Below are 113,316 nucleotides of genomic sequence, written 5' to 3'. Positions count from 1 at the left end.
CGACGCCGATCTGGACGCCGCGGCCGAGGCGTGCGTCTGGGGCGGCATGACGAACGCCGGCCAGACCTGCATCGGCATCGAGCGGGTGTACGCGGTCGACGCCGTCTTCGACGCCTTCGTCGACAAGGTGGTGGCCCGCGCCGGTCGGTTGACCGTCGGGCCGGAGGGCACCGACATCGGCCCGATCACCATGCCCGCGCAGATCGACGTGATCCGCCGGCACATCGACGCCGCGATCACGTCCGGCGGGCGTGCCGTGCTCGGCGGCCCGAGCGCGGTGCAGCCGCCGTACGTGCACCCGACCGTGCTCGTGGACGTCCCGGAGGAGTCGGCCGCCGTCCGCGAGGAGACCTTCGGCCCGACGCTGACCATCAGCCGGGTCCGCGACGCCGACGAGGCCGTGACCCGCGCCAACGCCCTGCCGTACGGCCTGGGGGGTTCGGTCTTCGGCCGGCGGCGGGCGGTGTCCATCGCGCGGCGGCTGCGCTCCGGAATGGCCTCGATCAACTCCGCGCTGACCTTCGCCGGCATGTCCACCCTGCCGTTCGGTGGGGTCGGCGACTCCGGCTTCGGGCGGATCCACGGCGAGGACGGGCTGCGTGAGTTCGGCCGGGCCAAGGCGGTGACCCGCCGTCGGGCCCGGTCGCTGTTGCCGTCGATGACCTTCGAACGGACCCCGACCGACGTGGCGCGACTCGTCAAGGCCATCAAGGTCATGTACGGAAGGTGAGTGTCGGATAACCGATCTTCAGCGAAGATCAGCGTATCCACATGTTTATACGCGGTGTCGGCGGCGGTACATTGCGTTAAATGGGCCCCAATCGATTGCGCTACCGCCTTGTCGACAGCGACCAGTCGTGGAGTGCGCGGCGGCGCCGGCACCGCTCGGACTGGTTGGCACGCACTTTTCCCGACATTGGCGACATGCACGTGGTCGATCTCGGCGGCCGGCTCGGCACCTGGCACCGCGCGACGGTCCGCCCGGCCCGGGTGACAGTCATCAACCTGGAGCAGCCGCCCGCCGTCGTGCCGGACTGGGCCCACGTCGAACAGGCCGACGCCTGCGATCTGCCCCCGCGCCTCGCCAGGACCGATTACGACCTGGTCTTCTCCAACTCGGTCCTGGAGCATGTGGGCGGGCACGAACGCCGGCTGCGCTTCGCCGCGGCCGCCCGCGCGATGGCCGACCGGCACTGGGTGCAGACGCCCTACCGCTACTTCCCCATCGAGCCACACTGGATCGCGCCCGGGATGCAGTTCCTGCCGGTGCGACTGCGCACCGCGCTCGCCCGCCGCTGGCCGCTGGGCCACAAACCGACCCGCAGCCACGCCGCCGCCATCCACCAGGTGCTCTGGACCGAGCTGCTGGACCGCTCGCAGATGCGCCACTACTTTCCCGACTCGACAATGCTCGTCGAGCGGGCGTTCGGCCTGCCCAAGTCGCTGATCGCGGTGCGTGCCGGCGGGTGAGCCGATCAGAAGAGCGTCAGTTCGTCCTTCTCGATGCCCCGCAGCCGGTCGTAGTTGACGACCACGCACCGGATGCCCCGGTCGGCGGCGAGCACCCGGGCCTGCGGCTTGATCTCCTGCGCCGCGAAGACCCCGGCCACCGGGCTGAGCAGCGGGTCCCGGTTCATCAACTCGAGGTATCGGGTGAGCTGCTCCACACCGTCGATGTCACCGCGCCGCTTGACCTCGACGGCGACCGCACCTGAGTTGGCATCCCGGCAGAGCAGGTCGACCGGGCCGATCGCCGTCATGTACTCGCGACGGACCAGCGTGAACCCCTCGCCCAACGCACCGGGGTTGGCGGCCAACAACTCCTGCAGGTGCGCCTCCACCCCGTCCTTGCGCAGGCCCGGGTCCACACCCAGCTCGTACGAGGTGTCCTGGAAGATCTCCTCCAGGGTGATCCGCAGCTCCTCGCCGGCCTTGTTGACCACCCGCCACACCCCGGGGGCCTCCTCCAGCCGGCAGGGCGGGCTCATCCAGTTCAACGGCTTGTACGCCCGGTCGTCGGCATGGATCGACACCGACCCGTCCGCCTTCACCATCAGCAACCGAGTGGCCGGCGGCAGGTGAGCCGAGAGCCGTCCGACATAGTCCACCGAGCACTTCGCAATGACCAACCGCACCCGACGAGGGTAGCCGAGGACCCACCGGTCGCCGCCGAGCGGCACTGGCGCGTCGGTGCGATGCTGAGACAGTGTTCGAAGTCCTCACCGGCACCGGCCTCGCCGCCTCAGCGGGGCTGAACGCCTACATACCCCTGCTCGCCCTCGGCCTCCTCGGCCGCTACACCGACCTGATCGACCTGCCCAGCGGCTGGACCTGGCTCGGCAACGGCTGGGTCATCGTCATCCTGGCCGTGCTGCTCGCCGTGGAGATGGTCGCCGACAAGGTGCCCGTCGTCGACCACATCAACGACGTGGTGCAGACAGTGGTCCGACCCACCGCCGGTGGCCTGGCCTTCGGCGCCGGATCCTCGTCGGAGACGGTGACGGTCAGCGACCCGGGGAGTTTCTTCTCGTCGCACCAGTGGGTGCCGGTCGTCACCGGCGTGCTGCTGGCGTTGGGCGTACACCTGCTCAAGTCCGCGGCCCGCCCGGTCATCAACGCGAGCACGGCCGGGTTCGGCGCACCGGTGGCCAGCACCGCCGAGGACGCCACGAGCGTGGTGGTCTCCCTGGTGGCGATCATCCTGCCGGTGCTCGTGCTGGCCTTCCTGCTCGGCCTGGTGGCCTTCGTCTACTGGTTCCTCCGGCGACGCTCCGCGCGCCGCCGGGAACGCGAGGCGGCCCGCGCCGCCGGCTTCCGCGTCTGACCCTTGATCGGCGCGGTTTCCTGGAAACCGGGCCACCCCGCAGCGGGACGCCCCGCCTCCGGAAGCCGGAGTCGATCACGCTGGGCACCGGATCGGCGGCCCGCCATATCGGGGTTCCGGGGGCCGGCAAATGCCTAGGATCAGGGCAAAGGCCTAGAGGAGGTTGGCATGACTGCAGCGTTGGAGATGCCCCGAGTCCAGGAATGTGTCGTTGCCGCTTGCGCGTACAACCAGTCGGGCGACTGCCACGCCTTCGCGATCACGATCGGCAGCATGGATCACGCGCACTGCCACACCTTCGTCGAGTCGCCGATCCGGGGCGGCGTGGACGGAATGACCGCCCAGGTCGGCGCCTGCCAGCGTTCCGACTGTCGGCACAACGAGCAGTTGGAGTGCCACGCGTCGTCGATCAAGGTCGGCCCGGACAACGACCTGGCCGACTGCATGACCTACGCCGGCCGCTGACCCGCCCACTGCGGGGTCAGGGCAGGTCGTTGGCGTGCCGGATGACCGTCACCAGGTCGTCGATGATGTCGGTGAGGGCGAAGTCCCTCGGGGTGAAGACCCGGGCCACCCCGGCCGCCCGCAGCGTGTCGGCGTCACCGGCGGGGATGATGCCGCCCACGACCACCGGCAGGTCCGCCCGTCCGGCGGCGCGCAGCCCGTCCAGCACCGCGGGCACGGCGGCCAGGTGGGACCCGGAGAGCACGGACAGCCCGACCAGGTCGACGTCCTCCTCGACGGCGGCGGCGACGATCTGCCCCGCGGTCAGCCGGATGCCCTGGTAGACGACCTCGAAGCCGGCGTCACGGGCCCGTACCGCGATCTGCTCCGCGCCGTTCGAGTGCCCGTCCAGGCCGGGTTTGCCGACCAGCAGCCGCAGCCGGCCGCTGCCCAACTCGCGGGCGGTGGCGACGACCCGCTCGCGGACGGCGGCGAGGCCCGGGGCTCCGCCGCTGCCGGTGGCGCCGGCCAGGCCGGTCGGCGCCCGATACTCGCCGAAGACCTCCCGCAGCGCACCGGCCCACTCGCCGGTGGTCACCCCCACCCGCGCGCACTCCAGGGTGGCGGGCATCAGGTTGGCGGTGGTCGCGGCGTCCGCGCGCAGCCGGGCCAGTGCCGCGTCGACCGCGTCCGCGTCCCGATCGGCCCGCCACCGCCGTACGCCCTCCGCGGCGGCCGCCTCGACCGCCGGGTCGACCTGCTCGACGGCCTCCGCACCGGCGGCGGTCAGCGGGGAGGGTTCGGTCTCGGCGTACCTGTTGACCCCGACCACCACGTCCGCGCCGGACTCCATCCGTCGGCGGCGTTCGGCGAGCGAGGCGACAAGCGCGCTCTTGAGGTAGCCGGTCTCCACGGCGGCGACCACACCGCCCAGCTCCAGCACCTTGTCCAGCTCGACCCGCGCCCCGGCGACGACCTCCTCGACGAGCGCGGTCATCACGTACGAGCCGGCGAAGAGATCGGGATATTCGAGCAGATCCGACTCGTACGCCAGGACCTGCTGCATCCGCAGCGACCACTGCTGGTCCCACGGCCGGGGCAGGCCGAGCGCCTCGTTCCAGGCGGGTAGCTGCACCGCGCGGGCCCGCGCGTCGCGGGACATCGTCACGCCGAGCATCTCCAGCACGATGCGCTGGATGTTGTTCTCCGGCTGCGCCTCGCTGAGGCCGAGCGAGTTGACCTGCACGCCGTAGCGGAAGCGCCGTTGCCGGGCCTCGGTGATCCCGTACCGGTCCCGGGTGATCTCGTCCCAGAGCACGCCGAACGCGCGCATCTTGGCGACCTCCTCGACGAAACGCACACCGGCGTTGACGAAGAACGAGATCCGCTGCACCACGTCGCCCATCCGCTCGGCCGGCACCTGACCTGCGTCACGGACCGCGTCGAGCACGGCGACCGCGGTGGCCAGCGCGAAGCCGACCTCCTGCACGGGCGTGGCCCCGGCCTCCTGGAGGTGGTACGAGCAGATGTTGACCGGGTTCCACCGGGGCATCGTCTGGAGGGTGTGGGCGATGACGTCGGCGGTGAGCCGCAGCGACGCGGCCGGCGGAAAGATGTAGGTCCCCCGGGACAGGTACTCCTTGATGATGTCGTTCTGGGTGGTCCCGGAGAGCATGTCGGCGGTCGAGCCCTGCTCCTGGGCGACGATGCCGTAGAGGGAGAGCAGCCACATGGCCGGGGCGTTGATGGTCATCGAGGTGTTCATCTCGGCGAGCGGGATGCCGTCGAAGAGGGCCCGCATGTCGCCGAGGTGGGCCACCGGCACGCCCACCCGGCCGACCTCACCGACGGCCAGCTCGTGGTCCGGGTCGTACCCGGTCTGGGTGGGCAGGTCGAAGGCGACCGAGAGGCCGGTCTGGCCCTTTGCCAGGTTGCGACGGAAGAGGGCGTTCGTCGCGGTGGCCGACGAGTGGCCGGCGTAGGTGCGCATCAGCCACGGGCGGTCCCGCTCTGGCAGACGCAGCGCAGATGCCGTCTCATCCATGGCTGGAGCTTAAGTTACCGTCCGGTAAAACGGGCTGTGGAAAACCACACAGGTCCATGTCGGGGACGTCCGGGGGCGAAGCGCCCGCGGTGGCGCGCACCGCTACACCCCGGGGCACCGGGGCGACCGGGTCAGGGCGCACACTTGACGACATGGATGACGAGCTGGCCATCTCCGTCCGCGGGCTGCGCAAGGCGTACGGCGACAACGTCGCGGTGGCGGGCGTGGACCTCGACGTACGCCGGGGCGAGGTGTTCGCGTTGCTCGGGCCGAACGGCGCCGGCAAGACCACCACCGTGGAGATCCTGGAGGGTTACCGACGCCGGGATGCCGGCGAGGTCTCGGTGCTCGGCACGGACCCGGCGCATCCGGACGCCGACTGGCGCTCGCGCGTCGGCATCGTGCTCCAGGGCACCGGCGAGTTCGACGAGTTGACGGTGGCCGAGGTGATCCGGCACTTCTCCGGCTTCTATCCCGACGCCGACGACCCGGACAAGGTGATCGCGCGGGTCGGGCTGGCCGACAAGGCGAAGGCCCGTACGCACACCCTCTCCGGCGGGCAGAAGCGCCGCCTGGACGTGGCGCTGGGCATCGTCGGTCGCCCCGAGCTGCTCTTCCTCGACGAGCCGACCACCGGCTTCGACCCGGAGGCGCGCCGCGAGTTCTGGGAGCTGATCCGCGATCTCGCCGCGGCGGGCACCACAATCGTGCTGACCACCCACTACCTGGACGAGGCGGAGGCGCTCGCCGACCGGGTCGGGGTGATCGCCGGCGGCCGACTTGTCGAGGTGGCCGCCCCGAACCAACTGGGCAACCGGCAGGAGGCCCTCGCGACGGTCTCCTGGCGTACCCCGGACGGGACGCCGGAGAGTGCGCAGAGCGCGACGCCGACGGCCCTGGTGGCCGAGCTGGCCGCGCGTTACGGCGGCGAGGTTCCCGGCCTCACGGTGACCCGGCCGACCCTGGAGGACGTCTACCTCACCATGATCGGACACGCGCGATGACCACCACGACGAAGCCGACGACGCCTGTCGCCGCGACCCCGGGCCGTCGGCCGTCGGCCGGCGCGCTCGCCCTGCGTCAGGGCCGACTGGAGATCACCCAGTTCCTGCGCAGCCGGGAGTCCGTGGTCTTCACCATGGGCTTCCCCATCATCATGATCCTGATCTTCGCGTCGATCTTCAGTGGGGAGATCGGGGGCGGGGTCAAGTTCACGCAATACTTCATCACCGGCATGATCGCGACCGGCCTGATGACGGTGAGCTTCCAGAACCTCGGCATCTGGATCCCGATCGAGCGGGACCGGGGTGTGCTCAAGCGCTACCGGGGCACGCCGATGCCGAAGTGGGTCTGGTTCGCCGGCAAGGTGATCATGGTGGTGGCGATCGGCATCGCCGAGACCGTGTTGCTGCTGGCCGTCGCGGTGGCGTTGTTCGACCTCGACCTGCCGGGCACCGCCGCGAAGTGGTTCACCTTCGGCTGGGTCGCCGCGCTCGGGGTGACCGCCTGCACCCTGTGCGGCATCGCCATCTCGTCGTTGGCACGCACCGCCCGCAGCGGCTCGGCCGTGGTCACCCCGGTCGCCCTGGTCCTCCAGTTCATCTCCGGGGTTTTCTTCGTCTTCACCGACCTGCCCACCTGGATGCAGCAGGTGGCGGCGCTGTTCCCGCTCAAGTGGATGTGTCAGGGGCTGCGGTCGGTGTTCCTGCCGGAGAGCTTCGGCGCCCAGGAGCCGGGCGGCTCGTTCGAGCTGGGCCGGGTCGCCCTGGTGCTGGCCCTGTGGTGCGTGATCGGCGTGGTGCTCTGCCTGACCACCTTCCGCTGGACCACCAAGCGCGACGGCTGAGTGGTCGACCGGGGCGGGCGCCCGCCCCGGTCGCCGTGACTCAGTACGTGTAGAAGCCCTTGCCGGTCTTGCGGCCCAGGTCGCCGGCGGTGACCATCCGCTGGAGCAGCTCCGGCGGAAAGAACTTCTCGTCGGCCGTGTCGGTGTAGATGTTCTTCGAGGCGTGCAGCAGCACGTCCACGCCGGTCAGGTCGGTGGTGGCCAGCGGGCCCATCGCGTGCCCGAAGCCCAGGCGGCAGGCCGTGTCCAGGTCCTCGGCGGACACCACGCCGGACTCCACGAGCTTGACCGCCTCCATCACCAGCGCGGAGATCAGCCGGGTGGTGACGAAGCCGGCGATGTCCCGGTTGACGACCACCACCGTCTTGCCGATCTCCTCGGCGAAGGCCCGCGCGGTGTCCAGCGTCGCGTCGCTGGTCTTGTAGCCGCGCACCAGCTCGCAGAGCTGCATCATCGGCACCGGGGAGAAGAAGTGGGTGCCGACGACCGCCTCGGGCCGCTCGGTCACCGCGGCGATCTGGGTGACCGGAATGGCCGAGGTGTTGGTGGCGAGCACCGCGTCCGCCTTGCAGATCTTGTCCAGGGCGCGGAACACCTCGTGCTTGATCTCCAGCCGCTCGAAGACCGCCTCGACCACGATGTCCGCGTCCGCCGCCGCCTCCAGCTCGGTGGTCGGGGTGATCCGGGCGAGCGTCGCCTCGACCTCGGACACCTCGATCTTGCCCTTCTCGGCGAACTTCTCCAGTGACTTCCGGATGCCGCCGAGCCCACGGGTGGTGGCCGCGTCGTCCAGGTCGCGCAGCGTCACCTGCCAGCCGGCCTGCGCCGCCACCTGAGCGATGCCGGAGCCCATCAAACCCGCCCCGACGACCGCGAGTCGACCCGCCATCTGCTTCTCCCTCGCTGCGATTGAGTGCCTCACTGCACCCTAGTCGGCGAGCCTGAACGATGACTAAGCGAGTTGTCGGGCGGTCGACGTCGGCCGTGACATGATGCCCCGCGCCGGCGTGACAAATTAACGACTCCGCGCGGCGAACAAAACCGCCCGCGGGCGCATCGAACCCTACGACAGCAACCCAGTGCGATGAGCCAGGAGTCAACGATGCGTGCAATGCCTGTGGTCGGAACCCTCACCTGCCTCCTGTTCGTGGGGGCGTGCGCGTCACCCACGCACCGCAGCGGTGGCGCGGCGCCGGCCGGTTCCCCGGAGCAGACGGCCAGCGCGCCCACCACCGGGACGCCGGCGTCGTCCGCGCCGCCCGCGCCGTCCAGCGACGCCGCCAGCACCGCCCTCGTCCTGGGACCGAACGGGCTCGGCCCACTGAAGCTCGGCATGCCCCGCCAGCAGGCCACCGCGACGGGACTGCTGCGCCCGTTCACCGACTTCGTGGGCGAGTGCGCGCCGGCACAACTGAAGTCCGCCCCGACCGACGAGGGGAATGTTTTCCTCTCCCGGACGCTCGGGATCGCCACCATCGCCGCGTACGGCAGCATCAAGACGCCCGAGGGAGCGCGAGTCGGCATGTCCAGCGCCGACATGCTTCGCGTCTACCCGGGGTGGGCGGCGGCCGATGGGGACGCGACAAACGGTCGCGGCGTCGTCAAGGCCCCCGGCAACAACAAGGCCGTCTACCGCATCGAGACCGTCAAGGGCACCGTGGCCCAACTGACCCTGCAGTACGCGAACCAGAACTGCTACGAGTAGACGGACCCGAACCGGCCGGCCTGCGGCGCCAGCGAGCTGGACATCCGCAGGCCGGCCAGGATCTCGTCGGTCAGGTCGGCGTCGCCGACCTGTTTGATCTGCAGGTAGACGCCATAGCCGCGCTGCGGCACCGAGAGCACCACCTCGCTGAACGAGACCGAGGCGCCGCACGATGTCCACCGCCGTACCCGTGCCTGGTTACCGCCCACGTCCACGGTCCGGTCGGGCTGCCGGACGCAGGAGGTGTGGCCGGGCAACGCGGGTGCCGCGCCGTCGGCAAGCAGGGCCCTGCTCGCACCGATGAACACACCAGGTATCCCGCTCGCCGGATCGGGCCAGACGTCAAGATCCGGGGCGACCACGAGACCCGGCGCCTGGCCAGCGGGAAGTCGCAGCACCGAAGGATCCCAGCCGGCATCCCTCACCTGGCCGGCCCAGCTCGACGGCACCGCGACCGACAGCGCGCCAAGGGCATCGTGGACGCGTACCCAGCCCGACCCTGCCGGCGATGTGGAGCTGGATCCCGCAGTCGTCAGCAGCGCGACAAGTGCGACAGCGACGCCGCCGACCCGTGCCAACCGCCGCACGACCCGGCCACGGCCCGTGTCCCGGTCCATCGCCGCGATGACCCGGTGCAACTCCTTGCGCAGCACCGCGGCGGACGACCAGCGTTGCCGGGGGTCCGGATGCAGCGCACGTCGCACCAGATCGTCCACCGTGGACGGGATGCCGGGCCGCACCTGGGACGGCCTGGGCAACGACCGCCCGCCCCGGCCGGCGCGGCTGGCCTGGTCGGGAGGGCTCCCGGTCAGCATGTGGTACATGGTCGCCCCGATGGCGTACACGTCGGCGCGGATGTCCAGCCCCCCACCGGGGGTGGCCTGCTCGGGCGGCATGTAGCCGGGTGTGCCGGCGGCGATGGTGAAGCCGGACGCGTTCGCGAGCGCCTTGGCCAGGCCGAGGTCCGCGACGAGTACCCGATCCCGACCCGCGGCCGGCTGAAACAACACATTCGACGGTTTGAGGTCCCGGTGCAGCACACCGGCCTCGTGCAGCACCGTGACGGCACTTGTGATGTCGGCCGCGACCAGCAGGGCCTCCCGTACCGGCATCGGCCCCGAGACGAGCCGATCCGCGAGGGTGCCGCCGGCCGCGTACGGCATCACCAGATACGGCCGCCCGTCCGGCAGCTCACCGACGTCGAGCACACGCACGAGCAGGCTGGAATCCGTCCGCCGCATGATCCGCGCTTCCTGCTCGAAGCGTTCCCGCAGATCGGCGTGGTACGACCAGTTGTCCGCCAGCACCTTGATCGCCACCGACGCGTCCAGGGCATCGTCCGCGCCGAGCCACACGGTGGCGAACGCTCCGGAACCGATACGCCGCAACACGCGATATCGGCCGATCTTGTCGGGTACTGACACGCCCGTATTATGACCTCCAATACGGGGAGGAACGGGGTCTGGGTGTGGCAGATGATCTTGAAATCGAAACGCTCGCCGGCCGGGCCGCCACCGGCGACGCCGCCGCTCTCGACGCGCTGCTGATCAGGATCGGTCCGCAGGTCCTGCGGCAGTGTCTGCGCCTGCTCCCGTGCCGGCAGGACGCCGAAGAGGCGTGCCAGGACGCCCTTCTGCAGGTCGCTCGCAAGATAGACGGCTTCGCGGGACGGTCGAAGTTCTCCACCTGGCTGTACATCGTCACGGCCAACTGCGCCCGGCAGACGTACCGAAGCCTCAAGCGCCGGGCCGACGAGCAGGCCGTGCCACTGCTTCCGCTCGATGCCGCCGACCCGCGCACGACGAGCGTGATCGCGGGTTCCCGCCTCGACCTGCTGGACGCGCTGGAACGGCTGGAGGCGCACCGACCCGAACTTGTCGCCCCGCTGGTGATGCGTGACCTGTGCCAGTTGACCTACGACGAGATCGCCGACCACCTCGCCATTCCGATCGGCACCCTGAAGTCACGCATCCACGACGCGCGACAGCACGTACGCGCCTCGCTGCGGCCCGCCTGACCGCGCTGCGGCCCGCCTGACCGCGCGAGAAAGCACCGCAGCACGCGGCGCGGCCGCCTCAGATCTCCAGCGCCGGTTCCTCCGGGGTGGTGCCCCGCTCGACCGCCACCCCGAGGGCGCGGAGATCGGCCACGAAGTCCGGGTAACCCCTGTCGACGTGATGCACGTGGGACACCGCGGTGACCCCCTGCGCGCACAGCCCGGCGATGATCAGCCCGGCTCCGGCGCGGATGTCGGTCGCCTGCACCGGTGCGCCGGAGAGCCGAGCCCGCCCACGGACCACCGCGTGGTGCCCGTCGGTCTTGATGTCCGCGCCGAGCCGCATCATCTCGTTGGCGAACATGAACCGGCCGTCGAAGATGTTCTCGGTGATCAGCGAGGCGCCATCGCTGACCGCGGCCAGCCCGATCGCCATCGGCAGCAGGTCGGTGGCGAAGCCGGGGTACGGCAACGTCACCACGTCCACCGCCCGGGGCCGGTCGTCCATCCGTACGCGGAAGCCGTCTCCCCGGGTCTCCACCAGGCCACCGGCCGCCACGACCTTGTCCAGCGCGACCTCCAGGTACGCCGGATCCAGCCCGGTCACCGTCACGTCGCCCCTGGTCATCGCCGCCCCGAACGCCCAGGTGCCGGCGACGATCCGGTCCCCCACCGTGGCATGCCGGACCGGGTGCAGACCCGGCACCCCGGTGATCCGCAACGTGGACGTGCCCGCGCCGGAGATCCGCGCGCCCATCTGGTTGAGCATCGTGCAGATGTCGACGATCTCCGGCTCCCGGGCGGCGTTGTCGATCATCGTGACACCCTGGGCCAGCACCGCCGCCATCACCAGGTTCTCGGTCGCGCCCACGCTGGGGAAGTCCAGCACGATGTCCGCGCCGCGCAGCCCGTGCGGGGCGGAGGCGATGACGAAGCCGTGCTCACCGGAGATCTCCGCGCCCATCCGGGTCAGCCCGGAGACGTGCATGTCCAGCCCGCGTGACCCGATGGCGTCGCCGCCGGGGTGGGCCACCCGCACGTACCCCCGGCGGGCCAACAGCGGGCCGAGCACACAGATCGACGCGCGCAACCGTCGGACCAGGTCGTAGTCGGCCTCCGCGCCCGGCTGCTCCGGCACGTCGATGGTCACCGAGCGGGACCGGGCCACCCCGCCGCGGGCGACCATCGGGTCGACCGGGTCGTCCGCGTCGAACTGGACGCCGCAGCCCAGCCGGCGCAGCACCTCACCCATGATCGCGATGTCGGTGATCCGCGGGACATTCGTGATCACGCTGCGGCCCGGGGCGAGCAACGCGGCGGCCATCAGCTTCAACGCCGAGTTCTTGGCCCCCACCACGTGCACGGTGCCGGCGAGCCGGGCGTCACCGTGCACCCGGATGACGTCGACGTCGTTGACCGCCGGGTCGCCCGCGTCGCCGGGGCCCACCACCACCGGCCAACTCGTCGCGCTGTCCGGCCGCGCCGGGATCGTCAGGTCGGGAATCCGTAGGCTGTGCGTCATGGCCGTCCACCTCACGCGCATCTACACCAAGGCCGGCGATGCCGGCATGACCAGGCTGAGCAACAACGAGCAGGTGCCGAAGACCGATCCACGGATCGCCGCGTACGCGGATGTCGACGAGTGCAACGCCGCGATCGGCGTCGCGCTCGCCCTGGGTGGGCTAAACGAGGACCTGCGGGGCGTGCTGGGGTCGGTGCAGAACGACCTGTTCGACGTCGGCGCCGACCTGTCCACCCCTGTCGAGCCGGAGCCGAAGTACCCGCCGCTGCGGGTGACCGAGGAGTACGTCGAGCGCCTCGAGGGCTGGTGCGACGAGTACAACGCACGCCTGAGCAAGCTCGACTCCTTCATCCTCCCCGGCGGCACCCCCGGTGCGGCGCTGCTCCACGTGGCGCGGACCACCGCCCGGCGCGCCGAACGCGCGGCGTGGGCGCTGGTCAGCCACGATCCGGAACGAACCAGCATCCTCCCGGCAAAGTATCTCAACAGGCTCTCCGATCTGCTCTTTATCCTGTCAAGAACGGCAAATCCGGCGGGAGATGTGTTATGGGTCCCGGGCGGCAAGCGCTGACCGGCGGGTCACCGCACCACGTCCAGCTAGGGATTCCCACTCTGCCCGCCACCACGCGTAGCCGGGACCGCTTCTCGGCGCGCGTGGCGAGTCGGCCTGCGTGGCGAGTCGCCCAGCGTGGCGAGTCGGCCTGCGTGGCGCGTGCGTCGGGCGGAGTGGCGAGTGCGTCGGGCGGAGTGATCGACTCGGTTTCCTTGATGTCGGGGTGTTGTGCTGGCTGGGATGGCCCGACATCGAGGAAACCGAGTCGATCTAGGCGCTGCTCAGGCCTGGCTTGCCGCCGAGGCAGGACTCAACCAAACCGGTAACGGCAGGTGATGAAAACCGCGCCCAACCGGCGCACAGCAACAACCACGGGTTTCCGGGGGAGCCCGCCCGGCGCAGGGATCAAGCCTGACCGCCCGGAGCCGGGTGGGCTCCCCCGGAAACCCCAAGCGCAACCACCGAGCAGCCCAAGCACCCCGAGCAGCCCAAGCACCCCGAGCAGCCCAAGCACCCCGAGCAGCCCAAGCACCCCGAGCAGCCCTCAGGCAGCCGGCCAATCCTGGGAGGCCATACGCGGCGAGACCGCCCCCGGAGGAGCGGCCTCGAGCCAAGAGAGGAAACCGGTAACCGTGGACCGCGCCATGGCGATCTCCACCGGTGCGTGGTTACTGGTACAGCGGAGGATCACCCAGTCGGCCGGCATGGAGAGCCGTTCCTGACCCTCGGGCAACCGGCGGCGCTCCACGGCCAACCCCTTGCGGGAGAGCACCCGCTTGGGTCGGATCGCGAAGCTGAACATTCGGTACCACCGCAGCTCGTCCCCGGCGAACCGGCCGAAGCCGGGCGACCAGCCACGGCCGTCGAGCATCGTGGTGACTCGGACGCTGAGCCGGATGATGCCACCGCTGCGGGTGACCAGGGCTCGCCGGACGAAGAGGGTCAGCAGCGCGCCGAGGATGACGACAACGCCGATCCCGATTCCTTCGACGATGTCCATCCCCGGCGTGGCTCAGCGGCTCTGCGCGGAGACCGGGGTTGCGCTCTCGGCCAGCACGGTGACGCCGTCGGCGCTCACCGAGAGGAAGCCGCCGGCCACCTCGTAGGAGACCTGCTCACCGCCGGCGAGCTTGATGCGGACCTGACCGGGCTCCGCGAGCTGGCCGAGCAGCGGCGCGTGCCCCGGCAGGACACCGAGCTCGCCTTCGGTCGTCCGGGCGACGACCATCTCGGCGTCACCGGACCAGACCTTCTCCTCGACGGCGACGAGCTCGACGTGAAGCTGCTTTGCCACGCTGTCTCCTTGCTGCGGCGACGGATTGCCGAAAGTCTAGCCTGACGCGCACGCGCTCCCCACGCGGGTGGGAGAACCCGCGCCACGACTACTTGGTCTTGTTCACGAAGTCCGGATGCTCCAGCAGGAAGGGGTCGAGCTGCTCGCTGTGCAGGGCGGTGAAGAAGTCCCGGACGTCCGGCTGGAACTGCTCACCGAGGTAGGCACCCCTGCTGCTCTTCAGCTCTCCACCGGCAAGCTTGATCATCTGGATGGTGTTGGGGCGGATGTCCTTCAGGGCGAGCCCGAAGTCGACAACGCTGCCGCCCCGACCATTGAAGATCAGCGACTGGCCGGCAGCGCGGAGCACCTTGTCCAGCTTGATCGGGTTGGCCACCACGTCGGCGCTGAACGCCTGGCCGACCATGGCCTTGACGAACTGCTGCTGGTGGCGCTGCCGGCCGTAGTCGGAGTCCGGGACACCGTTCTTCGGGTAGCGCTGCCGGACGTAGTCCAGCGCCTGCCACCCGCTGAGGTGTTGGTTGCCCTTCTTGTAGACCGCCTGCGGGCCCACATAACCCTCGCCCCACGTCTTGCCCGGCCGCGCCTTGCCGTCCGGCTGCTTGTGCTCGGACTTGACCTCGCGCTCGATGTACATGTCGACGCCACCCATCGCGTCGACGATCTTCTGGAAGCCGGTGAAGTTGATGATGGCGCCCGCGTCGAAGCGCTTGATGCCTGTCACGTTCTGCACGGTGGTGGCCAGCAACTCGAAGCCCCGCGCCGCGTCGGGGTTGGCCTCCGGCACCTTGCTGCCGAACGACATGGCAGCGTTGATCTTCGTGGTCTCGCCGGGGAAGTCGGCCTTCTTGAACTCGGGGATCTGCACATAGAGGTCGCGCGGCAGGGAGAAGAGGTAGGCCCGGTCCATCGACGCCGGCACGTGCAGCACCATGATCGAGTCGGCGAGCGGCGCGGCCGTCGGCGTACGCGGGTCGATGCCGACGAGCAGGATGTTGAGGGGGCCCTTGATGTCGCTCTTCTTCGGCTGGGCGCCCGCCGCCTGGTCACCGAACAGGTCCGCCTTGCCGACCGCGCCCTCGTAGCGGGCCATCAGGGCCTCCGTGCCGACCAGCACCGCTCCGCTGAGCACGACCAGCACGGTGCCGAACACCGTGCAGATCCTGGCCCAGCGCGGCACGCCGCGCCAGACGGATGACTTGCGGCCACGCTTGCCGGCCTTACCCACGAGCAGCTCCGTTCGTTACGCCCACGCGAGGGAAGACGGGCGCACGTCGTCGAAAGGTTGCAAAGATCAACGCTCGTTCGGGTGAGCGCGCGGATAGAACGTATCTCGGGTTGTTGGGAACGGACGACCCCGAGTAACGGACCGCGACGATGGTAAGACGCGAAGATGAACAAAAGACTGCCCCGGCGTGGCCGGGGCAGTCTTTTTGGTTGCGGGACGAATCGGGCTTGTCAGCCCTTCATCAGCTCCTCAGCCTTGCGCTCCAGGTCCTCAAGACCGCCGCACATGAAGAACGCCTGCTCGGGGAAGTGATCGTACTCACCCTCGCTGATCTTCCGGAACGCCTCGATGGTCTCCTTGATCGGGACCGTCGAGCCCGGTACGCCGGTGAACTGCTCCGCCGCGTAGGTGTTCTGCGAGAGGAAGCGCTCGATCCGCCGGGCCCGGGCCACGGTGATCTTGTCTTCCTCGGAGAGCTCCTCGATACCGAGGATGGCGATGATGTCCTGCAGGTCGCGGTAGCGCTGCAGGATCCGCTTCACCTCGGTGGCCACCTGGAAGTGCTCGGCGCCGACGAACTCCGGGGCGAGGATCCGGGACGAGGACGCCAGCGGGTCCACGGCCGGGTAGATGCCCTTGTCGGAGATCGACCGCTCCAGGTTGGTGGTCGCGTCCAGGTGGGCGAACGTGGTGGCCGGGGCGGGGTCGGTGTAGTCGTCCGCCGGCACGTAGATCGCCTGCATCGAGGTGATGGCCTGGCCCCGGACGGAGGTGATCCGCTCCTGGAGCTCGCCCATCTCGTCGGCCAGGGTCGGCTGGTAACCCACGGCGCTCGGCATCCGGCCGAGCAGGGTGGACACCTCCGAACCGGCCTGCGTGAAGCGGAAGATGTTGTCGATGAAGAGCAGCACCTCCTGCTTCTTCACGTCCCGGAAGTACTCCGCCATGGTCAGCGCGGACAGCGCCACCCGCAGCCGGGTGCCCGGCGGCTCGTCCATCTGGCCGTAGACCAGCGCGGTCTTGTCGATGACGCCGGACTCGGTCATCTCGGCGATGAGGTCGTTGCCCTCACGGGTGCGCTCACCCACGCCGGCGAACACCGACGTACCACCGAAGTTACGGGCCACCCGGGTGATCATCTCCTGGATGAGCACCGTCTTGCCCACGCCCGCGCCGCCGAACAGGCCGATCTTGCCGCCCTTGACGTACGGGGCGAGCAGGTCGATGACCTTGATGCCGGTCTCCAGCATCTCGGTCTTCGGCTCCAGGTCCGCGAAGGCCGGGGCCTTGCGGTGGATACCCCAGCGGTCGTCCGGGGTCAGGGTCTCGCCCTCTTTGAGGTTGAGCACCTCGCCGATCGCGTTGAACACGTGGCCCTTGACGGCGTCGCCCACCGGCACGGTGATCGGCTCGCCCCGGTCACGCACCTCAGCGCCACGAACCAGGCCGTCCGTCGGCTGCATCGAGATGGCACGGACCAGGTTGTCACCCAGGTGCTGGGCGACCTCCAGGGTCAGCGTCTTCTCACCGCCGGACAGGTTCACCGTCACGTTGAGCGCGTTGAACAGGGGCGGCATGGCGTCGCGCGGGAACTCGGCGTCGACGACCGGGCCGATGACCCGGACCACGCGACCCGTGGCCGTCTTGGTCTCTACTGGTGCAGTCATCACACTTCACTTCCCGACGCGGCCAGCGCGTTCGCGCCGCCGACGATCTCGCTGATCTCCTGGGTGATCCCGGCCTGGCGAGCCGAGTTCATCTCGCGCGTGTACTTCTCGATCATGTCTTCGGCGTTGTCGGTGGCGCTCTTCATCGCCCGCCGCCGTGCCGCCGACTCACTCGCCGCCGACTCGATCAACGCCGCGTAGATCCGCGTGTTGATGTACCTCGGCAGGAGCGCGTCGAGCAGCGCCTCCGCCTCCGGCTCGAACTCGTACGCCGGCAGCAGCCCCTCGGAGCGCGGCCGGTCCTCCACCTGCATCGGACCGATGACCTTGGTGACCGGGTTCTGCGTCATCAGCGAGTGGAACTCGGTGTAGACGATGTGCAGCTCGTCGACGCCGAGCACCCCGTCCGCCCCGGCGCCGCCGTCGGCGTCGTCCGCACCGGCCGTGAACGCCTTGATCAGCGTCTCACCAACGGTACGGGCGTCCTCGAACGACGGCTGCTCGCTGAACCCGGTCCAGTTCGCCTCGATCGGCCGGTTGCGGAACCGGTAGAACCCGACGCCCTTACGCCCGATGACGTAGAGCACCGGCTCCTTGCCGTCCGCCTTGAGCCGCGCGATGAGCGACTCGGCCATCCTGATCGCGTTGGAGCTGTAGCCGCCGGCCAGACCACGGTCGCTGGTGACCAACAGGACGCCGGCCCGCCGCACCCGCTCGCGCGGGGTGAGCAGCGGGTGGTCGATCCGCGCGTTGGACGCCAGCGCCGTGAGCACACCGGTGATGGCCTGGGCGTACGGCAGGGACGCCTGCACCCGGGCCTGAGCCTTGGCGATCCGGCTCGTCGCCACGAGCTCCATCGCCTTGGTGATCTTCTTCATCGACTTCGCCGAGCGGATTCGTTGACGAAGAACGCGTACCTGGGCCGCCACGGGATCAGCTCTCGGCCGGGCGGTCGGTCGCGCCGTCGCGGAAGCGGGTCACCGTCTCGCGGTTCTCGTCGCCCTCAAGCGGTGCGGCCGGCGCGTCGTTGATCTTGCGCTCGTCGTCCTTGTTGAGGAAGACCTGCTTGAACTCGGCGATCGCCGCGTCCAGGGAGCCGACGATGTCGTCGCCCCACTGGTTGTCGGCGATACCGGCCAGCACACCCTCGTGCTTGTGCCGCAGGTACTGGAGGAACTCCGCCTCGAAGCGACGAACCTCGCCCACCGGGATGTCGTCGAGCTTGCCCTCGACACCGGCCCAGACCGAGACGACCTCCTGCTCGACCGGGAACGGCGAGTAGTTCGGCTGCTTGAGCAGCTCGACGAGGCGTACCCCGCGGTCGAGCTGGGCCCGGGAGGCCCGGTCCAGGTCGGAGGCGAAGGCGGCGAACGCCTCCAGCTCGCGGTACTGCGCGAGGTTGAGCCGCAGCGAACCGGCGACCTTGCGCATCGGCTTCACCTGCGCGGCGCCACCGACCCGGGAGACCGAGGTACCGACGTTGATCGCCGGGCGGACGCCCTGGTTGAACAGGTCCGTCTCCAGGAAGATCTGGCCGTCGGTGATCGAGATGACGTTCGTCGGGATGAAGGCCGAGATGTCGTTGGCCTTCGTCTCGATGATCGGCAGACCGGTCATCGAGCCGCCACCCAGCTCGTCGGAGAGCTTCGCGCAGCGCTCCAGCAGACGGGAGTGCAGGTAGAAGACGTCACCCGGGTACGCCTCACGGCCCGGCGGGCGACGCAGCAGCAGCGACACGGCCCGGTACGCCTCGGCCTGCTTGCTCAGGTCGTCGAAGACGATCAGGACGTGCTTGCCGCCGTACATCCAGTGCTGCCCGATGGACGAGCCGGTGTACGGGGCCAGGTACTTGAAGCCGGCCGGGTCGGACGCCGGGGAGGCCACGATTGTCGTGTACTCCATCGCGCCGGCCTCTTCCAGCTGGCCCTTGATCGAGGCGATCGTGGAGGCCTTCTGACCGATGGCGACGTAGATGCAGCGGACCTGCTTCTTCGGGTCGCCGGTGCGCCAGTTGTCCCGCTGGTTGAGGATCGCGTCCAGGGCGACAGTGGTCTTACCGGTCTTGCGGTCGCCGATGATCAGCTGCCGCTGGCCTCGACCGATCGGGGTCATCGCGTCGATGGCCTTGATGCCGGTCTGCAGCGGCTCGAACACCGACTGGCGGGACATCACGTTCGGAGCCTGCAGCTCCAGCTCGCGGAAGCCCTCGTTGGCGATGTCACCGAGCCCGTCGATCGGCTGGCCGAGCGCGTCGACCACGCGGCCGAGGAAGGCGTCGCCGACCGGAACGGAGAGAACCCGCTCGGTGCGCTTGACGCGCTGCCCCTCCTCCAACTTGGCGGAGTCACCGAGAACGACGACACCGATCTCCCGGACGTCGAGGTTCAACGCCACGCCGAGCGTGCCGTCCTCGAACTCCAGGAGCTCGTTGGTCATGGTCGAGGGCAGGCCCTCGACGTGGGCGATACCGTCGCCGGTGTCGGCGACGGTGCCGACCTCCTCGCGGGAGACGTCGGACGAGTAGGAGGAAACGTAGCGCTCCAGGGCGCCGCGGATCTCCTCCGTCGAGATGGTCAGCTCGGCCATCCTCTGCTTCCTTAAAATTCAGGGGCCCGGGATACCAAGTACCAACCGGTCCGAATGGCGTCTGTCAATCCGGGCGCTGTGCGGTGGTCCGCCCGAACGGCGGGCGGCGGTGCCGCTCAGACCGCTGGGCGAAGCCGCTCAGCGCTTCGCGAGCGCGTTGCGGGTCTCGTTGAGGCGGCGCAGGATGGTGCCGTCGTACAGGTCGGAACCGACCCGCACGCTCACGCCACCCAGGACCTGCGGGTCGACCGTCTGCTTGACGGAGACCTCTCGACCGTATATCGCGGTGAGGCTCGCACCCAGTCGGCGCTCGTCCTCGTCACTCAACGGGGCCGCCACGATCACGTACGCCACCTGCCGGTCGCGTCGCTCGGCGGCGAGTTCGACCAGCCGGGTCAGCGCGCCGGTGAAGGAGCGCCCCCCGAACCCGCCGAGCGCCACCTCGACGAGGCGGACGGTGACCGGACGGGCCTTGTCGGCGAGCAGCTCGCGGGCCAGGGTGGCCCGCTGCTCGACCGGGGCGACCGGGTCGGCCAGCGTGTTGCTCAGTGCCGACTGACCCGAGACGACCTGGCCGAAGCGGAACAGCTCGTCCTCGACCTCGCCCAGCTCGCCGGCGGAGTCAGCGCTGGCGAGCAGCGCTTCCACGCCGAGGCGCTCGGCGCCGTCGAGCAACTCCGACGGTGCCGACCAGCGGCCGGAGACCAACGCCACGAGCAGGTCGAGCGCGTCGGCGCCGATCCGCCCGCCCAGCATGTCGCCGAGCAGGGCGCCGCGGTCCTCGCCGGAACGAGCCGGCTCGGACAGGGCCCGGCGCAGCCGCGGCTCACGCCGCAGCAGGGTCGCCACGGAGAGGATGGCGTCGGCGGTGGAGGTCACCGCCGACGGCTCCGCGCCGCGGACGTACGCGTCGAGGCGCTCGGCCGCGACCTTGTACGACTCCCGGCTGGCGGCCTGCATCAGCGGGCCCCCGTGCTCTCGAGGCCGCTCAGGAACCGGTCGACGGTGCCCTTGCGTCGCGCCTCGTCGGCCAGCGACTCGCCAACGATCTTGCTGGCCAGGTCCACCGCGATCGTGCCGACCTCCGCGCGCAGCTCGCGCACGATGGTGGCCCGCTCGGCGGCGAGTGCGTCCTTGCCCGCCTGGATGACCCGGTCGGACTCTTCCCGCGCCTTGGCGAGGATGTCCTGTCGGATCCCCTCGGCGTCGGCCCGCGCGTCGTCACGGATCTTGGCGGCGTCGGTGCGGGCCTCAGCGAGCTGGGCACGGTACTGCTCGAGCAGCTGGTTCGCCTCGGCCTGAGCGGCCTCGGCGCGCTTGATGCCGCCCTCGATCGCGTCGACCCGGGCCTGGAACGTCTGCTCCATACGGGGGAAGACGAACTTGATCAGTACGAAGCAGAGCACGGCGAAGGCGACAACGCCGACCACGATCTCCTCGGGAATGGGGATGATCGGGTTGTGGTCTGACTCACCACCCTCAGCGGCGAGGAAGTACATGGGTGACCTCCCGGTCGACGAGCGGATTAGAGCTCTCCCTGCCAGATGAAGCCGAAGGCGATGCCGAACAGCGCGAGCGCCTCGATGACGGCGAAGCCGATCCAGACGTACGGCAGGGTCATCCGCGACGACTCGGGCTGGCGGGCGGTCGACTGGATGTAGGCGGCGAACACCAGACCAACGCCGATGCCCGGGCCGATGGCCGCGAGGCCGTAGCCGATGGCGGCGGTGCTGCCAACGACACCTTCTGCGGCGGCGACGTAATCCATTAGTGGTTCCTCCTGGTTATCACGCGTGTCTCTCACGCGGGACGACAACGGATGGTGCGGTGGATCAGTGCTCTTCGGCGAGCGCGCCCTGGATGTAGCTGGCGCTCAGCACCGTGAAGACGTAGGCCTGTAGGACGATGACAAGCGCTTCGAGAAGGGTCAGCGCCACGGTCATCACCCAGGACACCACCGAGATCGGTGCCAGCCAGGCGTTGGCGTTGATCATCGCGAAGCCGCCGAGCGTGAAGACCAGCAGGAGCATGTGGCCGGCGAACATGTTCGCGAAGAGACGAACGGCCAGCGAGAACGGCCGGATGATGAAGGTCGAGAACGCCTCGATCGGGATCAGCAGCGGCAGGATGTACCACGGTGCCGGCGGGATCAGGGCGTGCTTGAAGTATTTGGCGAAGCCATGGTGCCGGATGCCGATGTAGTTGAACAGCACGTAGCTGATCACCGCGAGGATCGCCGGGAAGGCGATGTGCGAGTTCGGCGAGATCTGGAAGAACGGGATGATCGCGAACGCGTTCGTCACCAGCACGAAGCAGAACAGCGTCGTGAAGTACGGAGCGAACCGCACACCCTGGTGACCGATCATGTCGACCGAGATGTTGTTGCGCACGAAGCCGTAGATCGACTCGGCGAACCACTGCTTCTTGGTCGGCACCAGCTTCGGGTTCCGGTAGGTCGCCAGGAAGAAGATGATCAGAACGCCGACGGCGATCCAGACCATCAACGTGAACTTGGTGAACCAGTAGGAGTCGTGCGCACCCCAGGGCAGGATGCTGGGCAGGTAGAAGTCCTCCTTGCTAGGTGGGAATTCTGCCTGGCCCGCTGCCAGGACGTTCGCCTGTCCGAACACCGCGTCCCTTCCTAAGTAGGCGTGCCGAGTCGGCGGATGACCAGGATGACTCCCCCGGCCATGCCGAGCACGAAGCCGATCCCGGTGGCGACGCCACCGGTGTCGAGCCACTGGTCGACCAGCCAGCCGATGAAACCCCACACGAGCATGCCTCCGATGAGGTAACTCAGCGCGGTCCAGCCCTGACCGGCACCGGACGGATAGTCGTCCGGTTGACCGGGGGGACGGGGGGTTTGGTCATCAGCCATGACGGGGCGAACGATATCAGCCGGGAAGACGAGGCTGTGCCTCACCCCCCGCACAACCATCGTTGTGTGGGCTTCTCGTGGGCGCCGTCGTCTGTGGGCACGCTACTCCCCTTCCGCCCGTCGGAAAATGACCGGAGGCCGACACATTGCAGCGCGTCCGCTGGTTGGGACGACCGCCAGGTCAGCCGTGCGGCCGACGAGCGTGCACCGTGGTCAGCCACCAGAGGTGCACCGCTGTCCACACTGCCACCCCGACGACGATGCCAAGGCAAAGAGGGATCAAACCGGGCCACCCGGTCGACGCCACCGCCACCAGCACCGCACCCAGCAGGCTGAACTTCAACACGTACAGGCCCAGGCCGAGCGGCAGCAGCAACTGCGGGTTGACCTCGTCGGCCCGGGCCAACACCACGGTGGTGAGCGTGTAGCTGAACACCGTGACGCCCACGCCGGCCGCCGCGCCGAGCGCGGCCGTCGCGCCGCCGGTCACCCCGCCCACCACCGCGGCGACCGCGGCGAGCGCCGCCGACGCGGCCAACAGCACCGGCAGGTGCCGCAGCCGCCACCGCCGGTCGGTGTCCGGCGCGACCGCCCCGGGCTCAGCCACGGGGGTACGCCGGGAACGCCGCGACCAGCTCAGCCACCTCGGCACCGAGCCGGGTCAACCCGTCGGCCCCGCCCGGGGCGCCGGGATCGGTGCGCACCGCGCGGGCGATGAGCGTCGCCACCTGGCGCAGCTCCCCCTCGCGCATGCCCTGCGTGGTGACGCTCGGCGTGCCCACCCGGATGCCGGAGGCCACCATCGGCGGCTGCGGGTCGTACGGGATGGCGTTCTTGTTCAGGGTGATCGACGCGGCGTCGCAGCGTCGCTCGGCCTCCGCGCCGGTCACCCCCAACTCCCGTAGGTCGATCAGGGCGAGGTGGGTGTCGGTGCCGCCGGACACCTGGCGCATCCCCTCGTCGGCAAGCCCGGCCGCGAGCGCCTGGGCGTTGCTGACCACCTGCCGGGCGTACGTCTGGAACTCCGGCTGGGCGGCCTCGCGAAGGGCGACCGCCTTGGCCGCGACCGCGTGCATCAGCGGACCACCCTGGGTGAACGGGAAGACTGCCTTGTCGATCCGCTGCGCCAGCGACTCGCGGCAGAGGATCATGCCGCCGCGTGGGCCGCGAAGCACCTTGTGGGTGGTGGCGCAGACGACGTCCGCGTACGGCACCGGGGACGGGATCGCCCGGCCGGCGACCAGGCCGATGAAGTGCGCGGCGTCCACCATCAGGTACGCCCCGACCTCGTCGGCGATCTCCCGGAACCGGGCGAAGTCGATCAGCCGGGGGTACGCGGTGGCACCACAGATGATCAGCTTGGGTCGGTGCGTCCGCGCCAGATCGCGTACCTCGTCGTAGTCGATCAACTCGGTGTCCGGCCGGACCGGGTAACCGACCGGGTGGAACCACTTGCCGGAGAAGTTCACCCGACTGCCGTGGGTGAGGTGCCCACCGTGCGGCAGGTCCATCGCCAGCACCGTGTCCCCCGGCTGCACCAACGCGGCGTACGCGGCCAGGTTGGCGCTCGCGCCGGAGTGCGGTTGGAGGTTGGCGTGCTCGGCCCCGAAGAGCTCCTTGGCCCGGGCGATGCCGATCTCCTCGGCCCGGTCCACCTCGGCGCAGCCGCCGTAGTAGCGCCGGCCCGGGTAGCCCTCGGCGTACTTGTTGGTGAGCGTCGAGCCGAGCGCGGCAAGCACCGCCGGCGAGGTCAGGTTTTCGCTGGCGATGAGCTGCAGGCCACCCCGCAGCCGGTCCAGCTCGCCGAGGACCACCCCGGCGATCTCCGGGTCGGTGGCCCTGAGCTGGGCGAAATCCGGCCCCCAGAAGGTGCTCGTGTCGGTCTCCACAGCGAACGAGTCTAGGGGGCCGCAGACTGGACCTCGTGAGATGCCTCGTGACCGGAGCCACCGGATACATCGGCGGGCGGCTGACGCCGCTGCTGCTCGCCGAGGGTTACACCGTGCGGTGCCTGGCCCGGAAGGCGGTCCGGCTGCGCGACGTGCCCTGGGCCTCGGCGGCCGAGATCGTCGAGGGGGACCTGAGCCGACCGGACACGTTGCCCGCCGCATTCGCCGACGTGGACGTCGCCTACTTCCTTGTGCACTCCCTCGGCCGGCCCGACTTCGAGGCGGCCGACCGGGCTGCGGCGACGAACTTCGCGGCGGCGGCCCGCGCGGCCGGCGTACGCCGGATCGTCTACCTGGGCGGGCCGGAGCCGGCGTCCGAGGCGGAGGTCCCCTCCCCGCACCTGCGGTCCCGAGCCGAGGTGGGCCGGATCCTGCTGGGCAGCGGGGTGCCCACCGCGGTGCTGCGGGCCGCGGTGATCATCGGGTCCGGCTCGGCGTCGTTCGAGATGCTGCGGTACCTGACCGAGCGGCTGCCCGCGATGATCACCCCGCGCTGGGTCCGCAACCGGATCCAACCCATCGCGGTCCGCGACGTGCTGCGCTACCTGGCCGGCTGCGTCGCGCTGCCGCCGGAGGTCAACCGGGGCTTCGACATCGGCGGACCGGACGTGCTCACCTTCCGCGAGATGATGCAGCGCTACGCCCGGGTGGCCGGGCTGCGCCGGCGGATCATCGTGCCGGTCCGCCCGCTCACCCCGTCGCTCTCCTCACACTGGGTCGGCCTCATCACCCCGGTGCCGAACGCGATCGCCCGTCCCCTGGTGGAGAGCCTGATCCACGAGGCGGTCGCGCACGAACACGACATCGCCAGGTACCTACCCGACCCGCCCGGCGGGCTGACCGGCTTCGACGGCGCGGTGGCGCTCGCGCTCGCCAAGGTCCGGGACGCCCAGGTGGAGACGCGCTGGTCGACCGCGAGCGGCCCGGACGCGCCCGCCGAGCCGCTGCCCAGCGACCCGGAGTGGTCCGGCGGCAGCGTCTACACCGACGTGCGCGAACGGGCGGTGGACGCCCCACCGGCGGCGCTCTGGCGGGTCATCGAGGGGGTCGGCGGCGAGCACGGCTGGTACTCGTTCCCGCTCGCCTGGTCGGTCCGCGGCTGGCTGGACCGTCTGGTCGGCGGGGTCGGGCTCCGTCGGGGCCGACGCGACCCGCACCGCCTCCAGGTCGGTGAGGCGCTGGACTTCTGGCGGGTCGAGGAGATCGTCCCCGGCGAGCTGCTGCGACTGCGCGCCGAGATGCGGCTGCCCGGCCGGGCCTGGCTGGAGATGCGGGTGCTGCCCACCGACGGCGGGCGCAGCCGCTACCAGCAACGCGCGGTCTTCCTGCCCCGCGGGCTGAGTGGGCACGCCTACTGGGGGTCGGTCGCCCCCTTCCACGCGGTGGTCTTCGGCGGCATGGCCCGCAACATAGCCCGCAACGCCGAACAAGCCCCCTGATCCCGGCAGGTCTCAGTTGCCGGTGCGGGCTCCGGTTAGTTGGAGGGCGGTTCGTTCGCTCGGCGGGACGAAGTCGCGCACCGGTTGGCCGCGCAGGGCGGTGGAGAGCACCGCGCCGACCGCGTCCACCATCTGGGCCTGCACGGCCTGACCGACCGCGTCCCGGGGGTCGTCCGGGTTCGCCGCCATCGAGGCGATCGCGAGCTGCGGCGTGAACGCGACGACCGTCTCCGTCTCGTACCGTTCCGAACTGCCGGTCTTGCCCGCCACCGGCCGGCCGAGCCGCGCCCGCAGCCCGGGTGCGGTGGCACCGTCGCAGCGCCCGTACATCGACTGGTCGCCGACCGGGCAGCGGGCCGCGTCGGTGGCCGCCCGAGCGACGTCGACGTCGAGCACCTGGCGGCAGTCCGGTTTGGCGGCGTCGACCGGCCGGCCGCCCGCGTCGGTGATCGACACCACCGGCAGCGGCGCGCACCAGGTCCCCTCGGCCGCCACCGTGGCGTACGCGGTGGCCAGGTCCAGCGGCGTGGTCGCGGCGACGCCCAGGGTGAACGCACCCCAGTCCTTCGCGCCGTACCGGGCCAGTCGGGCGTCGGCGTCGGCCCGCAGCACGATGCCGAGTCGCTCGGCCATCTCCACCACCCGGTCGGCGCCGACCTTCTCCGTCAACCAGGCGAAGTACGTGTTCACCGACCGGCCGAACGCGCTCCACATGGTGCGCGGGCCATCCATCGAGGACGGGCTGGCGTTCGAGGGGCACCAGTGGCCGTCACAGCTCGCCTCCCCGGTCACCGGGAAGCGGGTGAGCAACTGGGTGGGCGCCACGAAGTCGGTCGACAGCGGCAGGCCCGCCTCGAGCGCGGCCAGCATCGTGAAGAGCTTGAACGTCGAACCGCCCTGGTATCCCTCGATCGCACCGCCGCCGCCGATCAACTGGTTGACCGTGTTCGGGCGGTTCTTCTGCCCGACGGGGTTGTCCCGCACGCTGTAGGTGCGGTTCACCGACATCGCGAGCACCCGCCCGGTGCCCGGTTGCACCACAGCGGTCGGCACCGCCTCGGCCGCCGACGGCTGGTAGATCTTGCGTACCTGCTCGGTGGTGGCCCGCTGCACCCCCGGGTCCAGCGACGACACGATCGAGAACCCGCCCCGGCGCAGCGCGCGCTGCCGCTCGTCGGCGGTCGCCCCGAACGCGGACTGGCTGCTCCACCAGCGGGTGAACCAGTCGCAGAAGAAACCCCAGTCGTTGAGCGCCTCGGGCACCGCCGTGCAGTCGTTCGGGGTCGCGCTCGGCCGTAGCTGCAGTGGCTCGGCCCGCGCCGCCGCCGCCGCGTCCGCCGACACCTGCCCCGACTCCACAAGCCGCTCCAGCACGTACGACCGCCGCGCCAACGCGCTGTCGGCGTCGCCGTTGATCGGGTCGTCGCTGTCCGGCGACTGGACCAGACCGGCCAGCAGCGCCGCCTGGGCCAGGGTCAGCTTGGCCGGAGACCGGGAGAAGTAGCGCTTGCTGGCCGCCGCGATGCCGTACGCCCCGGCGCCGAAGTAGGCGATGTTGAGGTAGCGGGTGAGGATCTCCTCCTTGTCGAGTTCGCGTTCCAGCGCGAGCGCGTACCGCATCTCCTGGAGCTTTCGGGCGGTGGTGACCTCGGTGGCTGCCACCCGCTGCGCCTCGGTCAGCCGGGGGTCGCTGCTGAGCACGTTGCGGACGTACTGCATGGTCAGCGTGGAGGCGCCCTGCCGGGTCTGCCCGTCCCGCTTGTTGACGGTGAACGCGCGCACCACGCCCCGCAGGTCGACGCCGCTGTGCTTGTAGAACCGGACGTCCTCGGCGGCCACGATGGCCTGGCGCATCACCTGGGCCACCTCGCGCAGCGGCACGTCCACCCGGTCCTCCTGGTAGAAGGAGGTGATCAGGGTGGTGCCGTCGTTGGCGTAGAGGTTGGAGCGCTGCGCGGTGGGCGGCGTCCGCAGTGTGTTCGGCAGCTCCGCGTACGGCGTCGACAGGGCGCTGAAGCCGATCCCGAACACCAGGGCCACCGGCAGGGCGGCTGCGGCCAGCACCAGCCCAGCCAGCACTCCGGCGATCACCACGGTCAGCAGTTTGTCGAGATGGGCCCGGATCATCAGCTCTCCCCGCAGGAGCCGGTCACGCTAGGACCCGTTCAGAATGACCCGGAACGCCGCTTTCGCCCCGGGTTTTCCCCAAACCCGGAGGAAACTCGCACCGCGCTCAGGGCAGCAGTGCCCCGGCCAGCGGGTGAACCGCCTCCTCGATCTCGTCGGCGACCCGGCTGAAGCACTGGTCGCCACGGCCCCACGGGTCGTCCAGATCGTCCGTCGCCAGCGCCGACGCGCCCAACCGGGCGTCGTGGGCCGCCGCCACCAGGGCCACCCCCCGGGCGTACACGGCCTCCGGGGTCGGGTCACCCGGCGGCAACGCGGTCGCGTCCACCGCGGCCAGCAGCCGACCGAACTCGCCGAGCACGAACGTGCGGGCCGCCGCGTCCGGCCGCAACGCCACCACGTAATCCTGCTGGTCGGCGGTGGCGGTCAGCACCAGGTCGGCGGCGTCGATGTGGTCCGACCGCAGCTTGCGCGCCGTGAACCCCTCGACCTCCCCGCCACGGCCGGCGACCTGCCGGGCCGCCGGCGGATTCATCTCCTCGCCCGCGTGCCAACCACCCGTGCCGGCGCTGTGGCTGTGCACCAACCCGTCGGCCTGGGCCGGGTCCTGCGCGCGCCGGGTCAGCCGCTCCCGCACCGCGAGAGCGAGCAGCCGCTCCGCCATCGGAGAGCGGCAGATGTTGCCCATGCAGACGTGCAGGACCGTGAACGGGGGCACTCAGACCGCCCGGCCGTCGATGAGGTCCGGCACGACGTCGCGCAGCTTCTCCAACGGGATCGCCCCGGCCCGCAGCAGTTGCGGCACCTCGCCGGTCAGATCCACGATCGTGCTGGGCACCGGGTCCGGGCAGGGCCCGGCCTCCAGGTAGGCCCGCACCGAGTAGCTGAGCTGGTCGCGTGCCTCCTCGGCGGTCACCGCGGCGGGCTGGCCCGTCTTGTTGGCCGACGAGACCGCCATCGGGCCGGTCTCCCGCAGCACCTCCAGGGCCACCGGGTGCAGCGGCATCCGCACCGCCACCGTGCCCGTCTTGTCGCCCAGGTCCCACTGGAGGCTCGGCGAGTGCTCGACCACGATCGTCAGCGCACCCGGCCAGAACGCCTCCACCAGGTCCCGGGCGGCAGTGGGCAGCGAGAAGACCAACCCGTCCAGGGTGTGCCGCGAGCCGATCAGCACCGGCGGCGGCATCTGCCGACCCCGGCCCTTGGCATCCAGCAGTGCCTTGACCGCGTACGGGGTGAACGCGTCCGCGCCGATCCCGTAGACGGTGTCCGTGGGTAGGACGACAAGCTCGCCGTTCTTGACCGCCTCGATGGCCGCAGCGATGCCGCGGTCCCGATCGGCGGGCGACCGGCAGTCGTAGAGCATCACGAGGAGTCAGTCTGCCACGCCACCCCGATCGGGGCGTGCTGGCCGTCCGCCCGTCGGGACGCGGTGGCGTAACGGGGACGTCCGGTGAGGTCCAGATGGGCCGTGACAGCCGTGAACCCGCCGTCCTCGGCCAGCAGCGCGGGGACCGCCGCGCCGTGGGTGTCGTCGTGCTCGACGCCGAGGACACCGCCCGCGCGCAGCAGCACCGCCGCCCGGCTGACGACGGGACGGATCACCGCCAGACCGTCCGCGCCGCCGAAGACCGCCTCCGCCGGATCGTGCCCGGCCACCTCCGGCGGGACCACCACGTCGTCCGGCACGTACGGCGGGTTGCAGAGCAGCACGTCCACCGAGCCGACCAGCTCCGCCAGCAGGTCCGGCGCTGTCACGTCGGCCTCGACCACCTCGATCGGCCGGTCCCCCGCCCCGGCCCGCTCCGCGGCGTTGCGCCGCAACCAGGCCAGCGCCTCCGGGGACCGCTCCACCGCGATCACCCGCGCCCCGGGCAGCTCCTGAGCCACCGCCAGCGCGATCGCGCCCGAGCCGCTGCAGAGGTCGACCACCACCGGGTCGGTCCGGCCCCGGGCCTGCTCGACACCCCAGCCGGCCAGCAGCTCCGTCTCCGGCCGAGGCACGAAGACACCCGGGCCGACCGACAGGTCGAGGTGCCGGAACCCGGCCCGGCCGGTCAGGTGCTGCAACGGCTCCCGCGCGGCACGCCGACGCGTCAGACCGTCCAGCCGCGCCACCTGCTCGCCGCTGAGGTCGTCGGCGAGCGCCAGCCGACCACGGGGCACCCCCAGCACGTACGCGGCCAACACCTCGGCCTCCACCCGAGCCGAGCCGACCCCGGCGGCGGCGAGTGCGCGGGCCACCCGAGCCACCGCTGCGGACGGGCGGACGGGGCCTGTCCCTTCGGGGGGGTGTTGCGGCAGAGTGGTCACGCGATAATCATGATGCGTCGCGGGCGGCGCGACCAACGGGTGCGCGGACGGCGCACACGACAGGAGGTTGGCGGGTGGGCTGGCTCGACCGGGTCGATGACCAGGTTGATGCCCTCATGCGCGCCCGGGCACTGCAGGAGGCCAGTCGCTCCGCGGAGTCGTACGTCCTGCTGGAACGTGTGATCCGCACCACCACCGACCCGGCGGCGCGGGCGGACGCGATGGTGCAGCGCCTCTCCGCGCTGATCAATCTCGGTCGGACGGCGGAGTTCACCCGGGCCATCGAGGAGGCGTCGGCGGCCGTCCGCGATCTCGCCGAGCCGTACCTGCACGGGCACCTCAACGCGCTCGCCGCCCTCGCCGCACACCACCAGGGCGCACTGGACCGCTGCGTCACGCACCTCGTCCGAGCCGCCCGCGCGCTGGGCGCCGTCGAGGACCCGGACCGGGACACCGCCTGGGGCTGGCACGACCTCGCCATGGCGTACAGCTACCTCAGCTTCCACGGGTACGCCCTGGGCGCCATCGAACGGGCCCGGCAGCTCGGGCTCGTCGCCGGGATCCCCGAGGAGACGTTCGCCGCGCCGGGCATCCGGCTGCGCAACGCCGTTGCCCTGGACCACAACGGCGACAGCGACGGCTGCCTGCGGGTGCTCCGGGACGTGGCAGCCGACCTGGCCCGCTTCGTACGCTCCGGTCGGGCCGGCCGCCTGCGCCCGAGCAGCCTCGCCGCGTACGGCTATGCGGCGGCCCGCCAAGCCGCGCTCGGCGACGAGGTGGAGACGGACGGAAAAGCCGAGCCGGCCCGCCTGATGAGCCACGGTGGGGACAGCTCCCGTGCCCGCGACATGCGTCAGCTCGGGCAGGTGTGCCTCGCCGTCGCCGCCGGGCGGCCGATCGAGGCGGTCACCCGGTTGGACACCATCCACGTGTCCAACGAGACACTCGGGGCGGCCGAGCCGGCCCGACTGCGCAGCATCGCGCTGGCCCGTGCCGGTGACCACGCGGCGGCGCACCGGGCCGACCGACTGGCGTTCCGGCTCGCCGCCCAACGCAACGATCGGCTGCGCGACGTCTACATCGACGGCATCGCCGCCCGGATCGACCACGAGGAGATGCGCCGCGAAGCGGCACGGTTCGAGGGCGAGGCGTTGACCGACCCGCTCACCGGGCTGCCCAACCGACGCCGGCTGGAGCGCTACATCACCGCGGTGGTCACCCGAGGCGACCGGGTGGTGATCGGTGTCTGCGACCTGGACGGCTTCAAGGCGGTCAACACCCGCCACGGGCACCACTCCGGCGACCTGGTGCTCCAACGCGTCGCCGGGGTGATCAACCGGGTGATGCGCCGGGGTGACTTCGTGGCCCGCTACGGCGGCGACGAGTTCGTGGTGGTGCTGCCGGACACCGGCATGCACGAGGCCACCGAGGTGGCCCGCCGGATCGAGGCCGCCGTCCGACTCGAAGACTGGGAGTCGCTGGTGCCGGGGACCCCGGTCGGGGTGAGCATCGGCTTCGCGGAGGTCTCCGGCGGCGGTGGGTTGCGAGACGCGCTCAGCGTGGCCTTCGAGCAGGCCGACCGGGAAATGCTCCGCGCCAAGTCCCGCCCCCGCGCAAGCTAACCCACCCCTGATCGGCAGGGGCCGGTTAGCGGCGGGTTAGTTCGGTGTCGCCGGCCAGCCGGGCGGCGCGGTCGGCCTCGGCGAGCGCGTCCAGCACCCCGTCCAGGTCGCCGGCGAGCGCCAGGTCCAGGTTGTACGCCGTGTAGCCGATCCGGTGGTCGCTGATCCGGTTCTGCGGGAAGTTGTAGGTGCGGATCCGCTCCGAGCGGTCCACCGTACGCACCTGCGCCTTGCGGGCGTCCGAGGCGGCGGCGTCGGCCTGCTCCTGCGCGGCGGCGAGCAGCCGGGCCCGCAGGATCCGCAGGGCCTGCTCCCGGTTCTGCAACTGGGACTTCTCGTTCTGGCAGGAGACGACGATGCCGGTCGGCAGGTGGGTGATCCGCACCGCCGAGTCGGTGGTGTTCACCGACTGGCCACCCGGGCCGGACGAACGGAACACGTCGATGCGCAGATCGTTCTGGTCGATGGTGACGTCGACGTCCTCGGCCTCGGGCAGCACCAGCACCCCGGCGGCGCTGGTGTGGATGCGGCCCTGCGACTCGGTGACGGGAACCCGCTGCACCCGGTGCACGCCGCCCTCCCACTTGAGTCGCGACCAGACGCCGTTGCCGCCCTCCGGCACACCCTTGGTCTTGATCGACAGGGAGACGTCCTTGACCCCGCCGAGGTCGGAATCCTGCGCGTCGATCACCTCGGTGATCCAGCCGTGCCGCTCGGCGTAGCGGGTGTACATCCGCAGCAGGTCAGCGGCGAAGAGCGCCGACTCCTCGCCCCCCTCACCGGCCTTGATCTCGACGATCACGTCCTTGGCGTCGTGCGGGTCGCGCGGGATGAGCAGCTCGGCGAGGCGCTCCTCGAGCGCCGGCACGGACCCGGCGATGGACTCCGCCTCGCCCGCGAACGACGGGTCCTCGGCAGCCAACTCACGAGCCGCGGCCAGGTCGGCGCGGGCCTGCTCCAGCTCACCGGCGGCCTTGTGCAGCGGCACCAGCTCCGCGTAGCGGCGACCCACCCTGCGCGCGGTGGCCTGGTCGGCGTGGATGGCCGGATCGGCCAACCGCTTCTCCAGCTCCGCGTACTCGTCGAGGAGGCCGGCCAGACGCTCGCTGCTCATGCTGCGGATGCTCCTTCGACGGTGCGACGCCGGCCGGGCCGGGCCGAAGGCCGGCCGCCGGGTGCGTAACAGGGCACAACGCGTACGGCGCCCGCGCCCGGTGGAAAACCGGACGCGGGCGCCGAACGAGGAGTTACTTGGCCTTCTTGGCCTGAACCTTGGCGTACTTCTGCTGGAACTTCGCGACCCGGCCGGCGGTGTCGAGAACGCGCTGCTTACCGGTGTAGAACGGGTGGCAGGCGCTGCAGGTCTCGACGTGGATCGCCCCGCCCTTGGCGGTGCTGCGGGTCGTGAACGTGTTGCCACAGGAGCAGCTGACCTCGGTGGTCACGTACTCCGGGTGGATGTTTGCCTTCATCTCGCCTCGGTCCTCTCGTTGGTGGTCGCCGGGTCGCCGTCATCACTCGTCGCGCCGTACACGACGGGCTCGGGCGTGAACCGGAACCGGTGGCCGATTGACAAGTGTGCCATGGGCCGGAGCCGACCCGGTAATCGGGCCGCACACCTCGTCCGGCATCGTCAACACGTGCTCCCCCATCCGCATTCCCGCTGCCCGACTGGGCATTCGCCCACCCGCCGGGCCGCCGCCGCGTACCCCGCCGGGGGTACGTCCGCGACGCCGCGGGAGTGCCGATGACCCGCCTGATCGCCACCCGGGGACTGCCCGCCTCGGGCAAGACGACATTCGCCCGTACGCTCCAGCCGTCCGTGGTCCGGGTCAACCGGGACGACCTGCGCCGGATGCTGCACGGCGAGCGGCTCTTCACCCAGTGGGCCGAGGCCCAGGTGACAGTCGTCCAGCGGGCCCAGGTCGAGGCGTTGCTGCGGGCCCGGGCGGACGTCTGCGTGGACGACACGAACCTGCGCTCGCGGACCCTGCGCGACTGGGCTGAGCTGGCTGCCCGGTACGGCGCCGAGTTCGAGGTGCACGACTTCACCGACGTGCCGCTCGACGAGTGTCTGCGCCGCGACGCCGCGCGCCCGCCCGCCGACCAGGTCGGCGCGGAGGCGATCCGTCGGCTGCACGAGCGGTACCTCGAGGGGCGGACACTGCCGTCGCCGGTGCCGCAGGCCCGCACCGGACGCCCCGCCGCCGTGCGCGCACCGTCGGCCGCGCCACCCGAGATCGTCCTGGTGGACATCGACGGCACCGTCGCGTTGGCCGTGTCCCGCAGCCCGTACGACATGACCCGGGTGGGTGAGGACCAGCCGAACACGGCGGTGATCGCGGCGGTCCGGGCGATGCACGCCGCCGGGTACGGGGTGGTCTTCTGCTCCGGGCGGGACGCCTCCGCCCGCGCGGACACCGAGGCATGGCTGGCCCGGCACGTCCGGGTCCCGTACCTCGGTCTGCACCTGCGTGCCGTCGGCGACTCCCGGAAGGACTCGATCGTGAAGCGGGAGATCTACGACCGGGAGATCCGGGACCGTTACCGGGTGGCCGGCGTCTTCGACGACCGTGTCCAGGTGGTCCAGATGTGGCGAGCGCTCGGCCTCACCGTCTTCCAGGTGGCCGACGGCGACTTCTGAGCCGGGCCACGGCGGGGCGGGCGACCGGCGGGACACGACGAAGGGGCACGGCCATCGCGGCCGTGCCCCTTCGTCATCGGTCATCCGGGACCTGTTACTCCCCCGGCGTCGACTTCGCGATCTGCATCAGGAACTCGATGTTGGTACGGGACTGCTTGAGCCGGTCCAGCAGGAGATCCATCGCCGCCTGCGAGTCCAGCGAGTGCAGCACCTTCCGGAGCTTGTGGATGATGGCCAGCTCCTCGGGTGCGAGCAGGACCTCTTCCTTACGCGTACCGGACGGGTTGATGTCGATGGCCGGGAAGGTCCGCTTGTCGGCGATCTTCCGGTCCAGCTTCAGCTCCGCGTTGCCGGTGCCCTTGAACTCCTCGAAGATGACCGTGTCCGCCATGGACCCGGTCTCCACCAGCGCGGTGGCGATGATGGTCAACGACCCGCCGTTCTCGATGTTGCGGGCCGCGCCGAGGAAGCGCTTCGGCGGGTAGAGCGCCGTGGAGTCGATACCACCCGACATGATCCGGCCGCTGGCCGGAGCCGCCAGGTTGTACGACCGACCGAGCCGGGTCACCGAGTCGAGCAGCACGACCACGTCGTGTCCAAGCTCGACCAGACGCTTGGCCCGCTCGATGGCCAGCTCGGCCACGGTGGTGTGGTCCTGCGGCGGACGGTCGAACGTGGCCGCGATGACCTCGCCCTTGATCGACCGCTGCATGTCGGTGACCTCTTCAGGCCGCTCGTCCACAAGCACCACCATCAGGTGACACTCCGGGTTGTTGCGGGTGATCGCGTTCGCGATCGCCTGCAGCACCATCGTCTTACCCGCCTTCGGCGGCGACTGGATGAGTGCCCGCTGGCCCTTGCCGATCGGCATGACCAGGTCGATGACCCGGGTGGTCAGGATGTGCGGCTCGGTCTCCAGGCGCAGTCGCTCCTGCGGGTAGAGCGGGGTGAGCTTGTAGAACTCCGGACGACGCCGGGCCTCCTCCGGCTCCATCCCGTTGATCGTGTCCAGCCGCATCAGCGGGTTGTACTTGTCGCGCCGCTGGTCACCGCTGTTGCCGCCCTCGCGGGCCGCCCGCACCGCACCGGTGATCGCGTCACCGCGGCGCAGGCCGTACTTCTTGATCTGGGACATCGAGACGTACACGTCGTTCGGGCCGGCCAGGTAACCGGTGGTCCGTACGAAGGCGTAGTTGTCGAGCACGTCGATGATGCCGGCCACCGGGACGAGCACGTCGTCCTCGCTGACCTGCGGCTCACGCCCACCGGTGTCGGTGCCGGTCTCGGTGCGCTCGCCGCGCCCGCGGCGACGGTCCCGGAAGCGGCTGCGCCGGCCACGCCGGCCGCCGCCCTCGCCGTCATCGTCGTCGTTGTCCCGCTCGGCGCGCTGACCACGATCGTTGCGATCGCCCCGGTCGTTGCGGTCGTTGCGGTCGTTGCGCTCGCCCCGGTCGGAGCGCTCCGTGCGCTCGTTGCGCTCGCCGCGCTCGGCACGCTCGCCCCGGTCGTTGCGCTCGGCCCGGTCGGCCCGCTCGCCCCGGTCGGTGCGCTCCGTGCGCTCGCCCCGGTCCGCACGCTCGGTGCGCTCCGGACGGTCGGTCCGCTCGGCACGTTCCGGACGCTCGGTCCGCTCGACCCGCTCGGTGCGCTCCGGACGCTCGGCCCGCTCGGCACGTTCCGGACGCTCGGTGCGCTCGGCACGTTCCGGGCGCTCGGTGCGCTCGGCACGTTCCGGACGCTCGGCCCGCTCGCGGCGGTTCTCGCCACGGTCGGCCCGCTCGCCGGCTTCCGCCTCGTCGGTACGCGTCTCGGTCGGACGTGCCGTCTCGGTCGAACGCGCCTCAGACGGACGCGTCTCCGCCGCTGCGGCCCGGCTCCGCCGGGTGCGACCACGGCCCTCGGTCTCGGTGGCTGGCTCGGCCGACGCCGGCTCGGCGCTACGCCCTTCGGCGGGCGGCCGCTCGGCGGTCTCCCGCACCTCGGCGCGCACCCCCTCACGGGTCGGGGCGGCCGCGGCAGCGACCTCGGCCCGCGGTCGAGGGGTCCCGGCGGCGTTGCCGCCCTGCCGCTCGGAGATCGCGGCGATCAGCTCGCCCTTGCGCATGCGAGCCGTGCCGGAGATGCCGAGCGACGCAGCCAGGCTCTGCAGCTCTGGCAGCAGCATCGCCGACAGACCGGTGCCGCTACGCCGACGACGGGCGGGAGCGGCGGCGGTGGCATCGCCAGCGACGTTGGAAACATCCGACGTCACGTCGGTGGTGTCGCTCAATGGAATCCTTCCCTCGATAAAGGCCGGGACTGCCCGGAGTCGAAACTCAGGTGGCCGGGCGGCCTCGGTGCACCCGCCTCGCAAGGACGCGTCGCGGGAGTCTGTGACACAGCAGCCGGTCGGTATCCCGACTCACCAACGTCGGTGAGCAGGTCTCGCCGTCTGCGGCGACCTGTGGAATCTGCGGTGCGGCGTGGGCCTTTGGCAGGGGTGTGACGGGCTGACCGCCGAGAGCTTCGGGGGTGCGCCGCCTCGCAGGAGATCGCGTGCTTCGCGGCTGTGCTAGGTCTAGAGCGTAATCAACTCTTCCGACCTGCGGCAACAGGGTCCCGCTCGGCGTGTTCAAGTCTACCCCGAGCAACCCGCGCGCCGCTGACGTCTATCGGTAACTGCCAGATCTCCCAGTCTGTTCCCGTTCCGAAGCCCGCCGGAGGCTCGCCGAACGCCAGCACGGTGGGGCCGGCCCCACTGACCACGGCCGCCACACCAGCCGCTCGCAACTCTCTGACCAGGGCCGATGTGCCCGGCATCCCGGATGCCCGGTAGTCCTGGTGGAGGCGGTCGACGGTCGCCGGCAGCAGCAGACCCGGGTCGGCGGTGAGCGCGTGCACCAGCAGGGCCGCCCGTCCTGCGGTCAACGCAGCGTCGCCGTGCGGCACGGTGGCCGGCAACGCGGCCCGTGCGGCAGCCGTCAATCCGCGCTCCGCCGGGACGAAAACCGTGGGCCGCACCCCGTCCGCGACCGGCAGGGACACCGCCCGCGCACCCGTCGACTCGGTCCAGGCCACCGTGAAGCCGCCGAGCAGACACGGTGCGACGTTGTCGGGATGGCCCTCGATCTCGGCGGCCAGCCGGAGCGCCGCCGCGGCGTCCAGCAGGTGGTCCCCGTCGGTGACCAGGGCGCGGGCCAGCAGCACCCCGGCGACGATCGCGGCGGACGAGGAGCCCAGCCCGCGCGCCTGCGGGATCCGGTTGACGCACTCCACGCCCAGGCCCTCGGGGTGGGCGCCGAGCACGTCGAACGCGGCCCGCATGGCCCGCACCACCAGGTGCCGGTCGTCGTCCGGCAGCTCACCGGCCCCCTGGCCGGTCACCGTCACCCGGACGCCGCCCGGCGCGACCTCGGCGGACACGTCGTCGTAGAGCCCGAGGGCGAGACCCAGCGCGTCGAAGCCCGGGCCCAGGTTGGCGCTTGTCGCGGGGACCCGGACACGGACCGGCCCGGCGGTGAAGTTCGTCGCCACGCGCTCATGCTAGGGCGTGTGTCAAAGTCCTCGGCCAGGGGCTTTGACACACGCCCCGGGGCTCGGCACCGACGGATCCGGCCCGCTGTCCGGAGCCGCTGCCCGGTATCGACAGACTCAGCCGGCCGGGTTCGGCACCGGCTCCGGGACCGGGTCGCTGAGCGTGAGCCGGCGGGTGGCGATCCGCCAGCCGACCGCGTACACGAGGGTGATCAGCCCGCAGCCGGCGAGCACGACCCGTTCGTCCACCACGTCCACGACCAGGGCGACCGCCAGCTGACTCACCGAGATCGCCAGCGTCGCGAGCATCATGTCGGTGGCGAAGACACGCCCCCGCAACCGGTCCGGCACCTCGCCCTGCAGGGCGAAGTTCGACATCACCCAGTTGCTGCCGCCGGCGAAGTGCGCCACGAAGACCAGCAGCAGCACCAGCGGGAACCAGCGCACCACCGACGCGCCCAGATAGGACAGCCCGTAGAGCGACATCGACAGCGCGAGCCCGGGCAGCAGCCACGCCCGATTCGTGAGCACCCGACGCATCAGGATCGGCCCCACCAACGCGCCGGCCCCGCGCACCGCGAAGAGCAGGCCGGCGCCGAGCGGGCCGACGCCGTACACGCTGGCCAGCAACGGGAACACGGTCAGCACGCCGTTGCCCAGGCCCACCGCCGACTTCACCGTGACGAGCGCGAGCACCCGGGGGCGGTGCCCGATGTAGCCGAGCGCCTCGCGGACGGCGGCCCAGGTCCGCTGGGCCGGCCGGTCGGTGTCCCGTGGCGCCTGCAACGGGCGGCGGATGCGGGTGGCGAGGCCCGCGGCAAGCGCCAGGGCCACCGCCGCCACCCAGAAGCAGGCGTACGGGCCGGCAGCGGTGCTGAGCACGCCACCGAGCGAGGCGCCGACAACTGTCATGGTGCCCCAGGCCGAGCCGGCGACCGCGTTGCCGGCGGCCAGCTCGTGTGGCTCCAGCACGTTCGGCAGCGCGGCCTGCGCGGCCGGCGAGTAGAACGCCTTGGCCACCGCGACCACCCCGATCGCGACAAGCGCCAGCCACGCCGTTCCGGCGCCCCGGACGCCGAGCAGCAGCAACACGCCGGCCAGCGCGGCCACGTTGGCCGCGATCATGATCTTCCGGCGGTCGAAGCGGTCGGCGATCGTGCCGGTGTACGGCAGCAGCAGCGCCACGATGCCGGTGTCCACCGCCAGGACCAGCGCGCCCCAGACCCCGCTGCCGGTCAGGTGCGGCAACAGCACAAGTAGCGGCACCATGACGAACCAGTCGGCGCCAAAGACCACCAGTTCGGCCAGGAAGAGGTTGCGGAAGCTCCGATTGCCGGTCAGGACCGAGAGGGTGGACGCCACGGAGCGGCACCTTACCTGGTCGGGGCCGGGGCCACGCTCGCTCTCAGCAGCGCCGAAACCGTGACGAAGGTGTAACCTCGCGACCGTAGCCCGTTGATCATGTCGGTCAGGCCGCGCAGCGCGACGAGCCGCCGATGCGCCCCCACGTCGTGGCCGAGAACGATCGTTCCCGGTCGGACCTCGGTCACGATCCGCCGGGCGTGGCCGGCCGGATCATCGGGAAAGTCGCGCTCGACCATCTGCAGCGACCAGAGCACCAGCCGGTAGTCCAGCCGGGCCGCCGCGTGCAGCACCGCCCCACCCAGGTGACCGTACGGCGGGCGAAGCAGCGTGGGCTGCATGCCGGTCAGTTCGGCGATCGCGTCGTGGCTGCGGCGCAGGTCGTCGTACGCCTCGGTGGCGTCCAGCTCGGCCAGGTCCCGGTGGTCCCAGCTGTGGTTGCCCACCTCGTGCTCCACGAGCCGGCCGCGGACGACGTCGGCGTGCCGGCGTACCTGCGCGCCGACCATGAAGAAGGTGGCCGGAACCCGGTGCCGGGCCAGGGTGTCGAGCACCATCGGAGTCCACTGTGGCGCGGGGCCGTCGTCGAAGGTGAGGGCCACCAGACGTTGGCTGGTCCTTCCCGACCAGAAGACCTCCAGCGCGCCGACTCCGACCTCCTGCTGGCCGTTTCCGACGGTGGCGCTGGCGGCGCCGCCGGCGATCGGCAGCCGGTGGTGGGTGCGCCGCCACCCCTCGGACGCCCCGGCGCCGACGGCCACCCCGCCGACGACCAGCAGGCCACGGCGCAACAGATCACGCCGCCCCCACCCTCGCGTGCCCTCGGCCATGTGCCCACCCTTGCGTCACCCACGCCCCATCCATCTACGAGGAGTATGCAAGAAGTTACACAAAGTGTGAGTCTGGTCGGATCGGAGTGTTTCGGCAGGTAGACGCGGGAACGCCCCCGGCAGGACCTTGCCGGGGGCGTTCCGAGGTGCGGTCCGACCTACTCGGTCGGCTCGGACGGGGGCAGCGGCGAGGTACGGCTCCGAGGCAGACGCAGCACCTCGAACTGGTCCGTACCCTCCACCAGCGCGGCCGACGGCGCGGACCGCCCGGCCGGCTGCGCGCCCTCGGCCGGAGCCGGGGCGGGCGCGTCGCTGGGCACCGCCACCTGGTTCGGAGCGGACACCTCGTCGGTCTCCGGCACGGTCGCCGCCGGCTCGCCGGAGCGCCGCCGAGCCCGCCAGCTCCGCAGCCACTCGCGCCAGCCCCGCCAGTTGCGCAGCGACTCCTTGGTGTGCTCCACCATCGTGTAGAGCGTCGGCACCAGGATCAGGGTGAGCAGCGTGGAGCTGAGCAGACCGCCGATCACCACCACCGCCAGCGGCTGCGAGATGAAGCCGCCCTCACCGGTCAGCCCGAACGCCATCGGCAGCAGCGCGAAGATGGTCGCCACCGCGGTCATCAGGATCGGACGCAGCCGGCGTCGGCCGCCCTCGACCACCGCCTCCCGAACGCCCATGCCCTGCGCCCGGTACTGGTTGATCAGGTCGAGCAGCACGATCGCGTTCGTCACCACGATGCCGACGAGCATCAGCACACCGATCAGCGCCGGCACGCCGAGCGGCGTCCCGGTGATCAGCAGCAGGCCGATCGCGCCCGTCGACGCGAACGGGATGGAGATCAGCAGGATCAGCGCCTGGGTGAGGCTGCGGAACGTGGCCACCATGATCAGGAAGACGATCGCGATCGCCACCAGCACCGCCAGGCCCAGATCACCGAAGGCGTCCGCCTGATCCGCGCTGACGCCACCGATCGTGAAGCTCGCACCCGGCACGTTGATGCCGTCCAGCCGCTTCTGCAACTCGGTGCTTGTCGCGCCCAGGTTCGAGCCGGTCGCCGCGCCGGTCACCGACACGCTGCGCTCACCGTCGATCCGACTGACCTGCTGCGGCCCCTCGCCCTGCGTGACGTCCGCGATGTCGTCAAGCTTGACCGACCCCACCGGCAGCGCCCGCAGCTCCTCCGCCGTCGTCGGAGGCTGCGTGCCCAGCCGCAGCACCACGTTCTGCTGCTGACCGTCGAGGGCGACCTGACCCAGCGGCGCCCCCCGGAACGCCTGCGACACCAACTGCCCCACGGCGGCCTCGGTGAGCCCGGCCCGACCGGCGGCGACCCGGTCGACTGTCACGTCGACCCGCGGCACCCGCTCGGCCAGGCTGGTGGAGACGTCCTCGACGTCCGGGACGCCGGCCATCGCCGCCCGCGCCTCCTCGGCGGCCCGGGTCAGCACCTCCTGGTCGCTGGCCTGGACGATCACCTCCAGCTGACTGGTCGACGCCTCCTGCCCGCCACCGAAGCTGATCTCACCCACGCCGCTGCCGAGCTTGTCGAACTCCTTGCGCAACACCTCGCGCATCTGCTTCGCGTCGGTGTCACCGTCGAGCGCCAACGACCAACTGGCGACGTTGTTGCCGCCGCCACCCGCCCACGGGTTGTCCCCCGCGCCGGCGGTCACCTGGTACGTCTCGACGCCCTTGGTGGCCGACAGCACCGACTCGACCTGCTTGGCCGCCGCGTCGGTGGCCGCCAGGCCACTCCCGGCCGGCAGCTCCTGGCTCATGTTGAGGGTGTCCTGGCCGGAGTCGTCCAGGAAGTTGGTCTCCAACTTCTGGGCCAGACCGAAGGTGCCGAAGAGCACCAGCAGGCCGAGGCCCACGGTGATCCACCGGGTCGACCGCTTGCGGGTGGCGAACCCCACCACCGGCAGGTACGCCCGCTGCAACGGGCTGCGCAGCTCCTTCTCCTCCGCGGCGCGCCGCACCGCCTCGTCGTCCGCGGTGCCGCCACGCGGCTTCAGGAACCAGTACGCGAGCACCGGGATCACGGTCAGCGACACCAGCAGCGAGGCGAGCAGCGCCACCGTCACGGTGATCGCGAACGGTGCGAAGAGCTGGCCCACGAACCCGCCGACCAACGCGATCGGCGCGAACACCGCCACCGTGGTGAGGGTGGACGCGGTCACCGCGCCGGCCACCTCGCGGACGCCGGTGACGATGGCGTGCCGCTTCTCCTCGCCGTACTCCAGATGTCGTTTGATGTTTTCCAACACCACGATCGAGTCGTCCACCACCCGGCCGACCGCGATTGTCAACGCGCCGAGGGTGAGCAGGTTGAGCGAGTAGTCACCGATCCACAGGGCGATCAACGCCACCAGCACGGAGAGCGGGATGGAGACCGCGGTGACCACCGTCGAGCGCACCGACAGCAGGAACACGAGGATGACGATGACCGCCATCACCAGGCCGAGCAGGCCTTCGGTGGTCAACGACTCGATCGACTTCTCGACGAACGGCGCCTGGTCGAAGACGACTGTCAGCTCCGCGCCGGAGGCGTCCTTGAGGTCGGCGAGCCGGTCGCGGATCTCGTGCGAGATCTGCACGGCGTTGCCGTCCGGCGCGGCGGTGACCGCGATGCCGAGGCTGTCCTTGCCGTTGGTCCGGGTGATCGCGGTAGCCGGCGCGAGCTGCTGCTCGACCGTCGCCACGTCACCGAGGCGGACCGGCGTCGCGCCCGGGCTGAGCACGATGCCGCGGAGGTCCTCCAGGCTGGCGATCGGCGTACCGACCTGCACCGGGAGGGCCAGCCCGCCGTCGGTCACGGTGCCGGCCGGAATGGCCACGCCGTTCGTCTTCAGCGCCGCGCCGATCGCCGTCGGCTGGACCTGGGCCGCGGCCAACTTCGCCGGGTCCGGGGTGACCACCACGACGTCGTCGCGGGTGCCGGTCACCTCGACCGTACGGACGCCCTCGATGCCCTCCAACTCCGGCACCACTGTCGCCCGGAGCTTCTCGGCGAGCGCCCGCTCGTCCGCAGCGCCGGCCGCGGCCAGCACGACCGCCGGCAGGTCGTCGGTGCTGCCCGCGATGACCTGGGGGTCGACGCTCTCCGGCAACTGGGCGTCGATCCGGCTCAGCGCGGTCTGCATCTTGTTGACCACGTCGTCCAGGTCGGAGCCGAACTCGTACGTCACCTGGACGGTGGCCGAGCCCTCACGGGACGTGGAGGTGACCTTGTCCAGCCCCGGGATGCCCTGGAGGGCGTTCTCGATCGGCTCGGTGACCTGCGACTCGACGATCTCGGGGCCGGCACCGGGGTAGGGGGCCACGATGAACGCGGCCGGAAACTCGAGCGACGGCAGCAGTTGCTGCTTCAGCGACGGCACGGCGAACACTCCGAACACCGTGGTCACCACCGCGATGAGGGCGATCAGCCCTCGGTTGGCGAGGCTGAATCTGGCGAGCAGCGACATCGGCCTGGTTCACTCCTGAACGAGTTTGCGGGCGGGGAATACGTGAAAGTGTGCCGGATTCGATCACCGCAACCCCCGCCGCCCCCGGCGCAGTCCCACCGCCCGACCGCCGTCGCGTCCGCGTGGACGCCAGCGGCCCCCCTCAGGCGAGGTCGAGGGCGCGAGCGGCGGCCATCGGGTCGTTCGCGATGGTCAGCGGCGCCGGCGCGGTGGAGATCGCCCACTCCGGGTCCTTCAGGCCGTGGCCGGTCACCGTGCAGACCACAGTCGACCCGGGCGGCACCGCGCCCGCCGCGGCCTGCTGGAGCAGGCCGGCCACGCTGGCCGCGCTGCCCAACTCGACGAAGACCCCCACCTCGCGGGCGAGCAGCCGGTACGCGGAGAGGATCTCCCGGTCGGTCACCGCGGCGATCAGGCCACCGGAGGCGTCCCGGGCGTCCATCGCCTTGGTCCAGCTCGCCGGGTTGCCGATCCGGATCGCCGTGGCGATCGTCGACGGCTCCGGCACCACCCGGCCGGTCACGATCGGGGCGGCGCCGGAGGCCTGGAAGCCGTACATCTTCGGCGTGCGGGTGGTGGCGCCGGCGGCCCGCTCCTCCGCGTAGCCCATCCAGTACGCGGAGATGTTGCCAGCGTTGCCGACCGGCAGGCAGTGGATGTCGGGCGCGTCACCGAGCGCCTCGACGATCTCGAAGGCGGCGGTCTTCTGGCCGTGCAACCTGTCGATGTTCACCGAGTTGACCAACGCGACCGGGTGGTCCTGGGCCAGCTTCGCGGCGAGCGACAGGCAGTCGTCGAAGTTGCCACTGACCTGGAGCAGCTTCGCGCCGTGCACAAGCGCCTGGGCCAGCTTGCCCAACGCGATCTTGCCCTGCGGCACCAGCACCGCGCAGGTGAGCCCGGCCCGCGCCGCGTACGCCGCCGCGGAGGCGCTTGTGTTGCCGGTGGAGGCGCAGATGATGGCCTTGTTGCCGGCCTCGACCGCCTTCGACACCGCGAGGGTCATCCCCCGGTCCTTGAACGAGCCGGTCGGGTTGGCACCCTCCACCTTGAGGTGCACGTCGCACCCGAGCCGGGCGGACAGCACCGGCGCCGGCAACAGCGGGGTGTTCCCCTCGTGCAGCGTGACGACCGGCGTGGCCGCGGTGACCGGCAGCCGATCCCGGTACGCCTCGATCAGACCCCGCCACATGTCGTTCTCCTCGCTTCTACCGTCGCGCTGACCCGAGCATCAGGGTCACCTTGGACCAGCCTGCCGGAGCTGTCGATGGCACACCCCGGCTTACCCACCTGACGGGACGCGCGAGCCGACCCGTCGATGGTGTCAACGAGTCAGGCGCCGCCCTCGACCCGCAGCACACTCGTCACGGACCGGACAATGTCCAGCCCGCGCAGCTCGCCGACGGTGGCGGCAAGCGCGGCGTCCGGTGCCACATGGGTGACGATGACCAGCTCGGCGTCGCCGTCGCGGCCGGGCGACCCACCCGCCGAGCCCTGCCGCACCGTTGCGATCGACACGTCGTGCCTGGCGAACACACCGGCCACGGCGGCCAGCACACCCGGGCGGTCGGCCACGTCGAGGCTGACGTGGTAGCGGGTCAGCGCCTCGCCCATCGGCCGGACCGCCAGGTCGGCGTACGCGCTCTCGCTGGCCGCGCGCACCCCGGCGAGCCGGTTGCGGGACACCGCGACCACGTCACCGAGCACGGCGCTGGCGGTCGGCGCGCCCCCGGCGCCCCGACCGTAGAACATCAGCTGCCCGGCCGCGTCCGCCTCCACGAAGACGGCGTTGAACGCGTCGCCGACGCTGGCCAGCGGGTGGCTGCGCGGGATCATCGCCGGGTGCACCCGGACACTTACCGTCTCCCGGCCGCTTGCGTCGACGCCCCGGGCCGCGATGCAGAGCAGCTTGATCGTGCAGCCCATCGCCTGGGCGCTGGCCATGTCCGCGGCGGTCACCTCGGTGATGCCCTCCCGGTGCACGTCGGCCGCGCCGACCCGGGTGTGGAACGCCAGCGAGGCGAGGATCGCCGCCTTCGCCGCCGCGTCGAAGCCCTCGACGTCGGCGGTCGGGTCGGCCTCCGCGTACCCCAGGGCGGTGGCCTCCTCCAGTGCCTCGGCGAACCCGGCGCCGGTCGCGTCCATCGCGGAGAGGATGAAGTTTGTGGTGCCGTTGACGATGCCGGTGACCCGGTTGATCCGGTCGCCGTGCAGCGACTCGCGCAGCGGGCGCAGCAGCGGGATCGCCCCGGCCACGGACGCCTCGTAGTAGAGGTCGCCACCGCCCTCGGCCGCCGCCTCGTGCAGGGCCACCCCGTCCTCGGCGAGCAGCGCCTTGTTGGCGGTGACCACGCTCTTGCCGGCCCGCAGCGCCTCGACCAACCAGCCCCGGGCCGGTTCGATGCCGCCGACGACCTCAATCACGACGTCCACGTCGTCGCGCTTGATCAGGCCGAGCGCGTCGGTGGTGAACAGTGCCTCGTCGACAGGCAGGTCACCCCGGTCGCGGCCGAGCCGACGGACGGCGATGCCGGCGATCTCCAGCGGAGCGCCGATCCGCGCGGCCAGGTCGGCCGACTGCGCGTGCAGCAGCCGGACCACCTCCTGGCCGACCGTGCCGCAGCCGAGCAGAGCCAAGCGCACAGGTGACGTCATCCCACATCCAAAGCGAGCAGGTCCTCTTCGGTTTCCCGCCGGACGATCAGGCGCGCCTGGCCGTCGCGCACCGCCACCACAGGTGGCCGGGGCACGTGGTTGTAGTTGCTGGCCATGCTCCGGCAGTACGCACCGGTGCCGGGCACCGCGACAAGATCTCCGGGCTGCACGTCGGCGGGCAGGAATTCATCCTTCACCACGATGTCCCCGGACTCACAGTGCTTTCCCACCACGCGGGCGAGCAACGGCTGCGCGGTCGAGGCCCGCGAGGCCAGCGTCGCCGAGTAGGACGCGTCGTAGAGGGCGGTGCGGATGTTGTCGCTCATCCCGCCGTCGACGCTGACGTACGTCCGGAGGCCGTCGAGCGCCTTGACGGTGCCGACCTCGTAGAGGGTGAACACGGCCGGCCCGACGATGGCCCGGCCCGGCTCGATCGACAGGTGCGGTACGGCCAGGTTCTCCGCCGCGCACTCCGAGTCGACGATCTTGCGCAGCCGCTTGGCCAGGTCCTGCGGAGTGGCCGGGTCGTCCTGGGTGGTGTACGCGATACCGAAGCCGCCGCCCAGGTCCAGCTCGGGCAACTCCACCCCGCGCGCGTCGCGGATCTGCGCCTGGAGGGCGAGCACCCGGCGGGCCGAGACCTCGAAGCCGCTGGCGTCGAAGATCTGCGAGCCGATGTGCGAGTGCAGCCCGCGCAGCTCCAGCACGCCCTCGTCGAGGATCTTGAAGGCGGCGTTCGCGGCGGCACCACCGGCCAGCGAGAAGCCGAACTTCTGGTCCTCGTGGGCGGTGGCGATGAACTCGTGGGTGTGCGCCTCCACGCCGACGGTGACCCGGACCAGCACCCGGGGCCGGACCCCGCGCTCTCGGGCCAGCGCGGTAAGCCGGTCGATCTCGGTGAACGAGTCGACGATGATCCGGCCGATCCCGGCGTCCAGCGCCCGGCCCAGCTCGGCGACCGACTTGTTGTTGCCGTGGAAGCCGATCCGCTCCGGCGGCATCCCGGCCGACAACGCGGTGGCCAGCTCACCCCCGGTGCAGACGTCCAGGTGCAGCCCCTCCTCGGCGATCATCCGGACCACCGCCCGGCAGAGGAACGCCTTGCCCGCGTAGAACACGTCCTCGGTGGGGAAGGCCGCCCGGAAGTCGCGGCAGCGCGAGCGCAGGTCGGCCTCGTCCAGGACGTACACCGGGGTGCCGAACTCGGCCGCGATGTCACGGACGCTCAGGCCCGCGACGGCGACCGCGCCGTCCGCGCCACGCGTCACGCTGCGCGGCCACAGCGCCGGCACGAGGGCGTTGACGTCGGCCGGGGCACGCAGCCAGGCCGGCCCCCGGTCGCTGATGTCCGCGTGCAGCGCACCAGCCTCATGAGCCCTCATGTCACATCCTCTCGGGAGCGGAGACGCCGAGCAGGTACAGACCGTTGGCGACCACCACGCGGGTGGCGTCGTTGAGCCAGAGCCGGGCCCGGTGCAGGTCGGTGATCTCCTCGTCGCCGCGCGGCAGGATCCGGCAGTTGTCGTAGAACCGGTGGTAGGACTGCGCGACGTCCTCCTCCAGGTAGTGGGCCAACCGGTGCGGCTCGCGCCGCTCGGCGGCGGTGGCGACCACCGCCGGGAACTCGGCGAGCGCCTTGAGCAGCTCGTTCTCCTTCTCGTGATCGAGCAGTTCGGGGCGGAACGCGTCGGCGTCACCCGCGAGCAGCCCCACCTCGGCGGCGTTGCGGGCCACGCCCGCCGTCCGGGCCGCCACGTACTGCACCTTGTAGACGGGGTTGTCGTTCTTGGCCCGGGTCCACAGCTCGATGTCGATGTCGATCGGCGAGTCGCTGGAGTAGCGGGCCAACGCGTACCGGGAGGCGTCCACACCGATCGCCTCGACCAGGTCCTCCAGGGTGATCACGGTGCCGGCCCGCTTGCTCATCCGCATCGGGGCACCGTCGCGCAGCAGGTTTACCAGCTGCCCGATGAGGATCTCCAGGTTGCGTTCCGGGTCGTCGCCGAAGCAGGCAGCCATCGCCTTCATCCGACCGATGTAGCCGTGGTGGTCGGCGCCCAGCATGATCACGACCCGCTCGAAGCCGCGCTCGCGCTTGTCCAGGTAGTAGGCGCAGTCCGCGGCGAAGTACGTCCACTCGCCGTTGGACTTGCGCAGCACCCGGTCCTTGTCGTCACCGAAGTCGGTGGTGCGCAGCCAGGTCGCGCCCTCGGACTCGTAGAGGTGCCCCTGCTCACGCAGCCGGTTCAACGCGAGGTCCAACTCGCCCCGGTCGTGCAGGTCCTTCTCGTTGAAGTAGGTGTCGAACTCCACCCCGAAGTCGCGCAGCGAGGAGCGGATCTCGTCGAACATCAGCGCGACGCCCTCGGCCCGGAAGACCTCCTGGGCGGCGTCGTCGTCCAGGGACCGCACCTCCGGCCGGCGGGCCTGCACCTCGGTGGCGATCTCGGCGATGTACGCCCCGCCGTAGCCGTCCTCCGGGGCCTGCTCGCCCTTGGCGGCGGCCAGCAGCGAACGGGCGAACCTGTCGATCTGCGAACCCGCGTCGTTGAAGTAGTACTCCGTGCCGACGTCGGCGCCGGTGGCCCGCAGCAGCCGGCTCAACGCGTCACCGACGGCCGCCCAGCGGACCCCACCGATGTGCACCGGCCCGGTCGGGTTGGCCGAGACGAACTCCAGGTTGATCCGCTCACCGGCGAGCCGGTCGCTGCGGCCGTACTCCGCGCCGGCCTCGACGATCACCCGGGCGAGCTGACCGGCGGCGGCCGCGTCGAGCCGGATGTTCAGGAAGCCCGGACCGGCGATCTCGACCGATTTGATGCCGGCTGACCGGCCCAGCGCGTCGGCCAGGGCAGCGGCCAACTCCCGGGGCGGAACGCCCACCTTCTTGCTCAACTGCAGGGCCAGGGTCGAGGCGTAGTCGCCGTGCTCGGGATTGCGCGGTCGCTCCACCACCGTGTGCTCCGGCAGGGCGGCGCGGTCCAGCCCACGCTCGACGAAGACGGCGTGGGCGGCGGCAAGGACGACCGAGGCGAGTTCTGCAGGAGTCACCCAGCCATGTTATCGGGGGTAGACTCGGGCACTCGGCGGCTACCCTGCGCGTCATCCGGCCCGCCACTCCCCTGCCCGACCAACTTGACGAGGCACGATGAGCATCAGCACCCCCGGTGGCCCTGAGCGCCGCCCGACCGTGGTCAGCACCGGCAAGAAGCCGGCGGCCGGCCGGCCGGCGTCCGGCGCCAAGGCCGGTTCCGGTAAGCCGGCGGGCACCCCGCGGGCCGGCGGCAAGGGCCCGCGCAAGCCGGTCACGCCGGTCAAGGTGAGCCAGGGCCGCGCCTGGGGCCCGATCGCGCTCTTCGTCGCGGTGGGCGTGCTCGCGGCCGGGATCATCGGGTACGGCGCCTACGCCTCGTTCCAGGGCTCCAAGCCGTGGGACAAGCGGGCCAACGCCATCGACGGCATCGCCAACATCCGCAAGAGCGACGGCGAGAGCCTGAAGTACGAGTCGCACAAGGCGGGCCCGCTGACCTGGAAATACTCGCCGCCGGTGGGTGGCGTGCACAACGCCGCCTGGCAGAACTGCATGGGCGACGTCTACGACGCCCCGATCGCCAACGAGCACGCGGTGCACAGCCTGGAGCACGGCGCGGTGTGGATCACCTACCGCCCCGACCTGCCCAAGGACCAGGTCGACAAGCTCGCCGGCAAGGTACGCGGCAAGGAGAAGATGCTGATGAGCCCCTACGAGGGCCTGGACAAGCCGATCTCGCTGCAGGCCTGGGGCTACCAGCTCAAGCTCGACAACGCCGACGACTCGCGGATCGACGAGTTCATCAAGGACCTGCGGGTGAACGCCTCCGCCGAGGGCCCGACGGCGCTCTGCAACACGGGCATCACCGCCACCGGCACCACGCCGCGTGATGAGCAGCAGCAGCAGCCACCCCAGCAGTAAGGACGCCGATGACCGCCCCCACCACCACCGACAGCGAGTACGACGACACCCCGGCCGCCCCGGACGAAGACGGCGGGGCACCGGCGTCGCGTTACGGCGTGCTGGCGCTCGCCGTCATGGTGGTGGTGGGGCTGCTCCTCGGCTATGCGGGCGGCCTGCTCACCCCGCGGCTCACCCGACCCGGTGACGCGTCGGTCGAGGCGGGCTTCGCCCGGGACATGACGACCCACCACGCGCAGGCGGTGGAGATGAGCCTGATCGCGTACCGGTCGGCGACCCTCCCCGAGGTACGGCAGATCGCTGTCGACATCGCCACCGGGCAGCAGGGTGAGATCGGCGCCATGCAGACCTGGCTGCGCGAGTGGGACCTCAGCCCCACCGGGTCGAAGCCGCCGATGTCGTGGATGTCCGACGGGGCCACCGTCAAGGACGGCCTGATGCCGGGCATGGCCACGCCGCAGCAGATGACCGCCCTGCGCGACGCCAAGGGCATCGAGGTCGACAGGCAGTTCCTGACCTTGATGTACGACCACCACCTGGGCGGCATCCACATGATCGACGCGGCGCTCGACGAGACCGACAACGCCGAGGTGGTGCGGGTGGCACAGACCATGAAGAACACCCAGCAGACCGAACTGAACAACCTCCGGCAGCTCCAGGCTCAGGCGGCCAAGGGCTGACCGACCCGCCGGGCACATCGGGCCCGCGTCCCGCCGCACACCGGCGGAACGCGGGCCCGCCTCATACCGCCCGCGCTGATCGGCTGGGGGCGTTGATCGACTCGGGTTCAAGGAAGTCGGGCTGTTGCGCGGCCAGGACACCCCGCCGCAACGAATCCGAGTCGATCAACGCTGCAACCCGCCCGCTTGCGCCGCCTACGTCCGTGTTCGAGGGTTATGACCGGTTAGCGAGGCACAGGCGATTACGTAGCTTCGAGACTTTTCTCCCCACATATCGTGACCAGTTGCGATTCGTGCTCGTTGCCCAAGACGTGGGGGTTGCACTCAGAGACGCACGGCGTTCGGTCACCAGCTGGTGCCGACGCCACACCATCGGCGGTGACGGGGCGGTGGCAGCCGTCCGTCGCGGACAGCGGCAGGGCGAGCCGGGAATGCTCAGCCGCGAACAGGAACTCGAACTGATCGACACACTGCGGGGCGTCCACCCGGACGAGTTCGGCCTGGACGAGGAGCTGTGGACGCGGCAGAGCCTCACCACGCTCATCCAGCGCCGATTCGACATGCCGTTGGACGCCGGGGCAGTCGGGGCGTACCTGCGGGCCTGGGGGTTGGGTCCGCGCGAGCCGCGTGAGCGGGCCTGTGGGCTCTGCGTCAGCGCGGTCGAACGCTGGGTCCGCAGCGACTACCCGACGATCACCAGGGCCGCCCAGGAACACCTGGCGGAGGTCTACTGGATCGGTCGGATCCGGCTGCGCGGCACCATGCCGGCAGCGGACGTGATCTCCGCTGTCTCGTCCCGAGGCCGGGTGCGCTTCATGATCACCACGCCGACGGTCGATCCGCCGCTCCCCCGCGACTTCGTGCTGCGACTCAGCGGCGAGGAGCAGCGCACCGTGCACCTGATCGTGGACGGCTCCTGGCCGCGCAACGAGTGGCCACGCCGGCTCCCCCGGCGAATCGTCCTGCACCCGCTGCCGAGCTGCGGGCGGGCCGTCGCGGCAGCCTGAGCACCGGGCGGGCCGGTCGCCGACACGATCGGCTCGCCCGATACCGATTCGGCGTACGCGGAGGAGGTTTGCTAGTCTTCTCCAGTCGCTGAGCCCCCGTAGCTCAGGGGATAGAGCACCGCCCTCCGGAGGCGGGGGCGCAGGTTCGAATCCTGCCGGGGGCACACTTGCCAAGAAAGACATGACCGCACGAAAAGGCCCCTGACCAGGGAAATCCCGGTCAGGGGCCTTAGTCATGTGTCCGGCCGCCACCGGCCCGTGACGATCGCTGCCGACGAGCACCGGTTGTCGTTGACGCCTACGCGCCGGGCGGGCCGGCCACCATGCTCGCGCGCAGGAGTTGGTCGCGCACGGGTATCGCGTACCGCAGGTGGGTCATCCGTGCGGCCAGGCCAGCCATGCGGGCCAGCCTCTGGGTGGCGGGCCGACGCCGGCGATCGTATTCGTGCAGAGCCTGCTCGACAGTGGGCTTCTCCCGCAGGTGGGAGGCCAGTGCCACCGCGTCGATCATCGCCTCGCACGCGCCGCGCCCCAGGTCGGGTGTCATGGCGTGGGCGGCGTCGCCGAGGAAAGCCACCGTGCCGCGCGTGAAGGACGGCAGCGGCGGCGTCACGTACACGTCGTGGCGCAGCACCGCGGACTCGTCGATCGCGTCCAGGACGGTACGGACCGGCGGCGCCCAGCGGCCGAACATGCCCCGCAGTTCGGTGAGTTCCTCGCCCGGGCGGAACCGGCCCTCGGGTGCCGCCGCGGACGCGTACCAGTTGGTGCGACCGCCCTCCTGCGGTGTCACGCCGAACTTGAGGCCCCGGCCCCACACTTCCACGAACATGTCGGTGGGCATGTCCTCCACCACGCCGCGCCACGCCGTGCTGCCGGAGAACCGTGCTCGGTACGCCGGGCCGAACACCTTTTCGCGGGCTTGGCTGAACACGCCGTCGGCCACCACGACCAGCTCGACATCGTCCACCTCGGTGACGTCGTCCACCGGATCGCCGGTCCGCAGCTCCACCCCCGCTTCCATCGCCGCGTCGTGCAGGATGGCGAGCAGTCCCGGCCGGGACAACAGGTAGACATGGTCGCCGGTGCGCCGGTGCAGCCGTTCGACGTCGATCGTCGCGATGCGGGAGCCGTCCGGACGCAGGAAGACGCCGGCCTGCTGTCGTCGCCCGGCCTGGCGGACCAGGTCGCCGACGCCGATCGCGTCCAGCGCGCGCAGCGCCACGGGCCACATGCCGAGCGCCGTGCCCGTGCTCGGCAGTTCCCTGTCCCGCTCCCGGACGGTGATCCTCCAGCCCGCGCGTCGCAGCGCGATCGCCGCCGTCAGCCCACCGATGCCCCCGCCGATGATCACCGCACGTCTCTCCATTCTCCCCACGCTACAACATCTGTTGTTTTGATACTACGGGTGTTGTGGATCGAATAGGGTGAGGCCGTGCCATCCCGCGAAGAAACCCTGCTCGATGCCGCCATCGGCATCCTCGGAAGCCACGGCGTACGGGCGTTGACACATCGCGCCGTCGACGCGGCCGCTGCGGTGCCCACCGGTTCCACGGCGAACTACTTCAAGACCCGCGACATGCTGATCAGCGCCGTGGCCGATCGATTCGCCGACCGTGACCGCGCCACCTGGCAGGCGATCGCGGGCTTCGTCCGCCCCACCACCGCGGTCGAGTTGGCGGCTGCGCTCGCCGCGTACGTGCACCGTGCGCTCGGCCCGGAACGCGCCCTGACCATCGCCCGATATGGCCTGTTCGTCGAGGCGGCGTTGCGCCCGGAACTACAGGGGCGACTTGCCGAGGCGGCCCTCTCGATCCGGACGTGGGGCACGGAATGGCTGCGCGCGATCGGTTCCACCGACCCGGAGAGCGAATGCGCGGCGATCCTCGACTACCTGGACGGTCTCATCTTCCACCAGCTCACGTTTCCCGGCCCGGCCGACACGGTGGAGGCGGCGATCACGCAGGCGGTGCGCCGACTGTGCACCACTGCGGCGTGACCGGCGAACGGCCGGACAACGACCTACCGCTGACCAGGAAGGCCGGGCGCCGGCGTGGGACCGGCGGCCGAGGTGGAGCGCAGTCCGCGGTCGACGAAGGCGATGAGCCACTCGAAGCTTTCGTCGATGTCGGTGGACCACTGGAAACCGTTGGTGGCCTGCAGGGTGGCGAAGCCGTGGAAGATGCTGCGCAACGCGCGCAGGGCGTGGGTCGTGTCCTGCGGGGCGATGTCGTATCCCCGGAGGACGGCCTCGAAGGGTCCTAGTCCCCGCCTTTCCGCGATCACGATGGGGTCGTCCGGACCGGTCGGGGTGATGCCGATGGTGGCCGCGTACCGGCCTGGGTGAGCGACCACGAAGTCGCGGAGCGCACGGGCGGCGGCGGCCAGCGCGTCCCGCCCGGAGCGGCCCTGGGTGGCCGCGCCGATGGCGTCGGCGGCCTCGGCGATGGCGAGGGCGGCGATGCGTCGGTTGAGGTCGTCCTGGCTGGCGATGTGCTTGTACAGCGACGGGGTGCGCACCCCGACCCGCTCGGCCAGCCGGGCCATGGTCAGCTCGGCGAAGCCGAGCTCGTCGGCGAGCGCGGCGCCGGCCGCGACGACCGTGGCCGGGTCCAGGCCCGCCCTAGGCACGGACACCAACCAGGAAAGGCAGGACCACGGCGAGGGTCTGCTCGGGGTACTGGACGTGCGGGTAGTGACCGGCGCCGTCGATCATCGCCAACCGGCCCAGTCCGCTCGGCAGGTCGGCGACGATCGCCTCGCCCTCGGCCCGTGGTGAGACCCAGTCGGGGTCGAGGGCGCCCTGCACGATCAGCGTCGGGCGGGTGACGTTGCCGAGCTGCTCGCCGGCGTCGACGGGAGAGATGGTGCCCATCTTCTGCAGGACCTTCATCCGGCCCGGCTCCCGCAGCATCGAGATGATCTGCCCCAGGCGGGAGTCCCAGTCCGCGGGCTTGGCGCCGGGGTAGGCGAGGTCGAGGTACCTGGCCCACTGCTTGGTGCTGCCGAGGATCGTCGTTCCCATCAGGGCGGTCGCGCCGCGACGGTAGGCCGCCACGCGCATGTCGCCGAGCTTGACCTGCTGCTTGCGGGTGAAGGGCGCGAGTTCGACGAGTGCGGTGATCAGCTCGGGGGCCAACGCCCCGGCGATCGTGGCCGCGCCGCCGGCGATGGAGTGCCCGATGAGCACGGCCGGCCCGCCGAGGTGCTGGACCAGGGCGATCAGGTCACCGGCGATAGCGGTCCGGGTGTAGGAGGCCCACCCGACGCTGGACTCGCCGTGGCCGCGCAGGTCCATCGCGGCGACCCGGTAGCCGGCCTGCACCAGGGCGGGAGCGAGGAACCGGTAGGCCTCGCGGCTGTCACCCATGCCGTGGGCAAGCACCACCAGCGGGCCGGTGGCGCCGGTCACCTCGTAGGCGATGGTCCCGCCGTCGACGTTCAAGAACTCAGTCATGACTACCTCCAGGTGGCCGTTGGCGCGTCGGCTAACCGCGTTAGCCAAAAGCTATCAGCATTAGCTTACGGAGGTCAAGCCCGGGTGCACCGCCAGAAGGCCACCGCCACCCGCACCCCGCGACGCCCTGCGGGCGTAAATGATCAAGAATGGCGTCATGCTGTTTCTCGGGTTGCTGCTCGCCGCGTTGGGCGGGGCCGCCATCGCGACAGTCCTCACCGTTCGCGGGCTCCGCGCGGCGTTCCGGAACAACGAACGGCTGCGGGCTGCGGCGCTCCTCGCCGGTGCGGCCACGGTCGGCGTGTACGCCTGGGGTCTGCTCCACCTCGGCTACGCGGTGCTGCAGGCGGAGGACGGTGGAGCCGGCTCGTTCCCGATCGCACCCTGCCGCGAGGCCGGGCCGCAGCGGGCAAGCCAGGTCGACGGGTACGACGTCAGCTACCTACCGCTGCGCTTCGAGTGCCACCTGAGCGGTGGGGGCGCCTACGTCACCTCGACCGTGCCCGGGTACGTCAACCCGGGCACGGTCGTCCTCGGCCTGCTCACCGCCACCTGCGGAATCCTCGCCAGCACGACGGCACAGCGGGTCCGACCGCCGGTGGCGTAACGTCCGGCCGAAGCGCTCGGTCAGCCGGCGACGTACGCCGCCAGGTGCTCAGCGGTGAGGGTGGCGCGACCGGCGACGAGGTCGGCGGGGGTGCCCTCGAAGACGATCCGACCACCGTCGTGGCCGGCCCCGGGACCGAGGTCGATGATCCAGTCGGCGTGCGCCATGACCGCCTGGTGGTGCTCGATGACGATCACCGACTTGCCGGCGTCGACGAGGCGGTCGAGCAGGCCGAGCAGTTGCTCGACGTCGGCCAGGTGCAGGCCGGTGGTCGGCTCGTCGAGGACGTAGACGCCGCCCTTCTCGGCCATGTGGGTGGCCAGCTTGAGGCGCTGCCGCTCGCCGCCGGACAGGGTGGTGAGCGGTTGGCCCAGGCTGAGGTAGCCGAGCCCGACGTCGGCGAGCCGGTCGAGGATGGCGTGCGCGGCAGGCGTACGTGCCTCGCCGGTGCCGAAGAACTTCTCGGCCTCGGTCACCGACATCGCGAGCACCTCGCTGATGTCGCGTCCGCCGAAGCGGTATTCCAGCACCGAGGCCTGGAACCGCTTGCCCTCGCAGTCCTCGCAGGGTGCGGCGACGCCGGCCATCATCCCCAGGTCGGTGTAGATGACGCCGGCTCCGTTGCAGCTCGGGCAGGCGCCCTCGGAGTTGGCGCTGAACAGCGCCGGCTTCACGCCGTTGGCCTTCGCGAACGCCTTGCGGATCGGGTCGAGCAACCCGGTGTACGTGGCCGGGTTGCTGCGCCGCGAGCCACGAATCGCGCCCTGGTCGATCGAGACCACACCGGCGCCGGCGGGGATCGAGGAACGCACGAGCGAACTCTTGCCGGAGCCGGCGACGCCGGTGACGACGACGAGCACGCCGAGCGGCACGTCGACGTCGACGTCCTGGAGGTTGTTGGCCGTCGCGCCGCGGATCTCCAGTGTGCCGGTGGGCGTGCGTACCGTCTCCTTGACGGCGGCCCGGTCGTCGAGGTGGCGGCCGGTGCTGGTGCCGCTGGCGCGCAGGCCGTCCAGGGTGCCCTCGTAGCAGACGGTGCCGCCGTCCGTGCCGGCGCCGGGACCGAGGTCGACGACGTGGTCGGCGATGGCGATGGCCTCCGGCTTGTGCTCCACGACCAGGACGGTGTTGCCCTTGTCGCGCAGTTGGAGCAGCAGCTTGTTCATCCGCTGGATGTCGTGCGGGTGCAGCCCGATCGTCGGCTCGTCGAAGACGTACGTGACGTCGGTGAGCGACGAGCCGAGGTGGCGGATCATCTTGGTGCGCTGGGCCTCGCCGCCGGAGAGGGTGCCCGACGGCCGGTCGAGCGAGAGGTAACCCAGGCCGATCTCCTCGAACGAGTCGAGGAGGTGTTGCAGCCCCGCCAGCAACGGGGCCACCGACGGCTCCTCGATCCCCCGGACCCAGGCGGCGAGGTCACTGATCTGCATCGCGCAGGCGTCGGCGATGTTCTTTCCCTTGATCTTCGACGACCGGGCCTCCTTGCTGAGCCGGGTGCCGGCGCACTCGGGACAGGTCGTGAAGGTCACCGCCCGCTCCACGAAGGCGCGAATGTGCGGCTGCAACGCGTCGATGTCCTTGGCCAGGAAGGACTTCTGGATCGACGGGATCAGACCCGCGTACGTCAGGTTGATCCCGTCGACCTTGATCTTGGTGGGCTCCCGGTGGAGCAGGTCGTGCTGCTCCCGCTTGGTGTACTTGCCGATCGGCTTGTCCGGGTCGAAGTAGCCGCAGCCGCGGAAGATCCGGCCGTACCAGCCCTCCATGCTGTAGCCCGGGATCGTGATCGCGCCCTCGTTGAGCGAGAGGCTGTCGTCGTACAGCGCCGACAGGTCGATGTCGTTGATCGACCCCATGCCCTCGCAGCGCGGGCACATCCCGCCGAGCCGGGTGAAGGTCGCCTTCTCGGTCTTCGTCTTGCCCACGCCACGGTCGACGGTGATCGCACCGCTGGCCTTCACCGAGGGAACGTTGAAGGAGTACGCGTTTGGCGAGCCGATGTGCGGCTGCCCGAGGCGGCTGAACAGGATGCGCAGCATCGCGTTGGCGTCGGTGGCGGTGCCGACGGTGGACCGGGAGTTGGCGCCCATCCGCTCCTGGTCCACGATGATCGCCGTGGTCAGGCCGTCCAGCAGGTCGACCTCGGGCCGCGCCAGGGTCGGCATGAAGCCCTGCAGGAACGCGCTGTACGTCTCGTTGATCATCCGCTGCGACTCGGCGGCGATGGTGCCGAACACCAACGAGCTCTTGCCGGAGCCGGAGACACCTGTGAACACAGTCAGCCGGCGCTTCGGGATCTCGACGCTGACATCCCGGAGGTTGTTGACGCGCGCGCCCTGCACCCGGATCAGATCGTGGCTGTCCGCGACGTGCGGCGTGGACGGCGGGGTGGCCGTGCTCATCAGGTCTCCATCTGTCCGAGGTCGGACGGGTCAGCGCGCTTCCTGGATGCGGATCAGATTGCCGGCGGGATCGCGGAAGGCGCAGTCCCGCACGCCGTACGGCTGCTCGGTCGGCTCCTGGACGACCTCGGCGTCGGTGGCCTCCAGCTTGGCGAAGGTGGCGTCGAGGTCGGTGGTGGCCAGGTTGACGCCGAAGTAGCTGCCCTTCGCGACCAGTTCGAGGATGGTCTGCCGCTCGTCGTCGGTGATGCCCGGGTTGGCGGCCGGCGGGTGCAGGACGATGGCCGTGCTGGGCTGGCCGGGGGGCCCGACGGTGATCCAGCGCATCCCCTCGTAGCCGACGTCGAGGCGGACCTCGAAACCGAGGATGTCGCGGTAGAAGGCCAGGGAGGCGTCCGGGTCGGTGTGCGGCAGGAAGCTCGAGTGAATGGTGATGTCCATGCTGGTCACGCTAGTTGCGGCACGGTGACCCGCGCTTCTCGATTCCTGACCGGTCTGGTCACCTGCTTCACCACGCACGACGGCAGCCCCGCCGTCGCCTGTGCCGCCTGCCGCCGGTAGACGCTCGGCGGCACACCGACCAGCTCGGTGAAGCGGGTGCTGAAGGTGCCCAACGACGAACAGCCGACCGCGAAACAGACATCGGTGACGCTGAGGTCGCCACGACGCAGCAGTGCCATCGCGCGCTCGATGCGCCGTGTCATGAGATAGCTGTACGGAGATTCGCCGTAGGCGAGCCGGAACTCGCGGCTGAGGTGCCCGGCCGACATGTGCGCGCCCCGGGCGAGCGCCTCGACGTCGAGCGGAGACGCGTACTCCCTGTCGATCCGGTCGCGGACCCGGCGCAACCGCGCGAGGTCGCCCAGTCGCTGGGTCGCGTCGGGTTTGCTGCTCACCTGGGAAATCGTGCCACAACCCACCGACAACGGGCCGCCCGCCGGGCGCGGGTGGGGGCCGGCGATCCTGGTCAGCCGGCCTCGCGGCGGGCGCGAGCCCGACGCTTTCCCTCGTGCATGGCCTGCACCCGGGCCACCGGGATGGTCCGGCCCTCGGCGACCAGGTCGGCGGGGAGCGCCTGCGGGGCCGGCATCAGCGCGGCCCACGGATCACCGTCGCCGAGCAGTGCCGGCGCGGTCCGGATGGTGAAGTCGGCGGGGGCCACCTCGGTCAGGTCGGCCCAGTCGACCGGGAAGGAGACCGGCACGCCGGGGCGCAGTCGGGGGCTGTACGTGGCCACCACCGTCGCGCCGCCCGCGCGGGTGGCGTCCACGAAGACCCGGCCACCCCGGTCCTCCTTGATGTACGCGGTGGTGGCCAGCGCCGGGTCGAGCCGCTCGGCGCGGACGGCGAGCGCCCGGGTGGCGGCGGCCAACTCCTCCGCCGTGGGGTCGCCGGCCACCGGGACGAACACGTGCACGCCCTTGGCGCCGCTGGTCTTGACCGCACCGGCCAGGCCGGCGTCGGCGAGCGCCTGCCGGACCAGCAGGGCCCCGGCGACGGCCGCCCGGAAGCCGTCGCCCTCCGGCGGGTCGAGGTCGAGCACCAGGTGCGTCGGGCGGTGCGGATCCGCCGTGGTGGCAAGTGTCGGGTGGTACTCCACCGCCCGCTGGTTGGCGAACCAGAGCAGGGTGCGGCGGTCGTCGCAGAGGGCGTACGAGATCTCCCGGTGTGACGCCTCCGCCCAGACCGGCACCCGGCGGACCCAGTCCGGGGTGTAGCGGGGCAGGTTCTTCTGCATGAAGGGCGGCTGGCCGGGGCGGACCCGGATCACCGACAGCGGGCGGTCCCGCAACTGCGGAAGGATCCGCCCACTGACGGCGTCGAGGTAGTCGACCAGGTCACGTTTTGTCGCGTCGTCGCGGTCGGACAGCGGCTGGTCCAGGTTGGTCAGGGCCACGCCGTCCCGGGTCTCGTCAGCCTCGCTCACCCGACCACCTTCGCGGCCCGGGTGCCGTCGGTCAACCGGACGCGGCGCTCGGGTACGGATCGGTTTCGGCCCCCGGCGTGGCCGGCCCCGACGGATCGGCGTCCGGTCCGAGCCCGGCGGGGCGTCGGGGCAGTGTCGTCAGCGCTACCAGCAACGCGGCGACCACCAGGGCGGCGGCCACGGCGAACGCGGTCCGGTAGCCAGCGGCCAACGCGGCCGTCTCGGCCCAGCCGGCGGCCCGTAGTCCGTCGGTGCGGGCGGCGGCCAGGGTGGCCAGCGCGGCCAGGCCGACCGCCCCACCGACCTGCTGGGTGGTGTTGGCCAGGCCGGACGCGAGCCCGGCGTCCGCGTCGGTCGCGCCGGCCATGGCCAGGGTCGTGACGGCCGGCAGGGTCAGGCCGCCGGCCACCCCGAAGATCAGCATCGCCGGGAGTACGTCGACGACGTAGCCGCCGTCGGCGGGCAACCGGGCGAGCAGCAGGAAGCCGACGGTCGCCAGGCCGAGCCCGGCCAACAGCACGGTCCGTGCGCCCCAGCGGGCGATCAACCGACCGGCCAGCCCGAGTGACACCACCGCGATCACCACCGGGGTGGGCAGGAAGGCCCAACCGGTCGCGGCGGCGTCCAGTCCGAGCACCAGTTGCAGCTCCACGGCGAGCAGGAACTGGAAGCCGAAGTACGCGCAGACCATGAGGAACTGCACGGCGTTCGCCGCCACCAGACCCGGAACGCGCAGCACCCGGCCCGGCACCAGCGGGGTCGCCGCCGCCCGTTGGCGGAGCACGAACGCGCCGAGCAGCAGCGCCGCGAGGGCGACCGCGCCGAGGGTCCGCGGGCTGGTCCAGCCGTGTTCGCCGGTCCCCACGATGCCCAGCACGGCGGCCATCAGCCCGGCGGTGACGAGCAGCGCGCCGGGCAGGTCCAGGCCGGCCCGCAGGCCGATGCCCCGTTCGGCGGGGAGCCGGCGGACGGCCGTGAGCAGGATGGCCGCCCCGATCGGCAGGTTGACCAGGAAGATCGCCCGCCACCCGGCCACCTCGGTGAGCACTCCACCGGCGACGGTGCCGACCGACGCGCCGGCCGCGCCGGTGAAGCTGAACACGGCGATCGCGCGGGCCCGCTCGGCGGGTTCGGGATAGAGCCGGACGATCATGCCGAGGCTGACCGCCATGGCCAGCGCCCCACCGACGCCCTGGCCGAAGCGCGCGGCGACCAGCAGCGTGGGGCCGGTGGCGACCGCGCAGGCCAGCGAGGCCAGGGTGAACAGCGCGACGCCGGCCAGGAAGACCCCCCGCCGGCCGAGCAGGTCGCCGAGTCGGCCGGCGAGCAGCAGCAGCCCGCCGAACGCGACCAGGTACGCGTTGACCACCCACGCCAGGCCGGCGGCGGTGAAGCCCAGATCGCGTTGTACGGCGGGCAACGCCACCGCCACGACTGTGCCATCCAGGATGATCATCAGGCTGCCGGCACAGAGCACGAGCAGTGCCGGCCAGCGGGACGCAACGACGCGGTCCATGAAACCCCCTCCTTGGTGCACGGTTTGTTACCGAGGTCATCGTCTGTGACCATGAACCGGAGCGGAAGGAGGCACTGATATGTCCCAGAGGAACAGCGATGTGTCCGCGCTGGTCCAGGCCGAGGTGACGTGCACGGCCGAGAACGTGCCGTTCACCCCGGGCCAGGCTCGGGCGTGCACCGTCCGCCAGGTGCTCGACCGGGTCGGCGGCAAGTGGAGCATCGGCGTTCTGGTGGCCGCCTCACACGGGCCGGTGCGCTTCACCGAGTTGGAGCGGCACATCGAGGGAATCAGCCGCCGGATGCTCACCCTGACACTGCGCAACCTGGAACGGGACGGTCTGCTGCACCGCCGGGTCTACCCGACCGTTCCGCCGAAGGTCGAATACACCGCCACCCCGATGGCGCTGGAGCTGTACGAGTCACTTGTCGCGCTGACCGCCTGGGCCGAGCGGCACCGTCGGGCCATCGCCGAGGCGCGGACCAGGTACGACGCCGAGCACGCCGAGTAAACCAACCCCGGATGTGGGGAACGCCACCGCAGGAGTCTGACCGATCGGTCAGGATCTGACCGATCGGTCAGGCATGCTGGTTCACGGAGGTGGACCAATGATGGCCAGAGCGGTGTCCGACACGCACGGCGAGATCCTCGCCGCGGCGGCGCGTCAATTCACCGTGAGCGGCTACCGGGGCACCTCGCTGCAGGACATCGCCCGCGAGGTCGGCTGCTCCAAGGCCACCGTGCTCTACCACTTCGCCAACAAGGAAGCCCTGCTCGCCGAGCTGATGGCCCCGGCGATCGGCGTGCTGCGCGACCTCGACGACCGACTCACCGGCCAGACCGGTTCGGCCGCGCAGGAGGTCGCCGCGAAGGGCTTCGTCGACCTCGCGGTCCGGTTCCGGCAGGAGATCGCGGTGCTGCGCGGCGAGTTCCCGGAACTGCTGTGCCAGCCCGCCTTCGCGCACATCCAGCAGATCTCCGACCGGCTGCGCGACGCGTTGGCCGGCCACTCCGACAAGCCGGGCGCCCGGATCGCCGCGCTGGTGCTGCTCGCCGGCATCTCCGAGGCGTGCGGCGAGTTCACCGACATCCCCGACGACGACCTGCGCTCCGCCCTGCTCACCCTCGTCCGGCGGGCCGTCGAACCCGTCGACGCACCCCTGCCCCAACCACCCACGACCGAGGACAAGGACTCCTGATGGCCACCCTGCTCTACCGGCTCGGCCGGGGCGCGTTGCGCCGGCGACGGCTCGTCGTCGCGCTCTGGCTCGTCGTACTCGTCGTCGCCGGCCTGGCCGCGGCGACCCTGCGCGGCCCGACGGCGAGCAACTTCACGATGCCCGGCACCGAGAGCCAGCGCGCGCTCGACCTGCTCGCGGAGCAGTTCCCCGCGGCCAGTGGCGCGACCGGCACCATCACGGTCAAGGCGCCCGCCGACGGCCAACTGGCCACCCCCGAGGGCCAGGCCGTGGTGCAGGATCTGGTCCAGGAGGCCTCGGCCCTGCCCGGCGTGGTCGGCGCGGTCAACCCGCTCCAGGTCGGCGCGGTCTCGCCCAACGGCCGGTACGCGCTGGTCCAGGTCCAGTTCGCCAGCGGCGGCGACGACGTGACCGACGAGCAGCGCACCGCGTACGAGGAGGTCGGCGCCGCCGCCGAGGCAAAGGGTTGGCAGGTGGCCCCGGGTGGCGAGGTGCTGGGTGGTGAGCCGGAGATCGGCTCCACCGAGGCGCTCGGCGTCCTGGTCGCCGCGATCGTCCTGATCATCACGTTCGGCTCCCTGGTCGCCGCCGGAATGACGATGCTCAACGCGCTGATCGGCGTGGGCGTCGGCATGGCCGGCCTGTTCGCGCTCAGCGGCGTCATCGAGTTGACGAGCACCGCGCCGATCCTGGCGCTGATGCTCGGCCTCGCCGTCGGCATCGACTACTCACTCTTCATCACCTCGCGGCACCGGCAGAACCTGCTCGACGGCCTGTCCCCGGAGGAGGCGGTCGGCCGTGCGGTCGGCACCGCCGGGTCCGCGGTGGTCTTCGCGGGCGCGACAGTGGTCATCGCGCTGGCCGGACTGGCCGTGGTGAACATCCCCTTCCTCACCGTGATGGGTCTCGCCGCCGCCGGCACGGTCACCGTCGCCGTGCTCGTCGCGATCACCCTCCAGCCGGCGCTGCTCGGCTTCGCCGGTCGCCGGGTACTCCCCCGCCGGCTGCGAGCAGCAGTCACCGACGGCACGACCGCCGACCCCAGCGCGGCCGCCGACCACTCGGGCCACATCGACCGGCCGGCCGCCGCCCCGGCCGAGGACGAGTCCCGGTTCGGGTTCCGCTGGGCGCGGCTGATCACGCGGTTCCGCGTACCTGTCATCCTGGTCGGCCTGCTCGGCCTGGGGCTGCTCGCGCTGCCCACGCCGGACATGCGGCTGGCCCTGCCGGGCGCCGCGACGGCCGCCGTCGGCTCACCCGCCCGAGTGGCGAACGACCTGACCGTCGAGGGTTTCGGCGCGGGCTTCACCGGCCGGCTCGCGGTGGTGATCGCCGGTGACACCCCGCAGGCCACCTCGGCCGCCGTACCGCAGGTGACCGCCCTGTTGCAGCGCACCGAGAACGTCCTCGCGGTGGCGCCGCCCCAGCTCAGCCCGGACGGCCGGACCGCGCTGCTCGGCGTGGTGCCCAAGACCGGCCCGACCGACGAGGCCACCGAAACCCTGGTGCACGACATCCGCCGCTCGGTGAGCGGGATCCGGGACGCGGACGTCCTGCTCACCGGCGTCACCGCCATCGGCATCGACGTCTCCGAGAAGCTCTCCGACGCGCTACCGATCTACCTGCTGCTTGTGGTCGGGCTCTCGGTGCTGCTGCTGATGCTCGTGTTCCGCTCGCTGCTGGTGCCGATCAAGGCGGCGCTGGGCTTCCTGCTCACCGTGGCCGCCACGTTCGGCATCACGGTGGCGGTCTTCCAGCAGGGGCACCTCGCCGACCTGGTCGGACTGGACACGCCGGGTCCGCTGATCAGCTTCCTGCCGATCCTGCTCATCGGCATCCTGTTCGGGCTCGCCATGGACTACGAGGTGTTCCTGGTGTCCCGGATGCGGGAGGATTTCGTCCACGGCGAGTCCGCCCGACAGGCCACCATCAGCGGCATGGGGCACGGCGCCCGGGTGGTCACCGCCGCCGCGCTGATCATGATGTCGGTCTTCGGGGGCTTCGTCTTCCTGGAGGACCCGGTGATCAAGTCGATGGGCTTCGCGCTCGCGGTCGGCGTCGCCATCGACGCGTTCGTGGTCCGGATGACAATCGTCCCCGCGGTGATGTCGCTCCTCGGTGACCGCGCCTGGTGGCTGCCGAGCTGGCTCAACCGAGCCCTCCCGAACGTCGACATAGAAGGCGAAGGCCTCCGCACCCACCTGGAAGAACAAACCCCAGCCCGGGTCTAACCCCCCACCGCCGGTCGATCATGGAGTTGTGGTGTCCGTCGTGCCCCGATCCGAGGCCTTCGTCCAGCACCACAACTCCATGATCGACGCGATCAGGCACCGCCTCAGACCCCGGCCGGGTACGTCTCCATCTCGCCGGGGGCGGCCAGCACCGGCAGCGGGTGCAGCGCTGTGGTGTCGTCGCACCAGATGAAGGCGTCGTAGCGGTCGCCCAGCCTGGTCGGCACGTAGTTGCCCCAGGACTCGAAGGACGGGTCGTAGACGACCCCGATCGCCCGGTGGTCCACGGTGTCGGTCACCCAGCCCGGTTGGTCGTCCCCGCCGAAGATCAGCACCGCCCGGTCCGGCATCAGCTCGTGCAGCCGCCGCTCGACCGACCCCTCCCGGGCCGGCGGCACCACCATCGGCTCCGGTGGCGAACCCCACCGGGGAGCGGCGATCACCGTGCCCCGGTAGCTGCCGAAGCCGATCAGCGCCACGGCGTCGTCGCCGTGCCGTTCCCGGGCCAACTGACCAATGTTGACCATCCCGTCGGCAGCCATGTCGGTGGCCCGCGCATCCCCGACGTGCGTGTTGTGCGCCCAGACGATGCCCCGGGCGTCCGGGCCGTACCGGTCCAGCAGCCGGTCCAGGGTGTCCTGCATGTGGGTGTCGCGGATGTTCCACGAGTCCGGCCCGCCGGCCACCATCGCCCGGTAGTACCGCTCCGCACCGGCCACCACCTCCGCGTTCTGCCATGCCGAAAAGCGGTCCGGGCCGTCGGAGAGGGCGTGCTCACGGGTACGGGCCAGCAGCCGGACCACCTCCTCCTCACAGCGGGCGGAGACGAACCGGCTGGCCGCGCCGTACTCCTCGACCCTCTTGCCGTACGGCTCGAAGCACCGGTACGCGTCCTGCGCCGCCTCCAGCGACGTCGGGTCCTCCTCCCCCAGGTAGTCGAAGATCGCCTGCATCGACTCCCAGAGGCTGTACACGTCGAGCCCGTGGAACCCGGCGCGCTGATCCTCCGGCCGCTCCACGTTCCAGGCCCGCAACCAGCTGGCGAACCGGGCCACCTCGGCGTTGGCCCACATCCAGGTCGGCCACCGCTCGAACTGCTCCAGGGCGAGCTGCGGTTCGAGGGCGCCACCCGGCGCGGCGGTCACCGAGCGGTGCACCCGGTCACAGTCCGGCCAGTCGCCCTCCACTGCGACGAAGGAGAAGCCGCACTCCGCGATCAATCGACGGGTGAGCTGCTCACGCAACCGGTAGTAGTCGTAGCTGCCGTGGGTGGACTCGCCGATCATCACCACCCGGGCGTCTCGCACGCGTTCCAGCAACGGGTCGAAGTCGCTCGGCGCGCCGAGCCGCTGAACCAGCATGCCAGCGGCTACCCGACGGCCGATGGGACAAACCGTGGGCGCGTCGAGGGCCGACACGCCGACCACCGGCCGGGCCGCCGTGCGTGCCAGCCCCGACGGTGTACGCCCACCGCGAGCGGGTAGCCGGCCGACATGACCGTCACCGGCGTGCAGTTGCAGGAGTACCTGGCCGGACTCGACTACCCGGTCTCCCGGGAAGACCTGGTCCGCTGGGGACAGGAGAACGGGGCCAGTACGGCAATGTTGCAGATGTTGCAGGCGTTGCCACCCGAACAGTTCGCCTCACCCGACGAGTTAGCCGCCGCCCTAACCACCCTCTCGTAACCCACCCACCCCGCCGGCCCCCACGCACCCACCGCCCGCGCCCACCCGCCGCCGACCCCGGTGATCATGAGGTTATTGCCATCCGGCACGGCGTGTCGCGCCGATAACTCCATGATCAACGCCGTCTGACGGTCGGGGGTGGGGTGGGTCGGGGGTGGGGTTTTAGGGGAGCAGGACTGTGTGGGATTCGGTGCGGGCGGTTTCGGCGGCGGCGAGGATGCCGACTACCTCGCGGCCGAAGCGCACGTCGCAGCGGTGGTCGCGGGTGCCGGTCCGCACCTGCTCGACGAGCTGGTCGATCGCGACGCCGAACGCCGTGGCGGCGTCGTTCTCGCCGAACGGGACGTTCTCGATGCCGTTCTCGCCGTAGAAGACGAACTCCCGAGCCATCGACTCCGTCGGGGCGTCCAGGGAGAGCGAGGCGCTGCTCGTGGCACCGCCCTCGTGGGTGAGCAGCAGGTGCACCATCCCGCTCGGCCCGTCCATCGCCGCCACCTGGGTCACCCGGCCGAGCACCGGCAGGAGGATGGACAGCGCGTGCGGGGCAATGTCCCAGAGCGCACCGTGCTCGCGGCGCCACAACGAGCCGCCGTACGGGCTGCCGTCCTGGAAGATCGAGGCGAACGCGGTCGTCCGACCGTGCTGCCAACCCCCGACGGCGGCGGTGGCGGCGAGGAAGGCTGTCACGTTCGGCTGGAACCGCTGGGTGAAGAAGACGACCGAGGCGACCCCGGACTCCTCGGCGGCGGCCACCACCCGGTCGGCGTCGGCCACGCTCAGCGCCAGCGGCTTGTCCAGCAGCAGGTGCCGCCCGGCGGAGGCGGCCCGGACCGCGATGTCGGCCTGGACGTCCGGTGGCAGCGCGACGGCGACCGCTTCGCACTGCTCGATCAGTGCGTCGACGTCGGCGTACGCCGGCACCCCGTACCGCTCGGCGAGCGCGGAGGCCCGCTCCGGGTTACGCCCCCACACCCCGACCAACTCGGCGTCCGGATGGGCGCGCAACGCCTTCCCGTGCGTCTCGATCGCCCAGTGACCGGTGCCGAACAATCCGAACCGCAGCACGTGTACCTCCGCTGTTTCCCCACCCCGTGGCAACGCCACGGCCGTGATCCACGCTAGTCGCCGCGGCCGGCGCACCGGTGGCGGGTCGACCAACCCGCGCAGCTCATGTCCTGTGCGGCCCGGGGTGACCTGGGTGTGGCCGGTGCCTGTAGAGCTGCCCCAGATGTGGGGCGCCCCGCCCGGCGCCCGACGCCCACCGCCCGACGCCCGCCGCGCCCCGTTCGTGGGGCAGCTCTACAGCGAGCAGCGGACACCACCTGCCCCGCTATCGGCACCTGGTCGCTGGTCACCGCCAGCGGTGGCGACGGGCGGAATCTGTCCAAGATCTCAGGACGCGCGGCCAGGAGGCGGCGGCGGTACGGGGCAGCCGGCCCCGCCGCGGAGACGCCAACAGCGGCCAGACGGCGGGGGCCAGGCGGGGGCAACCGATTACTACGACGGTTAGTAGGCTGTGCCGGTGACCGAGGCAACGACGACCGGGCAGGTCCGGTGACAAGCGTGAGCGCCGACTCGCCGGTGGACGGCATCGTCGCGACGGTGTCGATCGTGCTGTCGCTGCTCGTCGCGGTGTGGGCGCTGGTGGCTGCGGTACGCCAACGGCCACCGGACCGGGTGCAGTTCATCGGCCTGGGCGTACTCGAAGTGGCATTGCTCGTGTTGAGCGTGCTGGCCCTGGTCGCGGTCGGCGGCGGCGAGCGGCCCGGTGAGCCCGGCGCCTTCTTCGGTTATCTGGTCACGCTTGTGTGTCTGCCGCCGTTGGCCTGGGTGCTGGCCCGGATGGAGCCGACCCGTTGGGGTTCGGCGATCGTCTGCGCGGTTTGCCTGGTGGCCCCGGTGGTGGTGGTCCGGTTGCAGCAGACCTGGGAGGTGTTCGGTGGTTGAGACACGACCGGCCGGGCGCGCCACGAACGCCGGCCCCGGTCGGCTGCTGATCGCGGTCTACCTGCTCTTCGCCATCGCGGCGACAAGCCGGGCCGGTCTGCAACTCGCCACCAAGTTCGACGAGGCCCCAGTGGCGTACCTGCTCTCCGGGGTGGCGGCGCTCATCTACATCGTGGCGGCGGTGGGGTTGGCCCGGGCCGGGCACACCGGCCGACGGGTCGCGCTGGCCTGCTGTTCCGTGGAGTTGGTAGGGGTGGTCGCGGTCGGCATCCTGAGCCTCGTCGACAAGGAGCTGTTCCCGGACGAGACGGTCTGGTCGCAGTTCGGCAGCGGGTACGGCTACATCCCGCTCGTGTTGCCGGTGCTCGGCCTGATCTGGCTCTGGCGCACCCGTCGCGCCGCCGCCTGAGAAGAACGGACCGTCGCGGGCTCACCCGCGACAGCGGCGACGAGGGCACCCCTTCCCGAAGGAGCGCCCTCGTCGGGAGGACGTGTCAGTCCCGGGGCCCGCCGGCGACGTAGATGACCTGACCAGAGACGAAGCCGGCACCCTCGCTCGCCAGGAACGAGATGGTGTGCGCGACGTCCTCCGGGAATCCCGGACGACGCACCGGGATCTCGGCCGCCGCGTGCTTCTTGAAGTCCTCGAAGTCGACCTTCATCCGGGCGGCGGTGGCAGCGGTCATGTCGGTGACGATGAAGCCGGGCGCGACCGCGTTGACTGTCACCCCGAAAGGCCCCAACTCGATGGCGAGCGTCTTCGTGAAGCCCTGGAGGCCGGCCTTGGCGGCGGCGTAGTTCGCCTGGCCCCGGTTGCCCAGGGCGGAGGTGCTGGAGAGGTTGACGATCCGCCCCCACCTGCGTTCCACCATGTGCTTCTGGGTGGCCTGGCTGAACAGGAACGCGCCGCGCAGGTGCACCCCCATCACCGTGTCCCAGTCGGCGTTCGTCATCTTGAACAGCAGGTTGTCGCGGAGCACACCGGCGTTGTTGACGAGCACGGCGGGCGCGCCCAGCTCGGCCGCGACCCGGGCCACCGCCGCCTCGACCTGGTCCCGGTCGGACACGTCGGCGCCGACTCCGAGCGCCCGGCCGCCGGCGGCGGCGATGGCGTCCACCGTCTCCTTGGTGGCCGTCTCCTCGATGTCGACCACGGCGACGGCCATTCCGTCGGCGGCCAGCCGCCGGGCGGTGGCCGCGCCGATACCGCGTGCGGCTCCGGTGACGATGGCGACGCGGGGCTCCTCCGACATGATTACCTCCCGGTAACGTGGGGTCGATCGGAGGAGCTTAACGTCAACAGGCCGGCCCCCGGCATAGGCGAATCCACCGGTATCCGTGGCCGGAGACCTTCACCGCGCCCAGCTTGCCCAACTCGCCGTAGCCGCGGTCGGTGAGCACGTCGATCGGCATGTCGGCCTCCGGTTCGAGACTGCTCAGGTCCACCTCGACGTCGTCGGTGCCCAGGTTGTGCACGAAGACCATGGTCCCGGTGGGCCCGTCCGCCCGGTGCGTCAGCACGCCGGGCGGCACCGGCACGTCGATGTGGGTGGTCGAGCCGGAGCCGATCTCCGGAGCCTCCCGCAGCGTGCGGATCATGCGCTCGAACCAGGCGAGCAGCGACTTCGGGTCGCCGCGCTGGGCGGTGACGTTCACCGTCGGATAGCCGAACTCACCCTTGTCGATGACCGGGCGGATCAGCTTCTCCGGGTCCGCCGTGGAGAAGCCGGCGTTCGGCTGGTAGGACCACTGCATCGGGGTACGGATCGCGTCCCGACCCCGCAGCGACAGGTCCTCGCCCATCCCGATCTCCTCGCCGTAGCGCAGCACAGGCGTGCCGCGCATGGAGAACTGCAACGCGTACGCCAGCTCGATGCGCCGTCGGTCGTTGCCGAGCATCGGGGCGAGCCGGCGGCGGATGCCCCGGTCGTAGATGCGCATGTTCTCGTCCGGGCCGAACTCCGCGTACACCTGGTTGCGCTGTTCGGTCGTCAGCCGGGACAGGTCGATCTCGTCGTGGTTACGCAGGAAGGTGGCCCACTGCCCACCGACGGGCAGTTTCGGGGTGTCGTGCAACGCGTCGATCAACTGCTCCGGGTCCTGCCGGGCCAGGGAGAGCATGAGTCGCCCGTTGAGCATGAAGTCGAAGAGCATGTGGATCCGGTTGCCCGACCCGCTGGCGTCGCCGAAGAACGTCGGCAGCTGGTCCGGTTCGACGTTCGCCTCGGCCAGCAGGACGGCGTCGCCGCGACGCCACTGCACGTGCTGGCGCATCTCGGTGAGGAACTCGAAATCCTTCGGGGAGTTCGGGTTGCCCGGCTCGGTCAGCTCGATGATGAACGGCACCGCGTCCATCCGGAAGCCGGAGACGCCGAGCTGGAGCCAGAACGACATGATCTTCTTGATCTCGGCCCGGACCTGCGGGTTCGCGAAGTTGAGGTCCGGCTGGAACTTGTAGAACCGGTGGTAGAACCACGCCTTGGCGGTCCGGTCGTAGCTCCAGGTCTCGTCCTGCTCACCCGGGAAGACCATGCCCTGGTGCCGGTCGTCCGGCTCGGTGTCGGACCAGACGTACCAGTCGCGGTACGGCGAGTCCGGCGAGGACCGGGCGGACTGGAACCACGGGTGCTCGTCGGAGGTGTGGTTGACCACCAGGTCGATGATCACCCGGATGCCCCGGTTCTGGGCCTGGTGCAGCAGCTCGGCGAAGTCGCCGAGGGTGCCGAAGCGCGGGTCCACGTTGTAGAAGTCGGTGGCGTCGTAGCCGTCGTCGCGGTTGGGCGACGGGTGGATGGGGTGCAGCCACAGGCAGGTCACGCCGAGCCGGGCCAGGTAGTCGAGCCTCCCGATGAGCCCACGGATGTCACCGACCCCGTCGCCGTCGGAGTCGGCGTACGTGTCGATGTCGAGGCAGTAGACGACGGCTTCGGAATACCAACGGTCACCCATGCCGGAGGAACATCTCCGTTCGATCACCGCGGCAAACCCTTGGCTATCGTGCCTGTCATGGGACACGACCTCGTACCGCCGAGCGAACCGTTGGCCTGGTCTGCGGGCCGGTGGCTGCACCCGCCCGTACGCGTCGAGGAGGGCCCGGCCGGCCAGCTCGTCGTCGAACCGGCGGCGGAGAGCGACTTCTGGCGGCGGACCAGCTACGGCTTCGTCCACGACAACGGCCCGGCGCTGCTGGCCCCCCTGCCGGTCGGCACCGCCATGGAGGTGAGCTTCCGGCTCGACTTCGCGGCGCAGTTCGACCAGGCCGGTGCGTTCGTCCGCGTCGACGAGCGGACCTGGACCAAGGCCGGTGTCGAGATCAGCGATGGCGAGGCGCAGGTCGGCGCGGTGGTGACCCGGGAGTTCTCCGACTGGTCGGTGGCGCCGGTGCCGCAGTGGGTGGGCCGGGAGGTGACCGTCCGGGTCAGCCGGGCCGGTGACGCGCTGACCGTCCGCGCCCGCGCCGACGACGAGCCGTGGCGACTGGTCCGGCTCACCCCCCTCGATCCGGCGGCCGAGGCGGTGGCCGGGCCGTTCTGCTGTGCGCCGTCGCGCGCCGGCCTGACCGTGGTGTTCACCGGCTGGCGGCAGGGGCCGGCGGACGCCGCGCTGCACCCCGAGGTGTAGCAATCGCCATACTGGGTATGACCTTCTGATCCCCGACAGCCGACCGGAAGGACGACCATGGCGTACGCCCAGAGTGGCGACCCGGCCGAGTTCACCGGGTTGACCGGTTGGGTGGCCTCGGTGATCGAGGTGATGGGCCCGGTGGGCGTGGCGCTGTTGGTGGCGTTGGAGAGCATCGTCCCGCCCATCCCCAGCGAGATCGTGTTGGCGCTCGCCGGCTTCCTGGCCCACGAGGGCCAGTTCAACGTCCTGCTCGTGATGCTTGCCGCGACGGTCGGCTCGCTCGTCGGCGCGCTGGTGCTGTACTGGCTCGGCGCGGCGCTCGGCGAGGAGCGGCTCAAGCGGTGGTTGGACCGCATCCCGCTCGTCGACAGCGACGACCTGGAGAGGGCCGACAAGTGGTTCGAGCGGCACGGCCGGTGGGCCGTGCTGATCGGTCGGGTGGTGCCGGTGGTCCGCAGTCTGGTCTCCGTTCCGGCCGGGGCCAACCGGATGCCGTTGGGCGAGTTCATCCTGTTCACCACGATCGGCAGCGGGGTGTGGAACGGTCTGATCGTGGGGGCCGGTTACGGGCTCGGGAGCCGTTGGCAGGACGTGGCGCGGTACAGCGACTGGTTCAACTACGCGATCGGCGCGGTCTTCGTGGTGATGGTGGCCAGTTGGGTGATCCGCAAGGTTCGCAAGCGTCGGGAGCGCGACGACCGGCGGTCGGTGACCGCCGGTCGCTGATCCGCGTCTTACCGGTCGGCCGGCGCCGGCACCGCCTGCGGCCGGCGCAGGATCGCCTGCTCGACCGCCGACCACACGCTCGTGGTCACCAGGTAGATGACCGCGGCGAGCGGCAGCACCAGCGCCACCAGCACAGTCGTGAACGGCAGCAGGGGCAGCAGCCGCCCGAGCACGGCCGCCCCCGGCCCCTCGGTGGGCGTACCGGCCACCGTGCCGACGGCCGCCGACGCACGCCGTGCCCGCCGCGACGACCACCAGGCCACCGCGAGCAGCACGGCCAGCAGTACGGCGAAGAGCGGGCCGGCCGCCCCGGTCACACCGTCGGTGAGGTGGTGGCCCAGCGGCACCCCGGCGAGCCGCTCGTCGAGCAGCCCGGTGCCGCCCTCGTTGGTGCTGAACAGCCGGTAGAGCACAAGCAGGAACGGCGCCTGGAGCAGCAACGGCAGGCAGCCGGCGATCGGGTTCGCGCCGGCTTCTCGGTACAGCGCGAACACCTCGCGCTGAAGCGTCGCCGGGTCGTCGGCGTACCGCCGCTGGAGGTCACGCACCTGCGGGGCGAGCGCCGCGCGGCGCCGCTCGCCGCGGACCTGCGCGACGGTGAGCGGCGAGATCAACAGCCGGACGGCGATGGTGAACAGCACGATGGCGGCGGCGGTCGCCATGCCGCCGGCGAGCGGTGCGAGCAGGTCGGTGAGCCAGGACAGTGCCGTGCCGGCAGCGCCGACGACGTCGTGCAGTGGTGCGAAGGCAAGCATGGACAACCCCTCGGGTCCGATTCCGGTGGGGTCCTCCCCGAGCGACGCCCGACAGCACGAGCGACGCACGACAGGGGGACCGGTGACGGCGGGATCGGCCGCGCGGCGGCGTGGCGCTACGCGGCCGAGGGGTGTCCCGGGGCACGGGGGCGAGGGCGACCGGCGGCGTCCGGGTCGATCTGCCGGGGCATTCGGCGACCACGGGACCGGGCCCGCAGCCCGGCCCACCGCGGCCCGGTGCCGGGCGTGCCCGACCTGCCGAGCACCCGCGCCGCGAGCACCACGGCGAGCAGCACCAGGGCGGTCAACGCGGCACCCGCGAGCAGGTCGGTCGGACGGCCGGCGAGCAGGGTGAGCTGGGTGAACGCGACCATCCACGCGACCCCGACAAACCCCAGCGGCACCGGCACGGGCTCAGCATAGGACCCGCTGTCACGTCGTCTCGCCGAAACCGGCGCCACGCCCGAGCACGGCAAGCCACGCCACGTTTCCCGGTGTCGCCACGTTGGGTAACCAGACAGGGCACCGACGCGGATGGACCGCGAACGGTAGGAACGGACGGTGGTGTCGATGACCGGTCAGGTGGCGGAGGCGCCCAGCGAGATGGCTGGGACGACCGGATTGCTCACCGTGGGTGTCGAGGAGGAGTTCCTGCTCGTCGACCCGCACACCGGGGCCGCGGTCCCGGCCGTCGACCTGGTGATGGAGCAGGTTCCGGCCGAACTTCGCGGGCAGGTGGAGCGGGAGTTCCAGACCAGTCAGATCGAGATCGGCAGTCCGCCCGGCCTGGAGCTTTCGTCGATCCGGCACTCCCTCGGCGTGCTGCGGCGGGCACTCTCCGACGCCGCCGAGCGGGCCGGCGTACGCCTGCTCGCCATCGGCACGGGTCCGGTGGACGGTCCGGTGCCGCCGGTGGTGGACAAGCCCCGCTTCGACCTGATGATCGAGCGGTTCCGGCTGCTCGTCCCCGGCCCGGGCAACAACGGCATGCACGTACACGTCGGTGTCCCCGATCCGGAGACCGGCGTGCAGGTGCTCAACCACGTACGCCCCTGGCTGCCGATGCTGCACGCGATGACCACCAACTCCCCGTTCTCCCGTGGCGAGGACACCGGTTACGCGAGTTGGCGCTCGGTGGAGTGGGAGCGCTGGCCCTCGGTGGCGCCGACGCCGTGGCTGGAGTCGCACGAGCACTACCAGCGGCTGATCCGACAGTTGATCTCCAGTGGGGTGATGCTCGACGAGGGGATGCTCTACTGGTACGCCCGCCTGTCGGCGAAGTACCCGACGGTGGAGCTGCGGATCGGCGACGTCTGCCCGTCGGTGGACGACGCGGTGCTGGTCGCCGCCCTGGTCCGGGCCCTGGTGGCCACCGCGATGGCCGATGTCGAGGCCGGCCGGCCGGCGTTGCAGACCGACCACCACCTGCTCGTCGGCGCGCACTGGCGGGCCGCGCACGACGGCCTGGAGGGCGACGCCGTCGACGTCACCACCGGCGAGGTGCGCCCGGCGTGGGAGCTGCTGGACCGGTTCGTCGAGCGGCTGCGGCCGGCGCTGGAGCAGCACGGCGACTGGGCCGAGGTCACCGACCTGCTGGGTGGGTTGCGCCGGCACGGCAGCGGCGCGGCCCGGCAGCGCGCGGTGTACGAGCGCACCGGCCGACTCACCGACGTGGTGCAGGACGTCGCACGACAGACCCGTGGCTGATCACCACGTGACAGGATGAGGCCGTGGCACAACGGCTGATCGTTATCGGCGGGGACGCCGCCGGCATGTCGGCGGCGTCCCAGGCCCGACGCCGCCGCGACCGCGACGACCTGGAGATCGTGGTCTTCGAGCGGGGCCATTTCACCTCCTACTCGGCGTGCGGCATCCCGTACTGGATCAGTGGTCTGGTGGCCGGCCCGGAGGCGTTGATCGCCCGGGACCCGGAGACGTTCCGCACGAAGTACGCGATGGACGTCCGGCTGCGCCACGAGGTCACCGCCATCGACCTGGACCGCCGCGAGGTGGTCGCCCGGGACCTGGAGGGCGGCGGCGAGGTCCGCGAGCGCTTCGACGACCTGATGTACGCCACCGGCGCGGTGCCGGTGCAGCCGCCCTGGGCGGCCACCGACGCGGGCGGCGTGTTCGGCATGCAGACCCTCGACGACGGGGCGGCGCTGCGCGAGTGGCTGGACGCCGAGCCGCGGCCGGGCCGGGCCGTGGTGGTCGGCGGCGGCTACATCGGCGTCGAGATGGCCGAGGCGCTGATCCAGCGCGGCCTGTCGGTGACCCTGGTCGAGGCGGGCTCACAGCCCATGGCGACCGTCGACGGCGACATGGCCGAGCTGGTCGCCGACGCGATGCGCGACCTGGGTGTCACGATCCGCACCGACCTGCCGGTGACCGGCCTGGACCAGCGGGACGGCCGGGTGTCCGCCGTGGTCACGGCCGAGGGGCCGATCCCGACCGACGTCGTGGTCCTGGGCCTGGGAGTACGCCCCAACACCGCGCTCGCCGAGGCTGCCGGTTTCCCGATCGGGCCGACCGGCGGAATCCGGGTGGACCGCCGGATGCGGGTGGCCGGGCTGTCCGGCGTCTGGGCGGCGGGCGACTGCGTGGAGACGTTGCACCGGGTCAGCGGAATGCCTGTGCACGTGCCGCTGGGCACGCACGCCAACAAGCAGGGCCGCGCGGCCGGGATCAACATCGGCGGCGGGTACGCCACCTTCGCCGGCGTGATCGGCACGGCCGTGACGAAGGTCTGCGACCTGGAGGTGGGGCGCACCGGCCTGCGGGAGCGGGAGGCCACGCTGGCCGGGTTCGACTTCGTCTCGGTGGTCGCCGAGTCGACAAACCGGGCCGGCTACTACCCCGGCGCCCGGCCGATGACCGTCAAGTTGATCGCCGAACGACCCAGCGGCCGGTTGCTCGGCGCGCAGATCGTCGGCTGGTCCGAGGCGGCCAAACGGATCGACACGCTTGCCGTGGCACTCTGGAACGGCATGACGGTGGACGATATGACATCACTGGACCTGGGCTACGCTCCGCCGTACGCGCCGGTGTGGGATCCGGTGCTCGTCGCCGCCCGGAAGGCGGTCGACGCGCTCGCTGCCCTCGACCGCTGACCGGTGCCCGCCGTGGAGGACCACCCGTGACCCAGACTCCGACTCGGCCGACGACGCGTCGGCGCCCGACGATGGTCGACGTGGCCCGGCACGCCGGGGTCAGCCTGAAGACGGTCTCCCGGGTGGTCAACGACGAGCCGGTGGGTCAGGAGCTGGTCAACCGGGTGCTGGCGGCCATCGCCGAGCTGGGTTTCCGGCGCAACGACATCGCCCGCAACCTGCGGTCCCGGCAGCTCAACGCCACGGTCGGGCTGCTCATCGAGGAGATCGCCAACCCGTTCTACGCGACGATCGCCAGCGTCGCCGCCGAGATCGCCGCCGCCCACGGCACGATGCTGATCACCGCCTCGTCAGAGGAGGATCCGGAGCGGGAACGCGCCCTGCTCCAGGACTTCACCCAGCGCCGGGTCGACGGGCTGCTCGTGGTGCCGGCGGGCCTCGACCACTCGTTCCTGCGGCGCGAGGTCGAGCTGGGGATGCCCGTGGTGTTCCTGGACCGGCCGCCGCAGGGGCTGCACGCCGACGCCGTGCTGTTGGACAACCGGGGCGGCAGCCACGCCGGTGTCGGCGCGTTGCTCGACCAGGGGCACCGCCGGATTGGCCTGCTGCTCGGCGCGCCGAGCGTGCCCACGATGCGCGAACGACTGGCCGGGGCGCGGGCGGCGCTGGCCGCGGCCGGGGTCGACCCGGACGATTCGCTGATCTGCGAGCGGCTCATCGCGCCCGAGGAGGCCGGGCGGGCGGTCGCCGCGCTGCTCGACCGGGCCGACCCGCCGACGGCCTTCTTCTGCGCCAACAACCGGCTCACCGTCGGCGCGCTCCAGGAGCTGCACCGCCGGGGCAGTGCCGCCGCGCTTGTCGGCTTCGACGACTTCGAACTGTCCCACCTGATGCCCCGGCCGCTGACCGTGGTCGCCTACGACACCCGAGAGCTGGCACGGGTAGCCACCGAGCGGCTGTTCCAGCGAATCGCCGGCGACGACGACACCCCGCCGTCCACCACAGTCCTCCCCACCAAACTCCTCAAACGAGGCCTAACCTGACCCACCCCCACTCCCCACCCCCACCCCCACCCCCACTCCCCGCCTCCGCGATCTTGCACTTTCGGTTGTCGTTTCGCCCGGAATGAGGCGCTTCATCACCGCAGAAAGTACAAGATCGCACGGGCCAGGTCGGGGCGGGGATCGCGGGGTCAGGGACGGGGGCCGGGGTTACGGGGTTGGGTTGAGGAGGGCTTGGACTTCCGCTTTGCGGGGTGGGTCGGCGCCTTGGCGGGCGCAGGTCAGCGCGGCCACCGTCGCGGCCTGTCGGAGCACCGCGCCCCACTGCTGCTCGGTCACCCCGGCGAGACGATCGGCCGGCTGGTCGCCGAGCGCGTCGAGGTCGGCCAGCGCGGCCAGCAGACCGCCGGTGAACGAGTCACCGGCCCCGACGGTGTCGACCACTGTGGTGCGTACCGCCGGTTGCTCGTGCAGCGATCCGTTCGGGGCGAGCAGCCAGACGCCCTCGCCACCCCGGGTCACCAGCGCGCAGGACACCCCGGCGTCGCGCCACTCGGCCAGCACGTCGCCCACCGACCGGTCCGGGTAGAGCCAGGCCAGGTCCTCGTCGCTGGCCTTCACCAGGTTCGCGAGGGGCACCTGGCGTCGTACCCGGGCCTGCTCGGCCGCCCGGTCGGTGACGATGCTCGGCCGCAGGTTGAGGTCGATCGAGACGGTGAGCCCGTTCCGGCGGTGTTCGCGGGCGAGCAGGTCTTCCAGCACCTGCGCTCCGGGGGCCAGCGCGAGCGCGAGGGACCCGGTGTGCAGCGCGGTCGCCGGCGCCCCGGTCAGGTCCGGCAACTCCTCCGGCGTCCACTGCCAGTCCGCGGTGCCCGCCAGCCGGAACTCGTAGCTGGCCTGGCCGTTGGCGTCCAGCGTGGCCACCGCCACCGAGGTGGGCTCCGGGGCGCGGACCGCCCAGTCCAACTCCACCCGGTTGGCGCTGAGGTACGCGGCGAGCTGCCGACCGTACTCGTCGGCGCCGAGCCGGGCCAGCAGCCGCACCGGCTGGTCGAGCCGGGCCAGGGTGACGGCCACGTTCGCCGGGGAGCCACCCGGCACGGCCCGCTCCCCCTCGGCGGTGACCACCAGGTCGATGAGCGCCTCACCCGCGACCACGATCATGCGGTCACCTCGCCCGGCGCGAGCGGGCCGGGGCCACCGAGCCCGTTGGCCGAGCGGGACAGCAGCACCGCCTGGTACGCGTGGTAGACGTCCGGCCGACCGTGCCAGACCGTGTCAGCGGGCAGGTTCCGCGCGTCCAACTCGTGCCGCCAGCCGGTGCCGTCGATCAGGTAGCGGCGCGCGTACGCCCAGAAGGCCCGGTACCAGTCGGCGTAGACGTCGTCGCCGGTGCGGCGGTGCAGGGTCACCGCCGCTCCGACGGCCTCGGCGAGCACCCAGTGCATCCGGGAGCGCACCACCGGCCGGTCGTCCCAGTCGATCGTGTAGACGAAACCGTCGGCGCCGTCCACGGCCCAGCCCCGACGTACGGCGGCGGCGAACAGGTGACGGGCGTCGGTGAGCAGCCAGCGGGGCGGATGCGGCAGGACCGCCTCCAACTCCAGCAGCAGCCGGGCCCACTCCAACCAGTGGCCCATCGTCGAGCCGTACGGCCGGAACTGGTCGGCGGGCTGGTCCCGGTTGTAGTCGAGCAGCGGCGTCCAGTCGGCGGTGAAGTGCTCGGGCAGCCGCCAGTCGTGCCGGGCGGCCTCGGTGTGCACCAGGTGGTAGGCGATCCGCAGGGCGCGATCGGCCCACTTCGCGTCGCCGGTGGCGGCGGCAGCGGCGAGGAACGCCTCGACCATGTGCATGCTGCTGTTCGCGCCGCGGTAGTCCTCGGTGACCGTCCAGTCCCGGTTCCACGATTCGCGGACCGCGCCCACCTCGTCGTCCCAGAACCGGTCGCGCACCACGGTCAGCACGTCGGCGAGCAACTCCTGCGCGCCGGGCCGGCCGGCGCGTGCGGCGCTGGATGCGGCGAGCAGCACGAACGCGTGGTCGTAGCCGGCCTTGCGGTCGTCGACGGGCGTCCCCTGCTGGTCCACCGCGCCGAACCAGCCGCCGTACCGGTCGTCGCGCAGCAGGGTGCTGAGCGCGGCGATTCCGTGGTCGACAAGGGCGGCGGCGTCCGGGTCGCCGCCCAGGTGGGCGAGGGCTGCCACGTGGGTCATCCGGCAGGTGATCCAGGTGTACGCCGGTTCGCCACGGTCCGGGGTGCGGTCGTCGGTCAACCACCAGAAGCCACCCTCGGCCCGGACCGCGCGGCGGGCCGTGTCGAGCAGCGTGCGGGTCTGGTCGGCGAGGAAGTCGTCCAGGTCGGGTAGGTCGGGTGACCCTGCGGGAGCCGGGGTCGTGGTGGCGTCGGGTCGGGGCACGTCGGTCATCTCAGCTGGTCACCGTCGGGTAGGAAAGGGACATACGGCCAGGATCGGCGGACGGACCGGGTCCGCGCCGCAAAACCGTCAACGGTACGGCCTCACGCCGGGGTCGCAACTAAGGATCATGAGTGCTTTCCTCCTTTTTGCCCGTTGACATCGTTGTCACAACTCAACCCTGCTCCGGCAGCCGGCCGACTGTCAATTTCGCCTGCGTCACACCGCGCCTCAGGACGTGGACGACGCGTGGTCGCGGGGCGCGGTGGGCAGCAGCGTGGTCCAGTCCTGGGCGGCGGCCCAGTCGACGAAGCCGTGCCAGCCGACCTCCGGGTAGTCGCGACGCAGTCCGGCGACGTCGAGGTGCAGGCCGACATCCGTGAAGTACGCGAACATCGCCGCCAGGTCGGTGGACCACTGTCGGACGCGGGCCAGGGGCACCCGCCGGTGGTCGATAGCGGCGCCGATGGCACCGGCGAGGATCTCGGCCATCTCCGCGGGCGTGCGCTGATCGGAGGCGATGTCGAGCCACGCCCAGTTGGCATACCTGCGCTCCCGGCCGAAGCCCGACTGAGCCGCGACGGCGGCCCTTACCGGTCCGGTCAGTAGTAGTTGTCGATCGGCTGACGCGCCTCGTCGAACAGCGCCGGCCCCTCGTAGCGGACCGGAGGCAGCGGCGGGGTGGCCGGCTTGACCTCCTCGAACTGCTCGCCGGACAGCGCGTACACCACCCGCCCGAGCCCGGAGCGGTCGATCGCGGTCGCGCACATCGGGCAGGGCTGGCAACTGGTGAACATGGTGGTGCCGGCGGCCACGTCGGGCGCGAGTTCCCGGGCGGCCCAGCGGGCCAGCTTGAGCTCCGGATGGGCGGTGATGTCCGAGTCGGAGACCACCGTGTTGTGGTCCTCGATCAGCACCGTGCCGTCCGCGCCGACAAGCAACGACCCGAACGGCCGTTCGCCGGCAGCCCCCGCCTGGCTGGCGATCTCCACGGCGCGGCGGAGAAACCTCTCGTCGTCGGGCGTCATCGAACCTCCTGGGTCTTGGCGTACGCGGCCACGGCCGCGAGGGTCCGCCAGGCGCGCTCGGGTTGGCGGATCTCGGCCAGGTCACCGTTGAACGGGTCGAGCACCACCGCCTCCGCGCCGAGCAGCCGGATCTGGTCGAGGTCGGCGATGATCTGCTCGATGGTGCCGACACCGGCGAGCCGGTCCGGGGCGGTGACCGGGTCGCGGGTCTCCTGGAGCGCGATGCGCGGCACCAGCGCCGGCGCGGGGAGGCCCAGCTCGTCGGCGACGGTGCCGAGGCGCCCGGCCGCAGTCGCGAGGTCGCCGGGCGTGAGACGCAGCGGATGCCACGCGTCGCCGAGTCGAACGGCGCGACGCATGCCCGCGTCGCTGTTGCCGCCGACCCAGATCGGGATCGCCGGGCTGTCGTAGTCGTCGGTGTCCTGCCAGGCGTCGCGCATCACGCGCAGATGGTCGTCGGTCAACGCGCCGCGCCGTTGGAACGGCACGCCGAGCGCCTCGAACTCCTGCCGGGCCCAGCCGACGCCGACGCCGAGGACGAGCCGGCCGCCGCTGAGCCGGTTGAGGTTCGCCGCCATCCGGGCGGTGAGCAGCGGGTGCCGGTACGGGACGATGAGCACCGTGGTGCCGAGCCGGACCCGGCGGGTCATCCCGGCCAGCCAGGACAACGTGGTGAACGGCTCGTAGAACGGCGTCGGGTACTGCTGGGCCACGTCCGGGGTCACCGCGATGTGGTCGGAGACCATCAGCAGGTCGAAACCGAGGCCCTCGACCGTCTGCGCCCACCGTCGCAGCACGTCGGGGTCGGTGCCCGGGCCAAAGTTCGGGACGTTCACGCCGATCTCCACGGGCCATACGCTAGCCACTGTGGACGAGCGTGTGAACGCCCTGCGCCAGGATGGCCGGATGGAGCTGCCCGAGGGCCTCGACTGGGTGGGCGCGTCACCGGACGGTCGGGCCTGGCTCGCCACCCTCCCGACGCGGCTGGCGGAGTGCGCCGAGCGGTGGTCGCTGCGACTCGGCCCACCCTTCCGACAGGCCCACGCCTCGCTGGCGCTTCCGGCGGTCCTACCGGACGGCACGGCGGCGGTGCTGAAGCTTCAGTACCCGGACGACGACAGCCGGCACGAGGCCGACGCGCTGGCCCACTGGGACGGCGACGGCGCGATCCGGCTGCTCGCACACGATCCGGGATGCCGCGCCCTGCTCGTGGAGCGCTGCCGGCCCGGCAGTCCGCTGCACGAGCTGCCGATGGACCGGGCGCTGGACGTGGTGGCCGGGCTGCTCCCCCGGCTCTGGCGACCGGCCGACGCACCGTTCACCCCGCTCGCCGAGGAGGCCGCCGGCTGGATCGACCGGATGCCCCGGGCCTGGGATCGGGCCGGCCGCCCGTACGAGCGGCGGCTGCTGGACACGGCGCTCGCCCTGCTCACCGCTCTGGTGTCGAGCCAGGGCGAGCAGGTGCTTGTCAACCAGGACCTGCACGCCGGCAACGTGCTCGCCGCCGACCGGGAACCATGGCTGGCCATCGACCCGAAGCCGCTGACCGGCGAACGGGAGTTCTCGGTCGTGTCGATGGTGCGTGGTCCGGAGCTGGGCCACTCGCCGGCCGCCGTCCGGCACCGGCTGCGCCGGCTGAGCGCCGACCTCGGGCTGGACCGGGAGCGGGTGTGGGGTTGGACGATCGGGCACACGCTGGCCTGGAGCGTCGCCGACGACGGCGTCTTCCCGCACCAGATCGAGGTGGCCCGCTGGCTGCTCGACGGGCAGTGACGCACGATGCGCGGCAGAGCGCATGATCGTGCTCGATCCATGTGCAGTGGTATCCGCGCGCCGGGAGGCCGCTACAACCTTGTTGCAGCACGATCAAGCGCCTGGCGGGGGCCGGCTTCGGCGGATCAACCGGCCTGGCAGGTACGGCACCAGTAGAGGTTGCGCCCGGCCAGCTCACCGCGGCTGACCTCGGTGTCACAGACGTGGCAGGGCGCGCCGGGGCGGCGGTAGACGTACACCTCGCCACCGTGCCGGTCCACCCGGGCCGGCCGGCCCATCGCCTCCGGCAGGTGCGCGTCGCGCACGGTGTCGATCCGGCCGTGCTCGACCGCGAGCCGCATCAGCCCGACCAGGTCGACCCAGAGCGCGTCCCAGCCGGCGCGTCCCAGCCGGCGGCCGGGCATCGTCGGGGGCAGTCCGGCCCGGAACAGCGCCTCGGTCACGAAGATCAACCCGGTGCCGGCCACCACCGACTGGTCCAGCAGCAGCGCCGCGAGGGGTGTCGGGCTACGGGAGATCCTCCGGTACGCCCGCTCCGGGTCGGCGTCGGCACGCAGCGGATCCGGTCCGAGGCGGTCCCGCAGTGCGGCCACCTCGGGTGGGGTGATCAGCTCACAGGCGGTGGGCCCGCGCAGGTCCAGCCAGTGTCGATCGCTGGCCAGCCGCAACCGCACCTGACCGACGGGCTCGGGCGGCTCCCCCGACCCGTCGGTGAACTTGCCGTACAGCCCGAGGTGCACGTGCAGGGTCAGCTCACCGGCGTAGTGGTGTAGCAGGTGCTTGCCGTACGCCTCGGTGCTCTCCAGCACGGTGCCGGAGAGCCGGGCCGCGCCGTCGGCGAAGCGACCCTGCGGGCTGGCGGCGTGCACCTTGTCCCCGGCGAACAGCTCGGCGTGCCGGGCCGCCAGGCGGTGGATCGTGTGTCCCTCTGGCACAAGCGCCAAGGATAGCCAGCCCCGCCCGACCGAGCCGCGCACCGATCCACGCGCCCCCCGCCGCCCCGCAGATCGACCCGGCCCCACCACCCCGCAGATCGACTCGGGTTTCAGGAGAGCGGGGTGTTCAGGTGGGCGGAACGGCCCGACTTCCGGGAAGGCGAGTCAATCAGGGTGGAGGGGTCGGTCAGCTCCGGCGCTGGGCGCGGACGCCGCCCACGAACGCGGCCCAGGTGGCGGGAGCGAAGGCCAGCGCCGGGCCGGTCGGGTCCTTGCTGTCGCGTACGCCCACGACGCCGGGCAGGTTGTCGGCCACCTCGACGCAGTTGCCGCCGCTCCCGCCACTGCGGGTGCTCTTGCGCCAGGTCGCACCGGAAAGGTCAGTCATGATGCTCCTCGATGATCGAAGTGATCATTTTCTCTGATTCTGCCTCACTCGGGGCGAGGGCTTCCAGGTCCGACCAGACATGTTCGTACGCGGCCACCTCGGCCGGCTTGTCCAGATAGAGCGCACCGGTGATGTTCTCCACGTAGACGGTGGTCGGCTCGGTGGACGCCCTCCCGAACGCCTGCGGGAAGTCCAGCAGGACGAAGGTGCCGCTCTCGCTGGCCAGCGGCGGCCCCGCCGCGAGCGGCAGGACCCGCAGACTCACCGTCAGCAGCGCGGCAACGTCGAGCAGGTGCCGCAACTGCTGCGCCATCGCCCGGCGGTCGGGGATCGTGCGCCGCAGCACGGCCTCGCTCAGGACGACCCGCAGGGTGGGAGCGGTGGGCAGCCGGCGGACGAGGATGCCCTGCCGTTGCAGCCGGATCTCCACCAGCTTCTCCCGATCCTCCTCCCGCATCGTCGGGTTCTTCCGGCGGAACAGCTCGCTGGCGTACTCCCGGGTTTGTAGGAGCCCGGGAATTAACTCGGCGTCATATTGGCGCAGGGCCGAGGCGGAGGATTCCAGGCCGACGTACAGCGAGAACCACGACGGGACGACATCGCCGTACGAATGCCACCAACCCCCGGCGCGAGTCTCCTTCGCCAGCCCGGCGACAATCTCGCCCATGTCGTCGGGCACCCGATAGAGAGCACACATCGCTCGGGCGTCCACCACGCGCACGGGGACCAACCCCTTCTCGATGCGCCACACCTTCTGCCGTGAGCAGTCCAGTGCCTCCGCTGCGGCGTCCAGCGAGACCGAGGCATCCTCGCGGAGCTGCGTGAGCAGCCGTCCGAGCTGCCGCCGAGGGACCGTGGACCCGCTTGTTTCATCCGTCATGCAACATCACTGCGCCCCTCCTGCAACACCAAACGTTTCGCCCCGTACGCAATTCTTTTCCATTCCTCGTGCGTCAATATGGCCTGACATTAGGGCGGCGGTTCGGATTGCACAAGGTGGCCAGCATGGAACATGCTGTCACGCGTTGGCACCTCCCAGAAAAGAGTCTGGGGAATAGCGTCAGCACAAGACAGCTATTGCGTGGAAGGACACCACCATGCGCGTGTCGTACAACGAATACCTCTTGGTCACCGCGCTGACCCTCGCCCGTCGACACCGGCCCGTGTGGAGTTGGGTTCGCTGGCGCACCGTGTGCCGTTGCGGTGCGGACCTGCCCTGCCGGGCCCGTCACCGCATCCCGATCAACCGCGGCCACTGGCCGACATGACCGAGTGGAAGGCCGGCGACCTGCTGCTGATCGGCGAGGCGTGCTCGGTGCAGTTCTCCGGCGAGCGGGCGCTACGCCTTCGGCTGGTAAGTGTCGATCCGCGCCCGACCTACCACGGATGGGTCTGGCTGACGGGCTACGTACTGAATGGCAAGGGCCTGGCCGTCGACAGGCGGGAGGTGTTCGTGCAGCAGGCGGGGGTGCGGTTGCTCCCTGCCGAGCCTCCGCCGGGCACGTCCGCGCCCAGGTCGAACAGGTCGGCGCGGCCCGGCGCTGATCGACTCGGCATCGCCGGCGCTGATCGACTCGGCATCAAGGAAACCGGGCGGTCCCGGTGAGCCGGACACCCCGACTTCCTGCAATCCGAGTTGATCGCCGCTGAGGCGGGTCACGGCCCGAGCGTGGCGACTCACGGCCCGAGCGTGGCGAGCCCGTACCCGGGATTGGTGTCAGGAAACGCCCAGGTGGGTAATTCAGGACGGAACCGCGTGGGTGCCACCCCTTCCATCGGCCACCACGCATTTATCAGGAGGTGTGTAGTGGTCAGGATTCCTTCGCTGTCCCGCCGGTCCGAGCCGGCACCGACGCGGGACGAGAACCTCGACGGCCGCGTTGACGGCCGCGACACCCAGGTCGCCGACCGGGACAGCACGGCGGCCACCGATGCGGGCCGGTCCGACGACGTCGCCGGCCGTCCGGTGGTCACCGACCGGGACGCCGACCAGACGACGTACCGCAGCGCCGCCGCGCCCAGCGGCCAGCTCGGCGAGGCCGAGCGGCGTGCCGCCGAGCGGGCCGCGGTGGCCCGAGCCGCCACCGCCCGCCCGATCGACGGCGAACCCCGCACCGGCACCGCGCGCCCAGTGGTGACCGAGGCCCGGCCCGGCACCGCCCGTCCGGTGGAGACCGAGTCCCGGACAGCCGGCCCGCTGGACACCGAGCCCCGCACCGCCGGCCCGCTGGAGACCGAGTCCCGGACGGCCGGCCCGCTGGAGACCGAGTCCCGCACCGGCACCGCCCCGAGCCTGGCGCGCACCGCCGAGCGGGACGCCGACCTCGACGCCACCACCCGCCGGCCCGACGCGACGGACGGGGTCACCACCGGCCGCCCGGTCGACTCGACCCCGGGCGAGACAACACCGGAGCCGCCGGTGACCCGTGGCCCGAAGCCGCGAGCCAGCCTGCTCGCCACTCTCGGCCTGATCGTCTCCGTCGCCGGTGCGCTGTTCGTGCTGACCGGCACCCTGGCCGGGTACGGCATCGGGCTCGGCGCGTTCGGCGCGGTGCTCGCGGTGCTCGGCCTGATGGCCACCCGCCGCCGGCACGTCGCCGGCAAGACCGACGCGCTGTTCGGCGTGCTGATCGGCCTGGCCGCGGTGGTGATCGGGGTGCTCGCGATGACCGGGCAGTTCGACTGGCCGACCACCGACGGCGACTGGGTGGCACGCTTCCGGGAGTGGCTTGACTCACAGTTTGTCGATCGTTTCTAGCGGGCACTGTTCCGCTCGCCGGTGATGCACCGGCGAACAACCGGCGGTTCGCCGGCAGCCCGATCTCATCCGGTGGTTCACCGGCCGGGCAACACCCTTTCAGGGGCGGCGGTTCGCCGCCCCTGAAGTGTTTTCCGGGCCGTGATCGACTCAGCTCCCGGAAACTCGGGGTGTCCCGGCCACTCCGACACCGCGCTCTCCTGCAACCCGAGTCGATCGCGGCCCGCGCACCCCGCCCACGGCCCGCACCCCAACCAGGGCCCGCACCCCGATCACGGCCCGCGCGTCGGGCGTGGCGCGCGCTGACACAACGAATCGCTCCTGCTGGCCGCCGACACGCAATGAATGTTCGGTCTGCGCAACTCTCGGTGGTGGATCCTGCCGCTGGGGCCGCATAGCGTTGAGCCACGGCGCCAGCCCGTGGGCCACGGTGGCCGGGCGCGCCCAACCCCTGGGAGCAGGACAATGACGATGGACGCCACCAGCCAGCGCCTGTTGATGTGCCGGCCGACGTACTTCGCCGTCGACTACGCGATCAACCCCTGGATGGACCCGAGCGGCCCGGTCGACGCGGCGCTCGCCGTCCGGCAGTGGGAGAAGCTCCGCCAGACGTACCTTGACCTGGGCCACACCGTCGAGGAGATCACTCCGGTGCCCGGCCTGCCCGACATGGTCTTCGCCGCCAACGGTGGCACCGTGATCGACGGCAAGGCGATGGCCGTGCAGTTCCGCGACCCGCAGCGCGCCGACGAGGCGCCGGCCTACCGGGCCTGGTTCGAGGACGCGGGCTTCGAGATGTACGACCCGAAGCACGTCAACGAGGGCGAGGGCGACGTCCTGCTGGCCGGCGACCACCTGCTGGCCGGCACCGGCTTCCGCACGGCGCACGCCTCGCACGCCCAGTTGCAGGAGGTCTTCGGCTACCCGGTGATCACCATGGAACTGGTCGACCCCCGCTTCTACCACCTGGACACCGCGCTGACCGTGCTCGACGAGCGGACCGTGGCGTACCTGCCGGAGGCGTTCTCTCCCGGCAGCCAGGCCGTGCTGCGCCGGCTCTTCCCCGATGCGGTGCACGCCACCATGGCCGACGCCGAGGTGCTGGGGCTGAACGCGGTGAGCGACGGACGGCACGTCGTGCTGCCCGCGCAGGCCACCGACCTGGCCGCCAAGCTGCGCGTCCGGGGCTACGAAACCATCGGTGTCGACCTCTCCGAGCTGCGTAAGGCCGGCGGCGGACCGAAGTGCTGCACGCTGCGACTCCGCCAGGGAAAGGCAAGCAAGTGATCGTGGATGACATCCTGCGTACGCCGGGAGCGGTCCGGGACGCCGAGCGTTGGACGGCGCACAACTACCACCCGCTGCCGGTGGTGATCTCGTCCGCCGAGGGCGCCTGGCTCACCGACGTGGACGGCAAGCGCTACCTGGACTGCCTGGCCGGCTACTCGGCGCTGAACTTCGGCCACCGGCACCCGCAGCTCATCGCCGCCGCGCACGCGCAACTGGACCGGCTCACGCTGACCAGCCGGGCATTCATCCACGACCAGTTCGCCGACTTCTGCCGGGAGCTGGCCGAGCTGTGCGGCAAGGACCTGGTGCTGCCGATGAACACCGGGGCCGAGGCCGTCGAGACCGGGATCAAGGTGGCCCGCAAGTGGGGCTACCAGGTCAAGGGCGTGCCCGCCGGCCAGGCCAACATCGTGGTCGCCGAGGGCAACTTCCACGGCCGGACCACCACCATCGTGAGCTTCTCCACCGACGAGGACGCGCGCGCCGACTTCGGGCCGTACACCCCGGGGTTCACGGTCGTGCCGTACGGCGACCTGGGCGCCCTGACGGCCGCGATCGACGAGAACACCGTGGCCGTGCTGTTGGAGCCGATCCAGGGCGAGCAGGGCGTGGTGGTGCCACCGGAGGGCTACCTGCCGGGCGTACGCCAGGTCTGCACCGACCGCGACGTGCTCTTCATCGCCGACGAGATCCAGTCCGGTCTGGGGCGTACCGGCAAGACCTTCGCCTGTGACCACGAGGGCGTCGTGCCCGACATGTACCTGCTCGGCAAGGCGCTCGGCGGCGGCATCATCCCGGTCTCCGCGGTGGCCGCGAACGCCGACGTGCTCGGTGTGCTCAAGCCCGGCCAGCACGGCTCCACCTTCGGCGGCAACCCGCTCGCCTGCGCGGTCGCCATCGAGGTGGTCCGGCTGCTGGCCACCGGCGAGTTCCAGCGCCGCTCGGCCGAGCTGGGTGAGCGGCTGCGGACCGGCCTGGAGGGACTGGTCGGCAAGGGCCTGGTCGGGGTACGCGTCCGTGGCCTGTGGGCCGGTCTGGACATCGACCCGGCGCTGATGAGCGGGCGGGAGGCGTGCGAGCGGCTCGCCGCCCGTGGTGTGCTCGCCAAGGACACCCACGGCTCCACCATCCGGCTCGCCCCGCCCCTGGTCATCACCAAAGAGGAGATCGACCTGGCGGTAACCACGCTCGCCGAGGTCCTAGCAGCCTGATCCGCCACCCCCTCGCGTTGATCATGGAGTTATTGCCCGCTGACGCGGCGTGTCGTGGCAATAACTCCATGATCAACCAGGGTTGGCGCGCTGCGGGCGGGGTCAGGGGCGGGGTAGGCGCATCGCCATTGTCGGTGCCTCGGCCATCACCGAGGTAGGGGTGAACGGGGCGCCGGTCGGCAACTCCTCGGCACGGCCGATCTGCACCCCGGGGTACAGCTCTACCATGTCGTTCTCACCGAGCACCCGGGACTGCTGCGGGGCCAGGGGAACACGGTCCGACTCGGTCATCGAGCCGGCCGGTCGGATGCCGGACCCGTTGGTGCTGACGTCGGTCACGATGACCTCGCCGACCCGCAGCTCGAACTGGACGTGACCACGGCTGATCCACCGCCGGGCCTCGTCGTTGAGCCAATGACCGAGCATGATCCCGCCGTCCTGCTCGGGCGCCCGGCCGGCCACGATCGGCTGCTCCTCGGTGAGCACGAACCGCCGCCGGACCAGGCCGCCGACGCGCACCGCGAGCACCTCGCTCCGGGGCCGGGGGCCGCCGTCGCCGAGGCGTACCCCGTGTCGGGGGCAGGTCGGCACGCCGTTGCGCAGCGCGGGCGGTGGCTGCGCGGCCGGGCTGCGGTCGGCACCCCCGGCCAGGTCGGCGAACGCGCCACCCCCACCACCGCCGCCGAACAGCGCGCAACCCGACTCCGGGCAGCGCCACTGTCGGGCCAGCAGCTTCGCCCCGGTCGGCGAGCGCTTGCCGGCGACCGGCGCGTGCCCGCCGCCGACGTGCGCGATGAACACCGGTCCGCCGGCGCCCGGCACCGGGGCCACCACCCGACCGGGCTGCTCGACCAGCCACGGGAACCGCCCGCGCAGCCCGTCGAAGCGGACCCGACTGAGCACCGGCAGACCGAGCAGGTCGGCCACCTCCAACATCCGGTCACCCGGATTGTCGAGCACCTCGACGAGCCCGTCGTCGGCCCAGCGCCGCACCACCATCCGCTCGTTGGACGTCAGGTCGGCGTCGGAGAGCAGCGCCCGGTGTACGACCGCGTAGACTTGGACGCTGTCCTCCTCCAACTCGCGGGAGAGCGCGTCGATGACCATGCCGAGTCGCAGCAGACTGGCCGGCCGGCCGCCGTCGATGTCCTGGTAGCGGATCACCTCGGCCAGGTCGAGCACCGCCCGGGCCAGCGACGGATCCGTGCAGACCCGACCCTCGATGGCATCCAGAACCTTGCTGATCTCGAATCTCATGCCGCACTCCGGACGATGTCGTCGATTCGCCGAGCCAGCTCGATGTCCCGGCGGGTGACCCCACCGGCCGAGTGCGTGACACAGCGGAAGGTCAGGGTCCGCCATCGGATGTCGATGTCGGGATGGTGGTCAAGCTCCTCGGCCACCACCGCCACCCGGTCCACCACCGCGATGGCGGCCGGGAAACTGCCGAGCTGGGCCGTACGACCGATGCCGGTCGGGTCACCCGACCAGTCGGGCAACCGGCCCAGCTCTTCTCGCACCGCGTCCGCGGTGAGCAGGTCTGCCATGAGCAGACCCTACCGGTGGCGCGGCCGACGAGCCGGACACGCCACCGGCGGAGGTCGGGGCCTAGTCTTCGACGAGTTCGTCGAGTCGGGTAATTGAGTTCAACGTGCCCAATTCTCGAGCCGCCGCCACGAGGCGGTCGTGGTAGGCCGAGGTGATGGGGAGTGAATCCTCGAAGATCCAGGAGCACATCGTGTCGAATGCCAACTCTTCCTCGCCCACGCTCATCAGATGACGGACATCCGCGACAACTTCCTCCGACGTCAGGGGAGAATCCTTGAGCAGTTGGGAGACGAGATGCCGTAGGTACAGGTAATGCTCCACGCCATCCTCCTGCCGTCACTTCAGGACAGTCAACTCAGCCGGTCGACCAGCTCACTCGGATTGGGACCACACCAGCAGGCGACCAGCGGATTCGCGAAGCAAGCCCCGATCGACCATGGCTACCGGATGTGTCAGCCAGAAACACATCGGTGGGGCGGCATCTGACGATGCCGCCCCACCGATCAAACCTCACGTCCGTCGGCCCCGATCAGCCGCGCAGGGGCCGGCCCACCTCGTGCAGGTGACCGAGCGCCTGCCGGTACGACTCGATCAGCCCGGTCTCGGCGTACGGGATGCCCTGCTCGGCGCAGTAGGCCCGCACGATCGGCTGGGCCCGGCGCAGGTTGGCGCGCGGCATGTTCGGGAAGAGGTGGTGCTCGATCTGGTAGTTGAGCCCGCCCAGCGTGGTGTCCACCAGGCGGCTGCCCCGCACGTTGCGGGAGGTCAGCACCTGCTTACGCAGGAAGTCCAGCTCGTCCTCGGCGGTCGGCATCGGCATGCCCTTGTGGTTCGGGGCGAACGCGCAGCCCATGTAGAGGCCCCACAGCGCCTGGTGCACGACGGCGAAGAGCAGCGCCTTGACCGGCGACATGACCGCCAACAGCAACGCCACGTAGCCGACGGTGTGCGCGACGAGCAGCGCGGCCTCGATCGCCCGGTGCCGCATCGGGACGGTGTACTTGCCGTCCTCCCGGCCGACGATCGCCCGGATGCCCGACACGTGCAGGTTCAGACCTTCCAGCAGGAGCATCGGGAAGAAGAGGTACGCCTGCCGCTTGGCCAGCCAACGCCCGATCCCACGGGTCTCCTGCGCCTGCTCGTGCGTCCACACCAGGGCGCCCGCGCCGACGTCCGGGTCCTCGTCCTCGTGGTTCGGGTTGGCGTGGTGCCGGTTGTGCTTGTCGACCCACCAGCCGTAGCTGAGCCCCACCGCCACGTTGCCGGCGATCAGTCCCACCAGCTCACTGGGGCCACGCCGACGGAACATCTGTCGGTGCCCGGCGTCGTGCCCGAGGAACGCGACCTGGGTGGTGGCCACCGCCATCACCGCCGCGAGCGGTAGCTGCCACCAGGAGTCGCCGAGCAGGAAGACGGCGATCCAACCGGCCACGAAGCCGCCGAGGGTGAGCGTGATGCGGGTGACGTACCAACCGGGGCGCCGCTCCAGCAGGCCCGCCTGGCTGATCCGCCGGGACAACTGTGCGTAGTCACTGCCTCGCCGTCGTACCGGCGGTTCCGCCACCGCTCCGAGCGCCATTGCTGCTCCCGATCCGCTTGTGCCTGAACCGGTGCGGCTCGGGCCTGTTGTCAATTGTCCGGGTCAGCAGTAGCGCTGAGTAACCCTGACAACCCCCGAATCGGGGGTAGGGCGGGCACTACCCCCGACGGTGCGGCTCAGCCCAGCCGGGCCACCGTGGCCCGCAATCGAGCAAGATCACGCCGCCGCCGCTCGTAGGTGGCGGCCAGCCCGACCAGCGCCAGCCCGCCCACACCGAGGTAGATCCACCGGGGCAGCAGGTCCCAACCTCGCGCCACCTCGTGCAACGCCAACAGCGCCAGCGCGCCACCGCCGAGCAGCACCGGCGCCTGCCATCTGCGGGTGGCGCCGGCCAACACCGCGCCCAGGGCCGCCGCGCCGAGGAACAGTCGCCGCCACGGCTGCGGATCCGCCCCGGCCAGCACCGACACGAGGCTCGGGAGCAGCGCCGCGACCAGCCCCGGGCCGAGGGCCGGCCAGCTGGTCAGCCCCGGCCGGGTGCGCAGCGCCAGCAGACCCGCGCCGAGGGCGAGCGCCGAGGCCGGCAGGGTGTACGCCTCCAGCACTGTCACGCCGCCGGCGGCGAGCAGCACCCACGCCCCGAGCAACTCGCTGCCGGCGGCGATGCCGGCGAACGCCCACCGCCGACCGACCGGCTCACCCCGGCGCAGCAGCCGCAGCGCGACGGCCACGCCCCAGAGCACACAGACGGTGGCGAGATGCCGCGCCACCTCGACGGCGAGCACCGCCGCCACGAGCGCGACCGCCTGCGCGGCAGCGTCCAGCACCCGCCCGACCCGGGCCCGCGACGAGGTCGCCGCGGCGACGGCCAGCACCAGCGCGGCCACCGCCAGCAGCGGATACGCCGCCGCCCGCAGCGGCAACCCACCGGCGAGCGGTGCGGTCACCGCCAGCGCGGACGCCGCCCCCACCGCGGCCAGACAACCCGTGACACGTACCTCGACCACGCGCGCCCCGACGGCGACGACGACCGCCGCCACCAGCAGCACCCCCTGGGCGGCGAGCGTGCCGGCTCGGGTGGCCAGCAGCCCCGCCACACCGGACGCGGTCAGCACCACCCCCACCGGCACGAGGACCGGTGCGAGCGCCGGGCGCGCGGCAAGCGCCGCGAACAGCAGTGGGGCCAACCCGGCGAGCAGGACAGCCGCCGGTAGCACCGGCCAGGGCGTGCCGATCGCGACGAGCAGCACCGGCAGGGCGGCCGCGACGAACGGCAGCGCGGGCAGCACCCGTGGGCGGACCCGCCGACCGGCCAGCGTGACGGCCACCGCCAGCACGGCCAGCGCCAACCCGCGAGCAAGCGCCGTCGGGTCGGCGACGATCGTGGGCACACCCGACCACACCCGATCCCGATCGCCGTACGGCGACACGAACGCGGTCAGCACCGTCGGCAGGGCCGCCAGGACCGCGACCACCGCAAGTACGCCACCCGCCGCCACCGGCACGCCCCGCCGGGTGGGCTCCCGCTCGCCGGCCGCCGGCCGGTCCCACCGGTCGACGAGCGCGACGCCCAGCGCTGCCAGCGCGGCGTACAGCGGAAGTGACTCGTTCCCCGCCCCGACGAGCGGCGTGAGTCCGGGCACGGTCACCGCGACCACGGCGCCGGTCACCGCGTACCCGGTCAGCTCCATCCGGTGGCGACGCGCCGCGAGCACCGCGACCAGCGGCAGCCCGGCGGCGACAAGTGCCAGCCGCGCCTGCCACCAGGTGGGCGCACCCGCGGCGAACAGCGCCACGGCGGCGACCCCGGGGAGCGCGAGCTGCGCGACCAGCAGCCCCACGCCGGCCACCTGCCGGTACGGCCCGACGCCCGGTCGTACGGCCAGGGCCAGCCCGACCACGGCGATGCTGCCGAGCGCCACCAGGGCGCCGGTCGGGGTGGCCAGGGCGACGAGCAACCCGTGCCCGAGCAGAACAGCGCCGCCGAGCGCGCGGGTGCGCAGCGCGGCCGGGCGGCTCTCCGGGCGGGCCAGCACGGCGACAAGCAGCGCGACCCCACCGATCAGGTCGACGGCCACCACCGCCGGCCAGGGTGCCGCCCAGCCGACGGGCAGGGCGAGCAGCGCCGCCACCGCGCCGACCAGGGCGAGCACCGCTCGCGCCCTGCGGGGCAGCAGCAGCACGGTCGCGCCGAGCGCCACCACCACGGCGGGTGCGAGCTGCCAACCCCAGTCCAGGTCCGGGCCCGTTGCGGCCCCGCGCCACGGCGGCAGCGAGCGGCTCACGGCCGCCACCGCGAGCACGGCGGTGATCAGCGCGGCCACCTGGGCCGTGCCGGCCGCGACCAGCAGCGCACCGGCGCGCGGCCCGCTCCGCCAACCCCCGACGCCCACCACCCCCGACCCGAGGGCGGCGGAAGGCCCCCGCCCGGACGCCTCCGGCCCGACCACGCCCGGCGACTCCGATTCCGCCACGCCCGGCGACTCCCGCACCGGCAGCTCCGCCACGCCCGGCGACTCCCGCACCGGCAGCTCCGCCACGCCCGGCGACTCCCGCACCGGCAGCTCCGCCGCACCCGGCAGCAGCCGCACCGCACCGGCCAGCACGAGGGCCACCGTCGCCGCCGCGATCAGCAGCAGTGACGGCCGCAGCTCGACCACCGGGCGCAGCAGCGCGGCGGCGAGCACCGGCACCAGCAACCCGCCGGCCACCGCCCGCAGCGCCGGTCCACCGACAAACCAGGCCGCGCCGACCCCGGTAAGCGCGACGAGCAACAACGGCAACCCGGCCAGCAGCGGCGAACCCGCCGCCCGCCCGACGGCAAGCGGCACCAGGGCACAACTCGCGGCACCGACGAGCGTGGTCACCAGACCGACCGCCGCGAACACCCGGCCGACCAGCAGGGCCACGCCGTCCCGGCCGCGCAGCGCGACAAGCACGGCCAGGTCCAGCAACGCCACGGCGAGCAGGACCAGCGCCCATCCGGCCGCACCCGGCTCGGCCTCGACGGCCAACAGCGGCACCACCGGCTGGGCGGCCAGCAGGGCGGCGAACCAGGGGCCGGTCAACCTGCTCCACCGGCCGTACGCCACGGCGACCGCCGCGCTGGCCCCCCCGACCAGCGCGGCGTACCGGCTGCCGGGCCAGCCGGCCACCCCGGCCAGGTTCACCGACCAGGCCGCGTAACCGTCCAGCAGCACCAACAGCAACCCGACGGCGGCGAACGTCTCCGCCGTGCCGCGCAGCCCTCGACGGACCGCCAGCAGCGGTACGGCCAGCATGAGCGCGGTGAACGCGGCCAGGATCAACGCCCGTCCACCGACCCCCACCGCCGCCCACGCCACCGCGGTGAACACCACCGCCGCGGTGCCCAGCAACAGTCCACCGAGGACGAAGAGCAGACCCTGGACAGTCCGGGTGGAGGCCTCCGCCGCACCCGGTGCCGCACCCACCGGTGCGCCTGGGCGGTCGACCGGAAGCGGCCCGACGACAGGCGTGGGGCGCGCCGCCGCTGCCACCGGAACGGCCAACCCGGCGCGGACGACCGCAGCCAACTCGGCCCGCCGCCTCGACGTGGCCGACAGGCGTCCCGCCAGCTCGGTGTAGGCGAGACGGGCCCGCTCCACCTCCGGCTCAAGCTGGGCTACCTCTCGGCCCAACCGGAACACCTCGGCGGCGATCGGGTCCGGCGCGCGCCGGCAGCCAGTACAGCCGGTGCTCAGGCCGGCGGGAGCGCCACAGGCCGGGCAGGGATATCCGGTGTCATCCACCCGGTCATCATCGTCAGCCGACCCGGGCACGGCCCAGAGTCCGCGTACTCAGGGTCGGGTGTGCTCGAACACCCAGGTCGCGTACGCGGGGTCGCCGCTGTCCACTCTGGACATCAGGATCTCCGGCACCTCGTACGGATGGCTGACCCGGATCTGATCCACCAACGCGGCCAACCGGTCCGGTGCGGTCTTGAACTGCACCGACCACTCGGAGCTGGTCTCCACGCCGGACCGCCACCAGTAGGTGCTGTCCACCTGACCGCCCACCTGTGCACAGGCGGCGAGCCGACCGGCAACGGCCGCGGCCGCCAGCACGTCGGCGACCGAACGCGCATCCACCACCGTCGTCACCACGCAGATCTGATCCACGCCCGCACCCTACGCGGCGCCATCCCTTCGAGCCGGCTTTTCGCTTCCGACCGCGAGGCCGCGCGGCGCACGCTCATCGATTCGCCGCGATCCAGGCGTCGATCTGCGCCCACCAGTCGAACAGCCAGTCGATGCGCTGCTGCCGTCCGGCCGGCACGTCCTCCGGCGGCACCGACCAGAACCGCATCACGATCTGCTTGTCCATCGGCAGTTCCCGCCACACGTCGGCGACGGTGAGCATCCGGTCCAGCCCGGTGTGGGCGACGAAGATGACCCCGGCGTCCGGGGCGGCGTCGAGCGCGGCGAGCATCCCGCCGGGCTGCGGGGCGAGGACGTGCCGCATCCGCTCCGCGCGCAGGGCCATCCGCTCCAGGCCGAGGGAACGCAGCCGGGCGATGGCGCGCAGTCGCCGCTTGGGGGTGAAGTTTCCGCCCTCGGGAAAGATGACGAACGCGTCGTTGTCGTCCAGGCCCGCGGCCAGGTTGCCGACCTGGCGTACCGTCTCCTCGCCGCGCTCCGGCGTCGGCGCGATGAAGCGGTTGGGCAGCCGGTTGAGCAGCACGTCGATCGCCGGGTCCCACTGGAGGCTGTCCTTCAGGACGATCCGTGGCTCCCGTTTGAACCAGTTGACCAGGCCGTGGATCAGGATGAACGAGTCACCCGGCCCGGCGTGCCGGCAGAGCACCAGCTCCGGCCGGCCGGGCAGCGCGGTGTCGGGATCGGTGCCCACCACGTCGATACGCAACCGCAGTGTCCAGCGGGCCTGCCAGAACAGCACCCGCAGGAACCAGCCGGCCAGCACGTAGTGTGCGCGCTGGAAGGCCGGGGACCGCACCCGCCAGCCGAAACCGGAGACGACCCAGAGCACGAAGAGCGCGAGCAGCGCGGCGGCGTTCCAGACCAGGTAGACGCAGCCGATCCAGAGCAGCCGCAGCGGGCGCAACCGGCCCGGGACCAGCGGCGACGCTGCCGCGGCGAGGAATGCCCAGACCGGCAACGTGGTGACCACGACGAAGGCGAGCACCACCACGGCGGGGGCGAGCAGCAACCGGCGTAGCCACCTCGGGGGCAGCGGCATCACCGCTCCTGGTGGGTGGCGAGGTAGCGCCGGGAGGCGGTGTACGCCCGGCTGATCCGCCGCCCCACCGCCGCCATGTCCCGGTACGCCCACGGGGTGTCGTCGCGTGGGTTCAGCCCGCCGGTCGGCAGGACGTGCACCTCCACCCCCTCGGGCAGCGCGGCCATCTCCCGGAAGAAGCGGTGCCGGCGGGAGATCTCGAACGCGACCTGCGCGATCTCCCACGGCCGTCGGGGCGGCGTCAGCTCGCGTTCGATCCGACCCACCTGGAGGACGTAGATCCGACGGGCGCCGACGGCCACCGCCTCGCCGATCGGGATGGAGTTGACGATGCCGCCGTCCACGTAGTGCGCGCCGTTGATCTCCATGGGCGGGAGCAGGCCCGGCACCGACGCCGACGCCATCACCGCCGGCACCACCGGACCGCTGTCGAACCAGTGCTCGGCGGCCCGCTCGATGTGCGCGGCGCAGCAGCGGAACGGCACCCGCAGGTCGGCGAACGTGGTGTCCACCCCCAGCTCGGATTCGAGCAGCCGGCGCAGTGGCCGGGGCGAGTGCAGGTGGGTACGGGCGGCGAAACGACGCAACTGCCGGGCGACCGAGTCGCCGTACACCTCGCTCGCCTCTGGCGAGGCCCAGAGCCGGACCAGCCGGTCGGTCACCGCCTCCGACGGGTCGGCGGCGACAAGCGCGCCGTTCACCGCGCCGATCGAGGTGCCGAGCACCATGTCGGGCTGGATACCGGCGCGGAACAGCGCGCGCAGCATGCCCACCTCGACCGCGCCGAGCACTCCCCCGCCGCCGAGCACGAACGCCACAGGTCCCGCCGCCATGCCCCTCATCCTGGCACGGGCCCGCCGCCGACCGGCCGGCCGCCGTCGCCGGGCGGTCGGCGCACGCCAGACACCGCCCGGCGACCGGAGCCGGTGACGGCGTTGACAGGCCGCACGCATTCGCGCAACCTGATACCGCTCCCACCCCTGAGGCAGGTGCGATCGGTGAAGGCAGCACTGCATCCGGGCCGGTTGCTGGCCCAGAGATACCGACTTCTCGACCAGATCGGCGCCGGCGGCATGTCCGTGATCTGGCGTGCCCGCGACGAGGTGCTGGACCGGGTCGTCGCGCTCAAGGTGCTCGCCCCCTCGCTGGCCGCCGACGCGCGGTTCCGGGGCATGGTGCGGGATGAGGCGCGGGCGGCCGCCCAGTTGGTGCACCCCCATGTGACCTCGGTGCACGACTACGGCGAGACGGTCGCCCCGGACGGCTCGATCACCTCGTTCGTGGTGATGGAGCTGCTCAGCGGCGAGGAGTTGGAGCTGCGACTCACCGAGGGGCCGTTGCCGTGGGCCGAGGCGGTCCAGGTGGGCGCGCAGGTCGCCGACGCCCTGGCCGCCGCGCACCGACTCGGCATCGTGCACCGCGACATCACTCCGGCCAACGTGATGATGACCGGTTCGGGGGTCAAGGTCCTCGACTTCGGCATCGCCACGCGGATCGGCGCGCCCGACGAGGACGAGGACGGCGGGACCTTCGGCACCCCGGCGTACGTCGCCCCGGAACGGCTCGACGGCGCACCGGCCCAGCCGTCCACAGACGTGTACTCACTCGGCGTACTGCTGCACGAGGCGCTCACCGGCCGGGTCCCCTATCCGGCGGAGACCTGGGAGCAACTCAGCGCCGCGCTGGCCGACGGTCCGGCCCCGACGCTCGCCGAGCTGCCGGAGCTGCCCGCGGCGGTGGCCCGGATCTGCCTGCGCAGCCTCGCCCGGAACCCGGCGGACCGGCCGACCGCCCGTCAGGTCGCCACCACGCTTCGCGACCAGTTGGCGCCTGCCGACCCGCCACCCACGACCGTCCGGGTGCCCACCCGGCCCCTGCCGCCGCAGCCCGTGACCGTCGCGGCGGCGAACGGCGACACGGCGGCCGGCGGGACCCCCACCGGAGACACCGCCGCCGACGGGTCGCGCTGGTCGCGACGGCGACTGGCGCTGCTGCTGGTACCCGTGGTCCTGGTGGTCGCGATCGCGCTGATCGGCGTGGCCCTGCGGCCCGATCAGCAACCCACCCGGCAGGCGCAGCCCACGGCCGGCCCCGTGACGACTCCGACGACCGCGTCGCCGACCACCGCGCCGCCCGAGCCGACGACGGCACCGCCAACCCGGCCGAGGACCGCGGCGCCCACCTCGGACCCGACCACCCTCGTGGAGGCCGCCAACCGGGTCGACGAGCTGATCACGGCAGGGCTCGGCGCCGGCGAGATCCGCAGCGACGTCGGCCTCGACCTGCGCAACGAGCTACGCAACCTGACCGCCGCGGTCAGCTCCGGCCGCGACGAGCTGGCGCCACCGGTGGCCCGGCTGCGCAACAAGGTCGCGGTCCGCCTCGGCGAGGGTGGCATCAGTCCGGCGTACGCGCAGCGACTCGACGTCGCCATCGCCGAGCTGGGCATGGCCCGGGTCTGACCGCACGGCGACGCGCGGCGGTCCGGGTCAGCGGGCTGAGACCCCGGCCGACTCTCGTACGTCGTGACCGCCGGCGGCGAAGCGCCGGTAGATCTCCGCGTAGTCGTACGCCATCCGCTCGACCGAGAAGTTCCGCGCGACGTGCTCCACGCAGTCCTCCGGGTCGAGCTGCTGCGCCGCGCGCAGGGCCCCGACCAACTCCCCCGGGTGCGCGCAGGCCAGCCCGGTCACCCCGGGCCGGACCAGCTCCGGCACCGCACCCCGGTTGAGCGCGACCACAGGTGTCCCGGTCGCCATCGCCTCCAACATGACCATGCCGAACGGCTCGTCCCACTGGATCGGCATGATCAGGCAACGGGCGTCGACGAGCATCCGCAGCGTCGCCGCGCGGTCGGCGTTGAGCACGACTGTCACGTTCTCGTCGACCAGCGGGGCGACGACCTGCTCGTAGTAGCGGCGCTCGGCCGGCTCGTTGCACTTCCCGGCGAGCAGCAGGGGCAACCCGGCCTCCCGGCAGGCCTGGATGGCGACGTCGGGACCCTTGTCCGGGCTGAACCGGGCCAGCCACAGCACCGGTCCCCGGCCGGGCTCGGTCTTGCGCGGGAAGCCGCGGATGTCGAGCGCGTTGTGCACGGTGCCGGCCCAGGGCAGGTTCGGGTTCAGCCGGCGCTGGGCATGCGAGATCGCCACCAGGGCCACGTCCGAGTCGATCTCGCTGAGCACGTCGCCGTACTCCCCCACGGGGTTGCCGTGCACCGTCGCGACGGTCGGCACGGCCCGGCGGCCGGCGATCAGCGGGCCGATCGTGGTGTGGTCGTGGATGACGTCGAAGTCGGCCGCCGTGATCAGCCGGTTCACCCGGGCCAGGTGGGCAAGCTCGGGCAGTGACTCGCCGAGCCGCTCGTACTGGACGTCGGGCACGGTCGAGACGAAGCCGCCGGCGGCGGTGCCGTGGTGGCTGCCGGCGCCGAACAGGGTCACCGCGTGTCCCTGGCCGCTCAACGCGTCCACGAGCGCGGCGACGACCTGCTCAAGGCCGCCGTAACCGGGTGGCGGCACGGACAACCAGGGCGGAACCACCATCGCGATGCGCAGCGACCGCTCCGGAGGGCGGCCCGCAGGCGGGTGGTTCACGGCCACGAGTCCTCCCCGTTGATCTCCGGTACGACGTGACCGCCGACCGGCGTGGTCGGCGGCGGGTTCCCGGTGACGTCCCAGGTAAACCGGACACGGCGGACGCTCACCCGCCGACCAGGAGTTGGTCGTGCACCACCCGCACTCCCGGCGCAGACCAGGCGACCCGTTCGACCTGGTCGCGTTCCCACCAGGACCGGACCACCCCGGCGAGGACGAGCGTGTCGCCGTCCACCTCGACGGTCACCCGCTCGCCGCCGATCGTGCGGGCCAGCGCCCGCTGGACGTCCTGACGCACTCGATCAGCGACCGGCGGGGCCAGCGGCCGTACCTCGATCAGGTTGGTGATTCCCCGTACGCCGTCGAGCCGACGCACCTCCCCCTCGGCGGCCCGCCGCTGCCACCCGAACTCGACCTCACCGCGCAGCATCAGCCAGCCGTTGGCCACCGTCACGTCGAGCCGTTCGGCGGGCACGAAGCTGTCCCACTCCAGGGCACGGGAGGCGGCGATGGCGATCTCGCCGTCGGTACGCCCCGGCGTGCCGGGCAGCCGCACCTCGATCTCGTCGGCCACCGCCCGTACGCCACGAACCCGCTGGGCACATCGGGTCGCCGCCCAACCGCGGGCGGCACCGTCCACGTACCCGGTCAGGGTGACCACGCCCTCATCGACGCTCACGCCGATCTCGTTCGGTCGCAGTCTTGCGTCCCAGGCCAACTCCGCCAGGACGTCGCGTTGGATCCGCTCGTCGTCGCGGACGTCCACCACGTCGGTCATGGCACCCACCCCCGGTTCCGGTCGCCGAGACCCGCTTCCCGAAACCTGCCGGGCACACGGGTGACGGCGGTTCACCCGATCCGGGTGAACCGCCGTCCTGGGCGAGAAAAGCGCGGCGGGTGACGGAGCCGACCCCCTCGGCCCCGCCACCCGCCGCCGGAGGGAGGAAGCAGGTTCAGTTATCTGTCAGTTTGTTTCGGCGAGCGTCACGGACACCGACTTCTCGGCGCCGTTCCGCTTGAACTGCACCTCGACCCGGTCGCCGACCTTGCCGGCCTGCACCGCGCCGACCAGGTCGTCGGAGTCGTTCACCGGCTTGTCACCGAACCGGGTGACGACGTCGCCGCGTTGGAGGCCGGCCTTCTCGGCCGGGCTGCCCGAGGCGACCGACGCGACGAGCGCACCGCCGCCCTCGGCCTGGTTGACGCCCACGCCGAGCGACGGGTGGCTGACCTTCTCGCCGCGCTGGAGCTTGCCGGCGACGTCCTTTGCCTTGTTGCTGGGGATGGCGAACCCGACCCCGATGTTGCCGGTGCTCTGCCCGGAGGTCGCGATGGCGGTGTTGACGCCGATCACCTCACCCCTGGTGTTGACGAGCGCGCCGCCGGAGTTGCCCGGGTTGATCGGCGCGTCGGTCTGGAGCAGACCGGAGATCGAGCTGACCGGCTGGCTCTGCTGGGTCGGGTCCTGCTGCTGGCCCTCGCCGGCCCGGATGGTGCGGTCCCGGGCGCTGAGGATGCCCGAGGTCACCGAACCCTGCAGGCCGAGCGGGCTACCCAGGGCGAGCACCTGGTCGCCGACCTGCATGGCGTCGCTGTCGCCGAACTTGGCCGGCTTGAGGTTGGTGACCCCGTCGGCCTTGACCACGGCCAGGTCGGTCTTCGGGTCGGTGCCAATGATCTTCGCCGGTGCCTTCGTGCCGTCGGCGAAGACCACCTGGACGGTGTCACCGCTGGCGGAGGCGACCACGTGGTTGTTGGTGAGCACGTAGCCGTCGGCGGTGAGCACGACCCCGGAACCCTCGCCGCTGCCGGTGGTGATCGAGACGACGCTGTCCTGCACGGACGCGGCGATCTTCGGCAGGTCGGCGCTGTTGAGCACCGGCGCCGCGGTGTAGGTGCGGGTGACGCCGCCGCTGTCGCCGTCGAGAGCGAGGGCGAGGGCGCCACCGGCCACGCCGGAGCCCAGCATCAGCGCGAAGACCGCCACGCCGGCGCCGGCGAACTTGGCGATCCGGCCCGGGCGGGGACCGCTGCCGGGCGGCGCGACCTGCGGACCCCACGGCGGGACCGGTTGACCCGGGTGCTGTCCGGGGTGCTGGGCGTGCTGTCCGGGGTGCTGGGCGTGCTGCCCGGGGTGCTGCTGGTGCTGCCCGGGGTACTGCTGGTGCTGCGGGTACGCCATGCCCGGCTGTCCCCCGCCGGCCCAGCCGGACTGCTGGCCCGCGTACCAGGGAGCACCTGGGTACCGGCCGGCGTTCGGCTGCGGGTAGCCGGGCTGGCCGGGCGCGGGGTAGCCGGACTGACCGGGCTGACCGGACGCCGGGTAGCCGGAGACCGGGTACGGCGGCGCGGATGGGGTAGCGGCCGGCGGCTCGTACCCGGTCGGCTGCCCGGCGGCCGGCGGCGTGCTGGCGGGCTGCTCGCCGTAGCCGACGGGTGCGGCCTCGGTGACGGCGGTGGCCTCCGTGTCACGGGTGGTCGGCGTGTCACCCGTGGTCGGCGCGTCACCGGTGACCTGCGCGTCACCCGTGGTCGAGACGACCTGGACGGGAGTGGTCGGGGAGTCGGACTGCGCGCGCTCGTCGCGTGGCAGCTCGGCGGTGGGGTGCGACGGCTCGGCGTCGGTGGGGGCCGGCCGGCGCTGCGGGTCGGACTCGTACTCGGTCATGGCACTACCTTCTCCCTCGGCACTGCAATCAACCTGGAACCGTCCTGGAAGTTGGCTGAAAGTCACTCGCCGACGTCGTCGACGTGGGGCAGCAGCGGCAGCCGGACCCGGAAGGTGGCCCCGCCGCCGGGTGTCTCGGCCACCTCGACCGAGCCGTGGTGGGCCGCGACGAGCGCCGCCACGATCGCCAGGCCGAGCCCGGTGCCGGTGTTGCCGTCGGCCCGCCGCGTGCGTGCCGCGTCGGCCCGGTAGAACCGCTCGAAGACCCGTTCCGCCTGCTCCGACGAGAGGCCCGGACCGCTGTCGGCCACCTCGATGACGGCGTGACCTCCCGGTTCGGCCCGCAGGCGCACCCGGATCTCGGCGTCCGGCGGGGTGTGGGTGAGCGCGTTGGTGACCAGGTTGCCGATCACCTGACGCAGCCGCGCGTCGTCGGCGGAGACGACGAGTGGACCCGATCCGGGCGCGATCTCCAGCTCGATCCGGCGGTCCGGAGCGATCACCCGGGCGGCCTGCACCGCGTCGGAGGCGAGCACCGGCAACTCCACCGGAGTCAGGGAGAGTGGCCGCTCCCGGTCCAGCCGGGCGAGCAGCAGCAGGTCCTCCACCAGCAGCCCCATCCGGGCCGCCTCGTCCTCGATGCGGCGCAGCAGGCCGGCGGTCTGCTCGGGCTCCCGGGCCGCGCCCTGCCGGTACAGCTCGGCGAAACCACGGATGGTGGTCAGCGGGGTCCGTAGTTCGTGCGAGGCGTCCGCGACGAAGCGTCGCATCCGCTCCTCGGAGCGGATGGCCCGCGCCTCGGACGCCTGAGCGGCGTAGGCGGCGTCCCGGGCGGAGCTCTCCGCCGAGCGCGCCGACATCTCCGAGGCGGCTCTGGCAGTGAACGCCGCCTCGATCTGGGTGAGCATCGCGTTCAGCGCGCGCGAGAGCCGGCCCAGTTCGGAGGTGGGCTCGGCCTGCCCCTCCTCCGGGTCGGGCACGCGCCGGCTCAGGTCGCCGCCGGCGATGGCGGCAGCCGTTCGTTCGATCTCCACGAGCGGTTTGAGGCTGGTCCGGACGATCGCCGCGCCCACCGAGGCCAGCATGATCAGCACCGACCCGCCGACCAGCAGGTCGATCCAGACCAGCCGCTTCACCGCCTTGTCGACGTCGGTGAGGTGCTGACCGATGGCCAGGGGCTGACCGGTGGGCAGCTGGGTGTAGAGCATCCGCCAGCGCACCTTGCTGTCCTGGGCCCGGACGGTGAAGGGTTTGCCCTCCAGCTTCTGGAAGCCGGCAGCGTCCGACGGGATCGGTGGCAGGTCGCCCAGGACGAAACGCTTGTCGTCGTAGGCCACGTCCCGGCTGCCGTTCGACCTGACGATCACCACCAGGTAGTCGGTCGGAATACCCACACTTACCCGCTGGGCGACGGCCGTGTCCATGGTGCGTGCCGAGCCACTCAGCTCGGTGTCGACCTGGGTGACCAGGTAACTGCGCAGGAAGACAGTGGTCAGCGAGCTGATCACCAGCAGCGCGGCGGCGACGAGCAGCAGCACCGCGGTCACCAGCTTGATCCGCAGCGGTACGCCCCGCAGCCGTCCCTTCGCCTGCTGGACCGTGTTCACGCCGCCGGCTTGCGCAGGACGTACCCGACTCCACGCAGCGTGTGGATCAACCGGGGCTGGGTGGTGTCGACCTTGCGCCGCAGGTAGGAGATGTAGGACTCGACGATGTTGTCGTCACCACGGAAGTCGTAGTTCCAGACGTGGTCGAGGATCTGCGCCTTGGACAGCACCCGGTTGGCGTTGAGCATCAGGTAGCGCAGCAGCTTGAACTCGGTCGGCGAGAGCTGCACCCGCTGACCGGCCCGGTGCACCTCGTGGGTCTCCTCGTCCAACTCCAGGTCGGCGAAGGTGAGCCGGGAGGGCGCCTGCCCGCCGGTCGTGGTGCGGCGCAGCACGGCCCGGATCCGGGCGGTCAGCTCCTCCAGGCTGAACGGCTTGGTGACATAGTCGTCACCACCCAGGGTCAGCCCACGGATCTTGTCGTCGGTGGCGTCCCGAGCGGTCAGGAAGACCACCGGGGTACGCGTGCCGCCCTCGCGCAGCATCCGGATGACCTCGAAGCCGTCCAGGTCCGGCAGCATGACGTCGAGCACCACCAGGTCGGGCCGGTGGTCCTTGGCGGCGTTGAGCGCCGCGCTCCCACTTGTCGCGGTGGCCACGTCGAAGCCCGCGAAGCGCAGGCTCGCGGAGAGCAGTTCGAGGATGTTGGGGTCGTCCTCGACGACGAGAAGTCGCGCCTCGGTCTGGGTAGCGGGCATGTGCCCATCATCGGCGACATGACTGCGCCCGCGCTGGGCACTTCCTGGAAAAAAGCTGTGAGTCGCCGCCGCCCGGCGACGGCTTGCACCGCCGCTCGGCGACGCCGTGCACCGCCGCTCGGCGACGCCGTCAGCGCAGCAGCCGGCGCAGCCCGTCCAGGGCGCCGTCGAGCAGCCGGATCGCGGTGCGCAACTGGGTGTCGCTGAACTGCCGGGCGCGCGTCAACCGGCCCACCTCGGCGCTGAACGCGTGCAGCCGCTTGTCGAGTTCGTCGAGCAGCTCAGCCTGCGTCCCGGCGGTCGACGCCGGCCGGGGCGGCGGGGCCGGCGCGTCCCACCGGGTGCGCCGGGTCTGCCGGGTGGCCTCGCTCAGCTCCCGCTTGAGGTCGCGAACCGAGCCGCGTACCTCGCTGCGGATCTCGCCGGCCAGAGTGGAGAGGTCCGCCACCGAGGCCGCGATGTCCGCCTCGAGCGCTTCCAACTCGCCGGCCCGCTGGCGCAGCTCCGCGCGACCGGCGTCGGTGATGTCGTACGTCTTGCGGCCGCCGGCGGCGGTGTGGCTGACCAGACCCTCGACCTCAAGCCGTTGCAGCCGGGGATAGATGGTGCCGGCGCTGGGCGCGTAGAGCCCGAGGAACCGGTCCTCCAGCAGGCGGATCAGCTCGTAGCCGTGCTTCGGGCCGTCGTCGAGCAGCTTGAGCAGGTAGAGCCGGAGCCGCCCGTGGCTGAACACGGCGGTCACGGCAGCTCCTCCCCATCGTGGTCGACAGCTCGGGCGAGCAGGGCGATGCTCCCCGAGGTCGCGGAAGCCCAGAGCTTACCTTCGCCGGCGCCCAGCACTCCCTCGCTGCTGCGCAGTGGGAACGTCGAGGTGCGTACCTGCGGAAAGCCGCTGGTGATCCGGCCCGAGGCGGTCTGCAGCTGGACGGTGAGGTCGCTGTCCTCGCGGACCCGGACGGTGATGCCGCCCGAGATCGTGGTCAACCGGATCTCGCTGCGCCGAGGGTTGTCCAGGTCGCAGGTGATCGCGCCGGAGACGGTCTGCGCCCGCACCCGATCGGCGGCGCTGTCGGCGATGATCACCTCGCCGGAGACCGTTTCCAGGGTGAGATCGCCGCGGACGCCGAGCGCCTCCACCGGGCCGGAGGTGATGTTCGCCGTGGTGTTGCCGCGCAGCCCCCGGAGGGTGATCTGGCCGGCGGTGACGTGGATCCTGGTCTGCCGGCGCAGGCCGGAGGCGACGAGCGAGCCGGCGACCAGGCCCAGGTCGGCGAGGACGTCGGCGGACACGGCGACGGAGACGTCCACCCGGGGATAGCGGTGGATCATCCGGAACCACCGTAGGACGTCCGACCAGCTCCGGCCGCGTTCCTGACGGATGCTGAGCCGGCCGTCGGCATGCTCGATCCGGACCGGCCGACGGCCGACCTGGGTCACGTCGATCCGGGTCGGGCCGTCGGCGGCGACCACGTTGAGCCGCCCACTGACCAGGCGGACGTCCAGCCGGGTGACCGGCCCGTCCACGGTGAGCCGCTGCGGGCTCTCGACCGTCCATGCGGCCATGGCGTCCCCCTCTCGACGGCGCGCGGACACGCGCCTGACAGGGAGAACAGTAACGCGATACATCGCGACACCACAAGACAGGTCGCGAGTTGGCCAGCCCCCCGCCGGCGGCCGGCGTGCCCGTTGATCATGGAGTTATCGGCTGACACGCCGACGACACGCGCGGACAACCTCATGATCAACGGGCGAGGGGGTGGGGTGGGTGGGTGGGTGGGTGGGGTGGGTGGGTGGGTGGGGTGGGTGGGGTGGGATGGGGTGGGTGGGGTGGGATGGGGTGGGGTGGGATGTTGCGCAGGCTCAGGCCGCTAGGTCCAGCCCTTCGCCGACGGCCGACGTCGGCGCCGTGGGCACCGCCAGGGCCACCGGGGTCGCCGTGGGCGCCGGGTGCGGCCGGGTCCGCGTCACCGCGCCTGCCGCGGGCACCAGGTGTACGGCCGACTCGGCGGCCCGAGCCAGCAACCGCCGGTCGGCGGTACGGGCCGGATGCAACGCGGCGGCGATCGTCACCGACACCACCAGATCCCGCGCCGCGACCACCCGGACCATCGACCGCAGCAACGTGTCCGCACCGAGGAAGGCAGCGGCCGTGGTGGTCGTACCCGTGGCCGCGCAGCGGTAGGCGAGCCGCAGCGGCACCACCGGGCTGCCGGCGTCGATGGCCGCCTGGAACGTCGCGGGTCGGAACCCGCCGCCGGGGCGGCAGTCGCCGGCGGCGGCGCACCAGGTCGTCCCCTCCGGAAAGACCGCCACCGACCGACCGGCGCGCAGCGTGTCGGCGATCCGGCCGACCATGGCCGGCAGCGCGCGCGGCCGGGCACGGTCCACGAAGACGGTCCCCGCCGCCGCGGCCAACAGGCCGAAAACCGGCCAGGAGCGGATCTCCCGCTTCGCCACCAGCCGGGTGGGCGCGACGGCAAGCACCGCGAGGACGTCCAGCCACGAGACATGGTTGGCGACCAGCAGCGCCCGCCGCCGGGGCAGCCGACCCCGGATCACCAGCCGCACCCCGAAGGCCCGCGCGGTGCACCGGGCCCAACCGCGCACCGCCGCCCGCCGTTCCCGAACCGGCAGTACGGGCAGCAGCACCACCACGCCGACACCGGCCAGCAGCATGCCGGCCACGGCGACCAACCGCAGCACCCGACGGGCCACCGACACGGTGGGCACCGCGCCGGTCGGCGGCAGACAGTCGTCGTCGCAACCCGACGACGGCCGCCACAGGTCGTGCGACCCGGCGGTCATCGCTGTGCCTCGCCCAGGAAGTGCCGCAGGTAGCGCGGGTTCATCCGGTCCAGGCAGAAGAGCACGTAGAAGTCCGCGCAGCCGAAGTCGCTGTCGTACGACGGCTCGCCGCAGATCCACGCGCCCAGCCGGAGGTAGCCGCGCAGCAGCGGCGGTACCGCGACCCGACCGGCCGGATCGACGGCGGCCACCGAGCCGGCTGTCGACTCGGCGAACCAGGGCCGCAGCGGGCGCACCCGCAGCGGCGGCGGCGACAGGTGCCGGGCCCGGGCCTGGGTCCACACCTCGGCGACCGTCCGCCCACCGTCGGCCACCGGCACCGACGCGCAGCCGCCGAGCCAACGGGAGCCCCGCAGGTGCAGGTACCGGACGATGCCCGCCCACATCAGGTTGATCACCGCGCCGGAGCGGTGGTCCGGGTGCACACAGGACCGGCCCGCCTCGACCAGATCATCGCGGAGCGGATCGAGCGCGCCGAGGTCGAACTCGTCCTCGGCGTAGCGCCGGTTGGTGCGGCCCGGCGGCAGCAGCCGGTACGTGCCGACCACCTCGCCGGTGCTGTCCTCGCGGACGACCAGGTGGTCGCAGTACGCGTCGAAGGGATCCACGTCCAGCCCGGCCGCGCCGGGGAGGAGGGTGGCGCCTAGCTCGGTGGCGAACACCTCGTGGCGCAGGCGTTGCGCGGCCGCGACCTGGATGGGGTCGTCGGCGATCAGCAGGGTGTATCCGCTGGTCGTCAGGGGTGCGCCAGCGGCATGCAGAACGGCCATGGGATCTGTGTAGGTGCTCGGGTTGCCATTCACTCAGACCACCGGTGTCGGCAGGATGAACGCCGGCCGGCAGATGCGTCCCACAGGTGGTCGTGCGAGGCTGCGCGACGGACCGGCGACGACGCCGGCTAGCCCCACCGGAGGTCGACGATGCGGATCGAGTCCCGCTACAACGGGCCGCCCGGCTCCGGCAACGGCGGCTGGAGCGCGGGAGTGTTCGCCGCCGAGGCGGGCGGCACGGGCACGGTCGAGGTGACGTTGCGCCGACCGCCACCACTGGACACCGAGTTGAGCTTCACCGACGGCGAGGTCCGTGACCCGGCCGGCGACCTGGTGGCCGAGGTGCGCCCGGCCGGCGTGGTCGATGTCGTCGTACCCCCGGTCGATCTGGACACGGCGGTGGCCGCGGCAGCCCGCTACCCCGGCCTGGTCGAGCATCCGTTCCCCGGTTGTTACGTCTGCGGGCCGCGGCGGACCGACGGGCTGCGGATCTTTCCCGGCCGGTTACCGGATGGGCGGACCGCGGCGCCGTTCCGGGTGCCCGAGCGGGTCGGCGCGGCCACGATCTGGGCGGCGTTGGACTGCCCCGGCGGTTGGACGGTGCTCGCGCCGGGCCGCCCGTACCTGTTGGGTCGGATCGCCGCCGTGGTCACCGCGCTGCCGGGGCCGGGCGACGACTGCGTGGTGACCGGGGCGTTGCTCGGCGTCGACGGGCGCAAGGCGCTCGTGCACACCAGCCTGTACGGCCCGGACGGCACGCTGCTCGGCGCGGCCCGGGCAACCTGGATCGCCCGCTGACCTCCGGCCCGTCGTCCGCAGGGTGGATGCGTGTCCACCCTGCGGTGGAGGCGAACATACGGACCGCGCCTGATTGACCTTGTTGCCCCGGGCCGTCACGCTGTGCCACGGCGTACCTCGACGCCACACACGGGAGGAGAACGATGACTGACGGGCAGCGAAGCCCCACCAGCGACGGTCAGATCGTGGTGTCCGGTCTGACGAAGCAGTACAAGAACGTGCGGGCGGTGAACAACCTGTCCTTCACCGTGACACCGGGGCGGGTGACCGGCTTCCTCGGCCCGAACGGCGCTGGCAAGACCACCACCCTGCGCATGCTGCTGAACCTGGTCACGCCGACCGCCGGCACGACCACCATCAGCGGCCACCGGTACGTCGACCTCACGGACCCGCTGCGGCACGTCGGCGCGGTGCTGGAAGCCTCGAGCGCGCACAAGGGCCGCACCGGCATCAACCACCTGCGGGTCATCTGCGCGGCGGCCGGGCTGCCCCGCCAGCGGGCCGACGAGGCGCTGGCCCTGGTCGGGTTGACCCCGGCGGCGAAGCGCAAGTTCAAGGGCTACTCGCTGGGCATGAAGCAGCGGCTGGGTATCGCCGCCGCGATGCTCGGCGACCCCCGCGTGCTGATCCTCGACGAGCCGGCCAACGGGCTGGACCCGGAGGGCATCCGGTGGATGCGTGGGTTCCTCAAGAACCTCGCCGTCGAAGGCCGCACCGTGCTGGTCTCCAGCCACCTGCTGTCGGAGATGCAGTTGCTCGCCGACGACGTGGTGATCATCGCGGCCGGGCAGTTGGTCCGGCAGGGACCTGTCGACCAGGTCCTCGGCTCGATGGCGCAGAGCGCCCGGGTGCGGGTGCGTACGCCGCAGGCCGAGACGCTCGTCGCTGCCCTGAAGGCGCAGTCGGCGACCGTCGACACCGACGAGCAGGGCGTGCTGCTGGTCGCCGGGGTGGACGCCCCGACGATCGGCAGGGCCGCCCTGGCCGCCGGCGTCGAGCTGCACGAACTGACCACCGAACGGCCCGATCTGGAACGGGTCTTCCTGGAGCTGACGGCCGGAAAGGCGGGCATCCGATGAACCTGGTCCGAGCCGAACTGCTCAAGATCCGCACCACCAGCACCTGGTGGTTGATGGCCCTCGGCGCGTTCCTCGCCCTGGTGCTGGCCTTCGTCGTCAACGCCTGGCTCGCCTCCCAGGTGCTCGGCGGCAACGCGCAGGACTTCGGCGTCAGCGGGGATGAGGCCGGCCCCGCCGGCCAGGCGGCCAACCTGTACACCTCGGGGCAGTACCTCGGGCTGATGTTCGTGATGCTGCTCGGCATCCTGATGGTCACCAACGAGGTCTTCCACCAGACCGCGACCACGACGTACCTGACCACACCGCGTCGCACCTCGGTGATCCTGGCCAAACTGGCTGCCGCCTCACTACTGGGCTTCGGCTTCTGGCTGGTCACCACGGTGATCGACCTGGCCGCCGGGTCGATCTTCCTGAGCCTGAACGGGCACGGCGCGCAGCTCGGCGAGTGGACGGTGCACCGGGCGCTGCTGCTGAACCTGCTGGCGTACATGATCTGGACGGTCCTCGGGGTGGGCATCGGCACGCTGATCCCCAACCAGCTCGGCGCGGTGATCAGCGCCTCGGTGCTGTACCTGATCGGTACCCAGGTGGCACAACTGCTCTTCTTCCTCCTCGCCAATTGGCTGGACAACGAGGCGGTGGTGAAGTGGCAGGTGATCTGGCCTTCGGTGGCATCCCAGGTGATGATCAGCGGGAGCAGCACCGAACTGACCCCCGACTGGTGGGTCGGCGCCCTGGTGCTGGTGGGCTACGCGCTGGTCAGTGGAATCGTCGGAGTCCTGATCACTCGACGTCGCGACATCGCCTGACGGCGTCTCCGACCCCGGGGCGGCGAGCTGGCCGCTCCGGGGTCGGCACC

The 113,316-nt window shown here is 71.6% G+C and carries 108 protein-coding genes, 1 tRNA gene and 2 pseudogenes (1 of these 111 only partly in view); 39 read left to right on the top strand and 72 right to left on the bottom strand.

Annotated elements, in window-relative coordinates:
• Both ACLQ29_RS05600 and ACLQ29_RS05595 read left to right on the top strand, forming a co-directional pair.
• Positions 1–730, top strand: partial view of an aldehyde dehydrogenase family protein gene (locus ACLQ29_RS05600; protein ID WP_425770512.1) — the end only. It extends 767 nt beyond the left edge of the window; the window shows 730 of its 1,497 coding nt (coding positions 768–1,497); its start codon lies off the left edge, out of view; it ends in the stop codon at positions 728–730.
• An 80-nt stretch (positions 731–810) separates the two neighbouring features.
• Positions 811–1,470 (top strand): class I SAM-dependent methyltransferase, encoded by a 660-nt coding sequence (locus tag ACLQ29_RS05595; RefSeq protein ID WP_425770511.1) that lies wholly within the window; start codon positions 811–813, stop codon positions 1,468–1,470.
• A 5-nt stretch (positions 1,471–1,475) separates the two neighbouring features.
• On the opposite strand, the gene nucS is transcribed toward ACLQ29_RS05595, so the two are convergent.
• Positions 1,476–2,135 (bottom strand): endonuclease NucS, encoded by a 660-nt coding sequence (nucS, locus tag ACLQ29_RS05590; RefSeq protein ID WP_357246312.1) that lies wholly within the window; start codon positions 2,133–2,135, stop codon positions 1,476–1,478.
• 71 nt (positions 2,136–2,206) lie between these two features.
• On the opposite strand from nucS, the gene ACLQ29_RS05585 reads away from it, so the two are divergent.
• Positions 2,207–2,824, top strand: coding sequence for a DUF4126 domain-containing protein (locus ACLQ29_RS05585; protein WP_425770510.1), 618 nt, complete (start codon positions 2,207–2,209; stop codon positions 2,822–2,824).
• Between the two features lie 168 nt (positions 2,825–2,992).
• A complete protein-coding gene (locus ACLQ29_RS05580) occupies positions 2,993–3,289 on the top strand; it encodes a DUF1540 domain-containing protein (RefSeq protein ID WP_393375808.1) in 297 nt (98 codons plus the stop codon).
• A gap of 16 nt (positions 3,290–3,305) precedes the next feature.
• On the opposite strand, the gene ACLQ29_RS05575 is transcribed toward ACLQ29_RS05580, so the two are convergent.
• Positions 3,306–5,312, bottom strand: a complete 2,007-nt coding sequence (locus ACLQ29_RS05575; RefSeq protein WP_425770509.1) for a protein meaA — start codon at positions 5,310–5,312, stop codon at positions 3,306–3,308.
• Positions 5,313–5,464: 152 nt separating this feature from the next.
• Between ACLQ29_RS05575 and ACLQ29_RS05570 the strand changes: the two genes are divergently transcribed.
• Positions 5,465–6,316: an ABC transporter ATP-binding protein gene (locus ACLQ29_RS05570; RefSeq protein WP_393375803.1), complete on the top strand. Its 852-nt coding sequence runs from the start codon at positions 5,465–5,467 to the stop codon at positions 6,314–6,316.
• Entirely contained in the window at positions 6,313–7,158 is an 846-nt protein-coding gene (locus tag ACLQ29_RS05565; protein WP_425770508.1) for an ABC transporter permease, read from the top strand. The genes ACLQ29_RS05570 and ACLQ29_RS05565 overlap by 4 nt, the downstream gene beginning before the upstream one ends.
• A gap of 40 nt (positions 7,159–7,198) precedes the next feature.
• Here ACLQ29_RS05565 and ACLQ29_RS05560 read toward each other — a convergent pair whose 3' ends face one another.
• Entirely contained in the window at positions 7,199–8,047 is an 849-nt protein-coding gene (locus ACLQ29_RS05560) for a 3-hydroxyacyl-CoA dehydrogenase family protein (RefSeq protein ID WP_425770507.1), read from the bottom strand.
• Between the two features lie 222 nt (positions 8,048–8,269).
• On the opposite strand from ACLQ29_RS05560, the gene ACLQ29_RS05555 reads away from it, so the two are divergent.
• Positions 8,270–8,863, top strand: coding sequence for a hypothetical protein (locus ACLQ29_RS05555; RefSeq protein ID WP_425770506.1), 594 nt, complete (start codon positions 8,270–8,272; stop codon positions 8,861–8,863).
• Here the strand turns inward: ACLQ29_RS05555 and ACLQ29_RS05550 are convergent.
• On the bottom strand, positions 8,854–10,287 hold the full coding sequence (locus tag ACLQ29_RS05550; RefSeq protein ID WP_425770505.1) for a serine/threonine-protein kinase: 1,434 nt from the start codon (positions 10,285–10,287) through the stop codon (positions 8,854–8,856). The two genes, ACLQ29_RS05555 and ACLQ29_RS05550, sit on opposite strands and share 10 nt — an antisense overlap.
• 44 nt (positions 10,288–10,331) lie before the next feature.
• Here ACLQ29_RS05550 and ACLQ29_RS05545 point away from each other — a divergent pair, with 44 nt between their 5' ends.
• The gene (locus ACLQ29_RS05545; RefSeq protein ID WP_393375791.1) at positions 10,332–10,880 is read left to right on the top strand and encodes an RNA polymerase sigma factor; all 549 of its coding nucleotides are present in this window, start codon (positions 10,332–10,334) and stop codon (positions 10,878–10,880) included.
• 58 nt (positions 10,881–10,938) lie between these two features.
• Here ACLQ29_RS05545 and murA read toward each other — a convergent pair whose 3' ends face one another.
• Positions 10,939–12,381, bottom strand: a complete 1,443-nt coding sequence (murA, locus tag ACLQ29_RS05540) for a UDP-N-acetylglucosamine 1-carboxyvinyltransferase (protein ID WP_425770504.1) — start codon at positions 12,379–12,381, stop codon at positions 10,939–10,941.
• On the opposite strand from murA, the gene ACLQ29_RS05535 reads away from it, so the two are divergent.
• Positions 12,380–12,952, top strand: coding sequence for a cob(I)yrinic acid a,c-diamide adenosyltransferase (locus ACLQ29_RS05535; protein WP_425770503.1), 573 nt, complete (start codon positions 12,380–12,382; stop codon positions 12,950–12,952). The genes murA and ACLQ29_RS05535 overlap by 2 nt on opposite strands.
• A gap of 526 nt (positions 12,953–13,478) precedes the next feature.
• Here the strand turns inward: ACLQ29_RS05535 and ACLQ29_RS05530 are convergent.
• The 13 genes from ACLQ29_RS05530 to glyA all read right to left on the bottom strand — a co-directional run bounded on the left by ACLQ29_RS05530 (position 13,479) and on the right by glyA (position 24,476).
• Positions 13,479–13,934 carry a DUF2550 domain-containing protein gene (locus tag ACLQ29_RS05530; RefSeq protein ID WP_425770502.1) on the bottom strand — a complete coding sequence of 152 codons (456 nt, stop codon included), beginning with the start codon at positions 13,932–13,934 and terminating at the stop codon, positions 13,479–13,481.
• Positions 13,935–13,946: 12 nt separating this feature from the next.
• A complete protein-coding gene (locus ACLQ29_RS05525; RefSeq protein ID WP_357412305.1) occupies positions 13,947–14,228 on the bottom strand; it encodes a F0F1 ATP synthase subunit epsilon in 282 nt (93 codons plus the stop codon).
• An 88-nt stretch (positions 14,229–14,316) separates the two neighbouring features.
• The gene (locus ACLQ29_RS05520; RefSeq protein WP_425770768.1) at positions 14,317–15,462 is read right to left on the bottom strand and encodes an LCP family protein; all 1,146 of its coding nucleotides are present in this window, start codon (positions 15,460–15,462) and stop codon (positions 14,317–14,319) included.
• Between the two features lie 224 nt (positions 15,463–15,686).
• Positions 15,687–17,123 (bottom strand): F0F1 ATP synthase subunit beta, encoded by a 1,437-nt coding sequence (gene atpD / locus ACLQ29_RS05515; RefSeq protein ID WP_425770501.1) that lies wholly within the window; start codon positions 17,121–17,123, stop codon positions 15,687–15,689.
• Positions 17,123–18,052, bottom strand: coding sequence for a F0F1 ATP synthase subunit gamma (locus ACLQ29_RS05510; protein ID WP_425770500.1), 930 nt, complete (start codon positions 18,050–18,052; stop codon positions 17,123–17,125). The genes atpD and ACLQ29_RS05510 overlap by 1 nt, the downstream gene beginning before the upstream one ends.
• 4 nt (positions 18,053–18,056) lie before the next feature.
• Positions 18,057–19,709: a F0F1 ATP synthase subunit alpha gene (gene atpA / locus ACLQ29_RS05505; RefSeq protein WP_425770498.1), complete on the bottom strand. Its 1,653-nt coding sequence runs from the start codon at positions 19,707–19,709 to the stop codon at positions 18,057–18,059.
• Positions 19,710–19,847: 138 nt separating this feature from the next.
• Entirely contained in the window at positions 19,848–20,669 is an 822-nt protein-coding gene (locus ACLQ29_RS05500; protein WP_425770497.1) for a F0F1 ATP synthase subunit delta, read from the bottom strand.
• Positions 20,669–21,208, bottom strand: coding sequence for a F0F1 ATP synthase subunit B (locus ACLQ29_RS05495; protein ID WP_357373834.1), 540 nt, complete (start codon positions 21,206–21,208; stop codon positions 20,669–20,671). The genes ACLQ29_RS05500 and ACLQ29_RS05495 overlap by 1 nt, the downstream gene beginning before the upstream one ends.
• A 26-nt stretch (positions 21,209–21,234) precedes the next feature.
• Positions 21,235–21,477 carry an ATP synthase F0 subunit C gene (locus ACLQ29_RS05490; RefSeq protein WP_357246371.1) on the bottom strand — a complete coding sequence of 81 codons (243 nt, stop codon included), beginning with the start codon at positions 21,475–21,477 and terminating at the stop codon, positions 21,235–21,237.
• Positions 21,478–21,541: 64 nt separating this feature from the next.
• Complete coding sequence (gene atpB, locus ACLQ29_RS05485; RefSeq protein ID WP_357571795.1) at positions 21,542–22,339, bottom strand: F0F1 ATP synthase subunit A; 798 nt, start codon at positions 22,337–22,339, stop codon at positions 21,542–21,544.
• A gap of 11 nt (positions 22,340–22,350) precedes the next feature.
• Positions 22,351–22,587, bottom strand: coding sequence for an AtpZ/AtpI family protein (locus ACLQ29_RS05480; protein WP_357246376.1), 237 nt, complete (start codon positions 22,585–22,587; stop codon positions 22,351–22,353).
• A gap of 181 nt (positions 22,588–22,768) precedes the next feature.
• The gene (locus ACLQ29_RS05475) at positions 22,769–23,194 is read right to left on the bottom strand and encodes a hypothetical protein (RefSeq protein ID WP_425770495.1); all 426 of its coding nucleotides are present in this window, start codon (positions 23,192–23,194) and stop codon (positions 22,769–22,771) included.
• Entirely contained in the window at positions 23,187–24,476 is a 1,290-nt protein-coding gene (gene glyA, locus ACLQ29_RS05470) for a serine hydroxymethyltransferase (protein WP_425770494.1), read from the bottom strand. Before glyA ends, ACLQ29_RS05475 begins: the two co-directional genes overlap by 8 nt.
• 35 nt (positions 24,477–24,511) lie before the next feature.
• On the opposite strand from glyA, the gene ACLQ29_RS05465 reads away from it, so the two are divergent.
• Positions 24,512–25,975 carry an SDR family oxidoreductase gene (locus ACLQ29_RS05465; protein WP_425770493.1) on the top strand — a complete coding sequence of 488 codons (1,464 nt, stop codon included), beginning with the start codon at positions 24,512–24,514 and terminating at the stop codon, positions 25,973–25,975.
• Between the two features lie 12 nt (positions 25,976–25,987).
• Here the strand turns inward: ACLQ29_RS05465 and ACLQ29_RS05460 are convergent, their stop codons facing one another.
• The 4 genes from ACLQ29_RS05460 to prmC form a co-directional block, all read right to left on the bottom strand.
• Entirely contained in the window at positions 25,988–28,102 is a 2,115-nt protein-coding gene (locus ACLQ29_RS05460; protein ID WP_425770491.1) for a transglycosylase domain-containing protein, read from the bottom strand.
• Between the two features lie 106 nt (positions 28,103–28,208).
• Positions 28,209–28,820 carry a phosphotyrosine protein phosphatase gene (locus ACLQ29_RS05455; RefSeq protein ID WP_425770490.1) on the bottom strand — a complete coding sequence of 204 codons (612 nt, stop codon included), beginning with the start codon at positions 28,818–28,820 and terminating at the stop codon, positions 28,209–28,211.
• Positions 28,821–29,468 carry an L-threonylcarbamoyladenylate synthase gene (locus ACLQ29_RS05450; RefSeq protein ID WP_088949923.1) on the bottom strand — a complete coding sequence of 216 codons (648 nt, stop codon included), beginning with the start codon at positions 29,466–29,468 and terminating at the stop codon, positions 28,821–28,823.
• Positions 29,468–30,415: a peptide chain release factor N(5)-glutamine methyltransferase gene (gene prmC / locus ACLQ29_RS05445; protein ID WP_425770488.1), complete on the bottom strand. Its 948-nt coding sequence runs from the start codon at positions 30,413–30,415 to the stop codon at positions 29,468–29,470. Before prmC ends, ACLQ29_RS05450 begins: the two co-directional genes overlap by 1 nt.
• A 74-nt stretch (positions 30,416–30,489) precedes the next feature.
• On the opposite strand from prmC, the gene ACLQ29_RS05440 reads away from it, so the two are divergent.
• Positions 30,490–32,037 carry a diguanylate cyclase domain-containing protein gene (locus ACLQ29_RS05440; RefSeq protein WP_425770487.1) on the top strand — a complete coding sequence of 516 codons (1,548 nt, stop codon included), beginning with the start codon at positions 30,490–30,492 and terminating at the stop codon, positions 32,035–32,037.
• Positions 32,038–32,062: 25 nt separating this feature from the next.
• Here ACLQ29_RS05440 and prfA read toward each other — a convergent pair whose 3' ends face one another.
• Positions 32,063–33,151, bottom strand: coding sequence for a peptide chain release factor 1 (gene prfA, locus ACLQ29_RS05435; protein WP_425770486.1), 1,089 nt, complete (start codon positions 33,149–33,151; stop codon positions 32,063–32,065).
• Between the two features lie 133 nt (positions 33,152–33,284).
• Positions 33,285–33,509: a 50S ribosomal protein L31 gene (gene rpmE, locus ACLQ29_RS05430; protein ID WP_007464546.1), complete on the bottom strand. Its 225-nt coding sequence runs from the start codon at positions 33,507–33,509 to the stop codon at positions 33,285–33,287.
• Between the two features lie 275 nt (positions 33,510–33,784).
• Between rpmE and ACLQ29_RS05425 the strand changes: the two genes are divergently transcribed.
• Positions 33,785–34,681, top strand: a complete 897-nt coding sequence (locus tag ACLQ29_RS05425) for an AAA family ATPase (RefSeq protein ID WP_425770485.1) — start codon at positions 33,785–33,787, stop codon at positions 34,679–34,681.
• A gap of 94 nt (positions 34,682–34,775) precedes the next feature.
• Here the strand turns inward: ACLQ29_RS05425 and rho are convergent, their stop codons facing one another.
• The 9 genes from rho to argS form a co-directional block, all read right to left on the bottom strand.
• The gene (rho, locus tag ACLQ29_RS05420; RefSeq protein WP_425770484.1) at positions 34,776–36,950 is read right to left on the bottom strand and encodes a transcription termination factor Rho; all 2,175 of its coding nucleotides are present in this window, start codon (positions 36,948–36,950) and stop codon (positions 34,776–34,778) included.
• A gap of 299 nt (positions 36,951–37,249) precedes the next feature.
• Positions 37,250–38,194, bottom strand: coding sequence for a homoserine kinase (gene thrB / locus ACLQ29_RS05415; protein WP_425770483.1), 945 nt, complete (start codon positions 38,192–38,194; stop codon positions 37,250–37,252).
• A 117-nt stretch (positions 38,195–38,311) separates the two neighbouring features.
• The gene (locus ACLQ29_RS05410) at positions 38,312–39,556 is read right to left on the bottom strand and encodes an MFS transporter (protein WP_393375744.1); all 1,245 of its coding nucleotides are present in this window, start codon (positions 39,554–39,556) and stop codon (positions 38,312–38,314) included.
• 11 nt (positions 39,557–39,567) lie between these two features.
• A complete protein-coding gene (locus tag ACLQ29_RS05405) occupies positions 39,568–40,386 on the bottom strand; it encodes a polysaccharide deacetylase family protein (RefSeq protein ID WP_425770482.1) in 819 nt (272 codons plus the stop codon).
• Positions 40,387–40,544: 158 nt separating this feature from the next.
• Positions 40,545–43,853 carry an efflux RND transporter permease subunit gene (locus ACLQ29_RS05400; RefSeq protein WP_425770481.1) on the bottom strand — a complete coding sequence of 1,103 codons (3,309 nt, stop codon included), beginning with the start codon at positions 43,851–43,853 and terminating at the stop codon, positions 40,545–40,547.
• A gap of 142 nt (positions 43,854–43,995) precedes the next feature.
• Positions 43,996–45,045 carry a threonine synthase gene (thrC, locus tag ACLQ29_RS05395; RefSeq protein WP_425770480.1) on the bottom strand — a complete coding sequence of 350 codons (1,050 nt, stop codon included), beginning with the start codon at positions 45,043–45,045 and terminating at the stop codon, positions 43,996–43,998.
• Positions 45,046–45,185: 140 nt separating this feature from the next.
• Complete coding sequence (locus ACLQ29_RS05390) at positions 45,186–46,496, bottom strand: homoserine dehydrogenase (RefSeq protein WP_425770767.1); 1,311 nt, start codon at positions 46,494–46,496, stop codon at positions 45,186–45,188.
• A gap of 8 nt (positions 46,497–46,504) precedes the next feature.
• Positions 46,505–47,890, bottom strand: coding sequence for a diaminopimelate decarboxylase (gene lysA / locus ACLQ29_RS05385; RefSeq protein WP_393375736.1), 1,386 nt, complete (start codon positions 47,888–47,890; stop codon positions 46,505–46,507).
• 1 nt (position 47,891) lies between these two features.
• Complete coding sequence (gene argS / locus ACLQ29_RS05380; protein WP_425770479.1) at positions 47,892–49,559, bottom strand: arginine--tRNA ligase; 1,668 nt, start codon at positions 49,557–49,559, stop codon at positions 47,892–47,894.
• Positions 49,560–49,656: 97 nt separating this feature from the next.
• Between argS and ACLQ29_RS05375 the strand changes: the two genes are divergently transcribed.
• The 4 genes from ACLQ29_RS05375 (at position 49,657) to ACLQ29_RS05360 (ending at position 52,311) form a co-directional block, all read left to right on the top strand.
• Positions 49,657–50,460: a DUF3105 domain-containing protein gene (locus ACLQ29_RS05375; RefSeq protein ID WP_425770478.1), complete on the top strand. Its 804-nt coding sequence runs from the start codon at positions 49,657–49,659 to the stop codon at positions 50,458–50,460.
• Positions 50,461–50,468: 8 nt separating this feature from the next.
• Positions 50,469–51,140 (top strand): DUF305 domain-containing protein, encoded by a 672-nt coding sequence (locus tag ACLQ29_RS05370; RefSeq protein ID WP_425770477.1) that lies wholly within the window; start codon positions 50,469–50,471, stop codon positions 51,138–51,140.
• A 311-nt stretch (positions 51,141–51,451) separates the two neighbouring features.
• Entirely contained in the window at positions 51,452–52,147 is a 696-nt protein-coding gene (locus ACLQ29_RS05365) for a winged helix-turn-helix domain-containing protein (protein WP_425770766.1), read from the top strand.
• Between the two features lie 92 nt (positions 52,148–52,239).
• Positions 52,240–52,311: transfer RNA gene (locus ACLQ29_RS05360), tRNA-Arg, on the top strand.
• Between the two features lie 134 nt (positions 52,312–52,445).
• On the opposite strand, the gene ACLQ29_RS05355 is transcribed toward ACLQ29_RS05360, so the two are convergent.
• The gene (locus ACLQ29_RS05355; RefSeq protein WP_425770476.1) at positions 52,446–53,516 is read right to left on the bottom strand and encodes an FAD-dependent oxidoreductase; all 1,071 of its coding nucleotides are present in this window, start codon (positions 53,514–53,516) and stop codon (positions 52,446–52,448) included.
• 66 nt (positions 53,517–53,582) lie between these two features.
• Between ACLQ29_RS05355 and ACLQ29_RS05350 the strand changes: the two genes are divergently transcribed.
• Entirely contained in the window at positions 53,583–54,146 is a 564-nt protein-coding gene (locus ACLQ29_RS05350; protein ID WP_425770475.1) for a TetR/AcrR family transcriptional regulator, read from the top strand.
• A 23-nt stretch (positions 54,147–54,169) separates the two neighbouring features.
• On the opposite strand, the gene ACLQ29_RS05345 is transcribed toward ACLQ29_RS05350, so the two are convergent.
• Complete coding sequence (locus ACLQ29_RS05345) at positions 54,170–54,778, bottom strand: TetR/AcrR family transcriptional regulator (RefSeq protein ID WP_425770474.1); 609 nt, start codon at positions 54,776–54,778, stop codon at positions 54,170–54,172.
• Positions 54,771–55,604, bottom strand: coding sequence for an alpha/beta fold hydrolase (locus tag ACLQ29_RS05340; RefSeq protein WP_425770473.1), 834 nt, complete (start codon positions 55,602–55,604; stop codon positions 54,771–54,773). The genes ACLQ29_RS05345 and ACLQ29_RS05340 overlap by 8 nt, the downstream gene beginning before the upstream one ends.
• Positions 55,605–55,761: 157 nt before the next feature.
• On the opposite strand from ACLQ29_RS05340, the gene ACLQ29_RS05335 reads away from it, so the two are divergent.
• Complete coding sequence (locus tag ACLQ29_RS05335) at positions 55,762–56,211, top strand: hypothetical protein (protein WP_425770472.1); 450 nt, start codon at positions 55,762–55,764, stop codon at positions 56,209–56,211.
• Between the two features lie 20 nt (positions 56,212–56,231).
• Here ACLQ29_RS05335 and ACLQ29_RS05330 read toward each other — a convergent pair whose 3' ends face one another.
• The 5 genes from ACLQ29_RS05330 to ACLQ29_RS05310 all read right to left on the bottom strand — a co-directional run bounded on the left by ACLQ29_RS05330 (position 56,232) and on the right by ACLQ29_RS05310 (position 62,056).
• Complete coding sequence (locus ACLQ29_RS05330) at positions 56,232–58,613, bottom strand: ATP-binding cassette domain-containing protein (protein ID WP_425770471.1); 2,382 nt, start codon at positions 58,611–58,613, stop codon at positions 56,232–56,234.
• A 30-nt stretch (positions 58,614–58,643) separates the two neighbouring features.
• Positions 58,644–59,054: a VOC family protein gene (locus ACLQ29_RS05325; protein ID WP_393375706.1), complete on the bottom strand. Its 411-nt coding sequence runs from the start codon at positions 59,052–59,054 to the stop codon at positions 58,644–58,646.
• Positions 59,055–59,059: 5 nt separating this feature from the next.
• Positions 59,060–59,509 carry a helix-turn-helix transcriptional regulator gene (locus tag ACLQ29_RS05320; RefSeq protein WP_425770470.1) on the bottom strand — a complete coding sequence of 150 codons (450 nt, stop codon included), beginning with the start codon at positions 59,507–59,509 and terminating at the stop codon, positions 59,060–59,062.
• Between the two features lie 71 nt (positions 59,510–59,580).
• Positions 59,581–60,540 (bottom strand): DNA polymerase domain-containing protein, encoded by a 960-nt coding sequence (locus ACLQ29_RS05315; RefSeq protein ID WP_425770469.1) that lies wholly within the window; start codon positions 60,538–60,540, stop codon positions 59,581–59,583.
• Positions 60,541–60,571: 31 nt separating this feature from the next.
• Entirely contained in the window at positions 60,572–62,056 is a 1,485-nt protein-coding gene (locus ACLQ29_RS05310; protein ID WP_425770467.1) for an MFS transporter, read from the bottom strand.
• A 79-nt stretch (positions 62,057–62,135) separates the two neighbouring features.
• Here ACLQ29_RS05310 and ACLQ29_RS05305 point away from each other — a divergent pair, with 79 nt between their 5' ends.
• The 4 genes and pseudogenes from ACLQ29_RS05305 to ACLQ29_RS05290 form a co-directional block, all read left to right on the top strand.
• Complete coding sequence (locus ACLQ29_RS05305) at positions 62,136–62,567, top strand: winged helix-turn-helix transcriptional regulator (protein WP_357066816.1); 432 nt, start codon at positions 62,136–62,138, stop codon at positions 62,565–62,567.
• 100 nt (positions 62,568–62,667) lie between these two features.
• Positions 62,668–63,255 (top strand): TetR/AcrR family transcriptional regulator, encoded by a 588-nt coding sequence (locus tag ACLQ29_RS05300; protein ID WP_425770765.1) that lies wholly within the window; start codon positions 62,668–62,670, stop codon positions 63,253–63,255.
• Positions 63,255–64,260: pseudogene (locus tag ACLQ29_RS05295) on the top strand (MMPL family transporter); the annotation flags it as partial. The gene ACLQ29_RS05300 and the pseudogene ACLQ29_RS05295, both read left to right, overlap by 1 nt.
• An 83-nt stretch (positions 64,261–64,343) precedes the next feature.
• A pseudogene (locus ACLQ29_RS05290) lies at positions 64,344–65,486 on the top strand (MMPL family transporter); the annotation flags it as partial.
• A gap of 104 nt (positions 65,487–65,590) precedes the next feature.
• On the opposite strand, the gene ACLQ29_RS05285 reads toward ACLQ29_RS05290, so the two are convergent.
• On the bottom strand, positions 65,591–66,847 hold the full coding sequence (locus ACLQ29_RS05285) for an erythromycin esterase family protein (RefSeq protein ID WP_425770466.1): 1,257 nt from the start codon (positions 66,845–66,847) through the stop codon (positions 65,591–65,593).
• A 132-nt stretch (positions 66,848–66,979) separates the two neighbouring features.
• Between ACLQ29_RS05285 and ACLQ29_RS05280 the strand changes: the two genes are divergently transcribed.
• The gene (locus ACLQ29_RS05280) at positions 66,980–67,171 is read left to right on the top strand and encodes a DUF2795 domain-containing protein (protein ID WP_357246473.1); all 192 of its coding nucleotides are present in this window, start codon (positions 66,980–66,982) and stop codon (positions 67,169–67,171) included.
• Between the two features lie 162 nt (positions 67,172–67,333).
• Here ACLQ29_RS05280 and ACLQ29_RS05275 read toward each other — a convergent pair whose 3' ends face one another.
• On the bottom strand, positions 67,334–68,236 hold the full coding sequence (locus ACLQ29_RS05275) for a Gfo/Idh/MocA family protein (protein ID WP_425770465.1): 903 nt from the start codon (positions 68,234–68,236) through the stop codon (positions 67,334–67,336).
• A gap of 489 nt (positions 68,237–68,725) precedes the next feature.
• Here ACLQ29_RS05275 and ACLQ29_RS05270 point away from each other — a divergent pair, with 489 nt between their 5' ends.
• Together ACLQ29_RS05270 and ACLQ29_RS05265 are read left to right on the top strand one after the other, a co-directional pair.
• A complete protein-coding gene (locus ACLQ29_RS05270) occupies positions 68,726–69,118 on the top strand; it encodes a hypothetical protein (protein ID WP_425770464.1) in 393 nt (130 codons plus the stop codon).
• Positions 69,111–69,527 (top strand): hypothetical protein, encoded by a 417-nt coding sequence (locus ACLQ29_RS05265; RefSeq protein WP_425770463.1) that lies wholly within the window; start codon positions 69,111–69,113, stop codon positions 69,525–69,527. The genes ACLQ29_RS05270 and ACLQ29_RS05265 overlap by 8 nt, the downstream gene beginning before the upstream one ends.
• Before the next feature lie 85 nt (positions 69,528–69,612).
• On the opposite strand, the gene fabG is transcribed toward ACLQ29_RS05265, so the two are convergent.
• Together fabG and ACLQ29_RS05255 are read right to left on the bottom strand one after the other, a co-directional pair.
• Positions 69,613–70,371, bottom strand: a complete 759-nt coding sequence (fabG, locus tag ACLQ29_RS05260) for a 3-oxoacyl-ACP reductase FabG (RefSeq protein ID WP_425770462.1) — start codon at positions 70,369–70,371, stop codon at positions 69,613–69,615.
• Positions 70,372–70,414: 43 nt separating this feature from the next.
• Positions 70,415–72,067, bottom strand: a complete 1,653-nt coding sequence (locus tag ACLQ29_RS05255) for an alpha-amylase family protein (protein WP_425770764.1) — start codon at positions 72,065–72,067, stop codon at positions 70,415–70,417.
• Between the two features lie 57 nt (positions 72,068–72,124).
• Here ACLQ29_RS05255 and ACLQ29_RS05250 point away from each other — a divergent pair, with 57 nt between their 5' ends.
• Both ACLQ29_RS05250 and ACLQ29_RS05245 read left to right on the top strand, forming a co-directional pair.
• Positions 72,125–72,739: a DUF1349 domain-containing protein gene (locus ACLQ29_RS05250; RefSeq protein ID WP_425770461.1), complete on the top strand. Its 615-nt coding sequence runs from the start codon at positions 72,125–72,127 to the stop codon at positions 72,737–72,739.
• A 57-nt stretch (positions 72,740–72,796) separates the two neighbouring features.
• Entirely contained in the window at positions 72,797–73,468 is a 672-nt protein-coding gene (locus ACLQ29_RS05245; RefSeq protein ID WP_393371806.1) for a DedA family protein, read from the top strand.
• Between the two features lie 8 nt (positions 73,469–73,476).
• Here ACLQ29_RS05245 and ACLQ29_RS05240 read toward each other — a convergent pair whose 3' ends face one another.
• Entirely contained in the window at positions 73,477–74,223 is a 747-nt protein-coding gene (locus ACLQ29_RS05240) for a YidC/Oxa1 family membrane protein insertase (RefSeq protein WP_425770460.1), read from the bottom strand.
• A gap of 116 nt (positions 74,224–74,339) precedes the next feature.
• Positions 74,340–74,633, bottom strand: coding sequence for a DUF6412 domain-containing protein (locus ACLQ29_RS05235; protein ID WP_425770459.1), 294 nt, complete (start codon positions 74,631–74,633; stop codon positions 74,340–74,342).
• Positions 74,634–74,793: 160 nt separating this feature from the next.
• On the opposite strand from ACLQ29_RS05235, the gene ACLQ29_RS05230 reads away from it, so the two are divergent.
• Genes ACLQ29_RS05230 through ACLQ29_RS05220 form a run of 3 tightly spaced genes read left to right on the top strand, consistent with a single transcriptional unit; the run spans position 74,794 to position 78,376 of the window.
• A complete protein-coding gene (locus ACLQ29_RS05230; RefSeq protein ID WP_425770458.1) occupies positions 74,794–75,930 on the top strand; it encodes a carboxylate-amine ligase in 1,137 nt (378 codons plus the stop codon).
• 23 nt (positions 75,931–75,953) lie between these two features.
• Positions 75,954–77,333 carry an FAD-dependent oxidoreductase gene (locus ACLQ29_RS05225; protein ID WP_425770457.1) on the top strand — a complete coding sequence of 460 codons (1,380 nt, stop codon included), beginning with the start codon at positions 75,954–75,956 and terminating at the stop codon, positions 77,331–77,333.
• 26 nt (positions 77,334–77,359) lie between these two features.
• Entirely contained in the window at positions 77,360–78,376 is a 1,017-nt protein-coding gene (locus tag ACLQ29_RS05220) for a LacI family DNA-binding transcriptional regulator (RefSeq protein WP_425770456.1), read from the top strand.
• Positions 78,377–78,544: 168 nt separating this feature from the next.
• Here ACLQ29_RS05220 and ACLQ29_RS05215 read toward each other — a convergent pair whose 3' ends face one another.
• From ACLQ29_RS05215 to ACLQ29_RS05195, 5 genes are all read right to left on the bottom strand, one after another.
• On the bottom strand, positions 78,545–79,498 hold the full coding sequence (locus ACLQ29_RS05215; protein WP_425770455.1) for a carbohydrate kinase family protein: 954 nt from the start codon (positions 79,496–79,498) through the stop codon (positions 78,545–78,547).
• Positions 79,495–80,760, bottom strand: coding sequence for an AGE family epimerase/isomerase (locus ACLQ29_RS05210; protein WP_425770454.1), 1,266 nt, complete (start codon positions 80,758–80,760; stop codon positions 79,495–79,497). The genes ACLQ29_RS05215 and ACLQ29_RS05210 overlap by 4 nt, the downstream gene beginning before the upstream one ends.
• Before the next feature lie 219 nt (positions 80,761–80,979).
• Entirely contained in the window at positions 80,980–81,240 is a 261-nt protein-coding gene (locus ACLQ29_RS05205; RefSeq protein WP_425770453.1) for a hypothetical protein, read from the bottom strand.
• Between the two features lie 110 nt (positions 81,241–81,350).
• Positions 81,351–81,776 carry a nucleoside deaminase gene (locus ACLQ29_RS05200; protein WP_425770452.1) on the bottom strand — a complete coding sequence of 142 codons (426 nt, stop codon included), beginning with the start codon at positions 81,774–81,776 and terminating at the stop codon, positions 81,351–81,353.
• Positions 81,773–82,624, bottom strand: a complete 852-nt coding sequence (locus tag ACLQ29_RS05195; protein ID WP_425770451.1) for an LLM class flavin-dependent oxidoreductase — start codon at positions 82,622–82,624, stop codon at positions 81,773–81,775. The genes ACLQ29_RS05200 and ACLQ29_RS05195 overlap by 4 nt, the downstream gene beginning before the upstream one ends.
• Before the next feature lie 19 nt (positions 82,625–82,643).
• On the opposite strand from ACLQ29_RS05195, the gene ACLQ29_RS05190 reads away from it, so the two are divergent.
• The gene (locus ACLQ29_RS05190; RefSeq protein WP_425770450.1) at positions 82,644–83,549 is read left to right on the top strand and encodes an aminoglycoside phosphotransferase family protein; all 906 of its coding nucleotides are present in this window, start codon (positions 82,644–82,646) and stop codon (positions 83,547–83,549) included.
• A gap of 125 nt (positions 83,550–83,674) precedes the next feature.
• Here ACLQ29_RS05190 and ACLQ29_RS05185 read toward each other — a convergent pair whose 3' ends face one another.
• From ACLQ29_RS05185 to ACLQ29_RS05175, 3 genes are all read right to left on the bottom strand, one after another.
• A complete protein-coding gene (locus ACLQ29_RS05185; RefSeq protein WP_425770449.1) occupies positions 83,675–84,484 on the bottom strand; it encodes an Fpg/Nei family DNA glycosylase in 810 nt (269 codons plus the stop codon).
• A 187-nt stretch (positions 84,485–84,671) separates the two neighbouring features.
• Positions 84,672–84,872, bottom strand: coding sequence for a DUF397 domain-containing protein (locus ACLQ29_RS05180; RefSeq protein WP_425770448.1), 201 nt, complete (start codon positions 84,870–84,872; stop codon positions 84,672–84,674).
• Positions 84,865–85,752, bottom strand: coding sequence for a helix-turn-helix domain-containing protein (locus ACLQ29_RS05175; RefSeq protein ID WP_425770447.1), 888 nt, complete (start codon positions 85,750–85,752; stop codon positions 84,865–84,867). Before ACLQ29_RS05175 ends, ACLQ29_RS05180 begins: the two co-directional genes overlap by 8 nt.
• Positions 85,753–86,136: 384 nt before the next feature.
• Between ACLQ29_RS05175 and ACLQ29_RS05170 the strand changes: the two genes are divergently transcribed.
• The 4 genes from ACLQ29_RS05170 to rocD all read left to right on the top strand — a co-directional run bounded on the left by ACLQ29_RS05170 (position 86,137) and on the right by rocD (position 90,131).
• A complete protein-coding gene (locus tag ACLQ29_RS05170; protein ID WP_425770446.1) occupies positions 86,137–86,478 on the top strand; it encodes a hypothetical protein in 342 nt (113 codons plus the stop codon).
• A 201-nt stretch (positions 86,479–86,679) separates the two neighbouring features.
• Positions 86,680–87,630, top strand: coding sequence for a thrombospondin (locus ACLQ29_RS05165; protein ID WP_425770445.1), 951 nt, complete (start codon positions 86,680–86,682; stop codon positions 87,628–87,630).
• Between the two features lie 471 nt (positions 87,631–88,101).
• Positions 88,102–88,917, top strand: a complete 816-nt coding sequence (gene ddaH, locus ACLQ29_RS05160; protein WP_425770763.1) for a dimethylargininase — start codon at positions 88,102–88,104, stop codon at positions 88,915–88,917.
• Positions 88,917–90,131, top strand: a complete 1,215-nt coding sequence (gene rocD / locus ACLQ29_RS05155; RefSeq protein ID WP_425770762.1) for an ornithine--oxo-acid transaminase — start codon at positions 88,917–88,919, stop codon at positions 90,129–90,131. The genes ddaH and rocD overlap by 1 nt, the downstream gene beginning before the upstream one ends.
• A gap of 102 nt (positions 90,132–90,233) precedes the next feature.
• Here rocD and ACLQ29_RS05150 read toward each other — a convergent pair whose 3' ends face one another.
• The 8 genes from ACLQ29_RS05150 to ACLQ29_RS05115 all read right to left on the bottom strand — a co-directional run bounded on the left by ACLQ29_RS05150 (position 90,234) and on the right by ACLQ29_RS05115 (position 99,269).
• Positions 90,234–91,388 carry an FHA domain-containing protein gene (locus ACLQ29_RS05150; RefSeq protein ID WP_425770444.1) on the bottom strand — a complete coding sequence of 385 codons (1,155 nt, stop codon included), beginning with the start codon at positions 91,386–91,388 and terminating at the stop codon, positions 90,234–90,236.
• Positions 91,385–91,678 (bottom strand): 4a-hydroxytetrahydrobiopterin dehydratase, encoded by a 294-nt coding sequence (locus ACLQ29_RS05145; protein ID WP_425770443.1) that lies wholly within the window; start codon positions 91,676–91,678, stop codon positions 91,385–91,387. The genes ACLQ29_RS05150 and ACLQ29_RS05145 overlap by 4 nt, the downstream gene beginning before the upstream one ends.
• Positions 91,679–91,739: 61 nt before the next feature.
• On the bottom strand, positions 91,740–92,000 hold the full coding sequence (locus ACLQ29_RS05140; RefSeq protein ID WP_425770442.1) for a MafI family immunity protein: 261 nt from the start codon (positions 91,998–92,000) through the stop codon (positions 91,740–91,742).
• Positions 92,001–92,208: 208 nt separating this feature from the next.
• Complete coding sequence (locus tag ACLQ29_RS05135) at positions 92,209–93,258, bottom strand: fatty acid desaturase family protein (RefSeq protein WP_425770441.1); 1,050 nt, start codon at positions 93,256–93,258, stop codon at positions 92,209–92,211.
• Between the two features lie 137 nt (positions 93,259–93,395).
• Positions 93,396–96,989 (bottom strand): SCO7613 C-terminal domain-containing membrane protein, encoded by a 3,594-nt coding sequence (locus ACLQ29_RS05130; protein WP_425770439.1) that lies wholly within the window; start codon positions 96,987–96,989, stop codon positions 93,396–93,398.
• A gap of 48 nt (positions 96,990–97,037) precedes the next feature.
• Positions 97,038–97,358 carry a divalent-cation tolerance protein CutA gene (cutA, locus tag ACLQ29_RS05125; RefSeq protein WP_425770438.1) on the bottom strand — a complete coding sequence of 107 codons (321 nt, stop codon included), beginning with the start codon at positions 97,356–97,358 and terminating at the stop codon, positions 97,038–97,040.
• Between the two features lie 73 nt (positions 97,359–97,431).
• Complete coding sequence (locus ACLQ29_RS05120) at positions 97,432–98,436, bottom strand: 1-acyl-sn-glycerol-3-phosphate acyltransferase (RefSeq protein ID WP_425770436.1); 1,005 nt, start codon at positions 98,434–98,436, stop codon at positions 97,432–97,434.
• Positions 98,436–99,269 carry a patatin-like phospholipase family protein gene (locus tag ACLQ29_RS05115; RefSeq protein ID WP_425758841.1) on the bottom strand — a complete coding sequence of 278 codons (834 nt, stop codon included), beginning with the start codon at positions 99,267–99,269 and terminating at the stop codon, positions 98,436–98,438. The genes ACLQ29_RS05120 and ACLQ29_RS05115 overlap by 1 nt, the downstream gene beginning before the upstream one ends.
• 165 nt (positions 99,270–99,434) lie before the next feature.
• Here ACLQ29_RS05115 and ACLQ29_RS05110 point away from each other — a divergent pair, with 165 nt between their 5' ends.
• Positions 99,435–100,898 carry a serine/threonine-protein kinase gene (locus tag ACLQ29_RS05110; RefSeq protein ID WP_425770434.1) on the top strand — a complete coding sequence of 488 codons (1,464 nt, stop codon included), beginning with the start codon at positions 99,435–99,437 and terminating at the stop codon, positions 100,896–100,898.
• A 27-nt stretch (positions 100,899–100,925) separates the two neighbouring features.
• Here ACLQ29_RS05110 and ACLQ29_RS05105 read toward each other — a convergent pair whose 3' ends face one another.
• From ACLQ29_RS05105 to ACLQ29_RS05065, 9 genes are all read right to left on the bottom strand, one after another.
• Entirely contained in the window at positions 100,926–101,981 is a 1,056-nt protein-coding gene (locus ACLQ29_RS05105) for a glycosyltransferase family 4 protein (RefSeq protein ID WP_425770761.1), read from the bottom strand.
• Between the two features lie 157 nt (positions 101,982–102,138).
• Positions 102,139–102,810, bottom strand: a complete 672-nt coding sequence (locus ACLQ29_RS05100) for a BON domain-containing protein (protein ID WP_425770433.1) — start codon at positions 102,808–102,810, stop codon at positions 102,139–102,141.
• A 186-nt stretch (positions 102,811–102,996) separates the two neighbouring features.
• On the bottom strand, positions 102,997–104,700 hold the full coding sequence (locus tag ACLQ29_RS05095; protein WP_425770431.1) for a trypsin-like peptidase domain-containing protein: 1,704 nt from the start codon (positions 104,698–104,700) through the stop codon (positions 102,997–102,999).
• Positions 104,701–104,762: 62 nt separating this feature from the next.
• On the bottom strand, positions 104,763–106,307 hold the full coding sequence (locus tag ACLQ29_RS05090) for a sensor histidine kinase (RefSeq protein ID WP_425770429.1): 1,545 nt from the start codon (positions 106,305–106,307) through the stop codon (positions 104,763–104,765).
• Positions 106,304–107,005 carry a response regulator transcription factor gene (locus ACLQ29_RS05085; protein ID WP_355033347.1) on the bottom strand — a complete coding sequence of 234 codons (702 nt, stop codon included), beginning with the start codon at positions 107,003–107,005 and terminating at the stop codon, positions 106,304–106,306. The genes ACLQ29_RS05090 and ACLQ29_RS05085 overlap by 4 nt, the downstream gene beginning before the upstream one ends.
• A 130-nt stretch (positions 107,006–107,135) precedes the next feature.
• A complete protein-coding gene (locus tag ACLQ29_RS05080) occupies positions 107,136–107,747 on the bottom strand; it encodes a PadR family transcriptional regulator (protein WP_425770427.1) in 612 nt (203 codons plus the stop codon).
• Entirely contained in the window at positions 107,744–108,568 is an 825-nt protein-coding gene (locus tag ACLQ29_RS05075) for a DUF4097 family beta strand repeat-containing protein (RefSeq protein ID WP_393371892.1), read from the bottom strand. The genes ACLQ29_RS05080 and ACLQ29_RS05075 overlap by 4 nt, the downstream gene beginning before the upstream one ends.
• A 297-nt stretch (positions 108,569–108,865) precedes the next feature.
• Positions 108,866–109,810: a lysophospholipid acyltransferase family protein gene (locus ACLQ29_RS05070; protein ID WP_425770426.1), complete on the bottom strand. Its 945-nt coding sequence runs from the start codon at positions 109,808–109,810 to the stop codon at positions 108,866–108,868.
• Complete coding sequence (locus ACLQ29_RS05065) at positions 109,807–110,580, bottom strand: GNAT family N-acetyltransferase (protein WP_425770425.1); 774 nt, start codon at positions 110,578–110,580, stop codon at positions 109,807–109,809. The genes ACLQ29_RS05070 and ACLQ29_RS05065 overlap by 4 nt, the downstream gene beginning before the upstream one ends.
• Positions 110,581–110,730: 150 nt before the next feature.
• Here ACLQ29_RS05065 and ACLQ29_RS05060 point away from each other — a divergent pair, with 150 nt between their 5' ends.
• The 3 genes from ACLQ29_RS05060 to ACLQ29_RS05050 all read left to right on the top strand — a co-directional run bounded on the left by ACLQ29_RS05060 (position 110,731) and on the right by ACLQ29_RS05050 (position 113,266).
• Positions 110,731–111,378 carry a hypothetical protein gene (locus ACLQ29_RS05060; protein WP_425770424.1) on the top strand — a complete coding sequence of 216 codons (648 nt, stop codon included), beginning with the start codon at positions 110,731–110,733 and terminating at the stop codon, positions 111,376–111,378.
• Between the two features lie 143 nt (positions 111,379–111,521).
• Entirely contained in the window at positions 111,522–112,457 is a 936-nt protein-coding gene (locus ACLQ29_RS05055) for an ABC transporter ATP-binding protein (protein WP_425770423.1), read from the top strand.
• Positions 112,454–113,266, top strand: a complete 813-nt coding sequence (locus ACLQ29_RS05050) for an ABC transporter permease (RefSeq protein ID WP_425770422.1) — start codon at positions 112,454–112,456, stop codon at positions 113,264–113,266. Before ACLQ29_RS05055 ends, ACLQ29_RS05050 begins: the two co-directional genes overlap by 4 nt.
• The last annotated feature ends 50 nt before the right edge of the window (positions 113,267–113,316 follow it).

Origin of the sequence: Micromonospora sp. DT228 (genome assembly GCF_049841595.1) — a bacterium.
Taxonomy (GTDB): Bacteria; Actinomycetota; Actinomycetes; order Mycobacteriales; family Micromonosporaceae; genus Micromonospora.
This window is presented reverse-complemented; position numbering and strand designations above follow the sequence as displayed.

Excerpts from the sequence above, each read along its gene's own strand:
- ACLQ29_RS05450 (WP_088949923.1), bottom strand. The coding sequence starts at position 29,468 with ATGCTCTACGACTGCCGGTCGCCCGCCGATCGGGACCGCGGCATCGCT.
- ACLQ29_RS05490 (WP_357246371.1), bottom strand. The coding sequence starts at position 21,477 with ATGGATTACGTCGCCGCCGCAGAAGGTGTCGTTGGCAGCACCGCCGCC.
- ACLQ29_RS05095 (WP_425770431.1), bottom strand. The coding sequence starts at position 104,700 with ATGACCGAGTACGAGTCCGACCCGCAGCGCCGGCCGGCCCCCACCGAC.
- ACLQ29_RS05305 (WP_357066816.1), top strand. The coding sequence starts at position 62,136 with ATGTCCCAGAGGAACAGCGATGTGTCCGCGCTGGTCCAGGCCGAGGTG.
- ACLQ29_RS05535 (WP_425770503.1), top strand. The coding sequence starts at position 12,380 with ATGGCCGTCCACCTCACGCGCATCTACACCAAGGCCGGCGATGCCGGC.
- ACLQ29_RS05310 (WP_425770467.1), bottom strand. The coding sequence starts at position 62,056 with ATGGACCGCGTCGTTGCGTCCCGCTGGCCGGCACTGCTCGTGCTCTGT.
- ACLQ29_RS05285 (WP_425770466.1), bottom strand. The coding sequence starts at position 66,847 with ATGCTGGTTCAGCGGCTCGGCGCGCCGAGCGACTTCGACCCGTTGCTG.
- rpmE (WP_007464546.1), bottom strand. The coding sequence starts at position 33,509 with ATGAAGGCAAACATCCACCCGGAGTACGTGACCACCGAGGTCAGCTGC.
- ACLQ29_RS05100 (WP_425770433.1), bottom strand. The coding sequence starts at position 102,810 with ATGACCGACGTGGTGGACGTCCGCGACGACGAGCGGATCCAACGCGAC.
- atpD (WP_425770501.1), bottom strand. The coding sequence starts at position 17,123 with ATGACTGCACCAGTAGAGACCAAGACGGCCACGGGTCGCGTGGTCCGG.
- ACLQ29_RS05150 (WP_425770444.1), bottom strand. The coding sequence starts at position 91,388 with ATGAGATTCGAGATCAGCAAGGTTCTGGATGCCATCGAGGGTCGGGTC.
- murA (WP_425770504.1), bottom strand. The coding sequence starts at position 12,381 with ATGACGCACAGCCTACGGATTCCCGACCTGACGATCCCGGCGCGGCCG.
- ACLQ29_RS05210 (WP_425770454.1), bottom strand. The coding sequence starts at position 80,760 with ATGACCGACGTGCCCCGACCCGACGCCACCACGACCCCGGCTCCCGCA.
- ACLQ29_RS05070 (WP_425770426.1), bottom strand. The coding sequence starts at position 109,810 with ATGACCGCCGGGTCGCACGACCTGTGGCGGCCGTCGTCGGGTTGCGAC.
- thrC (WP_425770480.1), bottom strand. The coding sequence starts at position 45,045 with ATGTGGCGGGGTCTGATCGAGGCGTACCGGGATCGGCTGCCGGTCACC.
- ACLQ29_RS05370 (WP_425770477.1), top strand. The coding sequence starts at position 50,469 with ATGACCGCCCCCACCACCACCGACAGCGAGTACGACGACACCCCGGCC.
- ACLQ29_RS05530 (WP_425770502.1), bottom strand. The coding sequence starts at position 13,934 with ATGGACATCGTCGAAGGAATCGGGATCGGCGTTGTCGTCATCCTCGGC.
- ACLQ29_RS05500 (WP_425770497.1), bottom strand. The coding sequence starts at position 20,669 with ATGCAGGCCGCCAGCCGGGAGTCGTACAAGGTCGCGGCCGAGCGCCTC.
- ACLQ29_RS05595 (WP_425770511.1), top strand. The coding sequence starts at position 811 with ATGGGCCCCAATCGATTGCGCTACCGCCTTGTCGACAGCGACCAGTCG.
- ACLQ29_RS05375 (WP_425770478.1), top strand. The coding sequence starts at position 49,657 with ATGAGCATCAGCACCCCCGGTGGCCCTGAGCGCCGCCCGACCGTGGTC.
- ACLQ29_RS05480 (WP_357246376.1), bottom strand. The coding sequence starts at position 22,587 with ATGGCTGATGACCAAACCCCCCGTCCCCCCGGTCAACCGGACGACTAT.
- atpA (WP_425770498.1), bottom strand. The coding sequence starts at position 19,709 with ATGGCCGAGCTGACCATCTCGACGGAGGAGATCCGCGGCGCCCTGGAG.
- ACLQ29_RS05055 (WP_425770423.1), top strand. The coding sequence starts at position 111,522 with ATGACTGACGGGCAGCGAAGCCCCACCAGCGACGGTCAGATCGTGGTG.
- ACLQ29_RS05240 (WP_425770460.1), bottom strand. The coding sequence starts at position 74,223 with ATGCTTGCCTTCGCACCACTGCACGACGTCGTCGGCGCTGCCGGCACG.
- ACLQ29_RS05575 (WP_425770509.1), bottom strand. The coding sequence starts at position 5,312 with ATGGATGAGACGGCATCTGCGCTGCGTCTGCCAGAGCGGGACCGCCCG.
- ACLQ29_RS05335 (WP_425770472.1), top strand. The coding sequence starts at position 55,762 with ATGCTGTTTCTCGGGTTGCTGCTCGCCGCGTTGGGCGGGGCCGCCATC.
- ACLQ29_RS05120 (WP_425770436.1), bottom strand. The coding sequence starts at position 98,436 with ATGCCGCTGCCCCCGAGGTGGCTACGCCGGTTGCTGCTCGCCCCCGCC.
- fabG (WP_425770462.1), bottom strand. The coding sequence starts at position 70,371 with ATGTCGGAGGAGCCCCGCGTCGCCATCGTCACCGGAGCCGCACGCGGT.
- ACLQ29_RS05580 (WP_393375808.1), top strand. The coding sequence starts at position 2,993 with ATGACTGCAGCGTTGGAGATGCCCCGAGTCCAGGAATGTGTCGTTGCC.
- ACLQ29_RS05215 (WP_425770455.1), bottom strand. The coding sequence starts at position 79,498 with ATGATCGTGGTCGCGGGTGAGGCGCTCATCGACCTGGTGGTCACCGCC.
- ACLQ29_RS05340 (WP_425770473.1), bottom strand. The coding sequence starts at position 55,604 with ATGACTGAGTTCTTGAACGTCGACGGCGGGACCATCGCCTACGAGGTG.
- ACLQ29_RS05280 (WP_357246473.1), top strand. The coding sequence starts at position 66,980 with ATGACCGTCACCGGCGTGCAGTTGCAGGAGTACCTGGCCGGACTCGAC.
- ACLQ29_RS05205 (WP_425770453.1), bottom strand. The coding sequence starts at position 81,240 with ATGGCCGAGATCCTCGCCGGTGCCATCGGCGCCGCTATCGACCACCGG.
- ddaH (WP_425770763.1), top strand. The coding sequence starts at position 88,102 with ATGGACGCCACCAGCCAGCGCCTGTTGATGTGCCGGCCGACGTACTTC.
- ACLQ29_RS05175 (WP_425770447.1), bottom strand. The coding sequence starts at position 85,752 with ATGACGGATGAAACAAGCGGGTCCACGGTCCCTCGGCGGCAGCTCGGA.
- ACLQ29_RS05060 (WP_425770424.1), top strand. The coding sequence starts at position 110,731 with ATGCGGATCGAGTCCCGCTACAACGGGCCGCCCGGCTCCGGCAACGGC.
- ACLQ29_RS05330 (WP_425770471.1), bottom strand. The coding sequence starts at position 58,613 with ATGAGCACGGCCACCCCGCCGTCCACGCCGCACGTCGCGGACAGCCAC.
- ACLQ29_RS05250 (WP_425770461.1), top strand. The coding sequence starts at position 72,125 with ATGGGACACGACCTCGTACCGCCGAGCGAACCGTTGGCCTGGTCTGCG.
- ACLQ29_RS05555 (WP_425770506.1), top strand. The coding sequence starts at position 8,270 with ATGCCTGTGGTCGGAACCCTCACCTGCCTCCTGTTCGTGGGGGCGTGC.
- ACLQ29_RS05180 (WP_425770448.1), bottom strand. The coding sequence starts at position 84,872 with ATGACTGACCTTTCCGGTGCGACCTGGCGCAAGAGCACCCGCAGTGGC.
- ACLQ29_RS05300 (WP_425770765.1), top strand. The coding sequence starts at position 62,668 with ATGGCCAGAGCGGTGTCCGACACGCACGGCGAGATCCTCGCCGCGGCG.
- ACLQ29_RS05065 (WP_425770425.1), bottom strand. The coding sequence starts at position 110,580 with ATGGCCGTTCTGCATGCCGCTGGCGCACCCCTGACGACCAGCGGATAC.
- ACLQ29_RS05075 (WP_393371892.1), bottom strand. The coding sequence starts at position 108,568 with ATGGCCGCATGGACGGTCGAGAGCCCGCAGCGGCTCACCGTGGACGGG.
- ACLQ29_RS05145 (WP_425770443.1), bottom strand. The coding sequence starts at position 91,678 with ATGGCAGACCTGCTCACCGCGGACGCGGTGCGAGAAGAGCTGGGCCGG.
- ACLQ29_RS05135 (WP_425770441.1), bottom strand. The coding sequence starts at position 93,258 with ATGGCGCTCGGAGCGGTGGCGGAACCGCCGGTACGACGGCGAGGCAGT.
- ACLQ29_RS05405 (WP_425770482.1), bottom strand. The coding sequence starts at position 40,386 with ATGGCCGAGGGCACGCGAGGGTGGGGGCGGCGTGATCTGTTGCGCCGT.
- ACLQ29_RS05170 (WP_425770446.1), top strand. The coding sequence starts at position 86,137 with ATGACCGAGTGGAAGGCCGGCGACCTGCTGCTGATCGGCGAGGCGTGC.
- ACLQ29_RS05400 (WP_425770481.1), bottom strand. The coding sequence starts at position 43,853 with ATGTCGCTGCTCGCCAGATTCAGCCTCGCCAACCGAGGGCTGATCGCC.
- ACLQ29_RS05200 (WP_425770452.1), bottom strand. The coding sequence starts at position 81,776 with ATGACGCCCGACGACGAGAGGTTTCTCCGCCGCGCCGTGGAGATCGCC.
- lysA (WP_393375736.1), bottom strand. The coding sequence starts at position 47,890 with ATGAGGGCTCATGAGGCTGGTGCGCTGCACGCGGACATCAGCGACCGG.
- prfA (WP_425770486.1), bottom strand. The coding sequence starts at position 33,151 with ATGAGCAGCGAGCGTCTGGCCGGCCTCCTCGACGAGTACGCGGAGCTG.
- ACLQ29_RS05245 (WP_393371806.1), top strand. The coding sequence starts at position 72,797 with ATGGCGTACGCCCAGAGTGGCGACCCGGCCGAGTTCACCGGGTTGACC.
- ACLQ29_RS05495 (WP_357373834.1), bottom strand. The coding sequence starts at position 21,208 with ATGTACTTCCTCGCCGCTGAGGGTGGTGAGTCAGACCACAACCCGATC.
- ACLQ29_RS05255 (WP_425770764.1), bottom strand. The coding sequence starts at position 72,067 with ATGGGTGACCGTTGGTATTCCGAAGCCGTCGTCTACTGCCTCGACATC.
- ACLQ29_RS05105 (WP_425770761.1), bottom strand. The coding sequence starts at position 101,981 with ATGGTGGTTCCGCCCTGGTTGTCCGTGCCGCCACCCGGTTACGGCGGC.
- ACLQ29_RS05560 (WP_425770507.1), bottom strand. The coding sequence starts at position 8,047 with ATGGCGGGTCGACTCGCGGTCGTCGGGGCGGGTTTGATGGGCTCCGGC.
- ACLQ29_RS05325 (WP_393375706.1), bottom strand. The coding sequence starts at position 59,054 with ATGGACATCACCATTCACTCGAGCTTCCTGCCGCACACCGACCCGGAC.
- ACLQ29_RS05230 (WP_425770458.1), top strand. The coding sequence starts at position 74,794 with ATGACCGGTCAGGTGGCGGAGGCGCCCAGCGAGATGGCTGGGACGACC.
- ACLQ29_RS05460 (WP_425770491.1), bottom strand. The coding sequence starts at position 28,102 with ATGATCCGGGCCCATCTCGACAAACTGCTGACCGTGGTGATCGCCGGA.
- ACLQ29_RS05085 (WP_355033347.1), bottom strand. The coding sequence starts at position 107,005 with ATGCCCGCTACCCAGACCGAGGCGCGACTTCTCGTCGTCGAGGACGAC.
- ACLQ29_RS05050 (WP_425770422.1), top strand. The coding sequence starts at position 112,454 with ATGAACCTGGTCCGAGCCGAACTGCTCAAGATCCGCACCACCAGCACC.
- ACLQ29_RS05355 (WP_425770476.1), bottom strand. The coding sequence starts at position 53,516 with ATGGAGAGACGTGCGGTGATCATCGGCGGGGGCATCGGTGGGCTGACG.
- ACLQ29_RS05115 (WP_425758841.1), bottom strand. The coding sequence starts at position 99,269 with ATGGCGGCGGGACCTGTGGCGTTCGTGCTCGGCGGCGGGGGAGTGCTC.
- ACLQ29_RS05570 (WP_393375803.1), top strand. The coding sequence starts at position 5,465 with ATGGATGACGAGCTGGCCATCTCCGTCCGCGGGCTGCGCAAGGCGTAC.
- ACLQ29_RS05425 (WP_425770485.1), top strand. The coding sequence starts at position 33,785 with ATGACCCGCCTGATCGCCACCCGGGGACTGCCCGCCTCGGGCAAGACG.
- ACLQ29_RS05565 (WP_425770508.1), top strand. The coding sequence starts at position 6,313 with ATGACCACCACGACGAAGCCGACGACGCCTGTCGCCGCGACCCCGGGC.